We start from the raw sequence: 115,343 nt of genomic DNA, 5'->3' as shown, positions 1-115,343 counted from the left end.
GGGTCTCACGCCGGCCGCCGCAGCCGAACTCAGCCTGACGCCGGGCACCCCGGTCGGCGCCTCCCTGATCGACGCCCATGCCGGCGGCATCGGCGCGATCGGAGGGCGTGACGGGGCGGGCGGCGCGAGCGATGTCAGCGACCGTCTCGCCTACATCATGGGCACGTCGGCCTGCATCATGGCGACGACGAAGGAGCCGTGCTTCGTCCCCGGCGTGTGGGGGCCTTATTATTCCGGCATGGTGCCGGAGTTCTGGCTCAACGAAGGCGGGCAGTCGGCGGCAGGGGCCGCGATCGATCATCTGCTCAAGTCGCATCCCGGCTATGCGGATGCGAGCGCGGCGTCACGCAGCGAAGGCGTCGACCTCATCGAGTTCCTCGAGCGCCGCATCATCGCGCGCGCCGGCGATGCCAGCCGCGCCGCACTGCTCGCGCGTGACGTCCATGTGCTGCCCGAATTCATCGGTAACCGCTCGCCTTACGCCGATCCGGACACCCGCGCGGTGATCGCCGGCCTCGATCTCGACACCGACATCGCCTCGATGGAGCGGCTGTTCATCGCCGGTCTCTGCGGCCTCGCCTATGGCCTTGCCGAGGTGATCGAGGCCTTTGCCGCGCATGGGGTCCGCTCCAGCCTCATGATCATGGGCGGCGGCGCCAGCCGCAGTCCGCTGGTGCGGCAGATCATGGCCGACACTACCGGCCTAACCGTCGCGCTGCCGCAAACAAAGGAGCCGGTGCTGCTGGGCGCCGCCATGCTCGGGGCGGTCGCCGGCGGCGCCTATGCCTCGATCGGCGAGACCATGGCAAAAATGTCGGCGCTGGGACGCAAGAGCGAGCCGACCGCACCTGACATGGCTGCGTTTCACAAACGCAAGCGCGAGGTCTACAAGCTGCTGCGCGAGGTCGATCGCGGCAGCCGTGCCGCGATGGCTGACATCGCCAGAGGTTAAGACATGCTGATTGCCTGCGGCGATGCGCTGATCGATTTCGTGCCGACGCGAAACATGGAGGGGCGCGAGGCGGTGATGCCCGCGGTCGGCGGCTCCTGCCTCAACGTCGCCATCGGCATGGCGCGGCTGGGCGCGCCGACCGGGTTTGTCGGCGGCATCTCGACCGACCTGTTCGGACGGATGATCGCGGACCACGCAACCGCCTCGCATGTCGCGCTCGATCTCGCCACCCGCAGCGATCACCAGACCACGCTCGCCTTCGTTCGCATCGTCGCGGGCGAGTCGCATTATGCCTTCTACGATGCCCAGACCGCGACGCGGAGCTGGACCTACCGGCGCAGCACCATTCCGTTTCCGACCGTCGAGGCCGTCCATGTCGGCTCGACCACGCTGGTCAACGACCACGGTGCCGCCGAGACCAAGGCCCTGATCGCGGACGCACGGGCGTCCTCCACGATCTCCTTCGATCCGAACTGCCGCCCCAATCTCGTCAAGGACAAGCCGGCCTATCTCGCGCGCATGGCCGAGTTCGCGGGAAGCGCCGATCTCATCAAGATGTCGGATGTCGACTTCGCCTATCTCTTCGGCGAGGAGCCGTATCAGCAGCGCGCGAGCGCGCTGCTGGGGCAGGGCACGAGCCTTGTCGTCATCACTCGCGGCAACAATGGCGCGATCGCCTGGCATCCGGCCGCAGGGCAGATCGAGGTCGCCGCACCAGAGGTCGCTGTCGCTGACACCATCGGCGCCGGCGACAGCTTTCAGGCCGCGCTGCTGTTCGCGTTGTACAAGCAGGGCCGCATCGCCCGGCAGCAACTCAAGGACATCAGTGCCGACGAACTCCGCCGCGTGCTGTCGTTTGCCGCCAATTGCGCCGGCTTGACCTGCACCCGCCCGGGCGCCGACCCGCCCTGGAGCCACGAGGTTAGTTGGAGTTGGTAGACTTTCTTCCGTCTCCCCTTGTGGGAGAAGGTGGCGCGAAGCGCCGGATGAGGGGTCTGTCTCCACGGGCGCGAGAGCTTCGTTTGCCGCGAGAAACCCCTCACCCGTCTCAATCGCGCGATGCGCGATTGATCCACCCTCTCCCACAAGGGGAGAGGGAAGGCTCGCTCGTCTCACATCCGCGCGACGGCCTTCTCGGCGCATTTGATGAAGGTTCCGATCAGCGGGCTCTGTGAATCCCGCCGCCAGCAGACCGCGATGTCGAGGGAGTCGGTGGCGTCGCGCAGCGGCCTAAATACGATGCCGCGCGGCGCGCCGAGCTGCGCGCAGGCCGGCAGGATGGCAAGGCCTTCGCCGGCGAGAACCAGGCTCATCGCCGAATGCACCGTCTCTACCCTGCTCGCGATCGGCATCACCACCTGGTGACGGCGCAGCAGGGGGACCACGGCGGACGATGCGGGACCATGGTCCGGATGCGGCAGCGCGATCAGCGGACGGCCGTGCAACCGGGCCATCGGCACGGAGCCGAGGCGCGCGAGCGGCGAGCTGGTCGGGATCGCCAGCATGAAGCGCTGCGCACCGATCCGCGCCACCTGGATCTCGGGATGGTTGATCGCCGGCATGCACAGCGCGACCGTGACGCTGCGATCGAGCACCCGGGCCTCGCGTGTCGATGCGCTGAGCTCGGCGAAGTCGAGGTCGACGCCGGGAACCGAGCGGCGCAGCTCGGGGATCAGCCGCGGCAGGATCGCATTGGCCAGCACGAACATGTAGCCGACCGAGAGCCGCCCGCGCTTGCCGGATGCGACCGCGCGCGCGGCCTCGATGCCGTCGGAGGCCAGCGCCAGCGCCTCGCTCGCGCGCACCAGCAGCGCCTGGCCGGCCTCGGTCAGGTCCATGCCGCGGGTGCCGCGGCGGAACAGCGGCGCGCCGACCTCGGCCTCCAGCTTGCGGATCTGCACCGACAGCGGCGGCTGCGCCATCCGCAGCCGCTCGGCGGCCTTGCCGACGCTGCGGGCTTCGGCGACGGCGACGAAATAGCGGAGCCGGCGGAGATCCATTGGCATACCGAAAACGTATGGGTTGGCGACCAAAATCGTATTGGACGGCGAGTTAACAAAACTGTCATTCTCGCTGTCAATGCCCGCCAACGGTGGCGGGCTTTCGGAGCGTGATGTGACGATGAACGGCGATCCCTGTCTGCTGTCCGCAACCGAGCTGCGCGGCCTGATCGTCGGCGGGAAGATTTCGCCGGTCGAAATCGTCAGCGCCGTGCTCGCCCGTGCCGAGGCACTCCAGCCCGAATTGAACTGCTTCATCACGATCTGCGGCGACGAGGCGATGGCCGCCGCGCGCGCCGCCGAGCGCAAGGTGATGGCGGGCGAGGCGCTCGGCCTGCTCCACGGCATCCCCGTCACCGTCAAGGACATCGTCAACACCAAGGGCGTCAAGACCACCTTCGGCGCCGTTCCCTACAAGGACAATGTGCCGAACGAGGATGCCGTCGCGGTGGCGCGGCTGCGCAGTGAGGGCGCGATCCTGATCGGCAAGACCACGACGCCGGAGTTCGGCAGCAAGTGCCTGACGGATTCCCCGCTGTTCGGCCGCACCCGCAATGCCTGGGATGCCTGCCGCTCCTCCGGCGGCTCCAGCGGCGGCGCCGCGGTGGCGGTGGCGAGCGGCATCGCGCCGCTGGCGATCGCGACCGACGGCGGCGGCTCGACGCGAATTCCGGCCGCCTGCAACGGGGTGGTGGGCCTGAAGCAGAGCAACGGTGTGATCCCGCACAGCCAGGCGCAGGACGTCTTCGGCAACCAGACCTATGTGACGCCGACCACCCGCACCGTCGCCGACACCGCGCTGATGATGCAGGCGATGGCGGGCGAGGACGCTTGCGATCCCTGGTCGATCGGCCTGCCCGTGCCCGACTTCATCGGCACCGCAGCCCCGCATGGCGATCTGCGCGGGCAGAGGATTTTGTACTGCCTGACGCCGCCGGGCCGCCCTGTCTCCGCCGAGGTCGCCGCCAATTTCAGGGCGAGCCTCGACCGGCTGGCCGGGCTCGGCGCCGAGCTCGAGGAATTCTCCGGCGAAGGTTTTGACATCGAGCCGATCTGGCGCGCCATCAACCACACCGTCTGGCGCACGCGCTTTGCCAAGCTCGCAGCCGAGCACGGCGACAAGCTGAGCGAGGCCTTCCTCAAGCAGCTCGCGCTCGCCACCGAGGTCAGCGGCGTCGACTACCAGGAGGCGATGTTCGCGCGCACCGCGCTGTTCCGCCGCGTGCAATCCCTGCTTGCGCGCGGGCACTTTCTGGCGATGCCGACGCTCACGCGCACCGCGCTGCCGATCAAGCAGGACCTGTTCGGCAGCATCGAGATCGACGGGGCGCATTTCGACAGCGTCCGGCCGAACTGGTTCCCCTGGACCATGCCGTTCAACATGACCGGCCATCCCGCCGTCAGCCTTCCCGCAGGCTTTGCCCGCGACGGCCTGCCGATCGGGCTTCAGCTGGTCGGCCGCTTCCGGGGGGATGCGGACTTGCTGCGCGTCAGCGCACTGTTCGAGGCCTCGAGCGGCCTCCTGTCCCGCTGGCCGGAATGACGTCATGCGCAAGCAGCAAAGCCCTTGCGTCTGCGGTCCGGACATGTTGATCGTGCCGCGGATGACCCGCGAAACCGAGCGCACATGAGCGTCTTTGTCCTCCGACGTCTATTGACCCTGCTGGCGACGCTGGTCGGCGCATCGCTGATCATTTTCCTGGTATTGGACGCGCTGCCGGGCAATGCCGCGCAGATGCTGATGGGCGCCGACGCCTCGCCGGACGCGGTGCGCGCGCTCACCGCCAAGCTCGGGCTCGACCAACCGCTCCCCGTTCGCTATCTGCAATGGATCAAGGGCCTCCTCATTGGCGATCTCGGCAATTCCTATGTCTATGGCACGCCGGTCGCGGGCCTGATCGCGGAGCGGCTGGTGCTGACCATCCCGCTCGCGATCATGTCGATGGCGATCACGGTGACGCTGGCGCTCTCGGCCGGCATCTACACCGCCGCCAACCACAACAAGCTCGGCGACGTCGGCGTGATGTCGCTGACGCAAGTGGGCATCGCGCTGCCGAACTTCTGGTTCGCGATCCTGCTGGTCCTGTTGTTCGCGGTGCGGCTGCAATGGCTTTCGGCGGGCGGCTTCGCCGGCTGGGAGGACGGCGTCTGGCCAGGCGTCAAGTCGCTGCTCCTCCCGGCAGTCTCTCTGGCGGTGGTCCAGGCTGCGATCCTCGCCCGCGTCACGCGCTCGGCCGTGCTCGAAGTGCTGCGCGAGGATTTCGTCCGCACCGCGCGCGCCAAGGGGCTGGGCAAGCGCGAGGTGCTGTGGAGCCACGTGCTGCGCAACGCCATGATCCCCGTGATGACGGTGATGGGCCTGCAATTTGCCAATCTGCTCGCCGGCACCATCGTGATCGAGAACGTGTTCTATTTGCCGGGCCTCGGCCGGCTGATCTTTCAGTCGATCGCCAACCGCGACCTGATCGTGGTGCGCAACTGCGTGATGCTGCTGGCGACCATGGTCGTGATCGTCAATTTCGTCGTCGACGTGCTCTATGCCTTCATCGATCCCCGCATCAAGGTGCACGACCTGTGAGCGCGCCCGTGACCACTTCCATTGATGCGACCGTCGCGACGCGCCGTCTGCCGGCGAAGACCTTCTGGGGGCGCGCGCTGCGCCATCGCAGTTTTGTCCTCGGCGGCTCGCTCAGCCTGCTGGTGCTCGTCTCGGCGCTCTTGTCGCTGGTGTGGACGCCGTGGTCTCCCTACGAGATCGACATCGCCTCAAAACTCCGGCCGCCCTCGGCCGCGCACTGGCTCGGCACCGATTCCTTTGGCCGCGACATCGTCTCGCTGCTGCTCGCCGGCGCCCGATCCACGATTGCGGTCGGCATCATCGCGGTCAGCATCGGTCTCAGCTTCGGCGTTTGCCTCGGCCTGATTGCGTCCGCCAAGCGCGGCTGGACCGAAGAGATCATCATGCGCTTCTCCGACTTCACTTTCGCCTTTCCGGCCGTGCTCTCGGCGATCATGCTGGCCGCGGTCGTGGGGCCGGGCATGGTGACCTCGATCATCGCGATCGGCATCTTCCAGATCCCGACCTTGACCCGGCTGACGCGCGGCTCGGCGAATGCGATCTGGGCGCGCGAATTCGTGCTGGCCGCGCGCGCCTCGGGGAAGGGAAAATTCCGCATCACCATCGAGCACGTGCTGCCCAACATCCTGTCGATCCTGATCGTGCAGGTCACCATCCAGTTCGCGCTCGCCATTCTGGCGGAAGCCGCGCTGTCCTATCTCGGCCTTGGCACCCAGCCGCCGCAGCCGTCCTGGGGAAGGATGCTGAACGATGCGCAGACGCTGCTGTTCCAGTCGCCGATGCTCGCGGTCTATCCGGGCGCCGCGATCGCCGTCGCCGTGCTCGGCCTCAATCTCCTCGGCGACGGATTGCGCGACCTGCTCGATCCCCGGCTGGCGCGGGAGCGGTGACAATGGCTGAGCGCTCCACCATGCCGCTGATCGAGGTCGACAATCTCGGCGTCCGCCTCAACACCAGCCGCGGCCCCGCACAGGCCGTGCGCGGCGTCAGCTTCGCACTCAAGCGCGGCGAGACGCTCGGGCTGGTCGGCGAGTCCGGCTGCGGCAAGTCGGTCACCGCGATGTCGCTGATGGGCCTGTTGCCTGACAGCGCGGTCGTCACCGGCAGCATCAGGCTCGACGGCAACGAGCTCGCCGGCTTACCGGATGCGGACTACTGCCGCCTGCGCGGCAACCGCATCAGCATGATCTTCCAGGAGCCGATGACCGCGCTCAATCCGATGCACACGATCGGCAACCAAATCGCCGAGCCGCTGCGGCGTCACAAGAAATACTCGGTGGCGCAGGCGCGGAAAGAGGCGATTGCCTTGCTCGACCGTGTCGGGCTGCCCGATCCGGCGCGTCGCGTCGATGCCTATCCGCACCAGTTCTCCGGCGGCCAACGCCAGCGCATCACCATCGCCATGGCGCTCGCCTGCGAGCCGGATCTCTTGATCGCTGACGAGCCGACCACCGCGCTCGACGTCACTATCCAGGGCCAGATCCTCGACCTCATCGCCGATCTCGTCGAGGAGCGCGGAATGTCGATGATCCTGATCTCGCACGATCTCGGCGTCATCGCCGAGAACGTCCAGCGCATGATGGTGATGTATGGCGGCACCGTCGTCGAGAGCGGGCCGACCGACGAGGTGTTCCGCCGCATGGGTCATCCCTATACGCAGGGCCTGTTCCGCGCCCGGCCGAAGCTCGGTGCGCGCAAGGGGACGCGGCTGAAGACGATCTCGGGCACGGTGCCGGAGCTGGCTGACCTTCCGGCCGGCTGCACCTTCTCCGAGCGATGTCCGCTCGTGGTCGATGCGTGCCGCGCCGCGCTGCCGCCGATGGTGGACGTCGGCCCCGGACACGGCGTGCGCTGCATCAGGACTGACGTCTCCATGGCTGCGAATGTCGGAGCGCTGTCCGCATGAGCACCGCGCCCCTTCTCGATGTGAAGGATCTCGAGCAGCGCTACACGCTGCCGCGCGAGAGCCTGTTTCGTCCGCCCGGACAGGTGCGTGCGCTCAACGGCGTCAGCGTGCAGGTCCAGGCCGGCAAGAGCCTCGGCATCGTCGGCGAGTCCGGCTCCGGAAAGTCCACGTTTGCGCGCGTCGTGATGGCGCTGGAGCGGCCGACCTCGGGGCAGGTCGCGCTGCTCGGCCGCGATCTCAACCGCATTCCGCCCGACGAGCTGCGCCGCGCCCGACGCGATTTCCAGATGGTGTTCCAGGACCCCTACGGCTCGCTCGATCCGCGCCAGACCATCGCCCGTATCGTCGCCGAGCCGCTCACCGTGCTGGAAGGCGCCGACCGCACCACCTTCCGCGACCGCGTCGCGGCGGTGCTGCGCCAGGTCGGCCTGCGCGATGCCGACATGGACAAATATCCGCACGAGTTCTCCGGCGGCCAGCGTCAGCGCATCGCGATTGCGCGGGCGCTGATCACCCAGCCGAAGCTGATCGTCGCCGACGAGCCGGTCTCCGCGCTCGACGTCTCCGTGCAGGCCCAGGTGCTCAACCTGATGCAGGATCTCCAGGAGCAGTTCGGCCTCAGCTACATCCTGATCAGCCACGACCTCGCCGTCGTCGACTATCTCTGCGACGAGGTCGCGGTGATGTATCTCGGCCGCATCGTCGAGCAGGGGCGCCCCGAAGAGTTGTTCGAGCATTGTGCCCATCCCTATACGCGGGCGCTGCTGGATGCCGTGCCGCGGGCGCGAGCGGGGGGCGGCCGGCGCCGGCGCGGAGCCCAGGCGATCGCTTCGCAATCGGCGGCTGCCAGCGGGTGTCCTTATGTCGCGCGCTGCGCACTCGCCGACCAGCATTGCCGCGAGGCCCTGCCTGAGCTACGCAGGGTAGGCGAGGGGCACCTTGCCGCCTGTCACAAGGCGGAGGCCGTGATGGCGTTGCCGCCAGCCGCCATGGAAGGTTAATGTCCGGAGCAGGATTGGCGTAGGCTTACGAAAACAGCAGGCCGGGGAGTTACGAGATGTTCAGGAAACTATCCATCGTCGCATTTGCCGCCGCGCTCGCCGCGGCGCCGCTGCCGGTGCTGGCGCAGAGCAAGAAGGACAGCGTCGTCATGGCGATGACGCTGGAGCCCCCGGGGCTCGATCCGACCAACGCGGCGGCGGCCGCAATCGCCGAGGTCACGCTCTACAACATCTACGAGACACTGACGAAGATCAACGAGGACGGCTCGGTCTCGCCGCTGCTGGCGGAGAGCTGGACCGCATCGCCCGATCTGAAGACCTACACCTTCAAGCTGCGCAAGGGCGTCAAATTCCACAATGGCGAGCCCTTCGATTCCGCGGCGGTGAAGTTCTCGTTCGAGCGCAACGCCGCGGCGACCAGCACCAACAAGGACAAGAGCCTGTTCCAGGCTTTCGAGAAGGTCGAGACGCCTGACGCAGACACCGTCATGATCACGGTGAAGTATTCCGAGCCGAACCTGCCGTTCCTCCTTGGGCAGGCGAGCGGCTCGATCGTCGAGCCGAAGAGCGCTGCGACCAACGTCACGCAGCCGGTCGGGACCGGGCCTTACCAGCTAGGGGGCTGGGCCAAGGGCTCCTCGATCACGCTCAACAAATGGGCCGACTATCGCAACGCCTCGGCGATCAAGCTCTCGAAGGTGACGATCCGCTTCATCTCCGATCCGGCCGCCCAGGCCGCGGCGCTGCTCTCGAATGATGTCGACGCATTTCCGCGCATCGCGACCCGCGTCGTTGCGCAATTCAAGTCTGATCCGCGCTTCACGGTGCTGATTGGCGGTTCCAGGGCCAAGACCATCGTCGCGATCAACCACCGCAAGAAGCCGCTCGACGACGTCCGTGTTCGCCGCGCCATTCTCGCTGCGATCGACCGCAAGGCATTGATCGACGGCGCCGTCGAGGGCTTCGGCACGCCGATCGGCAGCTTCTACACGCCGGGATCGCTCGGTTATGTCGACACCACCGGCGTCAACCCCTACGACCCTGAGAAGGCCAAGAAGCTGCTCGCTGAAGCCGGCGTCGCCACGCCGCTCGAGCTGTCGCTGAAGCTGCCGCCGCCGCCCTATGCGCGGCAGGGCGGCGAGATCGTCGCGGCCCAGCTCGCCAAGGTCGGCATCGTCGCCAAGATCGAGAACGTCGAATGGGCGCAATGGCTGTCGCAGGTGTTCGGGCCCACTGGTCCGCACAATTTCGACCTCACCATCGTCAGCCATGTCGAGCCGTTCGACCTCGTCAAGATCACCGAGCCGGACTACTATCTCGGTTACAATAACGAGGCGTTCAACGCGCTCTACAAGCAGATCGTCTCGACGCCGGACGAGGCCGCCCGCGCAAAACTGCTCGGCGACGCCCAGCGCAAGCTGGCCACCGACGCCGCCTCCGCCTACCTGTTCCAGCCGCAATGGCCGACCGTCACCAACAAGAAGCTGAAGGGCGTCTGGAAGGAAGTCCCGCAGTTCGAGAACGATTTCTCGACCTGGTATTGGGAGTAGCGGAGCGAGAGCACGCTCGTCGTTTGAGGCGCCTTAGTGCCTGAATGCAGATCTAACACCGTCACGCGTTGTCGAGCTCGTGCCTCAGGATGACGGGATGAGGAGCGTGCTCGACAACGCGTGGTGGAGTGGAGCTGCCTGCGTAAGTCGTTGACGCCGGCTGCACGGCCGCTCGATGAGAGGCGCGTCGCCCGTTGCTGCGCCCTCTCCCCTTGTGGGAGAGGGCGGCGACGCCGGTAGACACGGGCTCACTTGGGTGAGGGGTCTGTCGCCGCAGATGCTCTCTATCCTTCCTGTGCGGGCCTGGGATCGACTGTGACCGCGATCCGCGCGGCGCCGACAGGGACGCTCGTGATGCGCGCGCCTGTATCCCAATTCCCACACTTGCGAGCAAAAGAGATCCGTTTGTCGCTTTTCGAACAGACGGAAAAAGCCCGCTCCGTTCCAATTCCCCAACGATCGAAAACAGTCATCGGTGGGGGAAGCGAAATGGAACGTTCCCTGTTAGTTGAGATGGCGCGCGACAAATATGTCGAGCGTTGCAAGCAACGGGCCTTCGATCATCTGGACCGAGGCGATCTCAAGAACGCCGTCGCCTCGTTTGTCGGCAATATGAACGCGCGTCCCGATTGCGAGCTGCCGTCCTACCTGGCAGCGCTCGGCGTTTTGCTGCTGACGATGAACGATGCGTTCGGCTGGAAAACGCTGATTGAAGGATTGAGGTGATGATCCGATAAATGCGGGCGTAAGGAGACGTGGGGATGGCTCACTACCGGGCTTACCTTTTGGATCAGCACCGCCACGTTATAAGCGTAGCCAAATTGCAGTGTGCCGACGAGCAGGAAGCACGGGAACGTGCTGCGCAATTGGTTGACGTCAACGACGTCGAGCTATGGCAGCTCGACCGCCGTATTGCGGTGTTTGAGGCCCCGACAAGCCGAACCTCGCAGGCTGCGGGAAAGGGACAGCCGCAGCGCCCCAAGGACAAATGAAGCAGCGTGTCAGTGCGCGAATCCCGCGAGTTGAATTCGCGGAGACAACCCCTGATCCGGCGGCGCCGTGCGGTCCGCGGATTTTCCCGGTTAGATGCTTCCGGTTCCTGTCAGGAACTTCCGTGATCAGTCATCGCTGCGCGCTGGCCGCTTGATTTAGATCAAGCACGAGACAACGAAATGCCAAATGCATGCGCTGGTGCCGTCGCCGCTCGCGCGGGCATCGCTCGCGGAAGCCAGCGGATCGATGGCGCCTCACCATCAGGAGGTGGCTCATGGTTCGCTATGGTCTGATTGGTTTCGCGGCAGCTATCCTCGTCGCTGCCAGCCTGGTGCCCGATGACGCGTTTGCTCGCCGTGGTGGAGGCGGCGGCTTTCGTGGAGGAGGAGGAGGATTTCATGGCGGCGGCATGCGCGCCGGTGGCTTTCACGGCGGTGGCATGCGTGCTGCGCACGTTCGGGGCGGCGCCGTTCATGCCGGGCGTATCCACGGCGGTCGCGGCTATGGCGTGGCCGGAGGAGCTCGGCCGTCGCATCCGATAGCAGGCCGCCCGATTGCAGGTCGACCCGGCTATCCGGGACGCCCGATCGCTGGTCGCCCGGGGCGTCCCATTGCAGGTTATCCGGGCTACGGCGGCGGCTACTACCGCCCGGGCTTGGGCTATGGTGCTGCCGCGGTTGGCGCCGCCGCTGCCTACGGAGCCTACGGCTACTACAATAACAACTACAACAGCCGCTGCTACTACGACGCCAACGGCAACTACGTCTGTCCGGGGCAATATCCGTATCAGTATCAGTATTGAGAAGACCAGGTGAGCGCGGACGGCGGTGACCGAGGGCCGCCGCCTGCTCCCGGCTTTCTCGCCGCCGATTGTTCCGGATCGAACGTCTCGAGAGCTTTCTTCTCTCGCGGCCTCAGGATGGGCACGAGCGATACATCGCCTGCAGCAGGTTTCCGCGGAGGAATATGGTTCGGGGCGTCAAGCCGCCGCGATGGGCGATCCAGCGCCGCACCGGTGCGGGATACATGAGATACATCATACGGGTCGCGCCCGCGTTCGTGACAGCCCGTCCGCGTGGACCAATATCCCATGCGGCGTGGAACGCCAGCTCGGCCCGCGACGTCACGCAAATCCTTTCGGCGGGCAGGGTCGCCAGGACAATGGTGCAGGCCGACGCGCAGAAACCATCGATGATGACACTCTGGCCCGAGGCGCGCAGCCGCTCATACTTGTATATGTACTTCCCGATCGATCCACCGCGATCGTTCGTGATCCGTATGGTGGCATCGCCCGAGCGCGATCCTGTGACCATGAGTGCTGCGATGACGAGCCCCGCCCAACGTTTCATCCCAGGCCCCTGCGCGTTGCCTGATCAATCCTCGTGAGTCAGGCTTCGGTGGGCTTGATCCAGATCAATCAACTCAAAAACACGCCGACATCGGCGCCGGGTTGCCGACGTAACGGTTGATCGCGCTAGCCACGGATCGCTTCTTGTTTGGCGATGACCGAATACAGCCTCTTCGCTGCGCGCTCCTGTCGGAGGCAAGGCGGTCAACTTTGGGTCGCTCCAGCAACGTCCCGCGACGGCGATTTGTCAGAGAGATTGTCCCAACCAGAACGTGGACTCATTAGCGCCGAGCCATAGCTTGCTCGAAGCGAGTTGGATGAAGGCTAGGTCGTTGGCGGCAAGATGGGGCGTCGCTCGTGGTGCAGCATTCTGCTATTGTGGTCTTTTCATTGTTGAATATCGGCCAATGGAGCACGCGATGCCAAACAGCAAGGAGATCGAGGCGAAGTCGCACAACCCGGTGCCGCAGGGCTATGTGCTTGGTGCCGGAGAGGGTGAACACCTGATCCATTTTCGTGATGGCGGCAACATCTTCATCAAGGCTGACCCTGTAACGGGGTCCAATAATCTTGGCCTCGGCATTCAACAGCTACCCAAGGGCTCAGGCATTCCGGTTCACCGACACCTCGACAGGGACGAAGCCTTCTACGTTCTGGAGGGCAGTGGCACGGTCACACTCAACGATGTGCGTCACTCCTGCGAAAGAGGAGGAATGATTTTCATACCCAGGAACACGTGGCATGGTTTCAGTAGTCCAGATCAGGAGCTGGTTCTGCTGTGGATCATGGTGCCCCCAGGCCTCGACGGTTTCTTTCGCGAAACCTGCAGCCGACCCGGCGAGCCGCGAAAAGAATTGACGCGGGAGCAGATCAACGCAATCGGTCTCAAATATGGGGCGGAATACTAGGCGGGCTCAAACATTAGCCCACAAGCGCTAAGACGCTGAGTCCGAAATTGGCCCATCTGCGACCTCTGGGAATGCCCGCTCTTCAGCCGCCGTTGGCGGGTAACGGGACGTCGGTCGGCAGCTGTTTAATGAGTCGTGCCCTAGACTGCTCCCTCAACATAACGTCGTCGAATCCCAAATCATCCCGAATTAAATTCAGGAGTGATTTGATTTGCCAGGTTGCTCTTCTCGCGGTGGATCGGCCATGAAGGAAATGCAGGCCCAGCTAGAACTGCTCCGCGCGCAAATCGCCGAATGCGAACGACTTCAGAAAACTGCCAAGAACCAGATCAAGCGCGACACATTCACGAGATTGCTCGCTCGCTACAGGGCGATCGCTGTGGAGTTGGAGCGAGCAATAGCAAGATTGCCACCGGCTCGCGGTACTTTCCCGGGGCGCAAAACCAAAGAACCCCGTCCGAAAGAAGAGTAAGGCCCACCTGAATCGGCAGCCTCTACGGGCTCTCCATCCAATGTGACCTGTTGGCCTGGGTGCGAAGTCGATGTCTCCAGATCATCCGTTCGTCGGCGACTCGATCCAGCAGATCGAGGACGAGATCGTCGTGGTTGAGGCCGGTCTCTCGAGCCTTCCGGATATACCCACCGATGCTGGCTCCGAGTTTTGCTGCAGCTTCAAAGTCCGATTTGCTCCCTCTCGACAAATAGCGCCGGCCTCGTGTCGCTCGCGATGGCTGCGTTAAACGTCACTGGATTGCATCAGTTGTGCGCGAACGATTTGAAGTCGTAACGAATTCGAATCACGTCCGGAAAGTGAAAATTAGTTCTGCGTCATAATCATAATGACTCCGTCGCAAAAAAAGAAAATAAGGTGCAAAAAACAAAAAATAGTCGGGAGGAGTAAATGGATACTGCGAGTCGCCTGCGCGCGATGGCATCGCTGTGCCGTCAGACAGCCGCGCATCATCCTGATCGAAGTTGGAAGCTGCTCGCCGAAGCTGAGTATTGGGAGCATTTGGCCAACGATACGCCGCTCGATGATCTCGAACTTTGCCAAGTTGGCTCACCGCCTCATGGAGAGAGCAGCATCGCACAACCGACCGCGGCCATCGCAGGGGGAGTGCAAGACAGAATAGCTTGTTAGCTTCTGTTAGCTTCTATGTGCCTAACTGGTATGTGCCTAACTGGAAGCGCGCCGATTACCGCCGATTGATGCGGGAGATCAGCCGAGGCTAGGGCCCTTCGGGCTCTACCCGTGCGCCTCGTTTATCAGGCAACGCCCTGCCAGGGACGGCTACTTCTTCAACAGTATCCCCATGCTCCGCGCCATTCGTCGCACCGACCCGGCGTGACGGCCCAATTCGGCGGCTATCTTCGATGCGCCAACTCCCTGCCGGGCGAGCCTGATCAATCGGCGGACTTCCTGCTCGGCCCATTGCTTTGGCTTCGGTGCTTTCATTGCGGTGCTCGACTGCACCAGTTAACCAGCAGGGTGATAGGCCGACACTTGGGAAATTTACGGGTGGTGTTTGCTCCCAATCGGCATCCGACGCCTGCCAGCCGCCACGAGGCACACGGCTGCGCGCAACGGCTGTGCCGCTTGCTCGCGCGCCTCTAACCTTGATGTATTCTGATGACCCATCGCTAAACTGCGTGGGTTGCTCCCGCTGAAGCCCAGCCGCACGTCAGCGCCGCCGAGCCGTCGATCCAAACGCCTTTCGCGCCGGTATTGCCTCCCACAGGAGGTGAACGAGGATAACGCCCAGACTTCGGAATAATAGCATTATACCGCTGTGTTGCCCGTCCGTGTCAAAGGGGGCCGTGGCCACCGCGTAGCCGTTTATCGTGCGAGTACCCGACGTGCTCTGACAGGCGGACGGCTCGTTGCCGTGACCGCTTGATAATTGGCGGCTTTGGATCCGAACGGACGTTTGATGGGGGCGAGGTGCGTCCTTTGGAAGCACCACCAGACGGCGAGAACAACATTGACTGAACGGTTCGGTCAATCGAAGCTCCGCCTGAGAGCCAAGGAGAAGCGATGTGACCGACACAACGAACTCCCCTCCCAGCCGGCGTCCGTCATCCCGCCCGATGATCCGACGCGGGAAGTCCGTATCGCGATGCCAGATGCGCCGAATGTGCGGCACTTCTCCGTGCCGTTCGGAGATACCTACACCGTCCGGGTCACTGGTCAGGAAAGCGGCGGCCGATACTGCCTGATCGACCCCGGCCGGGCGCGCCGCGTTCGCATGATTGCCGTCTGAGGAATGCAGTCACGTTCAATCTATTTGAGGGGAAACCTGGATGTCAGAACTTGCACTCAAAATCCGCACCTCGTTCATCTGCACGATTCCCTCTGCCGTGGTTACGCAGGCACTGGCGCAGGCTGGAGCCGATGCTGTCGTTATCGACCAGGAGCATGGCGCGATCGGTCCCGAGGCCCTTCATGCGATGATCGCGTCAACTGCCGGTACGCGCTGTCGTCCCGTTGTCCGGGTCGGCAAGCGCGATGAAGCAATGGTGAAACTGGCGCTCGACATGGGGGCGGCTGGAATCGTTTTTCCGCAGGTCCGTACAGCGCAAGAGGCCGCCGAGTGTGTCGCGATGACACGCTATCCGCCTCGTGGGACGCGCGGGTTCGGTCCATTCATTGGCCATTCCCGATGGAACGTGTCCTTTGAAGACTACTTAGCGAAAGTTGGCGACACGATCGTCTGCAACATCCTGATCGAAACGAAGGCCGCGATCGAGAATATCGAGGCGATTTGTGCCGTCGAAGGCATTAGCGCCTTGGTGCTTGCCCCATTCGATCTTTCGGTTGAGCTAGACTGCCCCGGCCAGTTTGAAGACCCTTCCTTTCTGAAGGCGGTAGAAGCGTTCGAGCGAGCTACGACCGCGGCAAAGGTGCCGAGGAGTACACTCGCTCTAACAGACGAGCAGGTCCGATCTGCGATAGCGCGTGGTTACGCCGCCGTAGCACTTGGCTTTGACGTTCTGATGCTCAAGAACGCCGCCGCTGTGGCAACCGGCTGGGCAAGGCAGGCGTAGCTCAGAGCCGCGACGACAGTTCCAACACGAGATCGCGGCGGCCTATGTGATCGCCTCCCGCGCGGTGAACCAAGTCCTCAAGGAAATTACTCACGTCGGCAGCAAGGAAGAGGCCGCAAGGCGCATCGGGCGCACGGCATAGTCCATTGCGACTTGGCGAGCGGCTCCGGTCGCTCGCCTCGTGCGCGACATCGTCTCCCGCCGCCAGTAGAATTTCGACTTCTTACACTGGCTATACACTCGGGTGTAGACCGACTGATATCGCTAGGTTGTTTCCGCTGTTGACTTTCCCGCAAGGGGAGAAGGAAGAGGGGCATGCGACGATTTCGGAATAGTCGCATTACGCCCTTGTTTTGCCCCGACGAGTTAAACCGCCTCAGTGGCTGCGCACGTAAGCCGTTGATTTCGCTATCCCCGGCTACTGTGCATGGGGTTGTTTTCGCATTTTTTGTTTGGCCGGTATCTGCTACGCCGCCGCCGGCAGATCCGGATCGGCAATCGCCCCTGCAACACGTACCCGCACACGCAGTGCGTTGCCGGGCAGATAGGCGATCGGCATGTCCTCGACGTCGACGGTCTTGAGGCTGTCGCGCGCGGCGCCCGCCTGCACGGCGCGGTCGGCGGCGATGTCGCGTGCGGCGGCGATGGCGTCCTCGCGGCTGAGATCGCGGAACACCTGATCGGCTTCGCCGGAGACCTGCGCGATCGCAGCGCCCACCGCGTTGGCGCAGTCGCCATGCGGCACGCGCACGATCTCGGAGATGCCGGGCAAACGATCCGGCACCAGGAAGGCGCCGCCGCCGACCGCGAGCAGCGGTACGTCACCGGCTTCGGTCTTCATGCGGTCGATGTCTTCCTCCAGCTTGCGCCAGGCATCGCGCAGCGCGGCCTCGATCAGCCGCTTGGGCAGATTGGCGACGCGCGAGCGGTCGCCGATGTCGATCAGGCCGGCGGCGACGGCGATGTCGGTGGCGGTAAGGCGCGAGCCGCCGAACACCAGCGCGTCCGACGTCAGGCGATAGCCGACGCTGAGCGGGCCGACGCGGACCGGATCCTCGTCGACATGGCTGCCGCCGCCGAGCCCGATCGAGAGCAGATCGGGCATGCGGAACAGCGTGCGCACGCCGCCGACCTCGACGACCGCATTGGCTTCGCGCGGAAAGCCATGACGAAGCTGGCCGATGTCGCTGGTGGTGCCGCCGACATCGACGACCATGGCATCGTCGAGGCCGGAGAGATGTGCGGCGCCGCGCATGGAGTTGGTCGCGCCGGAGGCAAAGCTCATCACCGGGAAGGCGGTGGCGATCTCGGCCTGCATGACGGTGCCGTCGTTCTGGGTCAGGAACAGCGGCGCATCGATGCCGCTGTCGGCGATCGCCTTGCGGAAGGCCGCGACCGTGGTGACGGCGAGGTCGTGCAGCGAGGCGTTGAGCAACGCGGCGTTCTCGCGCTCGAGCAGGCCGATGCGGCCGAGATCGTGCGACAGCGTCACCGCGACGTCGGGGCAGATCTCGGCGAGGATCTCCCGCGCGGTGGTCTCGCAGGAGGGATCGAGCGGGGAGAAGCTCGAGCACACCGCGACCGAGCGCAGGCCCTTGTCCTTGATCTTTCGCGCGGCGTCCTTGAGGCCGGCGACATCCAGCGGCATGAACGGGCGGCCGTCGTAATCGTGGCCGCCCTCCAGCATGAAGATCTCGCCGTTGACGAGGCTGGCGAGATCGGTCGGCCAGTCGCAGAACGGCGGCAGCGAAGCGCTCGCGGGCATGCCGATGCGGATCGCACCGATCTTCTGCACGTGACGGCGCTGCACTACCGCGTTGATGAAGTGCGTGGTGCCGATCACGACCGCGTCGACCTTCACCGCGGCAGACGGCTCGGCACGCAACGCCTTCAACGCGTCGAGGATGCCCGAGGTCACGTCGGCCGTGGTCGGCCGCTTGACGGAATGAACGACCTTCTCGTCGACGATCAGCACGGCGTCCGTGTTGGTGCCGCCGACATCGATGCCAATACGCTTCATGGGATCTTAAGCTCCAGCCGCAGCGGGCGAGAAGAGGGAACGGAAATCGAGGTCGTAGCCGAAGGCGCGCGGGCCGACGAATTCGAGACCGCGGGCGCTCGTCAGCACTGGCGGTGCGGGTAGGGCGACGACGGTGACGCGCTGGCCGTAACGGATGGTCTCGGTGCCGATGCCGTGGCCGTTGACGCTGTCGAGCACGCAGATCAGGTCCGGCGAGGTCGCGATCGCCTCCTCATCGCGCCAGGCCACGATCCATTCGTTCTGGAACGAGAGCTTGAGCTTGGTGCCGCGATCGGCGTCGCTGCCGTCGACCATGGCGGTGCCGCGCAGGAAACCCTCGGTGGTGCGCCGGGCGACGTCGACGATCTTGCCGGTGAACAGTTTTTTGCCGCCTTCGGTTTCGAGCAGCGCAGTGATCGGATCCTCGTGACGGCGGTTGGCCTCCTGCACGGCGCGGCCGATGCGGATCGCCTTGGTGGTGGTGAAATGGATGCCCCAGTCCTTGACCTCGCGCCCCGTGCGCGGCGCCTTGCTGGTGGAGGCGATCGAGCCCATCTCGACGCAGATCTTGCGGCTCGCCCGCTCCATCCACTTCCAGCTCGGCACCTTCGTTACCACGGCTTCGATGCCGCGGGGATCGTAGAGCGTGCAAGGGTAGGGGCGCAGGCCCCCGATCGCGACCGATGTCATCTGCGCCTCGGGGAAGGCGCGGCCCATGCAGTCGGCGTCGACCACGGGAATACCGAGATGCGCGGCCGCCATCAGCGCCTGCACGCCGTTGCCGCCGCCGATCTCCACGGACATCACGGCGCGAAACTTGATGTTGTTGATCTCCTCCTGCATGCGCACGGCACGTGCGATGTTGCGGCTGTCGGCAAGGCGCTCCTGTCCGACCAGCGGCGCGCCCATGTTGGAGACAACAGCGACCCAGTCCTCGTCGTCGAGGTCGAGCGGCGACATCAGTTGCACGCGGTGGCCCTCGGCATAGAGCCGGCGCAGATTGAGCAGGCCGAGATAGGGGCTGCCGCCGCCACCGGTGCCGAGGATCCATGCGCCGACCGCGAGTGCCTCGATCTCCTCGAGGCTGATCGTCTTCAACTCCACTTTGCTCACGACACCAGCTCCTCGACGATGCGGGCCGCGGCAGCGATGCCGAGGATCACGGGGCCGGGATAGGCCTTGCGCACGCGCGCCTTGTTGGCGCTGGTGTAGCTGATGCAGTCCATCACCACGAGATCGGGCTCGAGGTCGGCCATCGTGCGCGCGGCTTCGTCGACCGTAGCCTCACTGGATCCGGGGCGCAGCGTGATGCCGACGACCTCGACGCCCTCGCGCTGCCACTTCTTGTCGATCAGCGCGGTTTGCTCGGGCAGCGGCGAGAACACGCCGAGCCGGCCTTTCGGCAGCACGGCCTCGACGAGATTGTGCAGGATGGCCGAGGGCAGGATGACGAGACCATCGGCGGCGAGGTTCGGGAATTTGCCGGTGCACGCCATCAGCGTCACGCCGACGCCTTCGTGCTTGAAGCGCGTGATCTGCTGGCTCGCGCGCCGCTCGACTTCCTTCTTGCTGATGGTGACGCCGTCGCCATTCGGCAGCAGCGTGAACAGCGTGTCGTAGCCGTCCATCGGCGGGATGGCGTCGATCTCGGCGCGGCTCATGCCGTCGAGCGCGCCGCGCAGCTCGATCTGGATGCCCGGCGACAGCACGGCGGCGATCTCGGCAGCGACGGTCGGGCGCGGGCTCTGGCCGATCACGACCACGCCGATGCGCTGGTGTTTCAATGGCATGTTCATGTCTAGTCCTTCAACACGACGAGATCGGCCGGCGTCCATTCGAGTGTGACGCCGTTGCCGGGAACGAACAGGCGGCTCGTGCCTGCATTGGGCTGTTGCACGAGGACGCGATGGCCGCCCTCGAGCGTGATGCGATAGAGCACGGCGCCACCGAGGAAGTTGGTGTTCTCGACGGTGCCATGGGCGGAGCTGCCGGCCGTGGTGGCGGCGTCAACGCGCGGGTTGAGGCGAATCTTTTCAGGGCGGAGCGCGACCGAGAGCACGCCGGTGCCCTGCGCTTCGGTTGGCGGCAATGCCAGGATCAGGCCCTTGCCGACATCGAGGCTTTGGCCTGCGGCGGTGCGCTCACCGCGGAAGATGTTGGTGTCGCCGATGAAGTCGGCGACGAAGCGCGTCGTCGGCTGGTTGTAGATATCGGTCGGCGTGCCGACCTGCTCGACGCGGCCGCCGTTCATCACGGCGATGCGGTCGGACATCGCCAGCGCCTCTTCCTGGTCGTGGGTGACGAAGACCAGGGTCAGGCCGAGCTTCTTCTGCAGCTGCTTGAGCTCGAATTGCATCTGCTGGCGCAGCTTCTTGTCCAATGCGCCGAGCGGCTCGTCGCAGAGCAGGACGCGCGGCGCGATGACGATGGCCCGGGCGAGCGCCACGCGCTGCTGCTGGCCGCCGGAGAGCTGGGCGGGGCGGCGATCTTCCAGCCCGGACAGCTCGACCATGGCGAGGGCGGCCTTCACCTTCGCTGCGATGGTCGCCTTGTCGAGCCCGCGCATGCGCAGGCCAAAGGCGACGTTCTCGGCAACGGTCCGATGCGGGAACAGCGCGTAGTTCTGGAACACCATGCCCATGTCGCGTTTGTGCGCGGGCACGTGGGTGATGTCGGCGCCGTCGACGCGGATCGCGCCCGAGCTCGGCGTCTCGAAGCCGGCGATCATGCGCAGCGTCGTGGTCTTGCCGCAGCCGGACGGGCCGAGCAGGGAGAAGAACTCGCCCTGCCTGATGTCCATCGCGACGGCGTCGACCGCGCGGACGCCGCCGTCATAGACCTTGCTGACGCCGGCGATCTCGATCGATGCGCTCATGCGCGGAAGATCCGGTTGACGCGCTGGTCGATCTCGTCCTTGCGCTCGTTGTACCATTTCCAGTCGACCTGGATCAGCTTGGAGACCTTCTCGGGCGTGGTCAGCAGCTTGGCGTCGTACTTGGCATCGAGCTTCACCTTCTTGTTGGCCGGCGAGTACCAGACGGTTTCAGCCAAGCGCTTCTGCACTTCGGGGCGCAGCATGTAGTTCACATAGGCGTTGGCGAGCTCCTTCATCTTGCTGCCGGGCGTGATGGTCAGGACCTGCTCCAGCGACAGCACGCCCTCGCTCGGCGACACGAAGTCGGTCGGCTGGTTCTGGCCGTCGTAGCGATAGATGCCGGAATCGTGGATGACGCAGAGGCCGACTTCGCCGGAGAGCAGCATCTTCTCCATCGCACCGGTGAAATCGACGATCTTGATCGGCTTCAGCTTCTCCAGCGCCGTGTAGGCCGCGTCGAGATCGGTCTGGCCCTTGCCGAACAGCGTGCCGCACATCATCAGGAAGGCCTGGCCGAGGCTGTTGACCGGAATGACATAGCCGCCGCGGACGCCATTGTATTTCGCGTCCCACAGCTCCTTCCAGGAGGTGATGTTGCCATAGCCCTTGTCGGTGCGCATGCCGAGACCGATGGCGCTGGTGAAGATCGAGACGCCGACAATCTTGTGGCTGACGGCGTACGGATAGACGTCGGCGAGATTCGGTACCAGCTTTGGATCGATCTTCGGCTCGACCAGGCCCATCTCGGCGGCGGCCCACTGCTCATTGGAGTTGGTGTGCAGCACGTCGTAGATCGGCGCCGAGCGCGAGCTCGCCTGGAGTTTTGGCAGATAGGGGAAGGCGGAGTCGGTCTGGAGCTTGCACTTGAACTCGCTCTCGAAGGCGGGGCCGATCTCGGCCTTCATGATCTCGCCCCACTTGCCGCCCCAGCCGGTGATGCGCAGCGTCGGATCGTCGGCGCGCGCGACGTAGGGCGCGGCGATGGTGCCTATGCCGAGCGAGGCGCTCGCGGTCAGAAAGCGGCGGCGGCTGAGCCGTGACGATCCCAGAGCTTTCATCATGTGTCGATTCCTTCGTTGCAATGAGCGGTTACAATTTGACGTAGGAGCGCAGGCCGACCGTGCGGTCCAGCCCGATGACGACGACAAAGGCGAGCACGATCGAGACCACCGAGGCGGCGCCGATGGTGCCGTCCAGATCGAACTTCAGATAATTGAACAGCGTGACCGGCAGCGTCTCGTTGCCCGGCGAGACCAGGAACAGCGACACCGGGAACTGGTCGAACGAGACGATGAAGGCGAAGATCGCGCCTGCGAGCACACCCGGCTTGATCAGCGGCAGCGTCACCTCGAAGAAGGTGCGCAACGGACTTGCGCCGAGATTGCGCGCGGCTTCCTCCAGGCGCGTGTCGAAATTGTGCAGCACGGCAAGCGTGGTGCGCACGACGTAAGGCAGCGTCACCAGTGTATGGCCGGCGACGAGGCCCCAGGTCGGCCGACCCACATCGAGCAGCACATAGGTCTGGAACAGCGCCAGGCCAGTCAGGATCGCCGGCAGCATCAAGGGCGACAGCATCGTCGCCACGATCAGCCGCGTGCCCGGGAGGTTGCCGCGTGCAAGCGCCAGCGCCGCAGAGGCGCCGAGCACAGTTGCGGACAGGGTGGTGAGCACGGCGACTTCGAGGCTGAAACCGAGCGCATGCATGAAGTCGCGCGAAGCGAAGAATTTTTCGAACCAGCGCAGTGACACGCCGACGGGCGGAAACTGGATGAACGGCGTCGGGTTCAGCGCGAATACGACGACGATGGCAATGGGGGCCAGCAGGAAGACCAGGATGGCGATGTTGATCGCGAGATAGAGGTAGCGGCCGTAGTGCCTGATAGGCCCGGGTGTTCGCGCAGACGCTGCTTGCTGGGCTGCCGGGAGCGAGGGTGAGGCTGTGGTTTGCATCGCCGCCTCACTGCAATTCGCGCTGGCCGGAGACGAGGCCGAGGGCGCGGTTATAGGCGATGACGAGCAGGAGCGAGATCACGAGCAGCACGATGCCCAGCGCGGCGGCGAAGCCGACGTTGAAGTTCGCCGAGATCTGCTGGTAGATCAGGATCGGCAGCGTCATGATCTGGAAGCCGCCGAGCAGGATCGGCGTGACATAGGCGCTGATCGCGAGCGCGAACACGAGCAGCGATCCGGCGAGGATGCCGGGCAGGCTGAGCGGCAGCGTCACCTCGAGAAAGGCGCGCAACGGGCTCGCGCCGAGATTTTCCGCGGCCTGCTCCAGCCGCTCGTCGATGCGGCCGATGACACCGGTCAGCGTCAGCACCATGAAGGGGACGTAGATGTGGACAAGGCCGACCACGATGCCGGTCTCTGTGTACATCAGCTTCAGCGGTTGAGAGATGAGGCCGAGCGACATCAGGGTCTGGTTGACCACGCCTTTGTCGGACAGCAGCGTCATCCAGGCGAAGGTGCGCACCACGATGCCGGTCAGCATCGGCGCCAGCACGGCCATCAGCAGCAGCGCGTGTCCGGTGCGGCTCTTGATCCGCGCCATCCAGTGCGCCAGCGGATAGCCGATCAGAAGCGCGACCAGCGTGGTCACGAGCCCGATCCGGATCGTGGTCCAGATCACCTCGAGATAATAGGGATCGCCGATCATGCGGCCATAGTGACGCGTGGTGAAGGCGACCTTCGGCATCACCACGGGATTGCCGGTCAGCATGCTCATCAGCGCCATCAGCCCGATCGGCAGGAAGAAGAACAGCGCGAATAGCAGCGCGCTCGGCAGAATGAAGAGCGCAAGGCCGTTGGGGCGCGTGGTCGCAGCGCTGCTCATCGCGTCCCCGTCTGGATGCGGGCTGTGTCCTGATCGAGCGGATCGCCGGTCAGTCGTCGCAGTTTCGCGGCCATCGCGGCGAGCTCGCGGCGGACATTGGCGCGTTCGGCGGCGGTGGTCGCCTGCACGGAATAGGACACCGCGATTCCGATCATCTCGCCGGTCTCGCCGCTCTTGAGCGCAAAGCCCTGCGAGCCGACGCCCTCGATGGATTCATCGGCCGCCTCCGACACGCCGGTGCGGCGGATCTCGTCGAGGCGCGCGATCAGCTGCTTGAAATTCTGCGGCGAGTTGCGCGGCAGCTTTGGATAGGTCGTCGGCACACGTGCGCGGATGTCGTCGTCGGAGAGGCGCGCCAGCATGGCGCGGCCGTTCGAGGTCGCGAGCGCCGGCGTGCGCTGGCCCGGCGGATTGACGACGCGCAGGGGATTCGAGCCCGGCACGATGCGGAGCACGACCTGCTCAAAGCCATCGAGCACGGCGATGTAGCCGGTGTGGCCCGTGCGCGCGCAGACCTCGCGCAGCTCGCGCTCGGCCATGCTGATGAGATCGTCATGGGCGCGGTGCAGCCGGCCGAGCTCGAAGGTGAGCAGGCCGGGCCGGTAGCGGCGGGTGTGCGGGTCCTGCTCGAGCAGGCCGCAATCGCGCAAGGAGCGCAGCAGCCGCGAGGTCGAGCTCTTCGGTTTGCCCGTCAGCGCCATCACATCTGCGAACGACAGATCGGGCCGCGCGCTGGAAAAGCAGCGCAGGATCTCGATCGCGTTGGTGAGGGCGCTCATGCAGGCTCGTCCAAGGTAGTTCCAAATTTCGGAACCTTGTCCCAAATTCTAAGCCTGGCGCGGAAACGGGCAAGCGGAAATTTCCGGCAGGCTGGCGCCCGATTGCGCAGATGCGGCGGAAGGTCGCTTGTTGGGGGGCGAAGCGGCGCACCGCAGTCGTGCGATGCGCCGTTTCTCGGGATCAGGCAGCTTTGGCGGTGACGCTGCCAATCCAGTCGCGGGCGAGCGTCACGTCGGCCTGCGACAATTGATGGCCTGCCGGCAGGACCTTGTGAGCCACGCTCGCGCCCGCCTGCGATAGCAGAGCTGCCAGCCGCGCCGAGTTGTTCGCGGGCACGATCGGATCGGCCTGCCCGGACAGGAGCAGGACAGGCTTGCCGCCGAGCTCTGCCTTGGGCGGATCCGACAGCGGCACCATGGCGCGCAGCAGGATCGCGCCTGCAAGCACGTCCGGCTTCAGCAGCAACAGCGCGGCTGCGATGTTGGCGCCGTTGGAGAAGCCGACCGCGACCGGCGCGGCGATGCCGTAGCGTTGCCGCGCGTCCGCGACGAAGTCGCCGAGCTCGTGCGCGCGGTGGCGCACGTCCTCCTCGTCGAACACGCCCTCCGCCAGGCGGCGGAAGAAGCGCGGCATGCCGTGCTCGAGCACGCGGCCGCGCGGCGAGAGCAAGGCGGAGCCGGGCGAGATCATCTTGCCGAGCCCGAGCAGATCGTTCTCGTCGCCGCCGGTGCCGTGCAGCAGCAGGAGCGGAGGGGAGCCCGCGGTGGTCGCGGGCTCGAAGCGATGGATGAATGCACTCTCGGTCATGACACGCTTTCTTCGAGGCTCGGCAGCACGTCCTCGATTTGCTTGCGATGCTGCTCGAGGAAGCTCGGCAGCTTCAGGTCACGTCCCAGCGTCGCGACGGGCTCGTCGACGGCGAAGCCGGGGATGTCGGTTGCGATCTCGAACAAGACGCCGCCGGGTTCACGGAAGTAGATCGAGCGGAAGTAGTTGCGGTCGCGCTGCTCGGTCGGGTGCAGGCCGTGATTGCTGACCAGCTTCTGCGCCATCTTGCCCTGCTCGGCGTCATCGGCCGCACGGAAGGCGATGTGGTGCACCGAGCCGCCGCCCTGGTGTCCGCGCAGAAAACCCTTGGCCTCGTAGATGTCGACGACGCTGCCCTCGACATCGCCCGCGACCTTGAAGCGGATCACCGAGCCTTCGCGTCCGGTCTCCTTGAAGCCGAACACGTCGGTGAGCACGGCCGCCGTCTTCGCCGCGCTGTCGAGCAGCAGCGTCACGCCATGGAAGCCGCGGATCGCGTGCTCGGCCGGCACGTCGCCATTGCTCCAGCCGGGTTCGCTCTCGGCGCCGGGAACGCCAACCAGCGCGAGCGCCATGCCATCGGGATCGGTGAACGGCAGCACGGATTCGCCAAAGCGCTTCTCAAGCGCCTCGTAGGCAATGCCCTTCTCGGTGAAGCGCTGCGTCCAGTAGCCGAGCGAACGCTGCGGCACGCGGAAGGCGGTCTGATGGGTCTCGCCGACGCCGCGGCGGCCGGGACCAACGCCGGCCCAGGGGAAGAAGGTCAGGATGGTGCCGGGACGGCCGGTCTCGTCGCCATAATAGAAGTGATAGGTGCCGGGATCGTCGAAATTGACCGTCTTCTTGACGAAGCGCAGGCCGAGATCGCGGGTGTAGAAGCCGAAATTGCGGATGGGGTCGCCGGCGATCGCGGTCACATGGTGCAGTCCAGACATTGTCGTCCTCCAAAGCTCGGGGAGCGGTCTTGCTCTGGGCGGAAATATTGTTCCGCTTTGGATTGGAGACAATCCGTGCAATTATGACGGCTATGTCTACGATTTGGAAACAATCGCCGGAGTCGGACCTTGGATAAGGTCGCCAGCCTCCGGGCCTTCGTCAAAGTGGTCGAAAGCGGCAGCTTTGCCGAGGCGGGCCGGCAGCTCAGGCTATCGCGCTCGGCGATCAGCAAATACATCGCCGACCTCGAGGAGAGCCTCGGCGTCCAGCTGTTGAACCGGACCACCCGCCACGCCAGCCCGACCGAGAACGGCCAGCGCTATTTCGAGCGTGCGGTCGTGATCCTCTCGGAGATCGAGGCCGCCGATCAGGCGGTGACGCAGGCCCAGTCAGCGCCGCGAGGGCTATTGCGCGTCAATGCGCCGATGTCGTTCGGCACCATGCGGCTCGGGCCTGTGCTGGCCGATTTCATGGCGCGCTATGGCGAGCTTCAGCTCCAGATCGTGCTCAGCGACGATCTGCTCGATCCCGTCCAGGACGGCTTTGACGTGACCTTGCGGATCGCGGAGCTGGAATCCTCCAGCCTGATCGCGCGCAGGATCGTGCCTGTCCCGCGCATGATCTGCGCTTCGCCGGATTATCTCGCGCGGCACGGCACGCCAAGGCATCCGCAGGATCTGCGCGAGCACGCCTCGCTGACCTACGGCTTCCTGCTCACCGGCAATCAGTGGAAGCTTACCGGCAGCGATGGCGATCACTGGATCCAGCCGGCATGGTCGCTCTGCGTCAACAACGCCGAGGTGCTGCGCGACGTTGCGATCAAGGGCAGGGGGCTGGCTCTGCTGCCGGAGTTCATTGCCGCTGATGCTTTGAGAAAAGGCGAGCTGCGGACGGTGCTGCAAGACTACTCCGCGCCGCCGCTCGCGCTCTATGCCGTCTATCCGCCGACGCGGCATCTGTCGGTGAAGGTACGGCTGTTCATCGATTTCCTGGTGGAGCGGTTTGGCCGTGAGGAGGAGGAAGCCGGCGGGCGCGGGCGTGTGAAGGCTAGGCCGTGAACAACGGGTCACAAGTTTGAGATGATCGACGCCGGCGGAAACGACAAGGTTGTATTCGGCACAGCCAAGTGGAGTGCCACCGGCAAGGGCACCCACGCAGGTGGCCGGATACTATTATACCGTAGCGGAAAGCTGAACTTTATTCCGATCGCTCGGGACTCATATTTGCGCCCCGGCTTCGCGCCTTAGGACCAGAGAGCTTCAGCCGCTGCCGGGGCGTCGCCGAGGGCTTTCTTTCGCGCCGCTGCGAGAAGCGGCGGCATGATGTGTAGCTCGCCGGCACTTCTCGACTTGATTTCAACAAGCGCAGGAGGAGCCTATGCGGAAGTCTCTCACCTTTTTCCTTTCTGGCGTGGCATTGACCGTCGCGGCGTCAACCGCGATAGCAGGCGAGCGGGTGCTTGAGTTCAAGCTGATCACGAAGCCGATCGACCTCAAGGTCATAGAGGCCGCAAACGTCGAAGGGCAGACGATTGCGTCTGGTAAATTCTTTGGGGTCGCCGTCTTCAACGATGGCCGTATCGGAGTGAAAGAGTTCGTCAATACGTCGGACTTTCTCAAAGGGTCGGGTCCCTTCTTCGGCTATAGCACTTACACGTTCGAGGAGGGCTCGATTACGGCGCGCTACACTGGTTCGGCCAAAGACGGCAAATCAACGGGCGAATACACGATCCTATCGGGCACAGGTGCTTATGCGAACGCCACGGGCACGGGCACAATCGAAAGCGCGCCGAACCCGTTCAAAGGCGTCAACCTGCTCAACATAAAGCTCGTCGTTAAAACGTCGGGCTCATGACAACGCAATGTTCACAGGTCCCCGCACGAAGGAAGTCGATCCCTTGTGTGGCGTGTTGGCCCGGCCGGTGGCACATTGCCGGCCGGGCGACCTGCTGAAGAGCCGACTGGAATCGTGAGATTGATCTACCTATTGGCCGGCTGACCGTCCCGCACAGCAGCCGAAGAACGTTAGTGCTTGAGCGACGCCGCAAAGGCGACGAGGGCGATCATGTCATCGATGCTGAGATTCTCGACAACCGGTTTCATGAGTTCGCTATTGGCGCCCTTCCGCGCCCCCGATTTGAAGTCATAGAGCTGCCGGAACAGGTAGGTGGGCGAACGGGACGCAATCCCTGGCGCGATGGTAGTCCCGTTGAGGTCAGCGCCGTGACAGATCCCGCATTGGACGCGCGGATCGCTGTTCGCTGCCAGCGTTCGTCCCTTCTGAACGCTGCCTATCGGGACGTAGGCGATGAAACGAACACGCGAGTCCCGGCTGACAAAGTGTTCAACGTTTTCCGGTATCTCGATGATGCGCTGACCGATGGGTTCTTTCTCGGTGCCGTCCAGCGGAGCCAAGAACAAGTCTCTCACCTGTGTTTTTGGCACCACCTCGGTCTCTACGACAGCAATAGTCGATCTCGGCTTGATGGAGGCGAAGTAGGCCGCGGCCTTTCCGAGCTCCTGATCGGTCATCGCTTTGGACGATTTGATCATCAGGTCGGTGGCGATGCGAGGCACCGAGTTCGTGCGCAGGCCCGTCTTGAACTCCGTCGATTGCTGAATGATGTATTCCGCGGAGAGGCCAAATAGGCTGGCATTCTCAGGACCGCCCGGTCCGTCTGCCCGATGACAGACGCCGCACGCGAACACCTCTGGCTTTCTCCCCCTTGCCACGATTTCCGGCATTGACGGGTGATCGTCCGGATGCCAGTCGGGCGCGGCGAACAGATCGCGCAACTGCGTGAGTGTAAAACCGGCGGCACTGTCAGGAACGTGCCTGATCGTACCATCGTCAGGCGCGCGTTGAAAATTGGGCGGATTTACCGGGTAGGCCCATGCCGGAGGGCCCTCCTGGATTTGCGCACGCGCCCCTGCCGCAGTGAGCAATGCCACCGAGAACGCCCATAGAGCGATCGGAAATCTCATGGCCTCGGCCTCCCAGCCCGTCGGTGAAGCCAGACTGTACTTTCCGAAGGCGAGGATCAGGAGCGGCGAATCGACCGCTTGTCGGGGACGCCTCAGCCCCTCCGCCACATCGAAAACACCATTCAACGCCTGGGTCTCGCAGACGTCAATGTGCAATTCAGCTGTCGTGGTTTCAGTGAGCAGAGCTTGACGAACGGCCGCTAGGTGGCTGCGGCCGCACCGGCCGGCGCGAGCAGATCGTCAAGCGCTCTCATCGACGCCCGCTGAAGCGCGGCAAGTTCGTCGGCCGCACTCTGGCATTCCGCCGGGGACATCGAGATTGCAGCCAATTCGATTTCACGGCAGCGCTCGAATAGGCGGACGAGTCCGAGCGTGCCGGCGGCACTGCCGAGCTGGTGCGTGAATCGCGCGAGCTGCTTGTGGTCGCCGATCGCCGCAGCCTTGGCGATATCGTCGATCAGCCGTTCGCTCGTTTCCTCCAGAAGCTGATGGAGTTTTGCGATTTGCGCCGCGCCCAGCAGTTCCTTCTGGTCGTCGAGAAAATGCAGGTCGATCAGTGCGCCCGCGGCGAGCTGCACCGCTGCCGGCTCGTCCTGGGGATCGTCCTCGAGCGCCTCGCGCAGGGCATTGATCAGGATCGGCTTGCTGACGATCTTGGCGATGCCTGCGCCGGCGAGCCGCTCGCGTGCGCTGCTGGAGATGTCGGCGGTGACGGCGATGATGCGGGGGATCTTCGGCAGATCAAGCTGCCCGATCCGCGACGCCGCCTCTACGCCGTCCATGTCCGGCATGTGCAGATCCATCAGGATGACGTCGAACGCCTGATCGCGGGCGAGCTTGATGGCCGATGCGCCGTTCCTGGCGATTGTGGGGTGGTGACCGAGCCGGTTCAGGATCGCTTCGCCGACCTGGCAATTGACACGATCGTCGTCGACCAGCAGCACGTTGAGCTGCCGCGACGGCGGCGGAAGCGCGCCTTGCGCGATGCCGCTCGCGGCGCGGCCGAGTGGCACTTCAAGCGTGAACATGCTCCCCGCGCCCGGCGTGCTTTCGACCGTCAGCTCGCCGCGCATCAGGCGCGTGAGGCGCCGCGCGATCGCAAGTCCGAGGCCGGTGCCGCCGAACCGACGTGCAATGCTGTCGTCGGCCTGGACGAAGTCCTCAAAAATCCGCTCATGCATGTCGGGCGCGATGCCGATGCCGGTATCGCGAACGGTGATGTGCAGCAGGACGTGATTGTCGAGCTGTTGGGCGACCGCCGTCAAAGCGACCCCGCCGCGCGGGGTGAACTTGATCGCGTTGCCGATCAGGTTGAGCAGGATGCGGTTGAGCCTGACAGGGTCGCCGTGCACGGAGATGTTGACGGTCGCATCGCTGGCGAGATCGAAGGTCAGTCCCTTGTCGAAGGCCTGGGGGCGCATCAGATCGGCGGCGGCCTCGATCAGCTGGTCGAGGCGGAAGTCGCGCGTCTCCAGCGCCTCGGTGCTGGCCTCGAGGCGTGCATATTCCAGGATCGCATCGACCAGTGCGATCAGCGTTTCGCCCGATGCGGCGGCGGTGGCGAGGTGGCGCCGCTGCACCTCGCCAAGGCTGCCGTCGTCGAGCAGTTGCAGCACGCCCATGACGCCGTTCAGCGGCGTGCGCAGCTCGTGGCTGACGACGGCAAGGAAGCGCGACTTGGTCTCGTTGGCCTGCACCGCAAGGCTGCGCGCGCGCTCGGCAGCGTCGTGCTCGGCCAGGGCCTGATCGCGTGCCTTCTCGAGCTCGGAGGTCCGCTCGATCACCTTGCCCTCGAGGGTGGTGTAGGAGTCGCGCAAGTGAGCGGCCATCCGGTTGAACTGGTCACCGAGCGCCTCCAACTCGTCGCCGGTCCTGATCGCGAGCCTGAGGCCAAGATCGCCGCTTCCGATCCGCCGCGCGCCCTGCGTCAGGAGCTGGATCGGCACTGTCATGCGCCGGCTGAGCCACAGGGACACCAGCACCGCAATGGCAAGCAGGGCGACCAGAAGAAACGTGGAACGTCCGATCGACGCATAGATCGGCGCATAGGCTTCAGCGAGCGGAAGCTCGACGAACACCAGCCAGCCGAGCAAGGGCACCGTCGCATAGGTCGATAGAACGCGCTGACCCGAGAGGTCTTCCCTGACCAGGCCGCTCGAGGGCGGGCCCACGCCGTCAAGCGCGGCGCGCACGTCCGCGTGGCCGGTGAGATCGCTGCGGCGTAGCGCCGGCCACAGATCCGGATGCGCGATCAAGACCCCCGTGCGGTCGACCACATAGGCTTTGCCGGTGTTGCCGACCCTGATGCCGGCGACGAGGTCCCAGATGAAGCGCAGATTGACTTCGGCGACGACCACATTGGGCTGGCGGCCGGTCCCGCGGGTGGCGAGCGTCATGAACGGCTCGGTGTCGCCGAAGAAATACACAGGCCCGTAATAGGCGCGGCTGTCATTGGCACCGCGGAAGGCGGGCGAGGTGGAGAGGTCGGCCTTGCTCCCGACCCTGTCGGCGACGCGGCGCGACACGCGCACCTGCTCGCGGCCCTGCGCATCGAGCTCGGCAATTTCCGCGATCGCGGGCGAGAGGCGTAGCAGGCGGATGGCGTTCAGGCGATCGTCTTCGTTGGTCGACAGCTCCGGAGGCAGGCGCGAGAGCCATCTGATCTGGTTTTCGATCTGGCCGATGAACTGGCCGATCTGGATGGCCGCGGATGCCGCCTGCTCGCGCTGGATCGCCGCGAGGAGCTGCTTTTGTTCTCGATAGGAGAACCAGACGTCGAAGCCGGTGTTGATGGCGAGCGCGGCAAAGGCGAGGGCGACGATCGAGTAGAGATATTTCCGGAACAGCCGGCCGGGAGGCGTTCGCAAATGTCCCTGGTCGACCTGCTCGTTCACTCGCGGATCTCGTCGGCGCGCGCGAGCAGCGTGAACGGGATCGTCAGTCCGAGCGATCGTGCGACGGTGCGGTTGATCAGGAGCTCGTATTTGCGCGGCGATTGCACCGGCAGGTCCCCGGCCTTGGTGCCGCGCAGGATCAGGTCGACATAGTCGGCCGAGCGCACCTCCAGCGTCGGCCCGTAGCTCATGAGCCCGCCCGCATCCATGAAGTAGTGGAACGGATAGATCATCGGAACGCGATATTTTGCCGTTGCCGCCACGATCGCCTGGCGGTTCACCACCAGGAAGCTGTCGACGAGCGAGATCATCGCAGCCTTGGGCGGCTCGGAAAAGCGGCCGATCGCCCCGTCGATATCCGCTGCCTTGCCGATGGGTGCGAGGACGACGTCAACCCCTGATGTCGCGGCTTCCTGCTCAAGAGAGTCGAGAAAGAAGCGCCCGGCGCGAGGCGTGCTCACCGGATTGAACAGGACGCCGACACGCGCCATGTCCGGCACGGCCTCCTTGATGAGCTGAAGCCATTTGCCGCCCATCTCGGCGGTGCTGCTGGTGAAGCCCGTGACGTTGCCGCCGGGATGGGCGAGGCTCTCGACGAAGCCGTTTCCGACGGGATCGTTGGACGTTGCGAAAACGATCGGGATCGTCTTGGTGGCCGCCAGCACTGCTGCGGTTTCACCGGTCGAGCCGGTCAGGATGACATCCGGCTTGAGATCGATGAGCTCCTGCACAGCGGTCTTCAACTTGTCCGGCCCGCCGAAGCTCGACCGGATCTCGAAGCGGAAATTGACCCCTTCGACCCAGCCCCGTTGCCTCAGGCCCGCGATGAGCCCGCCAAGCCGCGTGGTCGCAGCTTCGGTCATGCTTCTCTTGGTCAGTTCATCGTCGAGCGGCAATGCTGTCAGCGTCGCGACGAGCCTCATGCGATCCGGCGTTGCGCCGAGCGCGAGCCATCCCGCAGCAGTTGCGCCCGCAAGGCGAATGAAATCGCGGCGGGCGACCGCCGGCACAGCGCGGGCAGGAGCGGACCGCTCAATCATGAAATGTTTCGCAAAAGTTGTCCCTGACGCTGTGCATATCCCGAAAGGCTAGCGACCACAATTGATGAAAAAATGCGCTTATGAATGCGCATTCGCAGCCATGCGCAGTCCGATACCGTATTCCTACGCGCCGAAAGAGTCGCTGTTTCGATCGTTGTCTGATCCGTGACGTTCCGTAATGCCTTGTGGCATTGCAACATTTCCGTCTCGGTTGCGACGACGGTTCGGGGAAGCCGATTTCGTAGCTGCCGATTTTTGATCTGTTGTTTCAGGTTGTTTCGAAGGTTTGCGATGCGCAGAATCTATCTTGTCCCGGCCCTTGTCGGTCTCCTCACGTCACTTGCCGCGGGTCCGTTGGCGGCCCAGGGCGCCGTACCCAAGCAGAAGGCCGCGCAGGCGCCGAAGGCTGCCACGGCGGCCGGTGCAGCTCCAGCCGCCGCTGCACCGGCGGCGGCCGCGACCGAGGCGCCGAGCGCCGGCGCAGACGACAAGACCAAGGCGATCGACGGCTTCCGCTCGGCCAAGTTCGGCATGAGCGAAGCCGACGTGCGGGCAGCGATGGCCAGGGACTTCAACGCCAAGCCCGACGCAATCAAGGCGCAGGACAACGCGTCCGAGCTGACGCACAGCATCCTGCTGCCCGTTCCGGAATTGCTGCCGAACGGCGGCACCGCGGAGCTCTCCTACGTGTTCGGCTACAAGTCCAAGTCGCTGATCCAGGTCGGCGCGGTCTGGTCGAAGGGGACCGACGCGGCGATGACGCCGGAGAAGCTGTTCTCCAACGCCAACATCCTGCGCGCCCATTTCATGGGCGAAGGTTTCAAGCCCGACTCCATCGCGATGAACATGCCGGTTGCCGGCGGCATCGTGATGTTCCGCGGCAGCGACGCCAAGGATCGCTCGGTGATCCTGCTGCTGCAGGGCACGTTCGAGAACAAGGAGAACAACCAGCGTGTGCTGACGCCTACCAGCCTGCTGCTGTTCTACGTGGCCGACGCCAAGAGCCCCGACATCTTCAAGCTGCCGCCCGGCCAATTCTGACGCCGGGCGCCTTCGACATTCTCCCACCCGGTTGTGGATCGGCGCCAATGCCGATGACGAGGATCTGAAATGCGCGGACCATCTGCGACGCGAGATGATGACGAGCTGACGACGCTGCGGGGGCTGGCGCGCTTCCGTTCAGTGTCACTGCTCTGTGCGATGCAGATGGTCTTCCTGCCGGTGTACAGCGTCCGTGTTCAGGCGCAGACCGCGAACGTCATCGTTCCGGACGGACGCACCGGAACCAGCCTTCAGACGTCCGGCAGCGTGACCAATGTCACGACGTCGACGGTCTCGGGCAACAACGCCTTCAACTCGTTCTCACAGTTCAGCGTCGGGCAGGGCAACACCGTCAATCTGCAACTGCCGACGGGCACGCAGAACCTCGTCAACATCGTTCGCGACGCGCCGGTCTACGTCAACGGCACTCTGAATTCTTACATGAACGGCGCGATCGGCGGTAACGTCTATTTCGCCGATCCCAAGGGGTTTGTGGTCGGCCGTTCCGGCACGGTGAATGTCGGCAGCCTCAATGTCTCGACGCCGACGCGCGAGTTCACCGACAGCCTGATCGGCCCTGGAGGCGCGATCAACGGCACGGCGGTCGGCAATCTGATGGCCGGCTCGTTTCCTGTCTCGCCCGACGGCAACATCCGCATCTACGGCCGGGTCAATGCCCAGGACGGCGTGCGCCTGACCGGGCAGAACGTCTATGTCGGCGGCGCCACCCAGCGTGACATCACCAATCTCGACCACGCCGCGAAGTTCGCAGCCTCGGTCAATTCGAAGGGCCTGCGCAGCGCCAGCTCGATCACCGTCAGCAATGGCTCGATCCATATCGGCGCCGTCAACAACGCCAGGGTCAACGGGCGTCTCACTGCGCAGAGCAAGACTACGATGCCGAGCAACATCACGGTTCAGGCCGGCAACAACATCGATGTCGGCAAGAACGCCAGGCTCAACATCGCGAGCACGGCCGGCGATGCCGGCGAGATCCGCCTGAAGGCGGCGCAGAACCTGACGGTGGCTGGCGGCGCCAAGTTCGACGCGAGCGCGAAGAGCGGCAATGCGGGTCTCGTCGATTTCAGCGCGAACGGGATCATCGACATCGGCCAAGGCATCAAGGTCAACCTCAGCGCAGGCAACGGCAAGGCCGGCACGCTGCTGATCGACCCGACCGACTTGGTCGTCGGTGATACGGCGCAAGGCGACGTCGGCGTGACCCTTTCAAACAGCTCCGTCGTGAATGCTCTCAATGGGCTCAGCGCCGGTGCCGACTACCTCATTCAGGCCGATCATTCCGTCACGCTCGCCGCGCATGCGGTGATCGATGCCCGCCGTCTCGATGGCTCCGGCCATTCGACCGGCAACGCGAACAACGTCATCATCGATGCGCCGAACATCGAGATCATGAATGGCGCGCAGATCCTGGCCCAATCGGTCAATTTCGCCGGAACCACCTACACCGACGGCAATGTGACGCTGCGGGCGACGGCGAGCGACATCAAGCTGTCCGGCCAGGCCACGGCCGCGACGTCGATCACGGTCGACGGCAAGATCACCGGCGGCATCATCTCGATCAGCGCGACCTCGACGGCCGTGTCGAGCTTCCTGAACGGTTCTGTGGCCGGTGATTTCGCGCTCGTCGGCTCGACCCTTGCCGCCTCGCTGCTCGGGCTCAATGGCGGCTATGTCGCGGCAAGCGCCACCGCGACCATCAACATCAACAGCCATGCCGACATCAACGGCCGCGGCGATGTGACCATTTCCGCACACGCCACGGAGACCGCGTCGGATCCGGCGGTCGCCTCCACCTTGCTCGGCAGCCTCACGCCTGTCGCGGCCGGTGTCGTCGTCGGCAAGATCGACGGCACTGCCACGACCAACGTGGCCTCGGGCGCGACGGTCAACGCCGGCGGTAACCTCGAGATCAAGGCGCTCAACGATGCGACCATCGCCATCTCGGCTCTCGCGGCGTCGACGAGCGCGCAGATTGTCCCGACGGTGGCCTATTCCACGGGATCGGTGACGACGACCGCCAACGTCGCGACCGGCGCGCATATTGCTGCCGGCACGGTGAACACGAGCGGCAGCACCCTGAAGGTGCGCGCGATCAACAACAACTCGTTCTCGACCAGCGCAACGTCGGTTGCGGCGCCCGGAACGGGGGCGAGCGGTGCTGTCGGCGGCGCGTTCGCCATCAGCGACATCACGACGTCCGCGACCGCGACGCTCGGCGCATCGCTCGGAACCGATACCGCCAACCGGATGAACGGCTCCGTTCTGGTCGAAGCGACGTCCGATACCACGCTCAATTCCACGATGGCTTCGTCCATCGCCGGCCTCCCGGCACTGATCGCGGCAATCGAAAGAGGACTGCGCGCCGTCACCTCGCCGACGTCAATCATCAGGGACCATATGGGCTCGCTGATGCCGTTGAGCTTCGATTTCAAGGTCGCAGGCGCGCTCTCGCTGGCCAACAGCACCCAGAGCGCAACCGCTGCGATCGCGCAGAATCCGAGCGGCGGCGCGCCGAGCATCTATGCCAGCGGCAACGTTGCCGTTGCCAGCAATGTCATTGATCGCGGCGTTCGCAGCAATGCGACGTCCAGCGCGATTACGAAGGACCCGGTGTCCGGCGAGAGCACCGCGATCAGCGCGGCCGTCGCTTGGGGCAATTTCACGCATAATTCGAACGCCTATGTCGGCAATGGCACGCTGATCAACGCGGCGAACATCGCCGTCGATGCCACCACCGAACTGCCGATCACCATTTCCTGGCTGAAGTGGGATGGTTTGGGCGCGGTGCTGAGCCACCTCAACGGCAATCTCGGCGTCGGCGGCAACATCCTGACCAGCTACGCCAATGCCACCGCGGACGCCGGCGACACGATCGGCATCGCCGGTTCGCTGAACCATTTCGTCGTGAACAACAACACGACAGCGTGGGTGGCCGGCAGCGCGAGCCTGACGGCGACCTGCGCGACCGCGGCCTGCGGCAGTGGCACCGGCTGGTCGGTCGGGATGGACAATGGCGACGTCCATACCTACAACGCCAGCCTCCAGATCGCGGCCACCACGACCACGGCGTCGATCGACGCCGCCGGCAATGTCGGCACGCTCGGCTTCCTGTTCGGCAACACCTCGGGCGGCTCCTCCGTCGGCGGCGCGCTCAATCTCGTCCAGTTCAACACCAATACCATCGCCGGCGTTTCGGACCGTGCGACGCTGCGTGCGGCGGACGACATCGCCGTCAACGCGATCACTTCCGACCAGTTCGTCGCTGTCGCACCGTCGTCCGGCAAGGCTGCCGGCACGCTGGCGCTGAACGGCATCACTTCGCTCGGTTTCCTGAACAACACGACGCATGCGTCGATCTCGAGCCAGGCCACCGTCTATGCCCCGACCGTCGGCATCCTGGCGCAGCAGGACCTGTCGGTCGTGACGCTGTCCGGCGCGATGAGCTATAACGGGAGCGGCGGTTCGGCGGTCGGCTTGTCGGTCGCCTATCTCGGCGCACACACCGACACCTCCGCCTATATCGGCGACAACCATTCCGACATCCGGCCCGGCGTGTTCAGCGCCAACGATCCGTTCGCCGGCACCAGCGGCGGAAGCGGGGCGGTCAATGTCGACAATCTGACACTCAGCGCGACCACTTCGGGGCGCATCACGGCGGCCGCCGTCGCGGCAGCCGTCTCCGACCCGGCGTCGTCGAGTTTCTCCGACAAGGCGGGCGCTGCCGGCGCCGCCTCGACCGGAGGCGCCGCCGGCGTGACGACGGCGGCGGGCAAGATCGGTTCCACCTCGGGATCAAGCACCAGCGGCTTCAGCCTCGATCTCGCCGGCAGCTCGTCGGTGAGCGACGTCTCGCTCAATACTAGCGCCTATATCAGGAACACGACGGTCAACAAGTACACCACGACCGGCGCCGTGCTGACCAACACGATCGTTCAGGCGCTGAACGACACCATGCTCAACAATTGTTCGGGCTCGGCGGCGCTCAATCTGGCCGGAGGGTCCGCCACGGGGGCTGCGATCGGCGGCGCGATCGCGGCGGCGATGTCGAACAATGCGACGCTCGCCTATATCTACGGCACCACAATGAACAATCAGAGTTCGGTGACGGTGCAGGCGCTCAACGGCGGCTCGGAGACCGTCGTTGCCATCGGCGTGGCGGGATCGAAATCCAATTCAGCGTCGCTGTCGGCCTCGGTCGGCATCATCACCGACAGCGCCAACGCCTATATCGAGAGCTCGACGATCACGGGGCAGGCCTCCGGCGTCAATCGCGCGCTCGAGGTCGACGCCTACCAGACCACGAACATTGCGATCGGCGGCGGCTCGCTCTATATATCGGGTGGCCAGGCCGGCGTCGGCATCGGGCTGACCTATGCCTCGATCGCCGATCCCGCGGGCGGAAACGCGACCGACGCGCATATCCGCAGCACGGCGATCTCGAATTACGACACCCTGTTGGTGATGGCCGACAGCGCCAGCGTGATCGCGGCCGGTGCGGCCTCAGGCGGGGGCGGGGCCAGCGCCAACGGACTTGCCGGCGCGATCGTCGTCAGCGAGATCACGCCGACCACCACGGCCTATATCAACAGCGGCGCGACGGTGAGCATCAATGTCGGCCGCGTGACAGTGCTGGCGGACAGCGGGGCCGTCTCGGCCCTGGATACGGCGCTGGGCAACCTCGTCAAGAAGTCGAACAACAATCATCTCGCCGAGGACACCTGCACGGTCGCCGGCGGCACGGGCGGGCAGAACTGCATCGACTTCAGCGCAGCTGCGCTCAACGACGGCACGGGGAACGGTCCGGGCGCCAGCATCGTCTCCGTTGCGGGCCTCATCCAGGCCGGCAAGAACAATGTCGGCGCCGCGATCGTCTACAACACCGTCGCGACGACGCATTCGGCTTATATCGCCAACGTCCTGATGACGGCCGGCAGCAACGGCAATGTCAGTGTGAGCGCGGTCGATTCCTCGAAGATCCAGGCGGTCACGATCGGCTTCGGCCTTGCGACCGGACAGTTCGCCGGCGTCGGCGGCACCACGATCAGCTCGATTGCCAACACCGTCTCGGCGGCCATCGGCAACAACCTGTCCAGCACGACGCAATCGAGTGTCACGGCCAAGAACATTTCCGTCAATGCGACCGACAATTCCAGCATCACCGGAACCGCCGCCATCGCGGGCGCCTCGACGCAAGGCAGCGCTGCGGGTCTGGCCCTCGTCTACAGCAGCATCGCCAACAATGTCAGCGCCGGCGTCACCGGCTCCAAGCTGATCGCATCGGGCAATGTCGCGGTCGGTGCGAACTCGAACGCCAGCATCTCGACCGTTGCCGTCGGTATCGCGATGTCCTCGCAGGTCGGGCTGGCCGGCTCGGTCGCGACCAATCTGATGGGGACCAACGTCACCGCCAGCATCACCGCGGCCGGCACCAACGGCATCAACGGCGCCGACGTCACCGCGACCAACAACGTCGCCGTGATTGCCGGCAACAACGACAAGGCGGCCGTGTTTGCTGGTGCCGTGTCGATCAGCAAGGGCGCGGCCGGCGGCGCGGGCTCGCTGGTCACCAACCAGATCACGGGAACCACCGCGGCCTATATCAGCGGCGCGAACACCAAGGTCGACGCGCTCGGCACCAGCAGCACCGATACGCTGTCGGTCAACAGCGGCACGCTCGCGCATGCCTTCGATCTCGGCACCGCGCATGCGCCGACCGACACCACGCCCGACCTCACCGAGAACCAGGACATCCTGCGCGGCCTTGCCGTAGTCGCGAGTTCGCATCAGGCGGTCGTGACCAACGTCGCGTCGGTCGCCGCGAGCAGCGGCATCTCCATCATGATCAACCCGATCACCAATGTGATGAGCGGGCAGACCCGGGCCTATATCGACAGCGCGGCGATCGACACGCGCCTGACCTCGTCGACGCTGGCGCCGCAGATCGAGGTCGCGGCGTCGAGCTTCTCCTATTCCGGCGCGTTCGGCGCCGGCATCGTGGCTCCGACCGGCAACGGCGGCGGCGGCGCTACCATCATCAGCGCCACGATGCAGCGCGGTACGTTCGCGTACATCACCAATGCCCCGGTCGGCGGCGTGCAGTCGTCGAACGCGACGGTCGGCGCCGTCACCGTGAAGGCCAATGCCGAGCAGGACGCGTCCTCGATCGCGATCGGCTTCAACACCGGTTCGGTCGGACTGAACGTCTTCCAGGCGACGACGGAAGCCTATGTCGACGGCGGAGCACTGACAGCCGCGTCGCTGACCGTGAACGCCACCAACAACACCGGCATCTTCTCGGCGAACGGGTCAGGTGCCTATGGCAGTCAGGCCGCGATCGGCGCGGCGTTCCTGGTCCAGGTCTCCTCGAACCGCACCGAGGCCTATGTCGGCGACGAATTCCACTATCAGGGCAATGGCGCCGCGCACACGACCGCGCTCAATCTGAGCGGCGCGCTCGACGTCGAGGCCAACACCAAGAACCGCTTCGAGGCCTATGCGATTGGTGGCGCGCTCTCGACCGGCACGGCCGCGATCGCCGGCATGGCGAACATCGAGATCGCCAACAACACCACCATCGCCGGCGTCTATGACACCACATTGCAGTCGGTGACGGGCGGTGCGGCCGGTGCGGTCACCATCAACGCGACCGAGGACGTCGCGATCAAGGAGATCGCAGGTGCGCTCGCGGTCGGGGCGAGCGGGGCAGGCGTCGGCGTCGGCGCTGCCGCCAACGTCATCGTATTCAAGAGCCGGACCGTCGCGGAGAGCTGGAACAGCAATCTGAACTCATCGGGCGCGATCAACGTCAATGCGCTCAGCACCAAGGAGGTGCTGTCCTACGCGGTCACCGCCGGCATCGGCGGCAGCGTCGGCATCGGCGCGACCGTCGGCGTCATCATCATCGGCACCAACACCGCCGATGCCGACACCCAGGGCCAGCAGACCGGTCAGCTCAACCAGAACGGCAACGGCACCATCGCGTCCGTGAACAGCGGCACCAACAACTCACATGGCAGCAACGCGGTCGCCAGCGGCACGGCCGGCAATCCGAACAGTGCCAACGTCAGCTCGACCTACGACGTCAGCAGCGTGCTGAGCGGCGGCAACGACGCCGTCGTCGCGCAGATCGCGGGCGGCAACGTCACGGGCACGCAGGTCAATGTCACCGCCACCAGCGCCAATGCGGCCAAGATGTATCTTCTCGGCGCCGGCTTTGCCAAGAATGTCGGCATCGGGGCCGGCATCGGCTACACCAGCGTCAACAGCACCGTGCTCGCCAATGTGAGTGACTACGGGCGCAATGGCTCCGGCGTGCTGGTGGCCGCAGATACGCCTTTGGCCGTCATGGCACCTGTCGTCACCGTTGCGGCGGTCGTCAAGGACGCGACCACCGGACCCTATGCCGGCAAGACCATCGACACCGAGGCGATCGCCGGCGGTGCGGCGCTTTACTTCGGCGCCGATGCGGCTGTCGCGTTCGGAAATGTCAGCAACTCCGTGGTGGCGCTGCTCGGTGGCCAGATCACCGGCGCGAGCGGCACCGGCAATGGCGCCGCCGTCATGGCGCAGGATTCGACGACCCAGGTGGTCTTCACCGGGGGCGTCACGGGCGGTGCCGTGGCTGTCGGCGCGTCGGTCGCAACGGCAAGCCGAACGAGCTCGGTCGCAGCACGGGTTCTGAACGGCTCCACCGTCAACGTCGCGACTCTGGCAGTTGGCGCAAGCGGCGCCGGCACGCTGACGACGACGGCCACCGCACTCGGCGGCGGTATCGTCGCGGGCGTCGGTGCGGATGCGGAGGCCCACGAAAACTCGTCCGTGCTGGCGGAGATCGGCAGCCGTGCCTCGATCACGACGTCCGCGACCGGCGTCGGCACGCTGGTGTCGGCGTCGATCACGCCCAATTTGTCGAGCGAGGCGATCGGCGTTTCGGTCGGCGGCGGCGCCGTCGGTGTCGCCATCGCGAAGTCCACGGTCGGTGCCACGGTGACGGCCGATGTCGGCGACAATGTCAGCTTCTCGGGTGGTGCGCTCGCGGTGACCGCGATGGCATTGGTTCCGACCAGCGGCACGACGACCTGGGCCAAGGCGCTCGCCGGCGGCGGCGGCTCGCTGATCGGCGCGCAGGGCAGCCTGGCCGTGGCGTCCGAGAACGCGACGGTGAACGCCTATGGCGGGACGGGGATTACGCTGCCCAACGCCAACGTGACCATCGCGGCGGAGAACGACAGCGCCCAATATGCCAAGGGGACGGGCCTTTCGACCGGATTCCTGGCGCTCGGCGCCACCGTCGCGCAGACGTCGTCCAGCGCGCACACCTACGCCTATCTGGGTGCGCCGGCGGACATGGATACCCTGAACCAGGGCAGCTACACCGGCATCCTCCGGATCACGGCGACCGGCTCCGACACCAATGTTTCCGACGCGACGGTCGGCGCGGGCGGCACCTATGCCGGCGCGGCTGCGGTCGCCACCACCAACTTGACCGCCGTGACCAATGCGCGGTTCGACGGCGGCACGGCGGATGACACGCTCTATTTCGGCGGTCTCCGCATCAATGCGATCCACACCACAAACTATCGCGCGAACGGGGACGCCTATCAGGCGTCCACGGCCGGCGTCTCGGCCGGCAAGGCGCAGAACGACGTCGACTCCACCACCACGGCCGAGATCGGAACGCATCTGATCATCAATTCGGCGGGCGGCAACATGGTCGCTATCGCCAACGACATCGTCAACCAGGGCGGCGGCGGCGCGCGTTCAGGCTCCGGCGGCTCGTTCTCGGGGGCAGCCGCACTTAGCACCTCGACCGTCACCCAGCACGTCAACACCAATATCGGCGCCGGCACGGTGCTGAGCCTCAATGGCGATCCGCGGACGTCGGCGGCGTTCATCAATATCGAGGCCTACAACACGCTGAACACCAACGATACGGCGAGTCTCGCCACGGCCAGCTTCTTCGCCGGCGGCGGCGCCGAATCCAACATGACCGCCAATGCCACGCTCGCGGTCAACATCAATGCCCGCGAGCTGTTCAGCGCCGGCAAGATCTATATCGGTACGGCGGCGAAGATGGCGGCGGCGAACAATGCCAATGCCAGCCTCTACGGCGCGATCGCGGGCGTCGGCGCCAGCACGAACAGCTGGGTTCACGCCAACCAGTCCGTCAATGTCGGCGACAACGCGAAGATCGTGGCCTGGCGCGACATCAACATCTATGCGGGCCTTGCCGGCGACGGCAGCGTCTTCAGCAGCTTGCAGGCGACGGCGACGACGGTCGTCTACAACAACACCGCCATCCCGATCTCCACACTCTACCGCGGCACGGCCAATGCCGACGACACCACGAGCCTGACGCTGGCGCCCACCTCGAGCATCCTCGGCGCGCGCGACATCTATCTCGGCGCAACGCAAGGGCAGGTCACGGCGGCCGGCAACGGCAGCAACTACAACCCGTATCTGGACATCTTCAGCGCCAAGAACAGCGACAACCACAGCCACACCAGCGGAACCGGCGATGTCGCGCTCGATGGCCTGGTGGTGGCGGGCATCAACAACGACGTCACCATCACGATCGATCTGGGTGCGACCACGCCGACCCTGAGCACGACGAGCCCTTACTCCGCGCTGACCCTCGAGTCCGTCGCCGACGTCAATCACTTCAACCCCGTGATGAGCTGGAACCACCAGACGGTCCAGTACGCCATCGTCGGCAACTTCAATCCCTACCAGCTGGTGGTCAACCAGCTGGCGTCGCTGACTGGCCTGACCGAGGCTCAGGTCCGCTCCCAGCTCGCGGCGGCGACGCCGACGGCGCCCGCCACGATGTCGCCGTCCGGCACCGATCCGACCGGTGACATCCAGCGCCAGATCGACACACTGATCAAGCAGGCGCCGTTCACCTCCGACGCGCCCGGCAACGCCTTTGCGTTCGGCGACATCCTGGTATCCGCCGGCAACGTCTCGATCCTGGCCCAGAAGCTCACCGGCAACAGCGGCACGAACCCGGCCGCGCCGGCGGTCATCGCGCGCAGCTCGCCCTTGATCAAGATCGAGAACAAGGGCCTCGACTTCATGAGCCTGGGCAATCTCACGGTCACGGATGTGACCGGAGGCAACATCACCTACCGCCAGATCGACCACGTCGACCCGGATTCGCATTCCAATGTGACCTTCACCGCGATGCCGAGCGCGACGCCGGTCATCGACGTCTCGGCCACCTACAACCGCCTGGATCCCAGCACCGGTCAAGGTATCGACCAGAACGGCAACGTGCTGACCCGCACGCCCGACATCTATTTCAACGGCGCCGTCAACAACGCCAACGGCCTGCTCAAGATCATCAACAATCTCGGCAGCGTCGTCGCATCGCAGTCGCTCAGCGCCGCGACCGTCCAGATCGTGGTGCCCAAGGGCACCTTCACCTTCCTCGGCGGTATCGGGAGCTTCTACGACAGCGGCAGCGCGGTCACCTCGCAATGGGCCACCACTGAAAACAGGCCGGAAGACACGCTGACCGCGGTGATGACGGCAGCAACCTATCTCGGCGCCTATGGCGACTACTATACCGCTCCGCATATCGCTTCGGGAACCGATCACCCCTATTTCTATTACTGCTGCACCGACGGCAGCCACGGCGTGTATCAACCCGTCGGCAACGCCGACGCCAGCACGATCTTCACCGCGCGCATGCTGATGACGTATTACGACGGCCTCTCGCTCTATTCATCGATCTTCCTGCCGGTGGGGAGGGGTACGCCTGGGAACACCAGCACTCCCGATGCCGGCAGCGTGCCTGACATCGCGACCCTCAAGATCATCGAGGGGCAGTCGCAGGACTCGGCCAATGTCGTGCTCGCGCAGTGGAAGAAAACGACTTATGACGGCCGCAACGTCTACACCGATAGCGGTCCGTACAAGACGCCGTTCAACTGTGCGTCAACCTGCGACAGCTCGGGCTTCTTCCAGGTGATCAACATCCAGCCGGATGCGATCACGCCGAAGACCGCAGATGCGCCGGCCACCGCGACAGATACCCGGACCATCAGCGGCCAGGCGGTCATCATCTCGGCGTCGGTGATCAACATCAACGGAACCATCCAGGCCGGCTCGAGCAGCAATTACTCGGTCAACATCGGCGCCGCGGCGTACGATGCCATCTATGGCAGCAACGGCCTCAAGAACCGCAACGGTGGCGCGGATTTTGCCGCGGCCCAGGCCAATGCGCGGAACGGTGTCTATTACGACATCTCGGGCTCCGTGACGGCGTCGGCGAGCGGCGACGCCAAGATCGGGGTCAGGTACAACGCTCTCACCGACCAGCTCATCCTGAATGGCGTGGCGCAGGGCGCCGGCGGCTACGTCTACCTCAACGGCAAGATCATCTCGACCTCGACCGACAGCACCCAGACCCAGGGCAACATCGAGATCAAGGGCGGCGCCGGCACGGTCACCGTCAACAACACCAGCGGGCTCCAGCTGGTCACCAACACCATCAATACCAGCGTCACTGCCCAGAGCGTGGTCGAGATCGTCGACCAGCTCAAGGGGAAGACGACGTGGTATGTCTACGATCCCAAGGCGGCGAGCAACCAGCAGGTGACGAAATACCAGACCAACAGCGTCACTGCGGCCGCGATCGACCCGTCGATGCTTACGGCCAGGACCGGTACGGCGGGCGTCCAGTACGCAACGCAGGAGAACATGCTCTATCAATGGGTCGACACCGCGACGCTGGATCGTCTACCCACCAGCACGCAGTTCGACTACGGCTGGAGCTTCACGCCCAATCAGGTCACCGGCGAGAACTGGACCCGCTCGACCAACCTGGTTTCAGGCACGCAGAGCAGCAACTATCAGAAAGTCACCACCGCCACCGGCAGCTATCACTGGGCGGGAGGCGTGAACCCGGATGGGAGCCCCGTCGGACTCAACACCCATTCCAACGCGTGCTGCGGCGCGGACGCCCAGTACAACTGGTACCAGGCGGTCTATGATCACCTGACGCTCACGCTGACCAATACGGTCAAGGCGTCGAACCCGATCAACATCAAGTTCATCGGCGGCAGTAGCAGCGACGTCGTGGTCAATTCGACCTCCGGCATCGTCATCAACGGGTCGATCAACAACCAGCAGGGCACGACGACGCTTGCCGCCACCGGTACCAACTCGTCGATCACGGTCGGCGCCAATGCCAACAACCCGGTGATCTCAGGGACGAGCGTGACGCTTCGGGGTGACGGTGGTATCGGCACGCTCGGCACCACCAAGGCGCCCGTCCAGGTGCAGATCTATGGCGGCAGCCTGACCGCCAGCTCGATCGACCGCGACATCGCGATCTCGGCCATCGGCGCGCTGTCGATCAACCAGGTGAAGGTGAACTCGGCAGGCGCGACGCCGCAGGGCAGCGTCTTCCTCTCGGCGACCGGCGACATCAACTCGGCGTCCGCCTACAACGCCGCCAATCCCGTCGTGATCGGCAAGAACATCGAGATCAACTCCACCTCCGGTGCGATCGGCGCGACGAGCGCCGTGGTCAACGGCGCATCCACCCTGACCAACATCAATCCGCTGGTCATCCAGGCGACCGGCACGACGCAGGCGAGCGGGGCCGTCGATGGCGGCGTTCTCGACAGCGCCTCGGCCACCGGCACCTACATCATCCAGTCCAAGGGCGACCTGCGTCTCGGCACGGTCCAGTCGACCGGCGGCCCGGTTTTCCTCGAGGCAGCCGGCTCCGACGGTAACCAGGCCAACATCCTGAACGGACGCGCGGCGGTTGGTCTCACCCAGGCGCAGAGCCAGCATCTTCAGGACGTCTGGGCCAGCCTCGATCTGCTCAGCGGCAATGCCGCGACCAACGCCGTCAACAGCTACCAGTCGATGGTGACGTCGGCCTACAACGATTACTTCCAGCTCAGGAACATCGCGTTCACGAACGGCAGCACCTACAATCCGACCTCGGTGGGGCAGACGGTGCTGCGGGCTCAGGTGGCGGCCAAGCTCGGTATCGATCCCGCCAATGTCACGACGACGCAGATGCAGGTCGAGGCCACGACGCGCTTCCTGAAGGACCAGTTCCTGCTCGGCCAGATCAGCACCGCCGAGCTCAAGACCTCGCTGACCACCTTGATGGGAACCGCACCCGCGGATCCGCTGGCGTCGCTGTTCGGCAGCTCGCTCTCGACGACCCTGTTCACCAAGCTGTTCGATGGCGTCGCAACGGATCGCCAGTTCCTGCCGACCAACGCCGCGCTCCAGGCCGCCCTGCAGCCGGGCCATTTCAGCTCGACCTACACTTATACGCTCGCATCGACCGAGCGGGTCTACAGCATCATCACCGCCGGCTCGCAGTGGACGCAGAGCCAGCTCGCCTACACCGTGTCGTCGTCGGCCGTCGGCGCGGCGCCGCCGCCGATCGACGAGAACGTCGTCGCCAATGTCAGCGCCAACCAGATCATGCTCTACGCGCCGCGCGGCTCGGTCGGCAATTCGGCCGCGCCCCAGACGTTCACCTTCACCAGCGTCGATTCCTCGTCGCTGACCCCGGAGCAGAGGGGATTGCTCGCCACCGCCGGTCCCGGCCAGCTCACCGTCGGCGCGGTCACGGACCCGACGACCCATGTCACGACCTATACGGTCAGCCTGTCGCAGCAGAATCTCGTGGTCGTCGACAACCCGATCGCGATCTCGGCCAAGGCGCTGACGAATATCTATCTCGGCAGCAAGAACAGCCTCGCGCTCGGCGGCATCACCGCGAATTACGGTCCGATCACGGCCGCGCAGGCGAGCGGCATCCAGGTGACCGGCCGCGGCGACGTCAAGCTCGACGCCGTGACCAGCATCTTCGCCAATGTGAGCGGGCCGGTGATATCAGGCGATATCGGCAATCTGACCCTGATCGCCGAGCACGGTAATGTCGGCGCCCCCTCGGGAACCGCCGGAAGCAATCCCGCGACCAACACCAACGCGCTCCAGATCGCCTTCGCCGACCCGTCCAACGACCAGCTCGACCAGGTTTCGTCGGCGCAGGGCATCTACGTGAAACAGACCACCGGCGATCTCATCCTCGGCAACATCGCCGCCGGCAATGCGATCCAGCTCGCCGCGACCGGCAGCATCTACGCCGAAGCCGACTTCACGGATCGCACGGCGATCCACATCCTGGGCGCCGACCTCGATCTGCGCGCCGGCGGCAATATCGGCTTCAACGGTTCGACCTTCCAGCCGCTGCAGGTGAACATCTCCGGCGCGGTGACCGGTTCGGCGGTCGGCAACCTCAGCATCCTAGCCGTCACCGGCGATCTCGCGGTCGGCACGAGCGGCGCGTATGGGACGCTGACGGCCGGCGGCGCGCTGACGCTGAACGCTGCGCGCGGCGCGCTCGCCATCAATACCAGCATCACCAGCGGCGGGTTGATGCAACTGCTCGCCAATCGCGGCATGACCATCGCGGCCGGCACCAGTGCGGCGCCGGTGGTTGCGACCAGCAACACGAGCGGCGTGACGCTGGTGGCGGCGACGCTGTCGATGGGCGCCTATTCGGCCATCAACGCGGCCGGATTGATCTCGGTCACGACCACGGGCGATGCGACGATCGGCCAGCTGAATTCGTCGCAATCTTACGCGGCGGCCTCGAACGCGCCCTCGATCATCGTCACCGCCGGCGGCGTCGCCTCGCTCGGGGCGATCATCGACAATGGCGACGGCCAGACCAAGGTCATCGCCTCCGGTGCGGGCGCCGAGGTTTCGCTGAACGCATCGAACGGCATCGGCAACGCGACGAGCCGGATTGCCTTCAACGCCGTGCGCCTGTCGGCGAGCGTGAGCGCTGGCGACATCTACCTGAAGGCCCTGACCGACACCGAGGCGAGCCTGCTGTCCGCGGCGAAGGGCAGCGTGGACATCATCGGCACAGGCGGTCTAACGCTCGATCAGGTGCTGGCGGGCACCGCCACCGGCGCGAGCGGATCTTTCCGCGCCGTAGCCAACAACAGCAGCATCGTCATCGGCACGGCCGACAGCAGCGGCTCGCAGACGGTCCATGCCGGCCAGAACGTGACATTCAAGTCGCTCGCGACCACCGGCAATAGCGGTGACGCCGGCAACATCAATGTTACCGCCGACAACGGCTTCATCCTGGCGCAGACGGTGACGTCGGGCGGCGTGACCACCCTCGGCTCGGTCTCGGCCAACGGCTCGGCGACGCTGCTGGCGGCGACGACCATCACCGGCAACACGCTTGCCGCCACGACCGGGTCCGGCCTGCTGACGGCCAGTGGTGGCCCGATCAACTGGAACGTCCTCAACGTCGCAACGACGCTGGGTGCGACGGCCAGCCAGGGCAGCATCGCATTCCAGACCGCGCAGAGCGGCGGCACGCAGACCGTCCACGCCCGCGATAACGTGACGTTCAACGCACTGACCACGACGGGGATCACCGGCGATGCCGGCAACATCAACGTCACCGCCGACAATGGCTTCATCCTGGCGCAGACGGTGACCTCGGGCGGCGTGACGAGCCAGGGCTCGGTCGCGGCCCACGGCTCGGCGAGCTTGGTTGCCGCCACGACCATCACCGGCAGCACATTTGCCGCCACGACCGGCTCCGGCCTGCTGACGGCCAGCGGCGGCCCGATCAACTGGAACGTCCTCAACGTCGGCACGACGCTGGGCGCGACGGCGAGCGGCAGCATCACGTTCCAGACCGCACAGAGCGGCGGCACCCAGACCATCCATGCCCGCGATAACGTGACCTTTAACGCGCTGACCACGACGGGCATCAATGGCGATGCCGGCAGCATCAACGTCACCGCCGACAACGGCTTCATCCTGGCGCAGACGGTGACGTCGGGCGGCGTGACCACGCTGGGCTCGGTCTCCGCGCACGGCTCGGCGACGCTGCTGGCGGCGACGACCATCACGGGCAACACGTTTGCCGCCACGACAGGCGCGGGCCTGCTGACCGCGACCGGCCCGATCAACTGGAACACGCTCAACGCCGGCACGACGCTGGGCGCGACGGCCAGCCAGGGCAGCATCACGTTCCAGGCCGCGCAGAGCGGCGGCACGCAGACCGTCCACGCCCGCGATAACGTGACGTTCAACGCACTGACCACGACAGGCATTACCGGCGATGCCGGCAGCATCAATGTCACCGCCGACAACGGCTTCATCCTGGCGCAGACCGTGACGTCTGGCGGCGTGACGAGCCAGGGCTCGGTCGCGGCCCACGGTTCGGCGAGCTTGGTTGCCGCCACGAGCATCACCGGCAACACGCTTGCCGCCACGACCGGCTCGGGCCTGCTCACGGCCGCCGGCGGCCCGATCAGCTGGAACGTCCTCAACGTCGGCACGACGCTGGGCGCGACCGCGAGCCAGGGCAGCATCACGTTCCAGGCCGCGCAGAGCGGCGGCACGCAGACCATCCATGCCCGCGATAACGTGACGTTCAACGCACTGACGACGACGGGGATCACCGGCGATGCCGGCAACGTCAACGTCACCGCCGACAACGGCTTCATCCTGGCGCAGACGGTGATGGCCGGCGGCGTGCCGACGCTGGGCTCGGTCGGGGCCAATGGCTCGGCGCGGCTGATCGCGGCGGGCACCAACACCGGTCATAACCTCACGGCCTCGACCGGCAACGCGGTCCTGAGTGGAACGGTGGTTCATTGGGATAATCTCAACGTGGGCGGCACGCTCGACGTCACCGCGACGGCCGGAGGGATCACCGTCGGCACCGCCATCAGCGGCGGTACGCAGACCCTGCATGCCGTGAATGACATCGTCTTCAGCCAGCTCACCACGACGGGTATCCCAGGCGATGCCGGCGATCTCAACGTCAAGTCCGACACGGGCTCGCTCCGCGGCGGATCGATCACCGCCAACGGCGATACGCATTTCGAGGTGGCCGGATCGGTCTCGTTCGACCGGATCAGCGGCGACACCATCAAGATGACCTCGTCGGGCGACTTGACGATCAACTGGGTCAGCGTCGTGAGGGAGCTCGATCTCGCGGCAGACACGATCAACGTCAGGGGCGAGCAGATCCGCTCGAACCCGCCGGTCCCGTTGATCCTGAATATCACCGGCTACAACGGCGGCGTCGCGAAGTCCGCCAACATCTCGATCGACCCGGACAGCATCATCGTCAACCAGTTCAGGGTGGTGGACGCTAATTTCTGGACCGACGCACGCGCCGTCTCGATCCTGAACGGCTACGTGCCGGGCCAGCTGATGCTCACCACCGCCACGCAGCAGGTGTTGCTCAATAACCGCACACCGGCGCCGTCCAGCTGGCCGGCGCTTCAGCTCTACCAGCCGGGCGGCGTGTTCACGATGAGCCAAGTCGGCAATGCCAATGTCAGCAATGCCTATGTGGTGTTCTACACCGGCGATGTCTCGGCGACCGTCACCAACTATGGGCCCACCCACACCTGCTGCGCCGACTTCACCGGCGCCAGCATGGTGCGCAACATCTCCGTCGACGGCGAGGGCAGTGAGAGCATCGAAACCTGGCTTGCGAAGAAGGATGGCGGGACGTTCTACCAGCTCGGTCTCTCCGGACAGGCGCGGCTCGATGCGCTTCTGACGCCGCGACCGGTCGAGACCATCGGCTCCGGCCCCGCGGTCAACATCGAGGGGCTGAGTGACATGCGCAAGCTGCGCCGCCAGGGGCAGCGTACGGGACGTCCGGGCTGGAAGGACGCGGCGATTGAAACAGCGAAGCCGGCCGTTGGCCGCCTCGCGGAAGCGTGGTAGCGGGATGAAGGTTCTGGGGGCAGCATTGGGGGTCGGGCTGGCAGCTTGCTGCATTGCCTCGGCGCGCGCCCAGTCGATCAATCCCGGTGTGATCCAGCAGGACATTGACCGGCAGCGCCGCCAGCTCGAACAGCAGAGCGCGCCGCCCAAGCTGACCGGGCCGGCCGTGATCGGCGGCGAGCGGGAGAAATCCCAGCTCCTGAAGCCGGGCGGTCCGAAATTCCGCCTGCGCAAGGTCGAGTTCGACCAATCCAAGTTCATCACGCCGGCCGAGCTCGACGAGATCGCCAGGAAGTATGTCGGCAAGGATGTCGACATCGCCGCGCTGTTGCAGCTCGTCGCCGACATCAACGCGATCTACCACGAGCGCGGCATCGTCACGGGCATCGCGACGCTGCCGGATCAGGATGCCAAGGGTGGGGTCGTCCGCATCAAGCTGACCGAGGGGCGGCTGCAGAAGACGACGGTCGAGGGCAACAAGCAGACCCGCACCGACTACATCCTGCAGCGCGTAGGGGAGCCCGAAGGCGAGGTCCTCGACGTTCCCAAGCTCAATCGCGACGTGATCTGGTTCAATCGGACCAATGACGTGCAGATCAAGGCGCTACTCCAGCCCGGCACGAGCTTTGGCCTGACCGATCTGCAGTTTGCGGTGATCGAGCCGCCGATCGATACCTTGCAGCTCTTCACCGACAACCAGGGCGTCGAGAACACCGGACGCTGGGAGGGCGGGGCCTTCTACAAACGCCACGGCCTGTTCGGCGTCGACGACCGCCTGACCTTCTATGGCGTGCGCTCCGACGGCAATCTCAACGGCAACGTCGCCTACAGCATTCCGGTCAATCCCTGGGGCGGCCGCGTCGGCGTCAGCTATACCGAAGGCAAGATCAAGATCGTCCAGGGGCCGTTCGTCGCACTCGACGTCACGGGACGCTCGAGCCAGGCCGCGATCAATTTCAGCCAACCGGTCTGGGTGACGCAGAACTGGCTGGTGCTGTTCAACGCTGCCGAGACCGAGGGCAGGACGGTGAGCCGCTTCGCCACGGTCGACGTCACCAGCGACCACTACGACAAGGCCACGGCCGGCGTCTCGGTGACCAATTCCGGCAACACCTATTCGGTCACGGTCTCACCGGCGGTGAACTACATCGCGTGGCATGACTATGTGCTCGGCAACAACCGCGCGTTCAACACCTATACCGGCTCGCTGATCGCAACCAGCGCCGCAGGGCCCCAGAACTTCAGCGCCAATGTGTTGGCGAGCTGGCAGTACACGCAGGAGAAGCTGCTACCGGGCGACCAGATCTTTTCGATCGGCGGCCCGACCACCGTGCGCGGTTATCCCTCCAATTCGGCGTCCGGCGACAGCGGCTATTATTTCAACGCCGAGCTGCACTACAACTGGTCGCAATGGCTGAAGGGATTTGACACCTACATCTTCACCGACTGGGGCGCCGTATATTCGACATTTCCCGGCGTCACCGAAATGGCCTCGGTCGGCGTCGGCTTCTCCTGGACCTACGCGTCGTTCATGACGTTCGAGGCAAATTACGCGACGCCGCTGAAGATGGCGGTCTCGACCCAGAACCATTACGAGGCCTATGGCCGCGTCATCTTCCGGCCGCTCTTGATGTTCCAGAAGCAGGAAAGCGCCGCGCCCGTGGCGGCGGTTGCCGGCAAGAGCAAGTCGTAGCGTCTGCGGCGAGAGGGCAGGCATGGAACGCCGCCTCTCTCCGCCGTCATTGCGAGGAGCCCTTGCGACGAAGCAATCCAGAGTCCCTCCGCGGAGAGACTCTGGATTGCTTCGCTGCGCTCGCAATGACGGAGGATGGTGCGGCGTGCTAACGCCGCAACGTGAATTCCTCCGCGCCGCGCCGGTGCTCCCATTTCGCCTGCTCCAGCTCCGGTCGGTCGCATTCGACCTCCGGATAGCCGATGCAGAGATAGGCGATGAACTTCCAGGTATCAGGCACGTCGAGAACGGCGTGAATGCGATCCGGGCTCAGGATCGACACCCAGCCGAGGCCAATGCCTTCCGCGCGTGCGGCGAGCCACATTGCGGTGATTGCCGCGACCACGGAATATTCAGTCGTCTCCGGCATGGTGGCGCGGCCGAGGCCGTGGCCGATGTCACTGGCCTTGTCCGCGAACACGGCGAGGTGGCCCGGCGCCTGTTCGAGGCCCGACAGTTTTAGCGTGGCATAGCGCGCCGCGCGGTCGCCCGAGTAGCAGTTGAGCGCATCGGCGTTGCAGGCCTTGAAGTCGTCGATGACGGCGCTGCGCCGTGCGGCATCGTCGACGATGACGAAGCGCCAGGGCTGGCTGAGGCCGACCGACGGGGAAAGACAGGCCGTCCCGATCAGGCGATCGACGGCGCCGTCCGGCAGCGGATCGCGGCGAAAGCGGCGCACGTCGCGGCGCCACACGAACAGCTCGTGCAGGTGCCGGCGGAAGGTGTCGTCGAACTCGACCATGAGGTCAGCGTCCCATCTGAAAGGCCGCGGCGACCAGCAGGATCAGGATCTCGCCAATCTGCTCGAACGCGCCGAGGATGTCGCCGGTCTGCCCGCCGATCTGGCGGATGGCGAGCCGCGCCAGCAGAAACCCGGCGAGCGAGAGCAGGATCAGGCCGACCAGCGCCTTGCCCGGCCCCAACGCCAAGGCGAGCACGAGCGTTCCAACGGCGAAGGCGATGGCGACGCTGCGGCCCGGCGGCGATCCGGCGCTGGCCGAGAGGCCGTCAGGTCGTGCCGGCGGCACCAGCGACATGAAGGCCGGTACGCCCGCGCGCGCCGCAGCATGCGCGGCGCAAAGCGCCAGCGCGACGCCCCATGGACTAGCAATTGCCGCAAGCGCGCTCCAGCGCAGGCCGAACGACAGGATCAGCGCGCAGACGCCATAGGTCCCGATTCGGCTGTCGCGCATGATCTCGAGCTTGCGCTCGCGCGTGCGGCCGCCGCCGAGACCGTCGGCGGTGTCGGCAAGGCCGTCCTCGTGCAGCGCGCCGGTGACGAGGGCGGTCGTAGCCAGCGCGAGCAGGGCGGCAAGGTTCGGTGTCAGTCCGAACCGAATGGAGATCTTGTAGACCAAAGCGCCGGCAAGGCCGACCAGCAGTCCCGCGATCGGCAGCGCCCAGGTCGCGCGCGCGACGGCACCGTCACCCGCCGGCTTGGACGATGCTATGGGAAGGATCGTGATGAACGATGCCGCCATCCTGAGATCGGCGACAACGTGTTTCAAAAGTTCAGCGGGCGCCATCATTTCAGCTTCATCGGCAGGCCGGCGACGACGAACTCGACCTCATCGGCGACGCCAGCGATGATCTGGTTCATGATCCCGGCGGCGTCGCGGAAGCTGCGCGCCAGCGCATTGGCCGGCACGATGCCGAGGCCGACTTCGTTGGTGACGAAGACAACGGGGCTGTTGAGGCGGGGCAGGGCGCCGGCAAGCTCTCTCACGTCACGCTCCCAGTCGCGCTCGGCGTGCATCAAATTGGAGAGCCACAGCGTCAGGCAGTCCACCAGCCTTGCGCCGTCGCCGTCGGTTGCGAGCAGAGCGGGCACGAGATCCAGCGGCACCTCGCGCTCGATCCAGCCGGTTCCACGGCGCGCGCGGTGCCCGGCGATGCGCGCTTCCATTTCGCGATCGAGCGCCTCAGCCGTCGCGACATAGACAGGCTGCCCCGGAAAGGCGCGCGCACGCGCTTCCGCCCGCGTGCTTTTGCCCGATCGCGCTCCGCCGGTGATCAGAATGACGGCCATGAAGGTCTCCTGTCGGCAGCACTAATCACCAAACGGGGCCAAAGACAAAGCCGAAATCAGGCCGCCGGGGGCTTGCGCTCGCCCCTCGCTTTGCGCAACAGGGGCGGGACAGGAGGTACAGGTGGGTTTTGCGGGCGCGATGGCAGTGGCGATGGCGGTGGATGCCTTTCTGGGCTGGCCGTCATGGCTGTTCGCCCGCATCGGGCACCCCGTGACGTGGCTGGGCCGGCTGATCGGTGCGATCGATACCGGCTGGAATCGCGCCTCCGATCCGCCGGCACTTCGACGCGCTGCAGGTGTTGCGGGAGCGCTTTTGGTGATTGCGCTCTCCGTCGCAGTTGGCTGGATGCTTCAGTCCTTACTGGCTTCGGGCTGGATCCAGATCGTGCTGGTCGGCGTGCTCGCCTGGCCGCTGGTCGCGCTGCGCTCGCTCCATGATCACGTTGCCGCCGTCACGAAGCCCTTGCAGGCCGGCGACATCGCCGCTGCACGCGAGGCGGTCTCGCGCATCGTCGGCCGCGATCCCGCGGCGCTCGATGAAGCCGGCATTGCACGTGCGGTGATCGAAAGCCTCGCCGAGAACGCTTCCGACGGCATCGTGGCGCCGGTGTTCTGGGGCGCACTGTTCGGCCTGCCTGGTATTCTCGGCTACAAGGCCATCAACACGCTGGACTCCATGATCGGCCATCGCAGCGAGCGGCACGAGGCCTTCGGCTGGGCCGCGGCACGCATCGACGATGTCGCCAACTTCATTCCGGCGCGCCTAACCGGGTTTCTGTTCGTGCTGCTCGCGCCAAGGCGATCCGAGGCGCTCTCATGCATGACGCGCGATGCGCGCCGTCATCGCTCGCCCAATGCCGGCTGGCCGGAAGCGGCGATGGCGGGCGCGCTTGGTGTGCGGCTCAGCGGCCCCCGCATCTATCATGGCAGCGTCACGAAGGAGCCCTGGCTCAACGAAGGCGCGCACGATCCGCATCCCGCCGATATCGGCGAAGGACTGATGCTGTACCGCCGCGCCATGCTGCTGCTCGCCGGCCTGCTTGCGATCCTGGCCTTCGCGTGAAAGAACAGGGCATGCGCGAGCACGGTGGAAATCTCGATCTGGCCCAGCAGCGGTTTGGCGGCCGCGCCGAGGACTGGATCGATCTCTCGACAGGAATCAACCGGGTGCCTTATCCCGTGGGTGAGGTGAGCGCGCGCGCGTGGAACGCGTTGCCGTCGCGTTCCGAGATCGAGGCACTGCATCTGGCGGCACGGCATGCGTACCGTACGAATGCTCCGATCGTCGCGCTTGGCGGCGCGCAAGCCGCCATTCAGCTGCTGCCGCAACTTGCGCCACCCGGCCGCGCCCGCATCCTCGCGCCGACTTATAACGAATATGCGGGCGTCCTCTTGGCCGCGGGTTGGGATGTTGAAGAGGTCACGGACTTTGATGCACTGGCAGGCGCAGACCTCGCCATCGTCGTCAATCCCAATAACCCCGATGGTCGGTGCCATACGCCCAATGATTTGCTTGCATTGCTGCCGCGCGTCGGCCGTCTCGTCGTCGACGAGAGTTTTGCCGATGCCGTACCGCATCTGTCGCTGACACCGGACGCGGATCGGCCGGGACTGATGATCCTGCGCTCCTTCGGGAAGTTTTACGGACTTGCCGGACTGCGGCTAGGGTTCGCGATCGGGAGTGCGGCCGATATCGCCAAGCTCGCGGCGGCATCGGGCCCATGGCCGGTCTCGGGAGCGGCGATCGCAATCGGCTGCCGCGCGTTGCGTGACGATGCCTGGACTGAGACCACCTCGGCGCGTCTTGAGCGCGACAGCATGCGGCTCGACGCGATGGTGCAGTCGCAAGGCTGGACGCTCGTTGGCGGCACGCCGCTGTTTCGTCTCTACGAGACGCCTGACGCACTGGCCGCACAGGACAAGCTCGCGCGCGGCCATATTTGGTCGCGCGTCTTCGTGCAGAAGCCCGCATGGTTGCGGCTCGGGCTTCCGGGCAACGAAGCTGAATGGTCGCGCCTTGCCGAGGCCCTAGCGCGCTAGCGCGAGCAGGCCTTCGACGTCGAGATGCTTTTCGATGTGGTCGGCGAGCGCCTCCAGCGCGCTCTCGACCCTGATGTGATAGGGCTCTTCGCCCGCGGGAATGTCGAGCTTCGCCAGATACGCCCTGCGGAAATCATCCGACGTGAAGAGGCCGTGCAGATAGCTGCCCTGCACGCGCCCATCCCGGGAGATCGCGCCTTCCGGCTCGCCGTTCAAGCGGGCGAACGGATGGGCGCGATCGGGCCCGTCGGTGCGGCCGATATGGATTTCGTAAGCCTCGATCGGCTGGTCGGTGGCGGCATGCATGGCCGTCACGCGCGTCAGCGTCTTCTGCGGGCTCATCACCGTCTCGACATCGAGAAGCCCGAGGCCCGGCGTGTCGCCCGCAGGGCCTTCGATGCCGTCAGGATCGGCGACGCTACGCCCGAGCATCTGATAGCCGCCGCAGAGGCCGAGCACATGGCCGCCACGGCGGTGATGCGCGAGCAGATCGATGTCCCAGCCCTGCGCGCGCAGGAAGGCGAGATCGCCGCGGGTGGATTTTGAGCCGGGGATGATGACAAGGCGGACATCGCCGGGAATGGCTTCGCCTGGACGTACCATCACGAGATCGACGCCGGGCTCGAGCTTGAGCGGATCGAGATCGTCGAAATTGGCGATCCGCGACAGCGCAAGGCACGCGATCTTGCATTGGCCCGGCTTGCGCGCATCGCTGAGGCCCAGTGCATCCTCGGCCGGCAGCTCGCCGGCGCGTGGAAACCAGGGCAGCACGCCGAGGCCGCGCCAAGCAGTTTTGGCTTCGATCAGCTTGTAGCCGTCGTCGAACAGCGAGGGATCGCCGCGGAACTTGTTGATGACAAAGCCCTGGATCATCGCGGCATCATCAGGGTCGATCACCGTCTTGATGCCGACGAGCTGGGCGATGACGCCGCCGCGGTCGATATCGCCGACCAGCACCACCGGCACGTCGGCCTTGCGCGCAAAGCCCATATTGGCGATGTCGGCCTTGCGCAGATTCACCTCGGCCGGGCTGCCGGCGCCTTCGACCAGCACCAGATCAGAGCGCGCCTTCAGCCGCTCAAAGCTCTCCAGCACCGCGCCCATCAGCGACGGCTTCATCGCCGCATATTCGCGTGCCCGGGCAGTCGCAATGCGCTTGCCGTGAACAACGACCTGCGCGCCGACATCGGTCTCTGGCTTCAGCAGCACCGGATTCATGTCGGTGTGCGGCTCGACGCCGGCCGCGAGTGCCTGCAGCGCCTGGGCGCGACCGATCTCGCCGCCATCGACGGTGACGGCGGCATTGTTCGACATGTTCTGCGGCTTGAACGGGAGCACGCGCAGGCCACGGCGCGTGAAGGCGCGCGCGAGGCCGGCGACGATGAGCGATTTGCCCACGTCCGAGCCGGCCCCCTGGATCATCAGCGCGCGTGCCATCGAATTCAGAACTCGACGCCGGCCTGCGCCTTGATGCCGGAGCGGAACGGATGCTTCACCAGCGTCATCTCGGTGACGAGGTCGGCGATCTCGATCAGCTCGTCCTTGGCGTTGCGGCCGGTGAGCACGACGTGCGTCATCGGCGGCTTCTGCGTCCTCAGGAATTCGACCACCTCGGCGATGTCGAGATAGTCGTAGCGCAGCGCGATGTTGATCTCATCGAGCACGACCATGCGCAAATTGGAATCGAGGATCAGCTCCTTGGCCTTCTCCCAGCCGGCGCGGGCGGCGGCGATGTCACGGGCACGGTCTTGCGTCTCCCAGGTAAAGCCTTCGCCCATGGCGTGGAACTGGCAGAGGTCACCGAAATGGCCGGTGAGCAGGCGCCGCTCGCCGGTATCCCAGGCGCCCTTGATGAACTGCACGACCGCGCAGGGGAAGCCATGGGCGACGCAGCGAACAATCATGCCGAAGGCGGAGGAGGACTTGCCCTTGCCGGCGCCGGTATGGACGATGATGAGGCCCTTTTCGCCGCTCTTGGTCGCCATGATCTTGTCGCGGGCGGCCTTCTTCTTCGCCATTTTCTGGGCGTGCCGGGCGTCGGTTTCCTCAGCTGTTTGGGTATCCGGTTCAGGCGTCATCGTACCCGGTCCTTCGGCTTGACAAGAGGCGGCCGGGGGCAAATGGTGGCCCGGCGTTGGTTCCTGTCCTATGACAGGCGAAGAGGGAATGCGATAGGGTCCGAATCGGCAAGATTTGGGCCCAAAATGCAGCCGCCCCCGCGACCGTGACCGGAGAGATGCCCGAAGCCACTGATTCCCGCGGGAATCGGGAAGGCGGGGATCGAAGGGCGAGACCCTGCTCCGCAAGCCGGGAGACCTGCCAGCGCGGACGAGTTTTGGACCGGCGGACGGGGTGTTCCGCGACGGGGAAGCGGGCCTTCAGGAGAATGGTCCGCGCGCCTCATCGCCTCCCGCTATTTATCCTGGAAGAGGCGATGACCGTCACACTTCACGTCTGCATCACCTGCCGCGCCGGCCAGACGCTCGGTGAGGGCGAGACGACGCCCGGCAAGCGCCTGCATGGTGCGATCCTCGACGCCGGCGTGCCCGAGGGTGTCAATGTGGTTCCCGTCGAATGCCTCTCTGCATGCAGCCAGGGCTGCTCAGTCGCGCTGAGCGCGCCGGGCCGCTGGTCCTATGTCTATGGTCGCCTGTCGGATGCGAATGCGCATGACGTGGTCGCAGGCGCCGCGGCCTATGCGGCTGCACCCGATGGCCTCGTGCCCTGGCGTAGCCGTCCCGAAATCTTCCGCAAGCAATCGCTTGCCCGCATTCCCCCCATTGCCGTCGTGCCGGAGGCCGCTGAATGAACTCGCTCGCAAAAGTCCCGGTCACGGTCGTCACCGGCTTTCTCGGCTCTGGCAAGACCACGCTGATCCAGCATCTGCTCAGCAATGCCAACGGCAAGAAGCTCGCGGTGCTCGTCAACGAGTTCGGCAGCGAGGGGGTCGATGGCGAAATATTGAAGTCCTGTGCCGATGCGAACTGCCCGGAGGAAAACATTGTCGAGCTCGCCAATGGCTGCATATGCTGCACCGTGGCCGATGATTTCATTCCGACCATGGAGCAATTGCTGGCGCGGCCGGTGCGGCCCGATCACATCCTGATCGAGACCTCGGGGCTTGCGCTGCCCAAACCGCTGCTGAGGGCATTCGACTGGCCGGAGATCCGCTCGCGCATCACGGTCGACGGCGTGATCGCGTTGGCCGACGCCGAAGCCGTCGCCGCGGGGCGTTTCGCGCCGGACCCGGACGCGGTGGAAGCACAGCGTGCAGCGGATGAAAATCTCGATCACGAGACGCCGCTGTCGGAAGTGTTCGAGGACCAGATTGCCTGTGCCGACATCGTGCTGCTGACCAAAGCCGATCTCGCCGGCAGCGCCGGCATCGAAGCCGCCAAGGCTGTGATTGCTGCCGAGATGTCGCGCCGCGTGCCGATGCTGCCGATCACCGACGGCGCGATCGATGCGCGCGTCATTCTCGGTCTCGGTGCTGCCGCCGAGAACGATCTCGCCGCGCGTCCCTCGCATCACGATGGTGAGGAGGAGCACGAGCACGACGATTTCGCGTCCGTCGTGATCGATCTTCCGGAAGTCTTGGATGTCAATGCGCTGGTCGCATCGGTCCAGAAGCTGGCGCGCGAGCAGAATGTGCTGCGTGCCAAGGGCTACATCGCGGTCGCGGGCAAGCCGATGCGCCTGTTGTTGCAAGCGGTGGGCGAGCGCGTGCGCCACCAGTTCGACAAGCCCTGGGGTGCAGGTCTCAGGCAGTCAAGGCTCGTCGTGATCGGTGAGCACGGCGACATCGATGAGGCCGCGATCAGGTCAGGACTAGGTATCTGATGCACGTCGTCTTCCGCGAGAGCCGCGGTCTCGAGGAGACCGCGACGCCACGAGACATCGGCCAGGACCCGGCCGATCTCGTGGTGCTCTCGTACTCGGATTCCGATCTCGCCGCGTTTGCGGCGGGCTGGCGGCGTGGCCGCGACAGTCTGCCGTCGCTGCGGCTCGCCAATCTCGCGGAACTGCGTCATCCGCTGTCGGTCGACACCTATATCGAGCGCACGCTGTCGCAGGCGCGCGGCATCCTGGTGCGCCTGATCGGCGGCGAGTCCTACTGGCAGTACGGGCTCGCGGCCCTGCAGCAACTTGCGAAGGACCGCAACATCGTGCTGGCGGTGCTGCCGGCCGATGGCCGCGACGACACGCGGCTGGATACGTATTCGACGCTGCCAGTTTCCACGCTGCGCCGGCTCAAGGTGCTCTGCGAAACCGGCGGCCCGGTCGCAGCGCAGGCCGCCATTGCACAGCTCGCACTCGCCTCCGGGCTTTACGCAGGCCCGGTCGTCGGCGACATGACGGTGCCCGAGATGGGCTTTTACGATCCCGCGCGCGGCGTCATCCCGGCGCCGGTCGCCGCGGAGGGAAAGCCGCGCGCGCTGGTGACGTTCTATCGCTCCTATCTCACGGCAGCCGACACTGGGCCCGTCGATGCCCTGATCGCGGCCTTGCGTGACAAGGGTTTTGACGCACATGGCGTGTTCGTCACCTCGCTGAAGGCCGTGGGCGTTGCCGATTGGCTGCGCGCGCATCTCGCGCAAAATCCGGCGGCTGCGATCGTCAACGCGACGGCGTTTTCCGCGGTAGGTGACGACGGCACCACGCCGTTCGATGCCGCGCAGTGCCCGGTGTTCCAGGTGGCGCTCTCGACGGCGCGGCGTGAGGACTGGGCGGAATCGCTGCGCGGCCTCTCGCCCGGCGATCTTGCGATGCATGTGGTGCTGCCCGAGGTCGACGGCCGCCTGTTCACGGGCGTGGTGAGCTTCAAGACGGCCGGGATGCGAGATCCGGATTTGCAGTTTTCGCATCTGGCGCACAGGCCCGACGAGGAGCGCGTGAAAACCGTTGCCGCGCGCGTCGCGGCCTGGCGGCACCTCGCAGAGAAGCCCGCCGTCGAGAAGCGCATTGCGATCGTGCTCTCGAACTATCCGGGCCGACCGCACCAGATCGCGCATGCGGTCGGGCTCGATGCGCTGGCGTCGGTCGAAGCGCTGGTATCCGATCTCGCGGAAGCCGGCTTCGATGTCGCGCCGGTTCATGCGCTCGGCGAGACGTTGCTGAAGCAGAAATTGACCTGGAGCATTGCAGGGTACCGCGCGGCGCTATCGCGTCTGTCGCAATCGCTGCAGGACGATCTCGCGCAAGCCTGGGGCGCTCCGGAGGATGATCCGAGCTGTCGCGACGGTGCGTTCCAATTCGCGGGCATCGCGTGCGGAAGGTCGATCATCGCGGTTCAGCCGGAGCGCGGCGATGCGACGACGCGCGATGCCGATTATCACGATCTGGCCCGCACGCCGCGCCATGCCTATGTCGCGTTCTATCTCTGGCTCCGCGGGCAGGGGATTGATGCCGTCGTGCACATGGGCGCACATGGCACGCTGGAATGGCTGCCCGGAAAATCGGTGGCGCTATCATCGAGCTGCTGGCCGGAAGCGCTGATCGGCGATCTCCCCGTCATCTATCCCTTCATCGTCAACGATCCCGGCGAGGCCGCGCAGGCCAAGCGGCGGATCGGTGCCATCACTATCGGTCATCTGCCGCCACCGCTGGAACAATCCTCCGTGCCGGAAGGCCTGCGCCGCCTCGAACGCCTCCTCGACGAATATTCGACCGCCGATGGTCTCGATCCCGCGCGCCGGCAGCGCCTGATCGCGGCGATCCGCGACGAAGCGCGCGCCGCGGGCCTCGAGGACGATCTTGGCCTCGATGCCTCCGCCGCACCGGCGGAAGCCATTCCGCGCATCGACCGCTTCGTCTGCGATCTCAAGGAGAGCCAGTTCGGCGACGGCTTGCACGTATTCGGTCGCGGCGCCTGTGGAGAGGCGGAGCGGGATGCGCTGCGTGCCGCGCTCGCGGGACAGCGCGTCGCGCCGGGGCCGTCAGGCTCGCCCTATCGCGGGCGCCAGGACGTGCTGCCAACCGGACGCAATCTCTTTGCCGTCGACCCACGCGCGGTGCCGACCCCGTCGGCGCATGCGCAGGGGATAAAACTCGCCGAAGAGCTGTTGCGGCGTCATTTGCAGGATCACGGCGATTGGCCGAAGGGCCTCGTCGTCGATCTCTGGGGCTCGGCGACGATGCGCACCGCGGGCGAGGAGTTTGCGATGGCGCTGCATCTGGCCGGCCTCGCGCCGCGCTGGGATCACGCCTCCGGCCGCGTCACCGGTTACGACATCATCGCGCCGGCCGAGCTCGGCCGTCCCCGCATCGACGTCACGCTGCGGGTATCAGGCCTGTTCCGCGATGTCTTCGCAGGCCTTGCGCAATTGTTCGACGCTGCTGCCGAAGCGCTCGCGGCGCGCGGCGACGAGGGCGATGAGAATCCTTATCGCCATCGCACCTCCCGCGTGTTCGCGCCGCGTCCCGGACAATACGGCGTTGGTCTGTCGGCCATCCCCGACGCTTTCACATCCGAGACGCGCGACGCCGCCGGCGAAGCTTGGCTGTCGGCATCGTCCTGGGCATTCTCCGCAGACGGCGAGATCAGGCCCGATCGCGCCGGCATCGAACAGCGGCTCGCGTCGGCCGATGCTTTCGTCCACGTCCAGGACTTGCCGGAAACCGATCTCCTGCTCGCGGCCGACTACGCTGCGCATGAGGCGGGGATTGCGGCCGCCGCAGCACATCTCGGCGCGAGCGCGCCATCGCTCTATCATCTCGACGCAACGCGCCCCGAGCAGCCGCATGCGCGCACGCTGACCGAGGAGATTTCGTGCGTCGTCCGCGCGCGCGCGGCCAATCCGGCCTGGATCGCCGGCATGATGCATCACGGTTTTCGTGGCGCCGCCGAGATCACGGCGACGCTCGAACACATGGCCGCCTTCGCCCATCTGGCCGGCGCCGTGCCGCCGCATCTGTTCGATCTCTACTACGATGCGACGCTCGGCGATGCCGACGTCCGCGCCTTCATGGCCCGCGAAAATCCGGCGGCGCTTGCGGCGATGGAGACCTGCTTCACCCGTCTGCACGAAGCCTCACTCTGGCGAACGCGCCGCAATTCGATCGCGGCAGCGCTCAAGGAGGCGTCATGAGCGCAGCCATGGTCAAGGGCTGGTGTCCCGGCGCGCTGCGGCCGATGCAATCGGGCGACGGGCTCGTCGTCCGCGTGCGGCCGTTCGGCGGCCGGCTCGATGCGGCGCAGGTCTCCGGAATTGCGCATCTGGCCGAACGCCATGGCAATGGCCTGATAGACGTCACCAGCCGCGCCAATCTCCAGATCAGGGGCGTCAGCGACAGCAGCCACCGGCTGCTGCTCGACGGGCTCGCGCAACTGGCGCTGCTCGATCCGGACGCCGACACCGAGTCCCGCCGCAACATCCTGGTGACGCCGTTCTGGCGCGCGGGTGACGAGACCCAGGCGCTCGCAGCCGAGCTTGAAGAGGCGCTCGAAAACAGCGCGCTCGCGCTTCCGACCAAATTCGGCTTCGCCGTCGATGACGGCACATCGCGTGTGCTTGCCGGCGATTCCGCAGACGTGCGGATCGAGCGCGACCGGGCCGGTGGGCTGCTGGTGCGGGCCAATGGCGCCGAGTTCGGTCGATCTGTCGCGCGTGGCGAGGCCGTCGCCGCCACGCTCGCGCTCGCGAATTGGTTTGTGTCGTCAGGCGGTGCCAGGGGCGGGCGAGGGCGCATGGCCACGCATCTCGCGGCCGGCGCGGAATTGCCTGAGGCGTTGCGCGGCGAGGCTGAACCTGCGCCGGTCATGGCCGCGGCGCGTCCCGGCCTTTACCCGCAGGGCGCGCTGGTCGGTGTCGCTTTCGGGCAATTACCGCATACGACGCTCAAGCAGTTCGCTGGTTGCGGACATGCGCTGCGCATGACGCCATGGCGGATGGTCTTGAGCGAAGACAAGCGGACGATGCCGACCGCGGCCGGCCTCATCACCGAGGCCTACGATCCGGCGCTGCGCGTCATCGCCTGCAGCGGTGCGCCTCGCTGTCGCGAGGCTCATGCCGATACCCGGGCGCTGGCGGCGGCGCTCGCACCGAACATCGGCTCTGCCGCGCGACTTCATGTCTCCGGCTGCGCCAAGGGATGTGCGCATTCCGGCACAGCTGCGATCACGCTGGTCGCGACCGGCGCAGGCTTCGATCTCGTGCGCAGCGGATCGACGCGCGACGAGCCGGTCCTGCGTGGGCTGAACTGCGAGGACATCATCGGCAATCCCTCCATCCTGATGGGAGGGCACTGATGCCGCATGTTTACGAGACCGATGGCGCGGCGATCTACCGGCAGTCCTTTGCGACCATTCGCGCAGAAGCCGATCTTGCCCGCTTCACGTCCGATGAGGAGCAGGTCGTCGTGCGGATGATCCATGCCGCCGGCATGGTCGGCCTCGAGGCGCATATCCGCTTTACATCAGGCATGGCGACTGCCGGGCGTGCCGCCCTGCAGAAGGGCGCGCCGATCCTGTGCGATGCGCGTATGGTCTCCGAGGGGATCACACGCGCGAGACTGCCGGCGAACAATGCCGTCATCTGCACGCTCGGTGACGCCGCCGTTCCAGCGCTCGCGCAATCCATGCGCAACACCCGCTCAGCCGCGGCGCTGGAGCTGTGGCGGCCGCATCTCGAGGGTGCGATCGTCGCGATCGGCAACGCACCGACCGCGCTGTTCCATCTCCTCAACATGCTGGAGGACCGTGACTGCCCGCGGCCGGCGGCCATCATCGGCTGTCCGGTCGGCTTCGTTGGCGCGGCCGAATCCAAGGCCGCTCTGATGGCCGATCCACCGGTACCCGCGCTGACCGTCGAGGGCCGCCTTGGCGGCTCCGCGATCACCGTTGCCGCCGTGAATGCGCTGGCGAGTCGGAGCGAATAGCGATGGGTCGCATCATCTGCTGCGGTCTCGGCCCCGGTGATCCCGATCTGATGAGCGTGCGCGCCGATCGCACCGTGCGCGCCGCGCAGCACGTTGCCTATTTCCGCAAGAAGGGCAGGCCGGGCCAGGCACGCCGTATCGTCGAGGGCATGCTCGCAAGCAACGTCACCGAATACCCGATGGAATATCCGGTCACCACGGAGATCGCCTTCGACAGCCCTGAATACGTGCAGCTGCTCGCCGGGTTCTACGATGAATGGGCCGAGCGTCTGGCGCGCCTTTCGCGTGCGGTCGACGTCGTCGTGCTCTGCGAGGGCGATCCCTACTTCTACGGCTCCTTCATGCACCTGCACATGCGCTTGCAAGGGCGTGTCGAGATCGAGGTGATCGCGGGCATTCCCGGGATGGTCGGTTGCTGGAACGGCGTCGGACAGCCGATCGCGCTCGGTGACGACGTGACGACCGTGCTGATGGGAACGCTTCCCGAAGACGAGCTGGAACGCCGCATGCGCGATTCCGATGCGCTGGTCATCATGAAGACCGGCCGCAATCTCGAAAAAGTGCGCCGCGCGCTCGAATCCGCCGGGCGCTTGGACGACGCCTGGCTGGTCGAGCGCGGCACCATGCCGGGCGAGCGCGTGGTGCGGCTCGCCGAGATCGATGTGGCCGACTGTCCCTACTTTGCGATCGTGCTCGTGCACGGCAAGGGACGGCATCTGGACGCGGCCGAATGACGGGCACGCTGACCATCGCGGGCCTCGGCCCGGGCAACGAGGCGCTGGTGACGCCCGAGGTTTCCGCCGCGCTCGCCTCTGCGACGGATATTCTGGGCTATGCGCCCTATGTCTCGCGCGTGCCGCCGCGGCCCGGGCTGACCTTGCATCCCTCCGACAACCGCGAAGAGCTGCAACGCGCGAACGAGGCATTGCGTCTGGCCGCCGAAGGCGGTCAAGTCGTCGTCGTATCCTCGGGTGACCCCGGTGTGTTTGCCATGGCGTCTGCCGTGTTCGAGGCGCTCGAACTGGCGCCGCAATATCGCGAGCTTCCGATCCGCGTGCTGCCGGGTATCACAGCGATGCTCGCGGCAGCCGCGCGTGCGGGCGCGCCGCTCGGTCATGATTTTTGTGCGATCAATCTCTCCGACAATCTGAAGCCGTGGGCGGTGATCGAGAAGCGCCTGCGCCTCGCCGCGGAAGCCGACTTTTCGATTGCGATGTACAATCCGCGCTCGGCAAGCCGGCCGGAGGGATTTGGCCGCGCGCTGGCGCTGCTGAAGGACGTCGGCTGCGGCGAGCGCCTCGTGATTTTTGCGCGCGCGATCAGCGCCGCTGACGAGAAGATCGCGACCGTCACGCTGAACGAGGCACGGCCCGAGATGGCCGACATGCGCACGCTGGTGATTGTCGGCAATTCGCAGACACGCCGCGTCGGCCGCTGGGTCTATGCGCCGAGGCGGGTCGAATGACCGAGCCATTGCATCACGTCAGTGACGCTTTCAACCCGCGGACGCTCGGGCAGTTCTGGTCGCGAGATCATGATTACGGGCAAGCCCAGCATGCGCGCCGCGTCGATCTTGGCGCGTGCGCCATCGCCGCCGGAATTGCGGGCGACGATCCAGGCGATCTCGCGCGCGCGCATCATCCCAAGCTCACCTTCGAGCGTGAACGGGCCGCGCGACACGATCACGTCCGCGGCGAAGGGCAGGGGGGCATCGGGCTGATCGACGAACCGCAGCGTGTAGGCGTGCTGCGGTCTGGTCGCGAAGGGCGCGATGTGCTGGCGGCCGATGGCGAGGAACACGTTTGCCGGCGCGTCAGGCAGCGCAGCGACTGCGGCGTTGACTTCCGACACTTCGATCCAGTTGTCACCGGGCGCCTTAGCCCAAGGGGCGCGTTCGAGTGCAATCAGCGGGATGCCGGTTTCCGCGCACGCCGCAACCGCATTGCGGCTCATCTCGGCAGCGAACGGATGCGTCGCGTCGATCACATGCGTGATGCCCTCGCGGCGGATATAGTCGGCAAGCCCGCTCACGCCGCCAAAACCGCCGATGCGGGTCGGCAGGGGCTGATCGGCAGGCGCGCGGGTGCGGCCGCCATAGGAATAGACGGCATCTATGCGCGCACGCGCGATCTCCGCAGCGAGCAAGCTCGCATCGGCCGTTCCGCCCAGAATGAGGGCGTGCGTCATGGCTGATTCCTTGGCTGATCCCTGGCTGACCATCATCGGTATCGGCGAAGATGGCCTTGCCGGGCTGTCCGAAGCAAGCCGAAAGGCACTCGCCGACGCAGAAACCGTCTTTGGCGGTGAACGCCACCTCGCGCTTGCAGATGTGGGAAGCCGTGGCCGTGCGTGGCCTGTGCCGTTCGACGCAGATATCGTGTTGGGCTGCCGCGGCCGGCCGACGGTGGTGCTCACCTCCGGCGATCCCTTCTGGTACGGCGCCGGCGCGAGCCTTGCCGAGAAGCTGGATGGGGACGAGTGGATCGCGCATCCGGCACCGTCGACGTTTTCGCTTGCTGCCGCGCGCTTGGGCTGGCGTCTCGAAGCAACCGCCTGCCTTGGTCTCCACGCCGCGCCGTTCGAGCGTCTGGTGCCGCATTTGGCGCAAGATGCACGCATCGTTTGCCTCGTGCGCGACGCAGCGGCGGTGGACAAGCTCGCCAAATGGCTGACGGAACGCGGATGGGGCGCCTCACTCGTTTGGACTCTTGAGGCGCTTGGCGGTCCACGCGAATACATCGATCAGCATCGCGCCGATCTCTTTGCTGAGGATATTGCTGAAAATCTGGTTGCGGTGGCGGTGCAGGCGAGGGGAGGCCAAGGCATGCCCCGCAGCTCGGGACTGTCAGACGATCTCTTCATCCATGACGGCCAGATCACCAAGCGGCCCGTGCGCGCGCTGGCGCTCTCGGCACTGTCGCCGCGTCCCGGTGAGCGGCTGTGGGATATCGGCGCCGGATCGGGTTCGATCTCGGTCGAGTGGGCGCTGTGCGGGGGGAAGGCGACTGCGGTCGAGGCGCGCGAGGATCGCGCCGCGAATATCCGCAAGAATGCGGCTGCGTTCGGGCTGGCGCACCGGATCACCATTGTTGCGGGGAAAGCGCCCGACACTCTCGCTGCGCTGAACGCGCCGGACGCCGTCTTCATCGGCGGCGGTCTCGATGGCACAATGTTCGACGCCATCTGGTCGCGGCTTTCGCCGGGAGCGCGGCTGGTCGCTCATTCCGTGACGCTGGAGACGGAAGCGCTGATCGGCGAATTGCACCAGCGCCATGGCGGCGAGCTGATGCGGGTTGAGATCGCGCATGCCGCCCCGCTCGGCCGCTATCGCTCCTGGGAAGCGGCGCGCCCGGTGGTGCAGTGGAGCGTGGTCCGATGAAGGTCGCCGGGCTCGGATTCAGAAAGGACGCCACACTAGCTTCGCTCCGCGAAGCGCTTCTGGCTGCCGGCGGCATGGAAGGCCTTGCGGCGGTGGCGACTGTCAGCGACAAGGCTGATGCGGAGCCGCTGAAGCAGCTCGCACGTGAGTGCGGCGTGCCGATCATGGCTGTTTCTGCTGACATGCTGGCCGGTATCGATACGCCGACACAGTCAAAACTTGTCGTGGAAAAATTCGGCACGGGATCGGTCGCCGAAGCTGCTGCGCTTGCAGCCGCAGGCCCGCGCGCGCGGCTGATTGCGACGCGGGTGGTCTCGCAGGATCGCACCGCGACCGCGGCGATCGCCGAGGGAGACGGCCCATGACCGTGCATTTCATCGGTGCCGGGCCGGGCGCGCCTGACTTGCTGACGCTGCGTGGCCGCGACTTGATCGCGGCCTGTCCGGTCTGTCTCTATGCTGGCTCGCTGGTGCCCGAAGGCGTCCTGGCGCATTGCCCGCCCGGCGCGCGCATCGTCAACACCGCGCCGCTGTCGCTCGATGAGATCATCGCTGAGATCGCTGCCGCGCATGCTGAGGGCAAGGATGTCGCGCGGCTGCATTCTGGCGATCTCTCGATCTGGTCGGCGATGGGCGAGCAGCTTCGCCGCCTGCGCGCGCTCGGCATTCCCTTTACGGTGACACCGGGCGTTCCGTCGTTCTCGGCTGCCGCAGCGGCGCTGGAAACCGAACTGACGCTACCCGGCCTTGCCCAGACGGTGGTGCTGACGCGCACGCCCGGCCGCGCCAGCGCGATGCCCGAGGGCGAGAAGCTCGGCGCCTTCGCCGCGACGGGTGCGGTGCTCGCGATTCATCTGTCGATCCATCTGCTCGACAAGGTCGTCGCCGAGCTCACCCCGCATTATGGTGCAGATTGTCCCGTCGCCATCGTCTGGCGCGCGAGCTGGCCGGAGCAGCGCATCGTCCGCGCGACGCTGGCAACACTCGATTCTGCCGTGGGTGGCGAGATGGAGCGCACCGCGCTGATCCTGGTCGGCAGGACGCTGGGTGCGGCGGATTTCGACGAGAGCCGCCTCTATGCCGCCGACTACGACCGCCGCTATCGCCCGGTCGGCGCCGAACCGCGCTTTCCGGAGGCGTCGTGATGGCGGCGGGGCTCCTCATCTCCGCGCCGGCGTCCGGCGTCGGCAAAACGACGCTGACTCTGGCGCTCGCGCGCGCCTGGCGCAATCGTGGCCTCAAGGTGCAGTGCTTCAAGAGCGGGCCTGACTATATTGATCCCGCGTTCCACGCTGCCGCGACGGGGCGCGCGTCCGTCAACATCGATAGCTGGGCGATGGACCGCGCGACGATCGCGCATCTCGTCAGCCGCGGCACGGATGCCGATATCGTCCTCGCCGAGGGCTCGATGGGCCTGTTCGATGGCGTTGCAGCGCGCGGTGTTTCCGGCACCGGTGCTTCGGCCGACATCGCGGAGATGCTGGGCTGGCCGGTGGTGCTGGTGATCGATCCCTCGGGACAGGCGCAAACGGCGGCGGCGATCGTTGCTGGCCTTCGCGACTATCGCCCTGGCGTGCGCCTTGCCGGCGTCGTGCTCAATCGCGTCGCCAGCCCGCGCCACGAAGACCTCGTGCGGCGTGCGCTGAACGATGCCGGCATCGCCGTGTTCGGCGCGCTGCCGCGTCACGCCGAGATCAGCCTGCCGAAGCGGCATCTCGGCCTCGTGCAGGCGGAGGAGCAGGCGGAGATCGGCAAGCTGATCGACGAGGCCGCGCGCTTTGTCGCCGAGCATGTCGATCTCGATGCGGTGCTGCGATCGGCAGCCGGCTGGTCGCCGCAACCTGCAGCGAATGGCCTGAACGTGACGCCGCCCGGGCAGCGCATTGCGCTGGCCCGCGATGCCGCATTCTCCTTCGTCTATCCGCACATGCTCGAGGCCTGGCATGCGGCGGGCGCGGAGATCTCGACATTCTCGCCGCTCGCCGATGAAGTGCCCGATGCGAGCGCCGACGTCTGCTGGCTTCCGGGCGGCTATCCCGAGCTTCACGCGGGAAGGATCGCAGCCAATGCGCGGTTTCGCAGCGGCCTGCGCGCGTTCGCCGAGACGCGACCGGTGCACGGCGAGTGCGGAGGCTATATGGTGCTGGGCGCCGGCCTGACCGACGCCGACGGTGTTCGTCATGAGATGACGGGTCTGCTTGGCCTGGAGACCAGTTTTGCCAAACGCCGCATGCATCTGGGCTATCGTCTCGCCGCCCTCGCGGTGCCGATGCCGGGGCATCACGCGGGCGCGCGCCTGCGCGGCCACGAGTTCCACTATTCGACCATCCTTGCCCAGCCCGATACGCCGCTGGCGGTCGTGCATGATGCAACGGGCGCGGTCATCGCCGAGACCGGCTCGCAGCGCGGCCGTGCCACCGGCACATTCTTCCATCTGATCGCGGAGGACCGGTGAGCGGTTTCGTCTCCTTCATCTCCGCCGGCCCCGGCGATCCCGAGCTCCTCACCGTGAAGGGCGCCGCGCGGCTGCGTGAGGCCGACGTAGTGCTCTATGACGACCTTGCCTCCGGCGCGATCCTCGATCTCGCCCGGCCCGGCGCCAATCTCGTCGCGGTGGGAAAGCGGGCCGGGCGTCCCTCGACCAAGCAGCATCACGTCAATCGCCTGTTGGTCGACTATGCGGTCACAGGCGCGCGCGTGGTGCGGCTGAAGTCCGGCGATGCCGGCATTTTCGGCCGGCTCGAGGAGGAGATCGAGACGCTGCGCGAAGCCGGCATCGGCTACGAGATCGTTCCCGGCGTCACCTCGGCCTGTGTCGCCGCGGCGCAGGCGGGGATCCCGCTGACCCGACGGCACACCTCGCGCCGCGTGCAGTTCGTCACCGGGGCCGATGTCACCGGCGAGCTGCCGCCAAACCTGAACTGGGCCGCGCTGGCCGACCCTGAAGCGACCACTGTCGTCTATATGGGCCGGCGCACCTTTCCGGCGCTTGCCGCAAAATTGATCGCGCATGGCCTCGCCCCCGAGACACCGGCGCTGTTCGCCGAATCCCTCGGGCGGCCCGACGAACGGCTGGTCCGCACCACGATTGCCGAGCTTGCCGAGCAGCTTGCACGGGGCGGGGCGGCTTCGACGGCCGCCGTCATCCTGTTTGGCGCGCTGGCGGGGGAATATCCGTCATGACGGCTCCCGCAGCCGTTCGCCCCTTGACGCCTGCAATGCGAAAGGGGCACACAAGAGGGGCATGGTGCTCGACGCGGCGCAAAGCGCCGGAGCATAATCGGGAATGGGGATGGGCGGACCCAGTTGCGGCGCCCAAAACCCCAGCCGCCCCCGCGACTGTAAGCGGTGAGGGGCTCCGATCAGCCACTGGGCCGCAAGGTCCGGGAAGGCCGGAGAACCCCAGTGAACCGCGAGCCAGGAGACCGGCCGTGCATGTTTTGAGGCCAAGGCCGTCGGGTGTGACGGCAGGAAGGAACTGAGCCATGCATATCGAACCCGGCGTCGTGACGGGCGCCAAGCTCGTATTGAGTTACGCAACCGGCATCGCCGCAGGCGGCGTTGCCTTGAAGCTCGCGGCCGAGACCGTGCGCGAGCAGGGCATTACCTCGTTCGCCGCGCGGACGCTGGCCACCACCGGCCTCGTCTTCACCTTCTTCGAGATCCTGCCGCACTTCCCGGTCGGGGTGTCCGAGGTGCACTTCATCCTCGGCTCAACCCTGTTCCTGCTGTTCGGCGCAGCGCCCGCGGCTTTCGGCCTCGCGTTCGGCCTGCTGCTCCAGGGCATCTTCTTCGAACCGGCCGACCTGCCGCAATACGGCATGAACGTCACCACGCTGCTGGTGCCGCTGTTCGCGATCCAGGCGATCGCGGCGCGGATCATTTCGCGCAACACCGCCTATGTCGACCTCCGGTATCGCCAGGCGCTGGCGCTCTCGACGACCTATCAGGCCGGCGTGATTGCCTGGGTGGCGTTCTGGGCGCTCTATGGCTCCGGCTTTGCGATGAGCAACCTTGCCAACATCGCGACCTTTGCGGCCTCCTACGCGCTCGTCATCGTGATCGAGCCGCTGGCCGATCTCGCCGTGCTGGCGCTGGCGAAGTCGCTGCGCGGTGTTACGGCACCTAGCCTCGTCACCCCGCGCCTGCACAACGCGGCTTAAGAGACAAAGCGAAAGGGCGGCCGCACTGGCCGCCCATCGCACTCGCGATGCTCACGCTCTCCCTGATAGGCATCGGTTGCGGCGATCCCGAGCAGCTCACGCGCGCCGCGATCCACGCCATCAACGCGGCCGATCTCGTCCTGATCCCGCGCAAGGGAAGCGCCAAGTCCGATCTCGCCGATCTCAGGCGGACGATCTGCACTGACGTGCTCACCAGCAAGACGACGCGCATTGTCGAGTTCGACCTTCCCGTGCGCGATGCGGCCGAGGCGGACTACCGCAAGGGCGTGGATGATTGGCACGATGCCGTCGCCGCCGCGTGGTCGCAGACCATCGCAAGCCATCTTGGAAGCGAGGGCAAGGTCGCGCTGCTGATCTGGGGCGATCCCTCGCTCTACGACTCCTCGCTGCGTATTGCGCGGCGATTGAATCCGTTGCCGACAATCGAGGTCGTGCCCGGCATCACCTCGATCCAGGCGCTGTGCGCGGCGCATGCGCTGCCGCTCAACGACATCGGCGAGCCGTTTCTGGTCACGACAGGCCGTCGCTTGCGCGAAGGTGGCTGGCCGCAAGGTGTCGACACGGTGGTGGTGATGCTCGACGGCGGCACCGCCTTCCAGTCGCTCGATCCGGCCGGCTTGCACATCTGGTGGGGCGCCTATCTCGGCATGCAAGATCAGATCATCATGTCCGGCGCGCTCACTGAGGTCGGCCCGCGCATCGTCGCCCTGCGGCAAGAGGCGCGCGAGCGGCATGGCTGGATCATGGACAGCTACATCCTCAAGCGCAGGCCGTAAGCGAGGCAGCATGCTCCCCGACTGGGTCACCCGGAAATGCCCTGAGATCTCTGCCGCCCATCGCGACGCGGCGATCGCACGTCAGGCGCAACTCACAAAGCCGACCGGCGCGCTCGGCCGGCTCGAGCAGCTCGCGATCGAGCTCGCAGGCCTGCAAGCGACCGAGCAGCCGCGCGCCGTGCGCGTACCGATCATCATCTTCGCCGGGGATCACGGCATTGTCGCGCAGGGCGTCTCGGCCTATCCGCAAGCGGTCACCATCGCGATGATGGCGAATTTCGCCTCCGGCGGCGCCGCGATCTCGGTGCTGGCGCGCGAGCTGGGTTCGCGCCTGGAGGTCGTCGACGCCGGCACGCTGGCGCAGGAGACGATGCCTGATATCATCACCGACAAGCCGCGCAACGGCACCCGCGATTTCAGCGTCGAAGCTGCGGTCACGCCTGCAGAGCTGGCCTTCGCCTTCGAAGCCGGCCAGCGCGCGGTTGCACGCGCGGAGGCCAGCCAGCCTGATCTCTTGATCTTCGGCGAGATGGGCATCGGCAATACCACGACCTCAGCGGCAATCGCCGCGAGCCTGCTTGGCATCAGCGCCGAGGAGATCGCGGGCAGCGGGACCGGCGTCGATGCGGCCGGCCGGGCGCACAAGGCGCGCGTGATCGATGCGGCGATTGCGCGTCATGGCGCTGCGGGCGCCGCGCCCGACAAGATCCTGTGTGCCGTCGGCGGCCTCGAGATCGCGGCGATCTCAGGCGCCATCATTGCGGCTGCACAACGCCGCATCCCCGTGCTGATCGACGGCTTCATCGTGTCGGTCGCGGCGCTGGCGGCGGCGCGGCTCAATCCGTCGTGCCAGCCCTTCCTGCTGCCCTCGCATCAATCGGCGGAGCAGGGACATCGGCTGGTGCTGCGTGCATTGAACGTGCAGCCGCTGATCAGCCTCGATCTCAGGCTTGGCGAAGGATCGGGCGCCGCCATCGCACTGCCGCTGGTGCGCTCGGCCTGCGCGCTCCACAACGGCATGGCGACCTTTGCGCAGGCCAATGTGCCGGATCGTCCTAGCTGATCCGCTGATTGACGGAGACCACTCGCCAGCCGCTCGCGAGCCGGTCGATCCGGGTCAGCGACAACGGATCAATGACGAAGCGCAACGCCGCTTCCGGTGCGAGATCGAGCGCGATGCACAGCGCGGCGCGGATCGTGCCGGAATGCACGACGAGCGTTGCGGATCCGGCTCCGATCCGCGACAGGCCCTGGCGGACGCGCGCGACCTGATCCCCAAAACTCTCGCCGCCCGGTGGTCTCAGGTGCGCAGGGTCGTTCCAGAATTGCGCATAGGCTTCGCCGCCGCTGGCTGCGAGCTCGTCATGTCGCCGGCCGGTCCAGTCGCCGAAATCCTGCTCGCTGAACTCGCGCACCAGCTCCGGTTCGAGCCCCAGCGCGCGCGCTGTCTCGATCGTGCGTCGCGCAGGGCTCGCATAGCTCGCAGCATCGCGCGGCAGGCGCGACCGCAGCGCCTCCAGCTGCGCGCGATCGGTCAAGTCCGCCGGTGCATCGGCGGCATGGATCGTCCCTTTGACGCCGTCGACGGGTGCATGTCGGATCAGCCAGAGGAAGGTCGCGCCTTCCATGCAAATCTCCGAGGAAGTTGGTGGCTGTGGCAATATCGCCGCAGCTTGCACATTGACTCCATCTTGATCGTAATCCTAGATGCTCGCGACGGTTTCCCCGAGAGGGGATGAAAAGGGAATGCGGTGCGGGGAATTTGTCCCCAATGCCGTGGCTGCCCCCGCAACTGTGAGCGGATAATCCTTCGTCAGAAGCCACTGGGTCCTCGGTCCCGGGAAGGCGACGAAGCGGTCGTGACCCGCGAGCCAGGAGACCTGCCGTCAGCCGTGGTCACACGCGAAGATGTCGGTCGGGGAGTACAGACATTCGGCTTCATCGGAGGGCTGACAAGCCCAAGGTGAGACCTCGTTCGCTGTGACGTGCCACTAACGTCATACCGAGGTCCGAAAACCGTGTCTTCCATCCGTATCGTACAACCGCGCAGCGTTCTGCTCGCCTCCGCTGCGCTCACATCTTTTGTAGCGCTCGATCTGCCTGCCGCGCTGGCGCAGCAGGCCCGCGAACCGCTGCCGCCCGTGGAGGTGTCGCCACCGCAATCCCGCAAGCCGGCCAAGCCGGCTGCAACGGAGGCGCAGAGCGCGCGCCGCGCGGCAGCGCGCAGGCCGGTGCCCGCATCCGCGGCGCCTAAGCCCTCGGTGACGGCTGCGGCGGCCCAGACGCCGCTCAACACCAATGTGGTGGCCGAAAGCGCCTCGCGCCTCGGGCTGACCGTGCGGGAGATACCAGCGACCGTGGAAGTCATCTCGGCCGAGACCATGCGCGAGCAGGGCTATCGCACCGTGTCCGAGGTGGCGCAAGGAGCGGTCGGCGTGACCTCCGGCGATGCGCCGGGGGAGCCGGCGGGCTTCTCGATGCGCGGCTTCACCAACAGCCAGATCAACACGCTCTACAACGGCATCAAGATCGGCCCGCAGAACATGACCTCGCGGATCATGGACACGGCCAACCTGGAGGCCGTGGAATTCCTGAAGGGCCCGGCCTCGCTGATCTCGGGCGAGGGCGCCGCCGGCGGCTCGATCAACTTGGTCACCAAGCAGCCGCACACCGGAGCGATCCGGAGCGAAGCGGATTTCTCGTACGATTCCCTGAACTCGTTCCGCGCGCATTACGGCTCGGGCGGCAGCACCAACGTAGAAGGACTCGACTACCGCTTCGACATCAGCCGCTCCTCGCTCAACGGTTTTGTCGACGACACCTATACCAAGACGCTCGATGTCTCCGGGCAGCTCAACTATCGCATCTCCGACAGTCTCAAGGTCTGGGGCGCGATCGAGTACCGCGAGGACCGCGGAAAGGCCTATTGGGGCGCGCCGCTGGTGCCGGTCGCCTTCAGCGGTTCGCACGCGACGGCGGGGATTGTGTCGGGCACCTACTTCAACAGGACCGACCTCGGGGCCGTCACGATCGACGACCGCACCTTCAACACCAATTACAACGTTCTCGACAACCGCAACGTGGGGCAGGAAGTCTGGCTGCGCGGCGGCTTCGAGCTGAAGCTGGCGCCGGACCTGACGCTGAAGAGTCAGGCCTATGGTTATGGTGCTGAGCGGACGTGGTTCAACAACGAGATCGAGGCGTTCGATTCCACGAACAACCAAGTGTATCGCGAACGCTTCCATGTCGCGCATAGCCAGCGCTTGGTCGGCAACATCACCGACCTGATCTGGGACACGAACATTGCCGGTCTCGATAACCGCCTGGTCACGACACTGTCGTCAAGCTACCTCGATTTCGTCAGACCGGGTGCGGCGAACTTCCCTTGGGACTACGTTCCGCTGGTCGATCCACCCCGCGGCTATTACGGCTCGCTCGAGATCCAGCGGCAGACCGCACGGATCGACAACGAAGCGCTGTCGTTTGAGGACCGGCTGAAGCTGACCCAGACCTTTGCGCTGATCGGTGGTCTCCGCGTCGAGCATATCGGGCTCGATCGCAATTGGACCGACAAGACCGGGCTGGAGAAGGCGGGTTTTCCATACACCAAAGACTGGGCGCCCGTGACGGGACGCATCGGCTACACCTGGGATGCCGTGCCCGGCCTGACCTTCTTCAGCCAGTACGCCACCGGTGCCGACGTGTCCGCCAACAACATCTTCCTGCTGTTGCCGACCCAGCCGCTCGACCTGACGACGTCGCGCATCTACGAGACGGGCGTCAAGCATCTGTTCTGGGACAACCGGGCGGAGTGGTCGTTCTCGGCCTACGACATCCTGCGCAAGAACGTCTATGCGGCGGCCGGCGGGCAGGCGCTCAACATCGCCGGGCGGCAGGAATCGAAGGGTGTCGAGCTCGCCGCCGCGGTGCGGCCGATCGAGCCTTTGCGGCTGTGGGGCAACATCGCCTATGTCGATGCGCGCTACGCCGACTACAATTTCGTCGGCGGCTCGTTCTCGGGCAACACGCCGCCGAACGTGCCGCGCATCGTCGCGAATGCCGGTGCGTCGTACCGGTTCTTCACGCCGTGGCCAGTGGAGCTCGGCATCGTCGGCCGGCACATCGGCGATCGCTACAACACCGACGCCAACACGGTGACGATGAACGCCTACACGGTCGGCGACGTCTACGCCTTCGTCGATATCCCGAAGACCGTCTTCAATGCCGTCGACCAGGCGCGCCTGACCTTCCGCGTGCGCAACTTCACCGACAAGCGCTACGCGATCTGGGGCGATCCGTTCTATCCCGACCAGATCCTCCTGGGCGCGCCGCGCACCTACGAGATCTCGGCGGCGTTCAAATGGTAGGGCGCTGACCGCATGATGAGTGCGATCGTCCTCTCGCATCGCTGGCTCGGGATCGCGTTCTGCCTCCTGTTCGCGATGTGGTTCGCGACGGGGATCGTGATGCACTTCGTTCCGTTTCCGTCGCTGATGGAAGCGGAGCGGGTTGGCGGTCTTGCGCCGGTGGATAGCGGCGAGGTGCGGATCAGTGTTGCCGATGCGGTGGCCGCGAGCGGGATCGCCGATGCTACACGCCTGCGGTTGCTTCAGCGGAGCGATGGGCCGGTCTACGTCGTGTCGGGGCCCTCGCGCCTGCGCGTGGTTCGCGCGACGGACGGGCAGGATGCGTCGGTGCGGTCGCCCGAGGTCGCGCTCGCCATCGCGCAGGCTCATGCGCGTCAGCGCGGGCTCGATGCCGCGCATGCGGCGGTCGTTGCGCACGCGGACTACGACCAATGGAGTGTGCCGAACGGCTTTGACCGCCACCGGCCCTTGTTTCGCGTGGCCCTTGGCGATGCGGTCGAAACGGAGGTCTACGTCTCGTCACGCACCGGCGAGGTCGTGCTGGATACGACGCGAAACGAGCGCGGCTGGAATCTCGCCGGCAGCGTTCTGCACTGGATCTATCCGACGGTGCTCAGGAGCAATTGGGCGCTGTGGGACGGCGTGGTCTGGACGCTGTCGCTGCTGGCGCTGATTGCCGCCCTGCTGGGTGCAGTGCTCGGCATCGTGCGTGTGAAGTTGCGGGGACGCCGGCCCTCGTCGCCGTATCGCGGCTGGCACGCGCTGCATCACATCATTGGCCTCGCGGCGACCGTCTTCGTGCTGACCTGGATCTTCAGCGGATGGCTTTCCATGGATCACGGTCGACTGTTCTCGCGCGGGCAACTGACGTCGGCCGAAGCCGGCGTGATCGATGCTTCGCCGGACTGGACGACCGCCCCGTCGCCGGACCGGAAGCTGCTATCGCCCTCGGCCCGTGAAGTGGAATGGTTTGCCTTTGACGGCAAAGTCTATCGGCGCGAGCGGACTGGTCTCGACAAGCAGGTCGTGCTCCGGCCGGATGGTGGAGGGTCGGAGGGCCTCGGCGCGCAGGCGATCGGGAGCTTGATGGTGAAGCTTGCGACCGGCTGCGACGCGCCGTCCAGCCTCGCGGGTAACGACGATTATCCCGCGCAATCCACCGTGGACGGAACGCCCGTCTACCGCTCGCGATGCGGTGATCTCTGGTTCGACATCGACAGTGCCGATGGCCGTGTGCTGCAAAGGCTGGATGCGTCGCGGCGGGCCTATCGCTGGTTCTACAGCGCGCTCCACACGCTCGATTTTCCAATCCTCATGGCGTATCCGCGCCTGCGCGATGCGCTGATCGTCGGTCTCTGCGCGCTCGGGCTGGTGTTCTCGATCACCGGAATTGTCATCGGCTGGCGGCGGCTGCGTTTCTCATTTGCCGGCTAGATTGAAGCCCGACAAACAAAAAGTGCGAAAACAACCCCATGCACAGTAGCCGGCCATAATGGAATCAACGGCTTACGCAGGCATCGCCGCGATTTGACCTGTCGGGCAAAACAGGGGTATATTGCTATTATTCCGAAATGGTCGCGTTGCCGAAAGCGAGGCCGCCTACCTATAAACCCGGCGGCATCATGTAACTGGTGACTACGTCCGCGTTGCTCCAATAGCGACCAAGTTCGTGGGGCAGCGCAGTATGTCGCGATGGGCCAGAAGCTGACATTGGGAACCTTGGCTGCTACAACTGGATCATTGGCCCAAAGCCCGGCGTTTCCGGATGGACAGAAAATCAACACTGCACGAGCTGCTTGAGCTAAAAAAGCCATTGGACGAGATCTTGCTCACCCTCGACCGTTTTGAGCGGGACAGCGTCCCTTTGCTTATCCTCGAGCGAAGGCATGTGGCGTCGATCCTTCGTCGTTATTGCGACGGCGACTTGAACCGTCATGACGTCGAACGCTGGGCCAAATTGATCGTGTCTCGCAGCGACATCGACTACAATTCAGACGTCGCTCTAAGGGAGCTTCTATTAGAGCTCGCACTTCCTGCAAACAGTCAGCTCACGAGAGAGCGCGCCGGCAAATCCGCGGTTGCGTTGATTGAAGCGCCGACGGCAGAAGCGGTCGAAGCTGCTGCGCGCGTCCTTCACCATGAAGCAATACGTCGTGGTTGGTGGGGCAAATACAAGAAGTCTTACGATGAGCTTGCTGCGACCGATTCTATCGGGAAGTTCGAGTTCGACGGCCTGGTGGAGCGTATGTTGATAGCAGCCACGCAAACTAAATCTGGCGACAATCAATGACCGACGGGCCGCCCGACAATGTCTGCTTCGGGTCATTTTCGACGGTTTCAGCGTAGATTGTCGGCCGGCTGATATCCGCTTCTACCTCGTAAGCGTCCAACCGGAGCCTGCCCGGAAGCGTTGCGTCTGGCCAGACCCGTGTGATTCAAGCTTCCAAACTGGGGGCTTGAATCGTGCGCGACGAACTCGCCGATTATGGATGGATTGCCATCAAGCCAACTGCACCTCGATCTGCCGTACGGCACGCAGCAGCGTGCGGTCCTGGCCGCGCCGGGCGATGATCTGGAGGCCGAACGGAAGCCCGTTTGCATCTCGCCCGCAGGGAAGCGAGATCGCCGGCAGGCGGGCGTGATTGACGAACGGCGTGAACACGGCGTGCGCGCGCGGGCTCGCCGCGCGGCCACCGATCGTGTCGGGTCCGAGCTGGGTGTACGGCCAGGCGACACAGGGGACGGTCGGCGTGAGCAGCAGATCGACCTCGTTGAAGAAGGCCGCGAAGGCATTGGCGATCGCGGCGCTCGCGATCAGCGCGCCTGCAACGTCGGGGCCCGACCACGACAGCCCTCGCTCGATTTGCCTCGCGATGTCGGGATCGAAGACAGTCGGATCCTTGCGGAAGGCGTCGCCATAGAGCGCAGCGAGACCGGCATGCTGGAGCGGCATGATCGCCTCTTCGGTCGCGCCGGCCGGCCAGACGGGATCGCGCTGGGTGATGTTGAGGCCGGTGGCGGAGAGACGGGCGATGACGGAAACGAGCCCGTTGGCAACGACGTCATCGACCGCGACGTCGAGCCCGAGCCGCGGTGAGAAGGCGATACGAAGGCTGGCGATATCTGTGGCGTCTCGTGCGATGCCAGCCGAGTCCGGATCGCGCAGATCGACGCCGGCCATGGCCTCGAAGGCCAGCGCGATGTCGGCGACATCGGCTGCGATCGGTGCGATCACGGAGAGGCCGAAGAACGGTTCGGCGAAGCCGGGTCCATAGGGGATCGCGCCATAGGACGGCTTGAAACCGGCGACGCCGACATGGGCCGGCGGCCTGCGGCTCGAGCCGCCCGCATCGGTGCCGATCGCGAGCGGCACGAGGCCGGCCGCAACCGCGGCGGCCGGGCCGCCTGATGAGCCACCGGGCGTCAACGCGGGATCGAGCGGATGGCGCGTTGGCCCGAACAGCTGAGATGTGGTGACGCCCTTGCTGGCGAACTCGGACGTCGCACCGATGCCGACGATGACAGCACCGGCCTTGCGCAGGCGCTCGACCGCAATGGCATCGCGTGGCGCGATGAAATCGGCAAACAGGCGCGAGCCCTGCGTCACGCGCCAGCCGCCGACCCAGATGTTGTCCTTGACGATGACGGGGACGCCGGCGAGCGGCATGGTCTCGCCGGCGCGCAGGCGATCGTCGATCGCTGCGGCATCGGCGAGCGTGCGTTCGGGATCGATCGTGACGACCGCGTTCAAGGCCTTGGCCGCTTCGATCCGCGCCAGCGCGGCCTTCGCGGTTTCGACGGCGCTCGTCCGTCCGGCCGCGACGTCGGCCGCGATCTCGCGGGCGCTATGTGCTGGCTTTGTCATGGCCTCCCCAGATCAGCGCCACTGTGCCGCAGAGGGCGAGGCACGCCAAGGCGAAGAACGCCGCGCCGAGCCCGGCCACGCCGTCCAGGATCGACACCACGGCCGGCGCCGCCAAGAGGCCGGCATAGGACGCGGTCAGCACCGCGCCGGTGGTCTCGCCGATCCGGTCCTGCGGGGCGAGGCGGGCGATCTCGGCGATGAAGACGCCGTTCCATCCCGACGCCGTCAGGCCAAACAACGCCGCAACTGTGAACTGCCAGGTGCGGCTGAGCGATCCGCCATCGAGGCCGAGCAGCGCGGCGCAGAAGGCCATGCCGAGGCCGATGACGACGAGCACCGCGCGAGAAGCGTCGAGGCGCATGGCGACGTAGCCCCAGCCGAGCCGGCCGATGAGGCCGCCGGCTTGCGCGCAGGCGAGCGCCATGCCGGCCTCGATATGGCTGAGGCCGAGCTCGCGGGTGCCGAGCGTGACGAACACCGTATTGAGCGACACCTGCATCGCGCTGAATGGCATCGAGGCCAGCGCCAGCATCGCGATGCGCCGGTCCGCCGTCACCAGCGCCAGCCGCGCGCGGAGATCGAGTTTTGGGGGCGGCACGAGCTTGCCGGCGTAGGCCGGCCGCAGTCGCTCGAACAGCGCGATCGCCAGCAGCGCCAGGGCAGCAACGGCCGCATAGCACCAGGCCGGCCCGAACGCGATGGCGATCGCGGGCAGGGCCAGCGAGCCGCAGACCGCGCCGATCTGGTTGCCGGTCTGGCGCACCGAGAACACGAAGGCGCGGCGCTCGGCGGTGACGAGCCGCGCCAGCAGCGCCGCGCTCGCCGGCGTCTCGGGCCCCATGGCAAGGCCGAGGCAGAGGCCTGCGGCGAGCAGAGCGGCGCTTGATCCGAGCGAAGCCAGTACCATACCGACGACGATGGCCGCCGCGCAGAGGCTTGCGATCCGCAGCGAGCCGACCCGCGCGATGAGGCCGCCGCCCCAGAACGAGGCGGGAATGCCGACCGCGAACACCGCGCAGGAAAACATCGAGAGCTGCCAGACCTCGATATGGGCGCGCGGCGCGACCACGCCGGGCGCGAACAAGGCCAGCGCGACGAGGGCCTGAAGCGCGGTCATCGCCCCCAGGGCCGGCAGCAACGCGGGTGCTGGCCGAACGGCCGTGTTTCCGTCTACCATGGCGGTGTGTTCACGGGAGGAACATTGTGGCAGGCGGCGTTTCCATTCACGCGGTCGATGTGGCGAGCGGGCGTCCGGCGCAGGGGCTGCGCGTCGAAATCTGGCGGATCGATCCGGATTCCCAGCGCATCGCCGACGGACGGCTCGGCGCCAACGGCGTGCTCGATCATTCCGTTGCGCAAGGCGCCGGTGTGACGGCGGGCGAGTACGAGGTGCTGTTTCATCTCGGCGAATTCTTTGGCGAGCACGACGGCTTCCTGACCGTGACGCCGTTCCGCTTCCGCATCAAGAACGTTGACGAGCATTTCCATCTGCCGCTGAAATTCACGCGCTGGGGCTATTCGCTGTTTCGCGGCGCCTGAAGCGCGATGGCTTCAAGTCGAATCGAGTTCGGCCGCTGGCGCTGCTCTCTCCGTTCCCTCCCCCCTTGCGGGGGAGGGGCAGGGAGGGGGGTGCCACACGGGGACTCTTTCGGTTGCGTACCCACACGCAATGTATCAATCGGCACCTTTTGCAGAGCCACCCCTCTCCCTAACCCTCCCCCGCAAGGGGGAGGGAACGCACTTCCACTGGGGAGATAGGCGGGGCTCATCTTAGTTCGTCAACCGCCGCGACAGGCCGGTGACACGCTCCATGACCGCGACCAGCGCGACGGTGGCAATGATCAGCACGCCTGACAGGGCCGCGATGGTGACATCCAGCTTGCCTTCGAGGTCCTGCCACATCCGGATCGGCAGCATGTCGGTCGCGGCGTCGCGCAGGAACAGCGACACCGGCACGTTGTCGAAGGACGACATGAAGGCGATGAAGGCGCCCGCGATGATGCCGGGCCGGATCAGCGGCAGCACGATCCTGCGGAAGGTGTAGAGGCGGCTCGCGCCCAGCACGGCCGAGCTTTCGAGCAGGGTCGGCTCGAGCTGGGCGAGTGCCGCGACCGTGTTGCGCACGACATAGGGCACGCAGACCACGGTGTGGCCGATCACCAGCGTCAGCGGTGACACCGGCAGGCCCACCAGCGAGAACAGCATCAGCGCGGCAAGACCAAAGGCCAGCGCCGGCAGCACCAGCGGCGACATGAAGAGGGAATCGAGCAGCCGTGCCGACAAGGCCTGCGACCGCGAGATCGCGAGCGCCGCGGCGACGCCGAGGGCGACGGACAGGCCAGTTGCCCACAGCGCCACGATCAGGCTGTTCTTGGCCGCGAAATGCAGCTGCCAGGCATTCCACAGCTCGGCGTACCAGCGCAGCGAATAGCCGGGCGGCGGGAAGCGCAGCGAGAAGCCGCTGGTGAAGGAGACGATCAGAACCACCAGCGAAGGCGCGATGATGATGACAAGCGCGATCACGGCGATCACGGTCATGACGAGCTCGAAGCTGATGGCTTCAAGAGTGCGCTTGCGGCCGCTCATCATGCGCCTCCATAGCCGCGCGACATGCGGCCGAGCGTGGTGAAGACCGAGACGACCGCGAGCACGGCGAGCAGGAAGATGATCGAGATCGCGGCCGCAAACGGCCAGTTCTGCAGCGTCGAGGCCTGCTGGTAGAGATACATCGGCATGAACAGCATCTGTCCGCCGCCGACCAGCGACTGGGTGATGAAGGCGGTGATCGCGGCGGCATAGGTCAGCGTGCAGCCGGCGATGATGCCAGGCAGCGACAGCGGCAGCACGATGCGGAAGAAGGTGCGCCAGCTTCCGGCGCCGAGCGAGCAGGAGGCATCGTCGAGATTGGGATCGATGCGGCCGAGCGCGGTGATCAGCGGCAATGTCATCAGCGGCATCTGCACCTGCGCCAGCGCGATCACCACGCCGAACTGGGTGTAGAGCAGTTTGAGCGGCGTATCGATGATGCCGAGCGATTGCAGCGTCGCGTTGATGATGCCCTGGCGTCCGAGGATAACGATCCAGGCGAAGGTGCGCACCACGACGCTGGTCAGAAGCGGCAGCAGCACGATCAGGATGATGATGGTCTGAAGCTTAGGCCCGACCCGCTGATACAGCCAGGCGATTGGAAAGCCGAGCACGAGACAGACGGCGGTCACCTCGGCGCCAAGCAGCAATGTCGAGCCGAGCACGCCGAGGCTGAAGGGATCGGTGAGGAAGTGCAGGTACTGGCCGAGCCCCCATTGGAGCCCGGCCGTGTCGTTGTGCAGCGAGAGCCAGAGCAGTTGCAGCAGCGGCGCGACGAAGAAGAGCAGGAAGAACAGCGCCAGCGGCGCTGCCAATCCCATTCCGTAGGACGTCACGTCCCGTGATGCCGGTGCTGCGCCCATGACTTGTGCCTTCGAGGTCCTAGAGCATGATGGGATTAGGCTTGATCGAGGCGACGACGGAGGTGCGCTCCCTCTCCCGCTTGCGGGAGAGGGTTGGGGAGAGGGTGTCTCCGCAACGGGACAATCCCCAAGAGGAAGGAACCCTCACCCGCCACGCTCTGCGAGCGTGCCGGCCTCTCCCGCAAGCGGGAGAGGCGGAGCGAGCCCGTTGCTGCTCTTGCGCTTCAACCTGCTGCCTTTCCATTTTAGATCTTGATCTCGCGGTTGAAGCGCTCGATCCAGGCCGAGCGCTGCTCGTTGATCTTCTTCCAGTCCTGGAACACGAACTTCTTCTTCAGTTCGGCGGTGTCCTTGGCCAGTACGCGCGCGATCTCGCCGCCCATCGTCACCTTGGAATTGGTCGGCACGATCAGATAGGGCGGGTTCATCAACGTGGTCTGCACCTCCGGCGTCAGCGCCGCCTCGATCAGCTTGAAGGCGAGCTCGCGGTTCGGCGAGTTCTTGACGATGTGGATCGTGGTCTTGAAGGCGATGGCGCCTTCCTTCGGCGCCACGAACTCGACCGGCACGCCGCGCGCTTTCAGGATCTGGATGGCGTTGAAATTGCCGGGCGAGATGTCGATCTGGCCCTGCTGGAACAGGGTGGCGAGCGCGCCGGGATTGGCGGCGACGGCCGCGAGGTTCGGCTTGAGCTCCTCAAGCGCCTTGAAGCCGGGATCGACATTGACTTCCGAGCCGCCGCGCATCTTGGCGATCTCGACCAGCCAGCCGGTGCCGAGGGTCGAGTTGAGATTGGTGATGCCGACGCGGCCCTTGAACTCCGGCTTCCAGAGATCGGCCCAGGAGGTCGGCGGCGTCTTGACGGCTTCGGGATTGTAGGTGAGGCCGACGACCTGGAAGAACGGAGCAGGGCCCATCGGCTCCTGCGCCTCGGCGATCAGGTCCTTGTAGTAGGCGCTCTTCTCGACCGGATAGGGCTCGACCAGATCCTGGCCGACCGCGACGAGGGCGGGGCCGGGATCGTGCAGCATGACGTCGATCGGCGGATTGGCCTTGGCGGCGTTGACCTTGGCGATCTGGTCGACCGACAGCATGGGGTCGAGCACTATCGCGGCATCCGCATTGGCTTTCCGGAACGCCGGCACCAGCACGGCCTTGTGCGCTTCCTCCCAGCTTCCGGTGAAGGTCGCAAACACCAGCGGGCGAGCCTGGGCGTAGCTCAGGCCTGGAAACGCCTTCATGGCGCCGAGTGTGAGCGCGGTGGTCAGCAGGCTTCTGCGGTTCATGATCATGTCGAACTCCCCTCTGGACAAAAACTGGATCTAAAGCGTTGCGGGAAAGGCGTTGGCGAGCGACGGGGCGAGCGGCGCGAGACGCACCGCAGCGCCGTTCTCCAGCGCGCGCGTCTCGCCGATGCGCGCCTGCGAGACTTTTACGCCGGAGCCGTCGGCGGTGGTGACTTCGTGCACGACGGTGGCGCCCAGCGGCAGCGACATGCCGACCACGCCGGCAAAGCCGGTCTCGTCGCCGACGAATTGCAGATGCTCGGGCCGGATGCAGACGGTGACGCGGCCGCCTTCGCTGAGGGCGCCGCCCGCGGGACGTGCGATGATCTCCGCGCCGGCATCGAGCCGCACCTTTGCAGCCGTGCGGTCCGCCGAGACCACGACACCGGGCATGCGGTTGGTGGAGCCGACGAAGGTGTTGACGAACAGCGTCTGCGGGCGGTCGTAGACGTCCGACGGCGAGCCGAACTGCTCGAGCTTGCCATGGCTCAGCACGGCGACACGATCGGCCATCGACAGCGCTTCTTCTTGGTCGTGCGTCACGATCAGCGTGGTGATGCCGGAGACGCGTTGCAGCCGCTTGACCTCGATCTGCATGTCCAGCCGCAAATTCTTGTCGAGCGCGGCGAAGGGCTCGTCGAGCAGCAGGATCGACGGCTTGATCGCGAGCGCGCGGGCGAGCGCGACGCGCTGCTGCTGGCCGCCGGAGAGCTGCCGCGGCAGCCGTTCGGCCATGGTCGGGAGCTGCACCAGCTCCAACAGGCGCTGCACCTCGCGCTGGCGCGCGGCCTTGTCGATGCCGCGGGCGGCGAGGCCATAGGCGACGTTCTCGCTGATCGACAGGTGCGGAAACAGCGCGTAGTTCTGGAACACGATGCCGACCGCGCGCTTGTTCGGCGGCAGCGCATCGACGATGTCGTCGCCGATGATGATCCTCCCTTGCGTCTGCGCGATGAAGCCGGCGATGATGCGCAAGAGCGTTGTCTTGCCGCAGCCGGACGGGCCGAGCAGGGCGATGATCTCGCCGCCCTTGATGTCGAGATTGATGTTCTCGACCGCAAGCGCGCCACTTGGATACCGGTGGGTGACCGCGTCGACGACGAGCGATCGTCCGCTTGGCGCATCAGCCATGGTATTGCCTCCCGTTACCCCCGAGGAGAAAGCAAGTCTCGTGCCCGCGCCTGTCGCTTTTCGGCGAGCGTTTTGGCATGGTGACCCCATGACATCGGATCGATCGATATGCGACCTCACGGCTATGGGGCTTGCGCGCGCCATTGCGAGGGGCGAAGTGTCCTCGTGCGAGGCCGTCGAAGCGCATCTGGCGCGGATTGCGAGCCTCGATAGCCGATTGGCGGCATTCGTGACGGTCGATGCGGACGGCGCCCGCCATGCCGCGCAGATCTGCGATGCGGCCTCTGCGCCGATCGGCCCGCTGCATGGCGTGCCGATCGCGATCAAGGACCTCACCGACACTGCGGGACTTGCGACGACTTACGGCTCGGTGCTGTTCCGTGATCACGTCCCCGCCGAGGATGATCTCGTCGTGGCGCTGCTGCGGCGCGCCGGCGCAATCATTCTCGGCAAGACCAACACGCCGGAGTTCGGCTTCGGTGCGGTCTGCACCAACAGATTGTGCGGCCCGACACGCAATCCGTTTGATCCCGCGCTCACCTCCGGCGGATCCTCCGGCGGCTCTGCCGTCGCGGTCGCGGCCGGCATGGTGCCGCTGGCCCACGGCACCGATTTCGGCGGCTCGGTGCGCACGCCCGCCAGCTTCTGCGACGTCGCCTCGATCCGGCCGACACCAGGCCGCATTGCATCGCCGCGCCGTCCGCTCGGCTGGGACATGCTGGCGACGCACGGTTTCCTCGCGCGCGGAGTCGAGGACCTCGAACTCGTGTTGTCGGTAGGTGCTGGGGGCGACGCAAATGATCCGGTCTCGGCTGGCGTCGCCGACGATCAGCGACCGCTCGCCGGACGGCCCCGCATCGCCGTCACGCCCGACTTCGGCGTTGCGCCAGTTGCGCGCGATGTCCGTGCGCGCTTCGCTGCGGCCTGCGAGGCTTTGGGTGGTGTTGCCGATCTGGTGTCGTCCTCGCCTGATTGCGGCGGCGCCATCGAAAGTTTCCGCACGCTGCGTGCCGCACACATCGCCAACGCTTACGGCGAACTGCTGAGGATGCGCCGAGACGAACTCATGCCCACCGTGATCTGGAATATCGAGGCGGGCGCAAAGCTCTCCGCCGAGGATTATCTCAACGCCGAACGGCGCAGCACCGCCATCTATCGCAGCTTTCGCGAACTGTTCAGCCGTGCCGATTTCCTGGTCGCGCCCGCCGCGTCGGTCTTGCCTTGGCCGAATGAGATCGCTGACGTCACCGCAATCGACGGCGCGGCGCTGGAGACGCCGATCGACTATCTCGCCGTCACCTTCATCGTGTCGCTGGTCGGTTTCCCGGTGCTGACCTTGCCGGCGCGGCGAGGGGAGAACGAGCTGCCGTTCGGTATCCAGATCATCGCGCCACCGGGATGCGAATCCCGCTTGTTTGCCTTCGGCCGTATCATCGAAAACGAACTGGGCTTTTCGCATCGCCGGCCGAAGCTCCCCTAGCTGTCGCGATGCTCGAGCCGCGCGGCAAGCGCGTCGGCAAGACCAATTGTGGGCTTTGCTGCGGGCCGGCGGAACGTTCCCGCCGTCGCCTTGCGCAGGCGCAGCGCGACAAGCGCCTCGGCCTGCTTCACCGAGGCGATGACCTGATCGACCACAGGGACGGGGATCCGGTCCGCGACGCGCTCGGCGAGGCCCGAGAGCGGGGCGCCGGCAAAAATCAGCACATCGGCCTCGTCCTCGACGATGGCGCGCTGGGCGAGTTCGACCAGCACATCCTCCTTCTCGGTGCCGACCTCGGAGATCGCCTGAAACGGCGTATCGAGCATGCGGATGCCGGCGCAGCGCTCCCACAGCCCGTGGGCGCGGACGCATTCCTCGTACCAGGGCCCCAGCGCCTGCGCGAAGGTGACGATGGCAAAGCGGCGACCGGCCATGCAGGCGGTCAGCATCGCCGCTTCCGCCATGCCGACCACGGGAATGTCGAAGGTCTCGCGCGCGGCGAACAGGCCGGGATCGCCGAACGCCGCGATGATCGCGGCGTCGATGTTGCGATGCTGCTCGGCCAGCATCTCCAGCGCGATGGCGCCGCCGATCTGCGCCTCCGTGCGCGTCGCGATATAGGGCACGCCGCGGGTCGCGGTGCAGGGGATCAGCTCGGTGCCTGGTGAGGCCGCCCGCTGCCCGACACCCAGCATCAACTGCGTGACCTCTTTGCTGGTGTTCGGGTTGAGCAGCAGCAGCTTCATGATTACGCCGCCGTCCGCTTGGCTTGAGAGGTGGCGAGGACTTCGAGCAGCGCGGTGCCGGTCCGGGCGACATGGGCGCCGAGCAGGCGGCCGGCCGCTTCACCGTCGCGCGCTTCCAGCGCGGCGAGGATATCGGCGTGCTCGTCGACCGAATTGCTCCAGCGCCTGTCGGCGCCGAGCGCGAGATAACGCGCGCGCTCGGCGCGGGAGATCAGCGTCTCGTGCGCCTCGCGCAGCGGCGTGTTGCGGGCCATGCGGACGATGGTGTTGTGGATCTCGCCGTTGATGGCGAAATAGTCGTCGAGCTTGCCGTTGCGGTGATGACCTTCCATCCGGGTCTGAAGCGTGCGCAGGCGGGCGAGGTCGCGCTCGGTGGCGCGCTCCGCGGCGAGCTCGGCGGCAAGCCGCTCAATGCCGGCGAGAGCCTCGAACAATTCCGAGATGTCCTCGACCGCGATATCGGCAATTCGCGGGCTGCGGTTGGGGCGGAGCTCGATCAACCCTTCGGCGGCGAGCACCTTCATGGCCTCGCGCAACGGGGTGCGCGACACGCCGAGTTCCTTCGACAGTTTTGTTTCCTGGGTCTGCGAACCCGGCGGCAGCTCGCCGCGAATGATCATCGTCCGCATGCGCGCGGCCGCGCGCTCATGCAGGCCCATCCGCTTGAGTTTGGGCGACTTTCGTCCCTTCGGCGCTTCCGATTTTGGCTGCACGCGTGCCTCACTTCTCACGTTGATCTTAGCCGTTTCCGGCCCTTTGGCTTGCCCAAAATACCGACGTATCTCGCTGAAAACAATGGCATAGCGCGTAAATTGTATGCAGCATGCAAAAACCGGATTGCGCTCTCGCGAAGAGCGACGGATGATCGTCTCCGACGCGCGAGATCTCGCGCCCTTCGAAACGGAGTAAGCGATGCGGACGGGTTTGCGACTGGGCCTCGTGATGATGGCGGCGATGTTCGGCGGCGGCGATCTTGCTTCCGCCCAGACCGCGAAGATCAAGCTCGGCTACGCCAAATGCGCGCACTGCCTGCCGATGTCGCTGATCCCGGGCATGGCCAAGGGCGTCGAGGTCGAGGCCACCGGCTTCAACTCGGGCAATGACGTGCTGACCGCCCTGGTGTCGAAGAGCATCGACGTCGCGCAGGTCACCTATCTCCACTACATCACCGCGCTCGACAAAGGCTTTGACGTCGTCGCCGTCTCCGGCCAGATCAACGGCGGCTCGGAATGTCTCTCCTCCGCGAAGCTGAGCCTTCCACCTGAGGACTGGGCCACGTTCAAGACCACCGTCGCGAAGGCGAAGAGCGACGGTCAGCCGCTCAAGGTCGCGGCCTCCCGCGGCAATGCGCAGGACATTCACATGCGCGGCGCGTTCCTCAAGCAGGGCGTCGATCCCAACAAGGACATCCAGTTCATCAACATTCCCAATCCGTCCGACCATCTCGCAGCGCTCCAGCGCGGCGAGGTCGACATGATCTGCTCGGTCGAGCCGTTTGCCTCGCAAATCCGGCTCGCCGGCGCCGGCAAGCATTTTGTGCTGCCGTATGAGCAGGCTGCCGGAAATCTCACGAATCTGATCGTCACCCGTTCCGACGTGATCGCGAGCCAGCGCGCCGGCGTCCAGGGCGTCGTCAGCGCCGTGGTCGAGCTCGACAACAAGCTGATCGCCGACAAGGGGCCGTGGATCGAGGTCATCAACAAGCTCACCGGCCTCGACAAGAATGTGGCGACCGAGGCGCTGAAGAATGCCTCGCCAGATCCCGCGATCCATCGCTCGCAGACGCTGGCGATCGCCGCGATGATGCGTGACCTCAAATACATCTCGAAGGACGTCTCCGCGGAAGCGGAGAAGAACATGGACTATTCGTTCCTGGAGCAGGCCACGGGAAAAACCAAGAATGACCTCGGTTACTGACGTTTCGCCCGCAAGGCCGGCGTTTCGGCTGACGCGGGCGTTCCAGGGGCTCGAACGCCTCGTCGTGCCCGCGCTGCTGATCGCGGGCTGGGAGGCCTTTGCCCGTAGCGGCATGCTTCCGCCGGCGCTGCTGCCGGCGCCGAGTGCAGTGCTGCATGCGCTCGGCGACTGGGTGTTCGGCTTCGACGAGACCACGCAGACCTATTCCGGGCACTGGCTGCGCGATGCGGTCGCAAGTGCCTTGCGCGTGTTCGGCGGCTTTGCGCTGGCCAGTTTCCTCGGCATCCTCGCGGGGGTCGCGATCGGCTGGTCGCGCCTGTTCGAGAAGACGCTGGAGCCGACGCTGCAGATGCTGCGCCCGATTCCGCCGGTGTCCTGGATTCCGCTCGCCATCATCTGGTTCGGCATCGCCGACAAGCCGGCGATCTTCCTGGTCTTCCTCGGCGCCTTCTTTCCCGTGCTGATGAACAGCATCCACGGCGTCAAGACCGTGGACCACAATCTCGTGCGCGCCGGCGCGATGATGGGCGCCAATGGGCGGCAGATGCTGACCGACATCGTGCTGCCGGCGGCGCTGCCCTCGATCTTTGCAGGCTTGCGCATTGCGGTCGGCTCGGCTTGGATGCTGACGGTCACGGCCGAGATGGTCGCGGTGAAGAGCGGCCTCGGCTACGTCTTGTGGGATTCCTATTACTTCCTGCGCTACGACATCGTGCTCGCTGCGATGATCTCGATCGGGCTGCTCGGTTATCTCTCCGACCTCGGGCTGAAAGCGATCATGGCGCGCACGCTGCGCTGGCAGCAGACCACCACCGTGCAGGGCAGGGCGGGCTGATGGCGGCAATCGAGCTTCGCAACATCGTAAAAGTGTTTTCCGACAAGCGCCGCGGTTGCGACCTGCTGACGCTGGACAACATCAATCTCGACATCGAGGCCAATGATTTCGTCTGCCTGCTCGGTCCCTCCGGTTGCGGCAAGTCGACACTGCTGAACATCATCGCCGGTTTCGAGCAGGCGACGAGCGGGCGGACGCTGGTCGACGGCAAGCAGGTGGAGCGGCCGGGCTCGGACCGCGGCGTGGTGTTCCAGCAGCCGACCCTGATGCCGTGGCTGACGGCGATCGACAACATTGCCTTCCACCTCAAGCTCAAGGGTGTCGCCAAGGCCGAGCGCTACGACCGCGCCATGGAGTTCATCGATCTCGTCGGCTTGCGCGGCTTCGAGCACCATCATCCCTCCGAGATGTCGGGCGGCATGAACCAGCGCGTCGGCATCGCCCGGGCGCTGCTGATGAACCCGAGCGTCATCCTGATGGACGAGCCGTTTGCGGCACTCGATGCCCAGACCAAGCTCGAAATGCAGGAGGAACTGGTCGCGATCTGGCAGAAACGCCGCTGCACCATCGTGTTCGTCACCCACAGCGTCGACGAGGCATTGGTGCTCGGCAACAAGATCGTGGTGATGACGAGGCGCCCCGGCCGGATCCGCGAGGCCGTCAATTTCGACCTGCCGCGCCCGCGCGATATCACCAGCCCGGAGTTCAACGACGCCAAGCGCCATGTCCTCACCCTGATCCGGGAGGAGTCGACGCGGCTTGCGCAGGCGTCGTAGAGTAGAGCCATGCGCAAGCGTCTCGGCATGATCACGCCGTCCTCCAACTCGGTGCTGGAGCCCGTCACCAGCGCCATGCTGGAGGGCGTCTCCGGCGTCACCGCGCATTTCTCGCGCTTTCGCGTCACCGAGATCGCGCTCGATGCCGCCGCGCTGAGCCAGTTCGATGCTTCAGTGATGCTGCCCGCGGCGGATCTGCTGGCAGATGCCAAGGTCGATGCCATCGCCTGGAATGGCACCTCCGCAAGCTGGCTCGGCATCGGCCGCGACCGCAGCTTGTGCGAGGCGATCACGGCACGCACCGGTGTGCCGGCGACGACGTCGACGCTCGCCTGCATCGATGCCGCCCGCGCGCTCGGCGCAAGGCGCGTCGGCCTCGTCTCGCCCTACACTGACGACGTGCAGCGGCGGATCGGCGACGTTTGGGCAGAGGAGGGCGTCGCCCCGCATGCCGAGCGGCACCTTGGCCTGCGCGACAATTTCTCTTTTGGCGAGGTCGAGCCTTCGACGATTGCGGACATGATCCGTGCGGTCGCAACTGATGGCGCCGATGCGGTCGTCATCCTCTGCACCAATCTCGATGGTGCGGCGCTTGCGGCCACGCTGGAGCGAGAGCTTGACATCGCCGTGCTCGATTCGGTTGCGGTCACGCTGTGGCGGACGCTCGAACTCGCCGGCGGCGACATCAAGGCCCTTGCGCAGTGGGGCCGGATCTTCCAGACATCAGCGGTCATCAAGTGACGGAGACATCAGTGACCCAGCTCGATCTCGCCATTCGCGGCGGCACCATCGTGACGGCCAGCGACGAGTTTCGCGCCGATATCGGCATTCGCGACGGACGCATCGTGAGCATCGCCGAGCGCATCGAGGGCGCGGCGCGCGAGATTGACGCGACGGGGCTGCTGGCGCTGCCGGGCGGCATCGACAGCCACGTCCACATCTCGCAAGCTTCGGGCCCCGACGTGGTGATGGCCGACGACTTCGCCTCGGCGACGCGCGCGGCGGCGGCCGGCGGCAACACCATGGTGCTGCCCTTCGCTCTGCAGGAGAAGGGCACGTCGCTGCGGACCTGCGTCGAGAACTATCGCAAGCTCGCCGAAGGCGAGTGCTACATCGACACGGCCTTCCACCTCATCATCTCCGATCCGACCGCGGTGGTGCTCGGGCAGGAGCTGCCGGCCCTGGTCAAGGACGGCTACACCTCGTTCAAGGTGTTCATGACCTATGACGACCTCGTGCTCAGCGACAAGCAGCTGCTCGAAGTGTTCGAGGTCGCGCGCCGCGAGGAAGCGCTGGTGATGGTCCATTGCGAGGGCTACGACGCCATCCGCTTCCTCACCAGCAAGCTGGAGCGCGAAGGCCACATCGCGCCCTATTATCACGGCACCTCGCGGCCCCAGGCCGTCGAGCGCGAGGCGACGCACCGCGCTATCAGCCATGCCGAGGTGATCGGCGTTCCCATCATGATCGTGCACGTCTCCGGCCGCGAGGCGATGGAGCAGGTGCGCTGGGCCCAGCAGCGCGGATTGCCGGTGCATGCGGAAACCTGTCCGCAGTACATCACGCTGACGGCCGACGACATGAAGGGCCTCAACATGGACATCACTGGCGCGAAGTATGTCTGCTCGCCGCCGCCGCGCGATGTCGAGAGCCAGCAGGCGATATGGGAGGGCATCACGACAGGCGTGTTCCAGACCTTCTCGTCCGACCACTGTCCGTTCCGCTACGACGATCCCAAGGGCAAGCTGACGCCGAATGCGCGCACCTCATTCCGCTGGGTGCCGAACGGCATTCCCGGTGTCGAGACGCGGCTGCCGATCCTGTTCTCGGAAGGCGTCTCGAAGGGGCGCATCACCTTGCAAAAGTTCGTCGAGCTCACCGCGACCAACCACGCCCGCATCTACGGCCTCTATCCGCGCAAGGGCTCGATCGGCGTCGGCTTCGATGCCGATGTCGTGCTGTGGGATCCGAAGCTGAGGAAGAAAATCCAGCAGGCCGATCTGCACCACGGGGCGGATTACACGCCGTGGGAAGGTTTTGATGTCACCGGCTGGCCCGTCACCACTATCGCGCGGGGCCGCGTGGTGTACGAGCATGGCAAGATCGTCGGCGACAAGGGCGCGGGCGAAGTGCTGAGCCGCGGCAAGTCGAGCCTGGTGTAATCAGTCATATCGAGCCAATGTGACTGTTCACATCGGCTCGATGCCGATCTTCTTGATGATCCCCGCCCATTTGGTGGTCTCGGAAGTCATGTAATCCGTCAGGCCTTTGGGGTCCATCACCAACGGTTCGGCGCCCTGCTCGACGAAAAGGGCGCGCACCTTCGGATCGTTCACGGCTTCGATCATCGCCTTGTAGAGCTTGTCGATTACGGCCTTGTCGGTATTCGCCGGCGCAAGCAGCGCAAGCCACGCCGCGCTCTCGTAATTCTTGAGGCCGGCCTCGGCGGCGGTCGGCACATCCGGCAGCGCCGTCATGCGCTTGTCGCTGGCCACCGCGAGCGGGCGTGCATCGCCGCTCTTGATCAGGCCGAGGACGTTCGGCAGCAGCTGGAATCCCAGCGGCACCTGGCCTGCGATGAAATCAGGCGTGTAGGCGGCGATGTTGCGGTAGGGAACGTGCGTAAGCTCGGTGCCCGTGAGCTGCTCGAAATAGGCCGCCGACAGATGCTGCGACGAGCCGACACCGACCGTGCCGTAGTTCAGCTCGCGCGGGTGCCCCTTGGCATAGTCGATCAGCTCGGCCAGCGATTTCGGCGGCAGCTTCGAATTGATGACGATGACATTGGGCATCGTGGCGAACAGGCCGATCGGGGCGAGATCCCTGAGCGGATTGTAGGGAAGCTCCTTGTAGAGCGACTTGTTCGCGGCCAGCGGGCCGGAGGTGCTCATCAGCAGGGTGTAGCCATCAGGGGCCGCATGCGCCGCAGCCGCGGTGCCGATATTGCCGCCGGCGCCGGGGCGGTTGTCGACCACAAGGGCCTGTCCCAGCGACGTAGACATCCGGTTGAGCAGAATGCGTGTGATCACGTCGCTGGCGCTGCCGCCGGCAAAGGGCACGAGCACCTGCACCGGCCGGGCCGGATAGTCCTGCGCGTGTGCAGCCCGCAGTCCTGTGGCGGCGAGCAGGGCACCACCGCCGAGCGCGAGTAGCGACCTCCGGTCGGGATGAAAACCGTCAGCATGCCCAGTTGTGCTGTCCGTGTTCTTGCTGCGACCGAACCGTGCCATCTCGGACTGGATCTCCCGACTGTCTCTTTATGCGAGCCCTGGGATCGTCCGGGACAGGAGTCGGGATGAAGCCAGGTCGCGATTTTCTGCACCTGGATCGTAGTTAGTTCGCGAATGCGAGCGTCATGCCTGCTCGTCTCAAAACTTACCAACCCGTCTCATTCTGCTGCGGGCGCGACATCTTGTCCGAGTGAGACGAGGCTTAATCCAGTCCGGTCTTATCAGGCGCCCAATAGGCCTTTGCCTTGATCCGCGATGACGCAACGCTAGCCGCTTTCAGGGCGCGGCTGATGCGCTGGATCGAGGAGGCCTTGCCGGTCAACACGAATTGCGCTCCGTTTGCAGCAAGCCGCAGCATTTCCGCCTCGATCTCCGCGAGATGGGCGTCGCCGCCACTGCGCGCGATCAATCGCGCCTCGCTTAAGCTGACGGCATCCAGCACCTGCCGGGATTCCACGACATCAGTGGCTTCGAACATGTGGAGTGCGCCGCCGGCCTGCAGATTGTCGCGCATGGCCGCCGCAAGGCCGAACGAGGTCTCGTCGCCGAACAGGACGACAGGTGCCTCAAGGCCGGCGAGATCGAGCGAGCGGCGTGGCCCGAAGAACTGGCAGGTATCGCCTTCGCGCAAGCCGCTGGCCCATCGGGCGCCGGGACCGTCGCCATGCGCAAAAGCAAGGAGTCGTGTTCTGCCGCGGCCGATGTCCCACGACATCGGCGTATAGGTGCGCGCGCTGAGGCCCGCGCCCATCGCGACCTGGATCTTTTGTCCCGCGGTCCAGGCGAGATCCCTAAGGGCTTCGCCTTCGAGCTCGATGAGCCGAAAGTCCGGCGACAGCGTCTCGACGGTCACGACGCGCGCAGGGCGCATCAGCCATCGCAGCAACATCCGTGTGACGCGGCCTTGCGGGACCTGCGATGGTTCGAAGATGTGCGGGGCTTGGCCGGACTCGTTCAAGGCTTGGCTCCCGCACTATCTGGTCTTGATCGTGAGTTCATTGCCGCGGTCGGGATCGAACGGCAGCGACAGCGAGAGGTAGCCATTTTGAGGATCTCTGACGTAGTCGATATAGCCGGAGGCCTCCTCGATCGCGTTCTCGCCGACGATGAGTGCGCCGGGCTTGAGCTGCGGCTCCAGTAGTTTAAGAATAGGGAGATAGAGCGTGAAGGCGCCGTCGAGCATGACCATGTCGATCTCGCCAAGGCCTGCGCTGAGCGTTTCGCGGGCATCGCCGAGCCTGAACTCGACGAGGTCGGCGAGATCAGCGGCCGCGACGTTCGCCCGTGCGCGCTCGATCTTGCCAGGCGCGAGATCGGTCCCGATCAGGCGGCCGCCGCCCATGTCGCGCAGGGCCGCCGCCATGTAGATCGCCGAAATCCCCATCGACGAGCCGAACTCGACGATGCACTTCGCCTTGCAGGCGCGCGCACATATATAGAGGAAGCGGCCGAACCGGGGTGAGACGCTGAGGAAATTGTTCGCGTATCGCTGGTAGACTTCATTGAGATCGTGGCTCTCGGCCGCGATGGCCTGGCTGATCATCTCTTCGCGACTCGTGCCCTCATCCACGAAGGCCTGCATCAGCGGCGCGTCGGCGCTCTCCGCTTCCTGATGAAGACGATGAAGGACGTCCGCGACGAGGCCTGTGCTGATCGAATCCATGTATCCAGCTCCCTTGCAACGCGCCCACCGGCGCTTCGGAGTCTGAATACGAGATCGTCCCACGCTGCGCATTCCGCGAATGGGACAATCGATTGCGATTTTCGGTCAGTGTGCGCGGCGGTCCGCCAGATATCGCGCTGGCGGCTTGCCCAGCGCCTTGCGGAACATGGTGACGAAGGCGCTTGCGCCCTCGTAGCCGAGATCGAGCGCCACGGCCTGGACCGAGGCGCCCTGGTCGAGGCGCTGAAGCGCGATGAGAATGTGAAGCTGCTGCCGCCAGCGGCCGAAACTCATGCCGGTCTCACGCTGCAGGATACGGGTGAGGGTGCGTGGCGCGACGGCGATGCGCCGGCCCCAATCGTCGATCGTCGCGCGATCGGATGGATCTTCCATCATCGCGCTGGCGATCCGTCGCAGCCTGATGTCTACAGGCATCGGGAAGCGCAGCTCTTCGACGGGTGCCGCTGACAGCTGGTCGAGCAGCACGGTGGCGATGCGGCCGTCGGCGCCGTGGACGTCGTACAGCGCCGGCATATGCGTGGCGTGCACGAGCAGACGCTCCAGCAGTGGAGAGATCGTCAATGCGCAGCATTGTCGGGGCAGGGTCGGCGCCGCATCCGGCTCGAGGAACAGGCAATGGACCTCGACATTTCCGGCGACGGTCACGCTGTGTGGAACATCGCCGGGAATCCACACCGCGCAGCGCGGCGGCACGATCCAGATGCCTTGCCCGGCCTCCAGCCTGACGACGCCGCGCAAGGACAGGACAAGCTCGTCCTTGCGATGCGCATGCATCGCCACCTCCGTCCCCTTCGTGACGATCTCGCCGCCGAACGCCGCGATGGGGCGCGGCACGTCCTCCGGGTTGAAATCGATGGAGTCATCGGGGCGAAGGTCGCCGTCGTTGAGCCGGAAGAAGGGCATGGTGGGCGAATGATCGATCCGGATGCGATGGACTGGACCCAACCAATATCTGGCCAGCCAGTGCGACTTTCAACGCTGCTGGCCTGAATCTCGATCGGTTCTAATCCGCTCGCCTCCGCCGCTTTGGACGCTTGCGGGAAAGTGAGGTCGCGCCACGCGAGGCAGGCTCCACGAATTCGCTCGCAACGGCTGCGGCCTGCGCAAGATCGTCGCTGATGACGTCAAGCACGGCCTTGGCCGCGACCGACACCGCACGCCTGGGGTGATGCACCCAGGCGATCGAGCGCACGATCCGCTGCGTGTCGAAGCGATGCGCCCGGATGGTGCCGCTGGCTAGCGATTGCCGAAGTGCGATGGTCGGCAGCACGGTTGCGAAATCGGTGGTCGCGATCACGTCGCAGAGCGCGGGCAGGGTGTCGAGCTCCAGGCGCGGGCGCAGGTCGATGCCGAGTGCGGCGGCGTGCTCGTCGAGGATCAGGCGCAGGCCGTGGCGCTTCGACGGTAGCACGAGGTCGACATTCGCGATGTGGTCGAAACGCAGTTTTGCAGGCGGCTTGATCGGGCCGTCCTTGCGGCAGGCGAACACCATCTCCTCGTCCATGATTTGATGCGCGGCCAGCGCCGTCTTGCGGCGCGGCACGTTGATCAGGGCGAAGTCAAGCTGGCCGGTGTTGACCCAGTCGACCAGCGTCTCGGTATAGCCCTCGCAGACCGACAGCGTGATCTCGGGATAGCGGCTGGCGACGGTCGCCGACGACCTCGCCATCGTGCTTTGCGCCACGGACGTGATGAGGCCGACCGAGACGCGGCCCGAGATGCGCCCGCCGAGCTGCGCCATCTCCTGCCGTGCATATTCGGCGTCGCGCACGATCGGTGCTGTCAGCCGCACCAGGGCCTCGCCGGCGCTGGTCAGCGTCATGCCCTGGACGCTGCGGTCGAACAGCTTTTGGCCGAGCTCGGCCTCGAGCTTGGCGATCTGCATGCTCAGCGCCGGCTGCACGATGTTGAGCTGGCGCGCGGCGCGGGTGACGTTCTTTTCCTCCGCCAGGCACAGGAAATATTGCATCTGCCTGAGTTCCACGGGCGTGTCCTTAGTCGCTGATCTCCTCGCCGGCAATCATCTCTGATGATCGATTATATAATCAATCATTATTTGTGGTGATGGATGCGATTGCCTAGTCTTGCCGCGGATGAACGTGGACCTCAGTGGGCGCGTGATCCACGGGAGCGAAACCAAAGACATGCAGGACGCCAGCCCCAAGCGGATGATCATCGGCATTTCCGGCGCCTCGGGCGTCACCTATGGCGTGCGCCTGCTGCAGCTTCTGCGCAATGCCGGCGTCGAGACGCATCTGGTGATGTCCAAGACCGCCGAGCAGACCTTTGCCTATGAGACCGACCTGAAGATCGCGGAGGTGAGGGCGCTCGCCAATGTCAACCATGCGATCGACGACATGGCCTCTGCCATCTCCAGCGGCTCGTTTCGCACCACAGGGATGATCGTGGCCCCGTGCTCGATGCGCTCGATGTCCGAGGTCGCCTCGGGCGTGACCACGACATTGCTGACCCGGGCCGCCGACGTCGTGCTCAAGGAGCGCCGGCGCCTGGTGCTGATGGTGCGCGAGACGCCGCTGCACACCGGGCACCTCAGGACGATGACGGCGCTCTCGGAGATGGGCGCGATCATCGCGCCGCCGGTGCCGGCCTTCTACGCCAAGCCGGAGGACCTCGACGACATGGTCGAACACACCGTCGGCCGCGTGCTCGACCTGTTCGACATCGACATCGGCGTCGTGCGCCGCTGGGGCGAGGACGAGGCGCTCAAGCGCCGCTCGCCGTCGCTGCGCAAGATCGCGCCCTGACCTGAAGACCTTAAGGAAAGACCCGTATGCGAATGGACAATGTTGCGAGGAAGGGCTCGCCCGCCGATCTGCGCACCTGGCTCGGCTACCTCGCCGAACGCGGCAAGCTCGCGATCGCGCGCGAGGGTGTTGCGCTGGCGGATGAGCTCGCCGCCATCGCCAAGCGGCTGGAACGCGACAGCGCCGTGCTGTTTCCGCGCCCGGACGGGCACGCGATCCCCGTCGTCGCCAACCTCTTTGCCGGCCGCGACTGGGTCGCCGATTCCATCGGCGTCACCGAGGAGCAGCTGCTGCCGCGGTTCCTGGCCGCCGCGAGCCATCCGCTGCCGACGCACGAGGTCGCGAGCGGGCCGGTGCAGGAGGTCGTCCATGACGATGTCGATCTGCTGCGCCAGCTTCCGGTCCCCAAGCACAATGAGCGCGACAGCGGCCCCTACATCACGGCCGGCCTCTTGATCGCGCGCAATCCCAGGAACGGCGTGCAGAACGTCTCGATCCATCGCTGCCAGATTTCCGGCAAGAATCGCATCGGCGTGCTGCTGCTGCCGCGGCATACCTTCTCCTATTATCGTCTTGCCGAAGAGCTGGGCCAGGCGCTGGAGATCGCGATCGTGATCGGCGCGCATCCGGCCCTGATGCTGGCCTCGCAGGCGATCGCCGCGCTCGACGAGGACGAGATGGCGATTGCCGGCGCGCTGCTCGGCTCGCCCGTCGATGTCGTGAAGTGCCGCACCAATTCGGTTCGCGTACCCGCCCATGCGGAGATCGTGATCGAGGGGCGCATTTTGCAGGGCGTGCGAGAGCCGGAGGGGCCGTTCGGCGAATTCCCTCAATATTACGGGCCGCGCGCGAATCGCGAGGTGATCGAGGTCGACGCGATTACGCATCGTGCCAAGCCAATCTTCCACACCATCGTCGGCGGCGGTTTTGAGCACCTGATCCTCGGCGGCGTGCCGCGCGAGGCGACGCTGCTCCAGCATCTGCGCCGCAGCTTTCCTGGTGTGATCGACGTTCGCCTCACGCGCGGCGGCACCTGCCGCTATCATCTCGCGATCAAGATCGACAAGGCCAATGATGGCGAGCCCAAGAACATCATGATGAGCGCCTTCGGCGCGCACTACGACATCAAGCAGGTGATCGTGGTGGACAAGGATGTCGACATCTCCTCGTCCGAGGAGATTGAATGGGCGGTGGCGACACGCTTCCAGGCCGATCGCGATCTCATGGTCGTCGCAGGCGCGCTCGGCTCGAAGCTCGATCCGACCACCGACAACGGTATCAGCGCGAAGATGGGCTTGGACGCGACGGCGCCGGTCAGCGCGCCCGAACTCGCCTTCAAGCGCATTCGCGTCAAGGGCGAGGAGGAGGTCGATCTCGCCGCGGCCTTGCAGCCCGACCCAGGCGCCGCGGTCGCGCGGTTGCTTGCGGAGGCGCGCGCATGACCGACTTGCGTCCGTTTGCGCGGTTGGAATATGAAGCTGACGCTGCTTATAGTGCCGCGCCGACAAGCCAATCGTTTTGCAGCGCAACGCTGGGAGGAAGGAACTGATGTCGACGGCCCTGCGCATTGCTCACGGCGCTTTTGGCAGGGTCGCTCTGCTCGACATGGACCGTTCGCTGGTCCGCCACGCCCATCATCATTGCCATGTCCTGCTCAAGGTCGAGGGCGCCGATACGCAGTTCATGGTCGGCGACCAGGTCACGCCGCTGACGGATACCGCCGCCGTGCTGGTCGACGGCTGGAAGCCGCATGCCTATGTGCACGACGTCAATCGTCCGCGCACGCTGATCATGGCGCTCTATATCGAGCCGGAATGGCTGAAGGAGTTCCGCCCGGGATGGGCCGCGAGCGGCGCGCCGGGTTTTTTCGAGCGCCCATCGGGCGAGGTATCGCCGCGCATCCGCCAGCTCACGCTGCATCTGGCGGCTGAGATGATGGCCAATCCGGACGCGGTGCGGACCCACGAGCAGACGCTGTCGGACCTGATGATCGCGGTGATCGAGCGCTTCACGCCCTGGCGCAGCTTTCCGACCTCGATCCGTGGCATGAGCGCGGTGAGCTGCGACTGGCGCATTCGCCGCGCGATGGATGCAATGCGCGTGCAGGATTCCTATGGCAGCGTCGATCAGTTCGTGAAGGGCGCCGGGCTCTCGCGCGCGCAGTTCTTCCGCCTGTTCGAGACCTCGCTCGGCGTCTCGCCAAAGATCTATCTCAACGTCGTCCGCATGGAGCGCGCGCTCGATGCTGTGATGCGCGAGGATACGCCGCTCGGCGAGCTCAGCGAGCGCTTTGGTTTTCCGGAGCCGGCGCATTTCACGCGCTTCTTCCGCGACCATGCCGGCGTCAGCCCGCGCGAGTTTCGCAACGTCTCGCGTCTTGCGGGTTGAGTCCTGCGACCGATATTGCGCTGCACGCGCTCGAATGAGACGATTTGGTAAGTCGTGAGAGCGGGCGGTATGGCCCGCGCAGCCCCTGTCCTGACAAGTGTCACCGCCGCGTCAAAGAACGCGTCGGGAGGTATGCCGGGACATGTTGCAGGCGGTCAAATCCGCAAATCCGGGAAATGGCGATGAGCCGTGGGTCGGGCGCTCCATCGAGCGCGTCGAGGACGCCGCGCTGCTCTCCGGCCGCGGCCGCTTCATCGACGATCTCGGTGTTGCGCCTGGCACGCTGCACGCGACGATTTTGCGCTCCCCGCATGCACACGCCGATATTCTCTCCATCGATGCTGAAGCTGCAAAACGCCTGCCGGGCGTTGCCGCGGTTCTGACCGGCAGCGACGTCAAGGCCGTCACCACAAGCCTCGTCGTCGGCGTGAAGGCGCCGGTGGAGTGCTGGCCGATCGCGATGGACCGCGTGCGCTATGTCGGCGAGCCCGTTGCTGTAGTGGTCGCGACGGATCGTGCGCGCGCCGAGGATGCGACGGAGCTGATCAACGTCGAATATCGCCCGCGCGGCGCCGTCGTCGATCCGCTTGGCGCGATCGCCGCAGGCGCGCCCGTGCTGCATGACGGCTTTCCCGGCAATCTCGCCAGCGATCGCTCATTCCGGTACGGCGAACCTGAAAAAGCCTTTGCGGATGCGCCGCATCGCTTCTCCATCGACATCAGATATCCCCGCAACTCCTGCACGCCGATCGAGACCTATGGCGTCGTCGCCTCGCACGATGCCGGCGAGGACGCCTATGAGGTGCTCGCCAATTTCCAGGGCCCATTCAGCATCCATACGGTGATTGCGCGCGCGCTGAAGGTGCCGGGCAATAGGCTGCGCCTGCGTACGCCGCCGGATTCCGGCGGCAGCTTTGGCGTCAAGCAGGGTGTGTTTCCCTACATCGCGCTGATCGCTGCTGCGGCGCGTATCACCGCGCGGCCGGTGAAATGGATCGAGGACCGGCTCGAGCATCTCACCGCCTCGGTGTCGGCGACCAACCGCGCGACGACGCTGTCGGCGGCGGTGGCTGCCGACGGCAAGATCCTCGCGCTCGACTGGGACCAGGTCGAGGATTGCGGCGCCCACTTGCGTGCGCCCGAGCCAGCGACGCTGTACCGCATGCACGGCAATCTGACCGGCGCCTACGACATCACCCACGTCAAGGTTCGCAACCGCGTCGTCGTCACCAACAAGACGCCGACCGGCCTCAACCGCGGCTTTGGCGGGCCGCAGGTCTATTTCGCGCTCGAGCGGCTGGTGCAGCGGATCGCCATCGGGCTTGGCCTTGATCCGCTCGATGTGATCAAGCGCAATCTGATCGATGCCGGCGCGTTTCCCTATCGCACCGCGACCGGCGCGTTGCTCGACTCGGGCAACTACCAGGAAGCGATTGTGCGGGCGGTCGAGCAAGGTAGGCTTGCCGAACTCAAATCGCGGCGCGACGAGGCGCGGGCAGAGGGACGCCTCTACGGCATCGGGTTCACCGCCGTGGTCGAGCCCAGCGTCTCCAACATGGGTTACATCACGACCGTGCTGACGACGGCTGAGCGCCGCAAGGCAGGTCCCAAGAACGGCGCGCAGGCGACGGCCACCGTCGGGCTCGATCCGGTCGGCAGCGTCACGGTGCATGTGGCGTCCGTGCCGCAGGGGCAGGGCCATCGCACCGTGCTGTCGCAGGTCGTCGCCGACGTCTTCGGTCTCCAGCCGAAAGACATCCGCGTCAACACTGAGATCGACACGGCGAAGGACGCCTGGTCGATCGCGTCAGGGAATTACGCCAGCCGTTTTGCCGCGGCGGTCGCCGGCACTGCAAAGCTCGCAGCCGAGCGCGTTGCCGGCAAGCTCGCGCGCATCGCGGCGAGCCAGCTCAACGTCGAGGCGGCGGACATCATCTTTGCAAAAGGCTTTGTCGCCTCGAAGCATAATCCGGAGAACCGGATCGCGTTCTCGCGTGTCGCCGCGCTCAGCCACTGGTCACCGGGCTCGCTGCCTGACGATGCCGGACAGACCATCCGCGAGACCGTGTTCTGGACGCCGCCGGAGCTGACGCCGCCTGATGACGAGGACCGTATCAACTCCTCGCTCTGCCACGGTTTCATCTTCGATTTCTGCGGCGTCGAGATCGATCCGACGACGCTGGAGACGCGGATCGACCGCTACGTCACCATGCACGATTGCGGCACCATTTTGCATCCGGGCATGGTCAACGGCCAGATCCGCGGCGGCTTTGCCCAGGCGCTCGGGGCCGCGCTCCTCGAGGAATATGCCTACGCCGAGGACGGTAGTTTCCTGACGGGAACGCTCGCCGACTATCTGCTGCCGACCACGACGGAGGTGCCGGAGCCCGAGATCATCCACATGGAGACGCCGTCGCCGTTCACGCCACTCGGCGCGAAGGGCGTGGGCGAGGGCAATTGCATGTCGACGCCGGTCTGCCTCGCCAATGCGGTGGCGGATGCGCTCGGCGTTGCCGACATCACCTTGCCGCTGGTGCCCGCGCGGCTGGCCGAACTGGTGCGCGGCGCCGAACCGCCGCCGCCTGCAGGTGGCGCGACCGCGGCGCCCGTGCGCGAGGGGGACCGGCGGCTGCGCGGCGAGGGGCAGGCGTCGGTGAAGGGCGCGCCGGAGCAGGTCTGGGCGATGCTGCTCGATCCCGCGATGCTGCAATCCGTCATTCCCGGCTGCCAGCGCGTCGACAAGGTCACCGACACGCATTTCCGTGCCGACGTCACGCTCGGCATCGGCCCCGTCTCCGGCCGCTATCGCGCCGACGTGGAGTTGTTCGACCTTGATCCGCCGCGCGCAGTCACCTTGCGCGGTGGTGCCACCGGCGCGCTCGGTTTCGGCAATGCCGAGGGGAGGATCACGCTTGCGCCCGACGGCAACGGCGGCACGAAGCTGACCTACAGCTACGACGCTGCGATCGGCGGCAAGGTCGCCAGCATCGGCGGCCGTCTGCTCGATGGCGCGACGCGGGTGATCATCGGCCAGTTCTTCACCGCGCTCGCGCGCAAGGCCGGCGGCGGTGGTGCCGCGGGCGGCGGCTTCTCGCTGTTCGCGCTGCTGGCCAAGGTCGCGAGCCTGTTCGGGGGGCGCCGATGAAGCCGCCCGCATTCGACTATCTCCGCGCCGAAAGCGTTAGCGATGTCCTCGAAGGCCTCGCGCAGCAGGGCGGCGATGCCCGTGTGCTCGCGGGCGGGCAGTCGCTGATGGCGATGCTCAACATGCGCCTCGCCAAGCCGAAGCTCTTGATCGACATCATGCGGATCAGGGAGCTGGGCCAGATCGAGCGGAGAGGCGATGCGGTGGTCATCGGTGCCGGCGTGCGCCAGGCCGATCTGCTGGCTTGGTCGGGCTTAGCCGAAGCACTGCCGCTGGTGGCGCTGGCGCTGCCCTGGGTCGGGCACATGCAGACCCGCAGCCGCGGCACCATCTGCGGCTCGCTCGCCCATGCCGATCCCAGTGCTGAGATGCCGCTCGCGCTGGTCGCGCTCGGCGGCGAGGTGTTGTTGCGCAACGCCAGGCGTCGGCGGCGCGTGGCCGCAAAAGACTTCTTCGCCGGCATGATGCTGACGGCGCGCAGCGACGACGAGCTAATCGAGGGCATCTCGCTGCCCGTTACCAAGGGATCGCGCGTCGCCTTCCGCGAGGTCGCGCGCCGGCATGGCGATTTCGCCATCGTCGCCTGCGCCGCGATGAAGACGCCGACGGGTGTGCGTCTCGCCGTCGGCGGGGTCGCCGACGTGCCGACCGGGCGCGACTGGCCGCGGCTGGAGGGCAGCGCGCTCGATGACGCCCTCAACGCTTTTGCCTGGGAGCTCGGCGCGCGCGACGACGTCCACGCCAGCGCGCGCTACCGCCGCGACCTCGTGCGCATGATCGGCCGCGACCTGATCGGCGAGGTGCTGCAATGACACGTCTCAAGGCCGACCGCCGGCACGCAATTCGCTTCACGCTCAATGGCAAGCCTGTCGAGGGGGAGGCCGAGCCGCGCATGCTGCTGTCCGATTTCCTGCGTCACCAACTCGGCGCGACCGGTACGCATGTCGGTTGCGAGCACGGCGTCTGCGGCGCCTGCACTGTCGTCGTCGACGGCATGCTGACGCGGTCCTGCCTGACGCTCGCCGCGCAGGTCGACGGCTGCGAGCTCAGGACCGTCGAAGGGCTCGCACCCGCGGCCGACCGGCTCGGCGTGCTGCAACAGGCATTCCGTCGCAACCACGCACTCCAGTGCGGCTTCTGCACCGCCGGCATTTTGATGTCGCTCGACCATTATCTCGCGAAGAACCCAAATCCGACCGAGGCGGAGATCCGCGATCTCCTCAGTGGGCATATCTGCCGCTGCACCGGCTACACCCCGATCATCAAGGCGGCGTTAGATGCCGCCGCCGAACTCACTTCATCCAACAAAGAGACGTCTGATGCTTGATCTCGCCAGCAGCTTCGTTGCCAGCGCCGCGCGCGATCCCCACGCTATCGCCCTGGTCGACGGCGATCTCCGCCTGACCTACCGGCAATGGTACGACAAGATTTCCGCGCTGGTGGCATCGTTCGACCGGCTTGGCCTGAAGCCCGGCGACCACGTCGTCACGTTGCTGCAAAACCGCTGGGAAGCGGCAACGCTGCACTGGGCTTGCCAGTTCGCGGGTCTCGTCGTCACGCCGATCAACTGGCGCGCCAAGGCCGACGAGCTCGATTACTGCATCGAGAATGCCGAAGCCTGCGCGGTGTTCTACCAGGACATTTCCGCCGAGGCCATGCAGGGCTCAGCGCTGGCAGGCAAGCTGCTGCGGGTCTCCGTCGATCCCGGAACGGGTGAGGCGACGAGTTTCGCCGATCTGATCAAGAACGCTGCGCCGGATGCCGAGCCGCGCGTCGGCGCTGATGCCTGGTCGATCATGCTCTACACCTCGGGCACGACCTCGCGCCCGAAGGGCGTGCCGCGGCGGCATCGCGCCGAGCGCGCCGCCGCGATCGCCCATGTCGCGCAGAACCTCTACGGCCGCGGCGAGCGGACGCTCGGTGTGATGCCGCTCTACCACACCATGGGTGTCCGCTCGCTGCTGGCGATGTCGCTGATCGGCGGCACCTTCATCTGCCTGCCGCGCTATGACAGCCGCCAGGCGCTGGCGCTGATCGAGAAAGAGGAGATCACCAATCTCTATCTGGTGCCGACGCTCTATCACGACCTCGTTCACCACGAGGCCTTTGCCAAGACCGACGTGTCGAGCGTGCGCAAGCTCGGCTTCGCCGGTGCGTCGATGACCGATGGCCTGCTGAAGAAGCTGAACGAGGCGTTCAAGCCAAACCTGTTCGTCAATCATTACGGCAGCTCGGAGATCTACACCTTTACGATAGATCAGAACGCCGCGGCAAAGCCCGGCTCGGCCGGCAAGGCGGGGCTGAACCAGCACGTCAAGGTCGTGCGCATCGGCGCGCGCTCGGTGGCGGAGCTTGCCGCCGTCGGTGAGGAGGGCGAGATCATCGCCACGCTTGCGGGCGACGAGGCCTTCGAAGGCTACTGGCGCCGCCCCGAGGCCGATGCCAAGTCGCTGCGCGAAGGCTGGTACTTCACCGGCGATACCGGCTACGTCGATCCCGACGGCGATCTGTTCGTCACCGGGCGCGTCGACGACATGATCATCACCGGCGGCGAGAACGTCTCGCCGGTCGAGATCGAGAGCTGCCTGTCGCTGCACCCCGCCGTCGACGAGGTCGCGGTGGTCGGCGTCGCCGATGAGAAGTGGGGCAAGGTCGTTGCCGCCTTCGTCAAGCGCAACCGCGCCGTATCCGAGGTCGAACTGGAGCAGTTCTGCCGCACCTCGGGCCTTGCCAATTTCAAGCGGCCGCGCCGCTACGTCTTCGTCGACGCGATCCCGAAATCGCCGGTCGGCAAGCTACTGCGGCGACTGCTCGTTGCCGGAGAATACGAGGCCGAGCGCCTGCCGCCGTCGGACGCCGCCTGATCATCACTCCATCAACAGAAGGAAGCCAAAATGCCGTCACCCTATAAATTCGCCGATCTCAGGCTCGCCAAGCTCGATGGGTTCAAGGTCGAGATCGACGAGGCGCATGAGCGCGCCGACATCATCCTCGGACGTCCACCCTACAACGTCGTGGCGATGCCGCAGCGCGACCAGCTGCGGCTGACCTTCGAGACGCTGGATGAGGATCCGCGCGTCCGCGTCATCGTGGTGCGCGGCGAGGGCGAGCATTTCTCCAGCGGCGGCAATATCGGCGGCTTCATGGAGGCGAGCCCCGAGCATGTCTCCAAGCTCGCCTGGAACATCGCCGCGCCCGCGCGTTGTGCCAAGCCCGTCATCGTCGCCAATCGCGGCTATTGCTTCGGCGTCGGCTTCGAGCTGTCGCTCGCCTGCGACTTCCGCATCGCCTCTGAGACCACGCAATACGCGCTGCCGGAGCAGAAGCTCGGCCAGATCCCGGGCTCGGGCGGCTCGGCGCGCCTGCAGAAGATGGTCGGCATCACCCGCACCAAGGACATCGTGATGCGCTCCAAGCGCATCTCGGCCAAGCAGGCCTATGAGTGGGGCATCGCCACCGAATGCGTGCCGGATGCCGAGCTGGAGAAGGCGACCGACAGACTGGTCGACGAGCTCCGCACCTTCTCGCCGCTGGCGCAGCGCACGGCCAAGAAGCTGCTCAACGACACCGAGGACTCGACGCTCGCCATCGCGATTGAGCTGGAAGGTCACTGCTACAGCCGCCTGCGCCAGTCCGAGGACTTCAAGGAGGGCGTCGAGGCCTTCAACGCCAAGCGTCCGCCGAAATTCACCGGCCGCTGATACGCGACGCAAACGCACTGCTGCGGTTCGCCATGGCGCGGACCGCGGCGCCATTCAAACGGGGGAGGTAAAACAACATGGCTGAGATGGATATGCCGGTCGCGGGTGCGCAAGCATCGGCCGATAACAAGCAGATGGTCAATGCGATCATCGCATCGGTACTCGGATGGGCACTGGATCTGTTCGATTTGTTCATTCTGCTCTACGTGGCGCCGGTCGTCGGTGCACTGTTCTTTCCGTCGAGCAATGCGGCTCTGTCGCTGGCGGCGGTCTATGGCTCATTCGCGGTGACGCTCTTGATGCGGCCGCTCGGCTCGGCGGTGTTCGGGCATTATGCCGACGTGCATGGCCGCAAGCAGGCCATGCTGATCGCCATCATCGGCGTCGGCCTCAGCACCGCGGCGTTCGGCCTGCTGCCGACCATCGCGCAGGTCGGTGTCATCGCGCCGATCATCTTCCTGATCCTGCGGCTGGTGCAGGGCGTGTTCGTCGGCGGCGTCGTGGCGTCCACCCACACGATCGGCACCGAGTCAGTGCCGCCGCAATGGCGTGGCGCGATGTCGGGACTGGTCGGCGGTGGTGGTGCCGGCATCGGCGCGCTGCTCGCGTCGTTCATCTTCCTGATCACATCCTCGGTGTTCCCCGGCGATGCCTTCGCGGTGTGGGGCTGGCGCTTCATGTTCTTTTCGGGTCTGCTGAGCTCGCTGCTCGGCTGGTTCATCTTCCGCAACCTCGAAGAATCTCCTTATTTCAAGGAACTCAAGCGCCAGCAGGGCAACAAGCAGGCAAAAGTCTCGAAGGCACCGGTCAAGGACGTTTTCTCCGGCGAATATCGCGGCGTGCTGCTGGTCAACCTTCTGATCACCTTCGGCGGCGGCGCCGGCTATTACCTGACCTCGGGCTATCTGCCTAGCTTCCTAAAGGTCATCAACGCGGTCCCGAACCAGACCTCGTCGCTGATCCTGATGGGGGCGAGCGTCTCGGCGTTCTTTTCGGCGGTGCTGGTCGGCGCGATGAGCGACTGGATCGGTCGCAAGAAGACGTTCCTGCTGATCGGCGCGCTGGCCGCGGTGCTGCTGCCGCTGTGCTATCTCAATCTCGCGGCCGCCAAGGACACGACGCAGATCACGCTTCTTGCGCTCGCCATCGCCTTCATCGGCAATGCCGGTTACGCGCCGGTGCTGATCTTCCTCAACGAGCGTTTCCCGACCGCGCTCCGCGCCAGCGGCACGGGCCTGTCCTGGAACATCGGCTTTGCGCTGGGCGGCATGATGCCGACCTTCGTTTCGCTGGTGAGCGCCAGCCCGGCGCAGATTCCGATGTCGCTGGCTTATTTTGCTGTCGGCGTGTTCGTGATCTACCTGATCGGTGCGGTCGTGATCCCCGAGACCAAGGGCAACTTCCGCTGAGCCTTAAGCCGGCGCGGCTGCTTTGCTGCCGTGCCGGCTCGCTCAACGTATGACGAGACGGAAATGGATGAGCTGCATTTCGACGATGTGATCGTCGGCGGCGGGTCGGCGGGCTGCGTGCTCGCCAGCAGGCTTTCCGCGGACGGACGCCGTCGCGTACTCCTGATCGAAGCCGGGATGGACACGCCGCCCGAGGCAACACCGCCGGAAATTCTCGACAGCTATCCGATGCCGCTGTTCTTCGGCGACAGATACATCTGGCCGGGCCTGTCGGCGGCGGCCGGCCGCAATGCCGCGGGCAAGCCGGTCGTCCGTGCCTATGAGCAGGGCCGGGTGATGGGCGGCGGCTCCAGCATCAACGTGCAGTCGGCCAATCGCGGCCTTCCGCGCGATTATGACGAGTGGCGCGATCTCGGCGCGCGCGGCTGGGGATGGGCGGACGTGCTGCCTTACTTCCTCAAGCTCGAGACGGACCTTGATTTCGATGGCCCGTTGCATGGCAGAAGCGGTCCGATCCCGATCCGCCGGATCGCGCGAGCGGCGATGCCGGCGTTCGGCAAGGCCGTGGGCGAAGCGCTGTCGACGACTGGCCTGCCGTTCCGGAAGGACCAGAATGCCGAGTTCGAGGACGGCATTTTTCCGCCGGCTTTCTCCAATCGCAACGACCGGCGCGTCTCCACGGCCGCCGGCTATCTCGACCCGGCAACCCGCACGCGGCCGAACCTGACCGTCTGGGCGGACAGCTCGGTCGAGCAGCTCCGGATCGAGAGCCGTCGCGCGACCGGCGTGGTGGTCGCACGTGGCGGTCAGAAGCTCAGCGTCGGTGCCGGCCGCGTGATCCTCACCGCAGGCGCGCTGCAGTCACCGGCGATCCTGATGCGGGCGGGCATTGGCCCCGGGGCGGCGCTGCAGGCGCTCGGCATTCCCGTCGCCATTGATCTGCCCGGCGTTGGCAGCAATCTGCGCGATCATCCCGCGCTGACGTTCTGCCAATATCTGCCGCGTCCGCTGCGGCTGCCGCTGGCGCGGCGCCGTCCCAATTTCGCGGCGATGCGTTTTTCGTCAGGACATCCCGGCTGCGATCCGTCCGACATGTACATCACCGCCTCGGCGCGCGGCGGCTGGCATGCGCTTGGCACGCGGCTCGGGCTTTATTTCCTCTGGTGCAACCGGCCATATTCGAGCGGTTCTCTCACGCTGGCGAGCCGCGATCCCTGGACCTATCCGGTTGTCGATTTCAACCTGCTGTCCGATGCACGCGATCTCGAACGGATGGTTGCAGCCGTCCGGCTGCTGGCGAAGCTCGTGGTGCATCCGGCGCTCAACCCCGAAACCGGTGACTTCTTCCCGGCCTCCTACTCGCCGCGCATCAAGCGGCTGAGCCGTTACGGCTCTGCCAACCGCATCATCGCCGCGATCCTCGGGCCGATGCTCGACGTGCCCGCGGGTCTCAGGCAACTCCTGATCCGGCTCGTGCTGCTCAACGGCACCGCCTTCCAGGCAACGCTCGCGGACGATCGCGCGCTCGAAGCCTTCGTGCGGCAGAGCGTCTTCGGCGTCTGGCATCCCGTGGGCACCTGCAGGATGGGCGATCCCGCCGACCGGATGGCGGTGGTCGATCCGCAAGGGCTGGTGATCGGCAGCGAGAACGTCTTCGTGGCGGACGCCTCGATCATGCCGCGGCTGCCGACCGCCAATACCAACATTCCCGTGATCATGGCGGCCGAGAAGATCAGCGATGCGCTGCTGCGACATCATTGATCCCTTTTCCCTGATCGCCTTTCGGTGTAGCTCTGCGCGCGCCTGAAACGGTGGGGCGCTGAGCCCGCCGATGACCGAAATCATGGAGACCTGGGATGTATCCGAAAGTTCAAATGT

93 protein-coding genes and 3 riboswitches (2 of these 96 cut by a window edge) are annotated in these 115,343 nt (G+C 65.7%); of the genes, 58 read left to right on the top strand and 35 right to left on the bottom strand.

Features of this window, described 5'->3' with window-relative positions:
• A protein-coding gene (locus JQ635_RS16620; protein ID WP_211410914.1) for an FGGY-family carbohydrate kinase crosses the window boundary here: on the top strand, positions 1–952 show its 3' portion. The gene continues 695 nt to the left of window position 1, outside the view; only the last 952 of its 1,647 coding nucleotides appear in the window; its start codon lies beyond the left edge, outside the window; it ends in the stop codon at positions 950–952.
• Between the two features lie 3 nt (positions 953–955).
• Positions 956–1,891 (top strand): carbohydrate kinase family protein, encoded by a 936-nt coding sequence (locus tag JQ635_RS16615; RefSeq protein ID WP_211410913.1) that lies wholly within the window; start codon positions 956–958, stop codon positions 1,889–1,891.
• A 173-nt stretch (positions 1,892–2,064) separates the two neighbouring features.
• Here the strand turns inward: JQ635_RS16615 and JQ635_RS16610 are convergent, their stop codons facing one another.
• Positions 2,065–2,952, bottom strand: a complete 888-nt coding sequence (locus JQ635_RS16610) for a LysR family transcriptional regulator (RefSeq protein WP_211410912.1) — start codon at positions 2,950–2,952, stop codon at positions 2,065–2,067.
• Positions 2,953–3,073: 121 nt separating this feature from the next.
• Here JQ635_RS16610 and JQ635_RS16605 point away from each other — a divergent pair, with 121 nt between their 5' ends.
• From JQ635_RS16605 to JQ635_RS16565, 9 genes are all read left to right on the top strand, one after another.
• The gene (locus JQ635_RS16605) at positions 3,074–4,495 is read left to right on the top strand and encodes an amidase (RefSeq protein WP_211410976.1); all 1,422 of its coding nucleotides are present in this window, start codon (positions 3,074–3,076) and stop codon (positions 4,493–4,495) included.
• An 84-nt stretch (positions 4,496–4,579) separates the two neighbouring features.
• Positions 4,580–5,530 (top strand): ABC transporter permease, encoded by a 951-nt coding sequence (locus tag JQ635_RS16600; RefSeq protein WP_211410911.1) that lies wholly within the window; start codon positions 4,580–4,582, stop codon positions 5,528–5,530.
• Positions 5,527–6,420 (top strand): ABC transporter permease, encoded by an 894-nt coding sequence (locus JQ635_RS16595; protein ID WP_211410910.1) that lies wholly within the window; start codon positions 5,527–5,529, stop codon positions 6,418–6,420. Before JQ635_RS16600 ends, JQ635_RS16595 begins: the two co-directional genes overlap by 4 nt.
• 2 nt (positions 6,421–6,422) lie before the next feature.
• Positions 6,423–7,436 (top strand): ABC transporter ATP-binding protein, encoded by a 1,014-nt coding sequence (locus JQ635_RS16590; RefSeq protein WP_211410909.1) that lies wholly within the window; start codon positions 6,423–6,425, stop codon positions 7,434–7,436.
• Positions 7,433–8,437, top strand: coding sequence for an ABC transporter ATP-binding protein (locus JQ635_RS16585; protein WP_211410908.1), 1,005 nt, complete (start codon positions 7,433–7,435; stop codon positions 8,435–8,437). Before JQ635_RS16590 ends, JQ635_RS16585 begins: the two co-directional genes overlap by 4 nt.
• A 56-nt stretch (positions 8,438–8,493) precedes the next feature.
• Positions 8,494–9,987, top strand: a complete 1,494-nt coding sequence (locus JQ635_RS16580; protein WP_211410907.1) for an ABC transporter substrate-binding protein — start codon at positions 8,494–8,496, stop codon at positions 9,985–9,987.
• 315 nt (positions 9,988–10,302) lie between these two features.
• A complete protein-coding gene (locus JQ635_RS38980; RefSeq protein ID WP_246583577.1) occupies positions 10,303–10,713 on the top strand; it encodes a hypothetical protein in 411 nt (136 codons plus the stop codon).
• A gap of 35 nt (positions 10,714–10,748) precedes the next feature.
• Positions 10,749–10,979, top strand: coding sequence for a hypothetical protein (locus tag JQ635_RS16570; protein WP_211410906.1), 231 nt, complete (start codon positions 10,749–10,751; stop codon positions 10,977–10,979).
• Positions 10,980–11,254: 275 nt separating this feature from the next.
• Complete coding sequence (locus JQ635_RS16565; RefSeq protein WP_211410905.1) at positions 11,255–11,782, top strand: hypothetical protein; 528 nt, start codon at positions 11,255–11,257, stop codon at positions 11,780–11,782.
• A gap of 112 nt (positions 11,783–11,894) precedes the next feature.
• On the opposite strand, the gene JQ635_RS16560 is transcribed toward JQ635_RS16565, so the two are convergent.
• The gene (locus JQ635_RS16560) at positions 11,895–12,329 is read right to left on the bottom strand and encodes a hypothetical protein (RefSeq protein ID WP_211410904.1); all 435 of its coding nucleotides are present in this window, start codon (positions 12,327–12,329) and stop codon (positions 11,895–11,897) included.
• A gap of 418 nt (positions 12,330–12,747) precedes the next feature.
• Between JQ635_RS16560 and JQ635_RS16555 the strand changes: the two genes are divergently transcribed.
• The 4 genes from JQ635_RS16555 to JQ635_RS16540 all read left to right on the top strand — a co-directional run bounded on the left by JQ635_RS16555 (position 12,748) and on the right by JQ635_RS16540 (position 16,281).
• Positions 12,748–13,236 (top strand): cupin domain-containing protein, encoded by a 489-nt coding sequence (locus JQ635_RS16555; RefSeq protein ID WP_211410903.1) that lies wholly within the window; start codon positions 12,748–12,750, stop codon positions 13,234–13,236.
• A 244-nt stretch (positions 13,237–13,480) separates the two neighbouring features.
• Positions 13,481–13,708, top strand: a complete 228-nt coding sequence (locus tag JQ635_RS16550; RefSeq protein WP_211410902.1) for a hypothetical protein — start codon at positions 13,481–13,483, stop codon at positions 13,706–13,708.
• Between the two features lie 1,510 nt (positions 13,709–15,218).
• Positions 15,219–15,497, top strand: coding sequence for a hypothetical protein (locus tag JQ635_RS16545; RefSeq protein ID WP_211410901.1), 279 nt, complete (start codon positions 15,219–15,221; stop codon positions 15,495–15,497).
• A 40-nt stretch (positions 15,498–15,537) separates the two neighbouring features.
• A complete protein-coding gene (locus JQ635_RS16540; RefSeq protein WP_211410900.1) occupies positions 15,538–16,281 on the top strand; it encodes an HpcH/HpaI aldolase family protein in 744 nt (247 codons plus the stop codon).
• 466 nt (positions 16,282–16,747) lie between these two features.
• Here JQ635_RS16540 and JQ635_RS16535 read toward each other — a convergent pair whose 3' ends face one another.
• The 10 genes from JQ635_RS16535 to JQ635_RS16490 all read right to left on the bottom strand — a co-directional run bounded on the left by JQ635_RS16535 (position 16,748) and on the right by JQ635_RS16490 (position 26,531).
• The gene (locus JQ635_RS16535; RefSeq protein WP_211410899.1) at positions 16,748–18,301 is read right to left on the bottom strand and encodes a hydantoinase/oxoprolinase N-terminal domain-containing protein; all 1,554 of its coding nucleotides are present in this window, start codon (positions 18,299–18,301) and stop codon (positions 16,748–16,750) included.
• Positions 18,302–18,307: 6 nt separating this feature from the next.
• Positions 18,308–19,414, bottom strand: coding sequence for a DUF917 domain-containing protein (locus JQ635_RS16530; protein WP_211410898.1), 1,107 nt, complete (start codon positions 19,412–19,414; stop codon positions 18,308–18,310).
• Positions 19,411–20,097 (bottom strand): AroM family protein, encoded by a 687-nt coding sequence (locus JQ635_RS16525; RefSeq protein ID WP_211410897.1) that lies wholly within the window; start codon positions 20,095–20,097, stop codon positions 19,411–19,413. The genes JQ635_RS16530 and JQ635_RS16525 overlap by 4 nt, the downstream gene beginning before the upstream one ends.
• Before the next feature lie 2 nt (positions 20,098–20,099).
• The gene (locus JQ635_RS16520) at positions 20,100–21,176 is read right to left on the bottom strand and encodes an ABC transporter ATP-binding protein (protein WP_211410896.1); all 1,077 of its coding nucleotides are present in this window, start codon (positions 21,174–21,176) and stop codon (positions 20,100–20,102) included.
• The gene (locus tag JQ635_RS16515; RefSeq protein WP_211410895.1) at positions 21,173–22,237 is read right to left on the bottom strand and encodes an extracellular solute-binding protein; all 1,065 of its coding nucleotides are present in this window, start codon (positions 22,235–22,237) and stop codon (positions 21,173–21,175) included. The genes JQ635_RS16520 and JQ635_RS16515 overlap by 4 nt, the downstream gene beginning before the upstream one ends.
• Before the next feature lie 28 nt (positions 22,238–22,265).
• The gene (locus JQ635_RS16510) at positions 22,266–23,126 is read right to left on the bottom strand and encodes an ABC transporter permease (RefSeq protein WP_211410894.1); all 861 of its coding nucleotides are present in this window, start codon (positions 23,124–23,126) and stop codon (positions 22,266–22,268) included.
• Positions 23,127–23,133: 7 nt separating this feature from the next.
• Positions 23,134–24,009, bottom strand: a complete 876-nt coding sequence (locus tag JQ635_RS16505) for an ABC transporter permease (protein ID WP_211410893.1) — start codon at positions 24,007–24,009, stop codon at positions 23,134–23,136.
• Positions 24,006–24,788 carry an IclR family transcriptional regulator gene (locus JQ635_RS16500; RefSeq protein WP_211410892.1) on the bottom strand — a complete coding sequence of 261 codons (783 nt, stop codon included), beginning with the start codon at positions 24,786–24,788 and terminating at the stop codon, positions 24,006–24,008. The genes JQ635_RS16505 and JQ635_RS16500 overlap by 4 nt, the downstream gene beginning before the upstream one ends.
• Positions 24,789–24,969: 181 nt before the next feature.
• Complete coding sequence (locus JQ635_RS16495) at positions 24,970–25,596, bottom strand: alpha/beta hydrolase (RefSeq protein WP_211410891.1); 627 nt, start codon at positions 25,594–25,596, stop codon at positions 24,970–24,972.
• Positions 25,593–26,531 carry a ring-cleaving dioxygenase gene (locus JQ635_RS16490; protein WP_211410890.1) on the bottom strand — a complete coding sequence of 313 codons (939 nt, stop codon included), beginning with the start codon at positions 26,529–26,531 and terminating at the stop codon, positions 25,593–25,595. The genes JQ635_RS16495 and JQ635_RS16490 overlap by 4 nt, the downstream gene beginning before the upstream one ends.
• A 129-nt stretch (positions 26,532–26,660) precedes the next feature.
• Here JQ635_RS16490 and JQ635_RS16485 point away from each other — a divergent pair, with 129 nt between their 5' ends.
• The gene (locus JQ635_RS16485) at positions 26,661–27,590 is read left to right on the top strand and encodes a LysR family transcriptional regulator (RefSeq protein ID WP_211410889.1); all 930 of its coding nucleotides are present in this window, start codon (positions 26,661–26,663) and stop codon (positions 27,588–27,590) included.
• A 319-nt stretch (positions 27,591–27,909) separates the two neighbouring features.
• Positions 27,910–28,386 carry a hypothetical protein gene (locus JQ635_RS16480; protein WP_211410888.1) on the top strand — a complete coding sequence of 159 codons (477 nt, stop codon included), beginning with the start codon at positions 27,910–27,912 and terminating at the stop codon, positions 28,384–28,386.
• 170 nt (positions 28,387–28,556) lie between these two features.
• Here JQ635_RS16480 and JQ635_RS16475 read toward each other — a convergent pair whose 3' ends face one another.
• From JQ635_RS16475 to JQ635_RS16465, 3 genes are read right to left on the bottom strand one after another with little or no spacing between them, the layout of a single operon-like run.
• Positions 28,557–29,672 (bottom strand): c-type cytochrome, encoded by a 1,116-nt coding sequence (locus tag JQ635_RS16475; RefSeq protein WP_246583576.1) that lies wholly within the window; start codon positions 29,670–29,672, stop codon positions 28,557–28,559.
• A gap of 44 nt (positions 29,673–29,716) precedes the next feature.
• Positions 29,717–32,410, bottom strand: a complete 2,694-nt coding sequence (locus JQ635_RS16470) for a hybrid sensor histidine kinase/response regulator (protein ID WP_211410887.1) — start codon at positions 32,408–32,410, stop codon at positions 29,717–29,719.
• A complete protein-coding gene (locus JQ635_RS16465) occupies positions 32,407–33,450 on the bottom strand; it encodes an ABC transporter substrate-binding protein (protein ID WP_211410886.1) in 1,044 nt (347 codons plus the stop codon). The genes JQ635_RS16470 and JQ635_RS16465 overlap by 4 nt, the downstream gene beginning before the upstream one ends.
• A gap of 291 nt (positions 33,451–33,741) precedes the next feature.
• Between JQ635_RS16465 and JQ635_RS16460 the strand changes: the two genes are divergently transcribed.
• From JQ635_RS16460 to JQ635_RS16450, 3 genes are all read left to right on the top strand, one after another.
• Positions 33,742–34,491: a hypothetical protein gene (locus JQ635_RS16460; RefSeq protein WP_211410885.1), complete on the top strand. Its 750-nt coding sequence runs from the start codon at positions 33,742–33,744 to the stop codon at positions 34,489–34,491.
• A 69-nt stretch (positions 34,492–34,560) separates the two neighbouring features.
• On the top strand, positions 34,561–52,275 hold the full coding sequence (locus tag JQ635_RS16455; RefSeq protein ID WP_246583575.1) for a leukotoxin LktA family filamentous adhesin: 17,715 nt from the start codon (positions 34,561–34,563) through the stop codon (positions 52,273–52,275).
• Between the two features lie 4 nt (positions 52,276–52,279).
• Positions 52,280–53,968, top strand: a complete 1,689-nt coding sequence (locus JQ635_RS16450) for a ShlB/FhaC/HecB family hemolysin secretion/activation protein (protein WP_211410884.1) — start codon at positions 52,280–52,282, stop codon at positions 53,966–53,968.
• Between the two features lie 148 nt (positions 53,969–54,116).
• Here the strand turns inward: JQ635_RS16450 and bluB are convergent, their stop codons facing one another.
• The 3 genes from bluB to cobU are packed head-to-tail and all read right to left on the bottom strand — an operon-like array spanning position 54,117 to position 56,036.
• Entirely contained in the window at positions 54,117–54,749 is a 633-nt protein-coding gene (gene bluB / locus JQ635_RS16445) for a 5,6-dimethylbenzimidazole synthase (protein WP_211410883.1), read from the bottom strand.
• A 4-nt stretch (positions 54,750–54,753) separates the two neighbouring features.
• Positions 54,754–55,536, bottom strand: a complete 783-nt coding sequence (gene cobS / locus JQ635_RS16440; protein WP_211410882.1) for an adenosylcobinamide-GDP ribazoletransferase — start codon at positions 55,534–55,536, stop codon at positions 54,754–54,756.
• The gene (cobU, locus tag JQ635_RS16435; protein ID WP_211410881.1) at positions 55,533–56,036 is read right to left on the bottom strand and encodes a bifunctional adenosylcobinamide kinase/adenosylcobinamide-phosphate guanylyltransferase; all 504 of its coding nucleotides are present in this window, start codon (positions 56,034–56,036) and stop codon (positions 55,533–55,535) included. The genes cobS and cobU overlap by 4 nt, the downstream gene beginning before the upstream one ends.
• A 121-nt stretch (positions 56,037–56,157) precedes the next feature.
• On the opposite strand from cobU, the gene cbiB reads away from it, so the two are divergent.
• Both cbiB and cobD read left to right on the top strand, forming a co-directional pair.
• Positions 56,158–57,099 carry an adenosylcobinamide-phosphate synthase CbiB gene (gene cbiB, locus JQ635_RS16430; protein ID WP_349631866.1) on the top strand — a complete coding sequence of 314 codons (942 nt, stop codon included), beginning with the start codon at positions 56,158–56,160 and terminating at the stop codon, positions 57,097–57,099.
• Positions 57,100–57,110: 11 nt separating this feature from the next.
• Complete coding sequence (gene cobD / locus JQ635_RS16425) at positions 57,111–58,076, top strand: threonine-phosphate decarboxylase CobD (protein ID WP_211410880.1); 966 nt, start codon at positions 57,111–57,113, stop codon at positions 58,074–58,076.
• Here cobD and JQ635_RS16420 read toward each other — a convergent pair.
• Both JQ635_RS16420 and cobO read right to left on the bottom strand, forming a co-directional pair.
• Entirely contained in the window at positions 58,065–59,513 is a 1,449-nt protein-coding gene (locus JQ635_RS16420) for a cobyric acid synthase (RefSeq protein WP_211410879.1), read from the bottom strand. The two genes, cobD and JQ635_RS16420, sit on opposite strands and share 12 nt — an antisense overlap.
• 5 nt (positions 59,514–59,518) lie before the next feature.
• On the bottom strand, positions 59,519–60,154 hold the full coding sequence (cobO, locus tag JQ635_RS16415) for a cob(I)yrinic acid a,c-diamide adenosyltransferase (RefSeq protein ID WP_211410878.1): 636 nt from the start codon (positions 60,152–60,154) through the stop codon (positions 59,519–59,521).
• Between the two features lie 40 nt (positions 60,155–60,194).
• Positions 60,195–60,414: riboswitch (cobalamin riboswitch) on the top strand.
• Positions 60,415–60,510: 96 nt separating this feature from the next.
• Between cobO and JQ635_RS16410 the strand changes: the two genes are divergently transcribed.
• The 7 genes from JQ635_RS16410 to cobJ are packed head-to-tail and all read left to right on the top strand — an operon-like array spanning position 60,511 to position 68,418.
• The gene (locus tag JQ635_RS16410) at positions 60,511–60,885 is read left to right on the top strand and encodes a DUF1636 family protein (RefSeq protein ID WP_211410877.1); all 375 of its coding nucleotides are present in this window, start codon (positions 60,511–60,513) and stop codon (positions 60,883–60,885) included.
• A complete protein-coding gene (gene cobW, locus JQ635_RS16405; protein ID WP_211410876.1) occupies positions 60,882–61,916 on the top strand; it encodes a cobalamin biosynthesis protein CobW in 1,035 nt (344 codons plus the stop codon). Before JQ635_RS16410 ends, cobW begins: the two co-directional genes overlap by 4 nt.
• Positions 61,916–65,164, top strand: a complete 3,249-nt coding sequence (gene cobN / locus JQ635_RS16400; protein ID WP_211410875.1) for a cobaltochelatase subunit CobN — start codon at positions 61,916–61,918, stop codon at positions 65,162–65,164. Before cobW ends, cobN begins: the two co-directional genes overlap by 1 nt.
• On the top strand, positions 65,161–66,324 hold the full coding sequence (cobG, locus tag JQ635_RS16395) for a precorrin-3B synthase (protein WP_211410874.1): 1,164 nt from the start codon (positions 65,161–65,163) through the stop codon (positions 66,322–66,324). The genes cobN and cobG overlap by 4 nt, the downstream gene beginning before the upstream one ends.
• A complete protein-coding gene (locus JQ635_RS16390; protein WP_211410873.1) occupies positions 66,324–66,953 on the top strand; it encodes a precorrin-8X methylmutase in 630 nt (209 codons plus the stop codon). The genes cobG and JQ635_RS16390 overlap by 1 nt, the downstream gene beginning before the upstream one ends.
• Before the next feature lie 2 nt (positions 66,954–66,955).
• Positions 66,956–67,687, top strand: coding sequence for a precorrin-2 C(20)-methyltransferase (locus JQ635_RS16385; RefSeq protein WP_211410872.1), 732 nt, complete (start codon positions 66,956–66,958; stop codon positions 67,685–67,687).
• On the top strand, positions 67,684–68,418 hold the full coding sequence (gene cobJ, locus JQ635_RS16380; protein WP_211410871.1) for a precorrin-3B C(17)-methyltransferase: 735 nt from the start codon (positions 67,684–67,686) through the stop codon (positions 68,416–68,418). Before JQ635_RS16385 ends, cobJ begins: the two co-directional genes overlap by 4 nt.
• Here cobJ and JQ635_RS16375 read toward each other — a convergent pair.
• Positions 68,394–69,140 carry a cobalt-precorrin-6A reductase gene (locus tag JQ635_RS16375; RefSeq protein WP_211410870.1) on the bottom strand — a complete coding sequence of 249 codons (747 nt, stop codon included), beginning with the start codon at positions 69,138–69,140 and terminating at the stop codon, positions 68,394–68,396. The two genes, cobJ and JQ635_RS16375, sit on opposite strands and share 25 nt — an antisense overlap.
• A gap of 10 nt (positions 69,141–69,150) precedes the next feature.
• On the opposite strand from JQ635_RS16375, the gene cbiE reads away from it, so the two are divergent.
• The 8 genes from cbiE to cobT all read left to right on the top strand — a co-directional run bounded on the left by cbiE (position 69,151) and on the right by cobT (position 76,354).
• Positions 69,151–70,332, top strand: coding sequence for a precorrin-6y C5,15-methyltransferase (decarboxylating) subunit CbiE (gene cbiE / locus JQ635_RS16370; protein WP_211410972.1), 1,182 nt, complete (start codon positions 69,151–69,153; stop codon positions 70,330–70,332).
• On the top strand, positions 70,329–70,697 hold the full coding sequence (locus tag JQ635_RS16365) for a cobalamin biosynthesis protein (protein ID WP_211410869.1): 369 nt from the start codon (positions 70,329–70,331) through the stop codon (positions 70,695–70,697). Before cbiE ends, JQ635_RS16365 begins: the two co-directional genes overlap by 4 nt.
• On the top strand, positions 70,694–71,476 hold the full coding sequence (gene cobM / locus JQ635_RS16360) for a precorrin-4 C(11)-methyltransferase (RefSeq protein WP_211410868.1): 783 nt from the start codon (positions 70,694–70,696) through the stop codon (positions 71,474–71,476). The genes JQ635_RS16365 and cobM overlap by 4 nt, the downstream gene beginning before the upstream one ends.
• Positions 71,476–72,786, top strand: a complete 1,311-nt coding sequence (locus tag JQ635_RS16355) for a cobyrinate a,c-diamide synthase (RefSeq protein WP_211410867.1) — start codon at positions 71,476–71,478, stop codon at positions 72,784–72,786. The genes cobM and JQ635_RS16355 overlap by 1 nt, the downstream gene beginning before the upstream one ends.
• The gene (cobA, locus tag JQ635_RS16350) at positions 72,783–73,514 is read left to right on the top strand and encodes a uroporphyrinogen-III C-methyltransferase (RefSeq protein ID WP_211410866.1); all 732 of its coding nucleotides are present in this window, start codon (positions 72,783–72,785) and stop codon (positions 73,512–73,514) included. The genes JQ635_RS16355 and cobA overlap by 4 nt, the downstream gene beginning before the upstream one ends.
• A 45-nt stretch (positions 73,515–73,559) precedes the next feature.
• Positions 73,560–73,779, top strand: a riboswitch (cobalamin riboswitch).
• A gap of 37 nt (positions 73,780–73,816) precedes the next feature.
• The gene (locus JQ635_RS16345) at positions 73,817–74,494 is read left to right on the top strand and encodes an energy-coupling factor ABC transporter permease (RefSeq protein WP_211410865.1); all 678 of its coding nucleotides are present in this window, start codon (positions 73,817–73,819) and stop codon (positions 74,492–74,494) included.
• Between the two features lie 47 nt (positions 74,495–74,541).
• Positions 74,542–75,291: a precorrin-6A synthase (deacetylating) gene (cobF, locus tag JQ635_RS16340; protein WP_211410864.1), complete on the top strand. Its 750-nt coding sequence runs from the start codon at positions 74,542–74,544 to the stop codon at positions 75,289–75,291.
• A 10-nt stretch (positions 75,292–75,301) separates the two neighbouring features.
• Positions 75,302–76,354, top strand: coding sequence for a nicotinate-nucleotide--dimethylbenzimidazole phosphoribosyltransferase (gene cobT, locus JQ635_RS16335; protein WP_211410863.1), 1,053 nt, complete (start codon positions 75,302–75,304; stop codon positions 76,352–76,354).
• Here the strand turns inward: cobT and JQ635_RS16330 are convergent.
• Positions 76,347–76,919 (bottom strand): histidine phosphatase family protein, encoded by a 573-nt coding sequence (locus JQ635_RS16330; RefSeq protein ID WP_211410862.1) that lies wholly within the window; start codon positions 76,917–76,919, stop codon positions 76,347–76,349. The two genes, cobT and JQ635_RS16330, sit on opposite strands and share 8 nt — an antisense overlap.
• Before the next feature lie 72 nt (positions 76,920–76,991).
• Positions 76,992–77,193: riboswitch (cobalamin riboswitch) on the top strand.
• A 116-nt stretch (positions 77,194–77,309) separates the two neighbouring features.
• Here JQ635_RS16330 and JQ635_RS16325 point away from each other — a divergent pair.
• The 3 genes from JQ635_RS16325 (at position 77,310) to JQ635_RS16315 (ending at position 81,948) form a co-directional block, all read left to right on the top strand.
• A complete protein-coding gene (locus tag JQ635_RS16325; RefSeq protein WP_211410861.1) occupies positions 77,310–79,658 on the top strand; it encodes a TonB-dependent receptor in 2,349 nt (782 codons plus the stop codon).
• Positions 79,659–79,670: 12 nt separating this feature from the next.
• Positions 79,671–81,092 (top strand): PepSY domain-containing protein, encoded by a 1,422-nt coding sequence (locus JQ635_RS16320; protein WP_211410860.1) that lies wholly within the window; start codon positions 79,671–79,673, stop codon positions 81,090–81,092.
• A gap of 331 nt (positions 81,093–81,423) precedes the next feature.
• Positions 81,424–81,948, top strand: coding sequence for a hypothetical protein (locus tag JQ635_RS16315; RefSeq protein WP_211410859.1), 525 nt, complete (start codon positions 81,424–81,426; stop codon positions 81,946–81,948).
• Positions 81,949–82,158: 210 nt separating this feature from the next.
• Here the strand turns inward: JQ635_RS16315 and JQ635_RS16310 are convergent, their stop codons facing one another.
• Together JQ635_RS16310 and JQ635_RS16305 are read right to left on the bottom strand one after the other, a co-directional pair.
• Positions 82,159–83,523: an amidase gene (locus JQ635_RS16310; RefSeq protein WP_211410858.1), complete on the bottom strand. Its 1,365-nt coding sequence runs from the start codon at positions 83,521–83,523 to the stop codon at positions 82,159–82,161.
• Positions 83,504–84,700, bottom strand: coding sequence for an MFS transporter (locus JQ635_RS16305; RefSeq protein WP_211410857.1), 1,197 nt, complete (start codon positions 84,698–84,700; stop codon positions 83,504–83,506). The genes JQ635_RS16310 and JQ635_RS16305 overlap by 20 nt, the downstream gene beginning before the upstream one ends.
• Positions 84,701–84,726: 26 nt before the next feature.
• Here JQ635_RS16305 and JQ635_RS16300 point away from each other — a divergent pair, with 26 nt between their 5' ends.
• Positions 84,727–85,062 (top strand): hydroxyisourate hydrolase, encoded by a 336-nt coding sequence (locus JQ635_RS16300; RefSeq protein WP_211410856.1) that lies wholly within the window; start codon positions 84,727–84,729, stop codon positions 85,060–85,062.
• A 231-nt stretch (positions 85,063–85,293) separates the two neighbouring features.
• On the opposite strand, the gene JQ635_RS16295 is transcribed toward JQ635_RS16300, so the two are convergent.
• From JQ635_RS16295 to JQ635_RS16280, 4 genes are all read right to left on the bottom strand, one after another.
• Positions 85,294–86,109, bottom strand: a complete 816-nt coding sequence (locus tag JQ635_RS16295; protein WP_211401018.1) for an ABC transporter permease — start codon at positions 86,107–86,109, stop codon at positions 85,294–85,296.
• A complete protein-coding gene (locus JQ635_RS16290) occupies positions 86,109–86,972 on the bottom strand; it encodes an ABC transporter permease (protein ID WP_211410855.1) in 864 nt (287 codons plus the stop codon). The genes JQ635_RS16295 and JQ635_RS16290 overlap by 1 nt, the downstream gene beginning before the upstream one ends.
• Positions 86,973–87,217: 245 nt before the next feature.
• Positions 87,218–88,264: an ABC transporter substrate-binding protein gene (locus JQ635_RS16285; protein ID WP_211410854.1), complete on the bottom strand. Its 1,047-nt coding sequence runs from the start codon at positions 88,262–88,264 to the stop codon at positions 87,218–87,220.
• Between the two features lie 30 nt (positions 88,265–88,294).
• On the bottom strand, positions 88,295–89,389 hold the full coding sequence (locus tag JQ635_RS16280; protein WP_211410853.1) for an ABC transporter ATP-binding protein: 1,095 nt from the start codon (positions 89,387–89,389) through the stop codon (positions 88,295–88,297).
• A gap of 88 nt (positions 89,390–89,477) precedes the next feature.
• Between JQ635_RS16280 and JQ635_RS16275 the strand changes: the two genes are divergently transcribed.
• On the top strand, positions 89,478–90,869 hold the full coding sequence (locus JQ635_RS16275; protein WP_211410852.1) for an amidase: 1,392 nt from the start codon (positions 89,478–89,480) through the stop codon (positions 90,867–90,869).
• Here the strand turns inward: JQ635_RS16275 and JQ635_RS16270 are convergent.
• Complete coding sequence (locus tag JQ635_RS16270; RefSeq protein ID WP_211410851.1) at positions 90,866–91,615, bottom strand: aspartate/glutamate racemase family protein; 750 nt, start codon at positions 91,613–91,615, stop codon at positions 90,866–90,868. The genes JQ635_RS16275 and JQ635_RS16270 overlap by 4 nt on opposite strands.
• A gap of 2 nt (positions 91,616–91,617) precedes the next feature.
• Positions 91,618–92,328: a GntR family transcriptional regulator gene (locus tag JQ635_RS16265; protein WP_211410850.1), complete on the bottom strand. Its 711-nt coding sequence runs from the start codon at positions 92,326–92,328 to the stop codon at positions 91,618–91,620.
• A gap of 199 nt (positions 92,329–92,527) precedes the next feature.
• Here JQ635_RS16265 and JQ635_RS16260 point away from each other — a divergent pair, with 199 nt between their 5' ends.
• From JQ635_RS16260 to hydA, 5 genes are read left to right on the top strand one after another with little or no spacing between them, the layout of a single operon-like run.
• Positions 92,528–93,532: an ABC transporter substrate-binding protein gene (locus tag JQ635_RS16260; protein ID WP_211410846.1), complete on the top strand. Its 1,005-nt coding sequence runs from the start codon at positions 92,528–92,530 to the stop codon at positions 93,530–93,532.
• Complete coding sequence (locus JQ635_RS16255) at positions 93,516–94,367, top strand: ABC transporter permease (RefSeq protein WP_211410845.1); 852 nt, start codon at positions 93,516–93,518, stop codon at positions 94,365–94,367. Before JQ635_RS16260 ends, JQ635_RS16255 begins: the two co-directional genes overlap by 17 nt.
• Positions 94,367–95,143, top strand: a complete 777-nt coding sequence (locus tag JQ635_RS16250; RefSeq protein ID WP_211410844.1) for an ABC transporter ATP-binding protein — start codon at positions 94,367–94,369, stop codon at positions 95,141–95,143. Before JQ635_RS16255 ends, JQ635_RS16250 begins: the two co-directional genes overlap by 1 nt.
• A 9-nt stretch (positions 95,144–95,152) precedes the next feature.
• Positions 95,153–95,884, top strand: a complete 732-nt coding sequence (locus JQ635_RS16245; RefSeq protein ID WP_211410843.1) for a maleate cis-trans isomerase family protein — start codon at positions 95,153–95,155, stop codon at positions 95,882–95,884.
• 11 nt (positions 95,885–95,895) lie between these two features.
• On the top strand, positions 95,896–97,305 hold the full coding sequence (gene hydA / locus JQ635_RS16240; protein ID WP_211410842.1) for a dihydropyrimidinase: 1,410 nt from the start codon (positions 95,896–95,898) through the stop codon (positions 97,303–97,305).
• Between the two features lie 27 nt (positions 97,306–97,332).
• Here the strand turns inward: hydA and JQ635_RS16235 are convergent, their stop codons facing one another.
• The 5 genes from JQ635_RS16235 to JQ635_RS16215 form a co-directional block, all read right to left on the bottom strand.
• A complete protein-coding gene (locus JQ635_RS16235) occupies positions 97,333–98,373 on the bottom strand; it encodes a Bug family tripartite tricarboxylate transporter substrate binding protein (RefSeq protein ID WP_211410841.1) in 1,041 nt (346 codons plus the stop codon).
• Between the two features lie 202 nt (positions 98,374–98,575).
• Positions 98,576–99,331 carry a siderophore-interacting protein gene (locus tag JQ635_RS16230; RefSeq protein WP_246583574.1) on the bottom strand — a complete coding sequence of 252 codons (756 nt, stop codon included), beginning with the start codon at positions 99,329–99,331 and terminating at the stop codon, positions 98,576–98,578.
• Between the two features lie 15 nt (positions 99,332–99,346).
• Positions 99,347–100,036 carry an O-methyltransferase gene (locus tag JQ635_RS16225; RefSeq protein ID WP_211410840.1) on the bottom strand — a complete coding sequence of 230 codons (690 nt, stop codon included), beginning with the start codon at positions 100,034–100,036 and terminating at the stop codon, positions 99,347–99,349.
• A gap of 105 nt (positions 100,037–100,141) precedes the next feature.
• The gene (locus tag JQ635_RS16220) at positions 100,142–101,002 is read right to left on the bottom strand and encodes an AraC family transcriptional regulator (protein WP_246583573.1); all 861 of its coding nucleotides are present in this window, start codon (positions 101,000–101,002) and stop codon (positions 100,142–100,144) included.
• Between the two features lie 58 nt (positions 101,003–101,060).
• The gene (locus tag JQ635_RS16215) at positions 101,061–102,026 is read right to left on the bottom strand and encodes a LysR family transcriptional regulator (RefSeq protein ID WP_211410969.1); all 966 of its coding nucleotides are present in this window, start codon (positions 102,024–102,026) and stop codon (positions 101,061–101,063) included.
• Between the two features lie 175 nt (positions 102,027–102,201).
• Here JQ635_RS16215 and JQ635_RS16210 point away from each other — a divergent pair, with 175 nt between their 5' ends.
• From JQ635_RS16210 to JQ635_RS16160, 11 genes are all read left to right on the top strand, one after another.
• A complete protein-coding gene (locus JQ635_RS16210; protein ID WP_211410839.1) occupies positions 102,202–102,822 on the top strand; it encodes a UbiX family flavin prenyltransferase in 621 nt (206 codons plus the stop codon).
• A gap of 26 nt (positions 102,823–102,848) precedes the next feature.
• A complete protein-coding gene (locus JQ635_RS16205) occupies positions 102,849–104,264 on the top strand; it encodes a UbiD family decarboxylase (RefSeq protein WP_211410838.1) in 1,416 nt (471 codons plus the stop codon).
• 106 nt (positions 104,265–104,370) lie between these two features.
• Positions 104,371–105,210 carry a helix-turn-helix transcriptional regulator gene (locus JQ635_RS16200; RefSeq protein WP_211410837.1) on the top strand — a complete coding sequence of 280 codons (840 nt, stop codon included), beginning with the start codon at positions 104,371–104,373 and terminating at the stop codon, positions 105,208–105,210.
• A 142-nt stretch (positions 105,211–105,352) separates the two neighbouring features.
• Positions 105,353–108,355 (top strand): xanthine dehydrogenase family protein molybdopterin-binding subunit, encoded by a 3,003-nt coding sequence (locus JQ635_RS16195; protein ID WP_211410836.1) that lies wholly within the window; start codon positions 105,353–105,355, stop codon positions 108,353–108,355.
• On the top strand, positions 108,352–109,167 hold the full coding sequence (locus JQ635_RS16190; protein ID WP_211410835.1) for an FAD binding domain-containing protein: 816 nt from the start codon (positions 108,352–108,354) through the stop codon (positions 109,165–109,167). Before JQ635_RS16195 ends, JQ635_RS16190 begins: the two co-directional genes overlap by 4 nt.
• Positions 109,164–109,682, top strand: a complete 519-nt coding sequence (locus JQ635_RS16185; protein ID WP_211410834.1) for a (2Fe-2S)-binding protein — start codon at positions 109,164–109,166, stop codon at positions 109,680–109,682. The genes JQ635_RS16190 and JQ635_RS16185 overlap by 4 nt, the downstream gene beginning before the upstream one ends.
• Complete coding sequence (locus JQ635_RS16180) at positions 109,675–111,219, top strand: AMP-binding protein (protein ID WP_211410833.1); 1,545 nt, start codon at positions 109,675–109,677, stop codon at positions 111,217–111,219. Before JQ635_RS16185 ends, JQ635_RS16180 begins: the two co-directional genes overlap by 8 nt.
• A 30-nt stretch (positions 111,220–111,249) precedes the next feature.
• Positions 111,250–112,056: an enoyl-CoA hydratase/isomerase family protein gene (locus JQ635_RS16175; RefSeq protein WP_211410832.1), complete on the top strand. Its 807-nt coding sequence runs from the start codon at positions 111,250–111,252 to the stop codon at positions 112,054–112,056.
• Between the two features lie 77 nt (positions 112,057–112,133).
• Positions 112,134–113,465 (top strand): MFS transporter, encoded by a 1,332-nt coding sequence (locus JQ635_RS16170; protein WP_211410831.1) that lies wholly within the window; start codon positions 112,134–112,136, stop codon positions 113,463–113,465.
• A 63-nt stretch (positions 113,466–113,528) separates the two neighbouring features.
• Positions 113,529–115,226: a GMC family oxidoreductase gene (locus tag JQ635_RS16165; RefSeq protein ID WP_211410830.1), complete on the top strand. Its 1,698-nt coding sequence runs from the start codon at positions 113,529–113,531 to the stop codon at positions 115,224–115,226.
• A 95-nt stretch (positions 115,227–115,321) separates the two neighbouring features.
• Positions 115,322–115,343 carry the beginning of an NAD-dependent succinate-semialdehyde dehydrogenase gene (locus JQ635_RS16160; protein WP_211410829.1) on the top strand. It continues 1,412 nt past the right edge of the window, so 22 of the gene's 1,434 nt are visible here — the first part of the coding sequence; it begins with the start codon at positions 115,322–115,324; its stop codon lies off the right edge, out of view.

The sequence above is a fragment of the Bradyrhizobium iriomotense genome (assembly GCF_018130765.1).
Classification (GTDB): Bacteria; Pseudomonadota; Alphaproteobacteria; order Rhizobiales; family Xanthobacteraceae; genus Bradyrhizobium; species Bradyrhizobium iriomotense_A.
This window is presented reverse-complemented; position numbering and strand designations above follow the sequence as displayed.

Coding starts and splice junctions, on each gene's coding strand:
- JQ635_RS16315 (WP_211410859.1), top strand. CDS start 81,424: ATGGACAGAAAATCAACACTGCACGAGCTGCTTGAGCTAAAAAAGCCA.
- JQ635_RS16460 (WP_211410885.1), top strand. CDS start 33,742: ATGCGCAGAATCTATCTTGTCCCGGCCCTTGTCGGTCTCCTCACGTCA.
- JQ635_RS16285 (WP_211410854.1), bottom strand. CDS start 88,264: ATGATCATGAACCGCAGAAGCCTGCTGACCACCGCGCTCACACTCGGC.
- cobJ (WP_211410871.1), top strand. CDS start 67,684: ATGACGGGCACGCTGACCATCGCGGGCCTCGGCCCGGGCAACGAGGCG.
- JQ635_RS16510 (WP_211410894.1), bottom strand. CDS start 23,126: ATGCAAACCACAGCCTCACCCTCGCTCCCGGCAGCCCAGCAAGCAGCG.
- JQ635_RS16480 (WP_211410888.1), top strand. CDS start 27,910: ATGCGGAAGTCTCTCACCTTTTTCCTTTCTGGCGTGGCATTGACCGTC.
- cobO (WP_211410878.1), bottom strand. CDS start 60,154: ATGACGCCTGAACCGGATACCCAAACAGCTGAGGAAACCGACGCCCGG.
- JQ635_RS16280 (WP_211410853.1), bottom strand. CDS start 89,389: ATGGCTGATGCGCCAAGCGGACGATCGCTCGTCGTCGACGCGGTCACC.
- JQ635_RS16590 (WP_211410909.1), top strand. CDS start 6,423: ATGGCTGAGCGCTCCACCATGCCGCTGATCGAGGTCGACAATCTCGGC.
- JQ635_RS16600 (WP_211410911.1), top strand. CDS start 4,580: ATGAGCGTCTTTGTCCTCCGACGTCTATTGACCCTGCTGGCGACGCTG.
- JQ635_RS16330 (WP_211410862.1), bottom strand. CDS start 76,919: ATGGAAGGCGCGACCTTCCTCTGGCTGATCCGACATGCACCCGTCGAC.
- JQ635_RS16210 (WP_211410839.1), top strand. CDS start 102,202: ATGCAGGACGCCAGCCCCAAGCGGATGATCATCGGCATTTCCGGCGCC.
- JQ635_RS16275 (WP_211410852.1), top strand. CDS start 89,478: ATGACATCGGATCGATCGATATGCGACCTCACGGCTATGGGGCTTGCG.
- JQ635_RS16195 (WP_211410836.1), top strand. CDS start 105,353: ATGTTGCAGGCGGTCAAATCCGCAAATCCGGGAAATGGCGATGAGCCG.
- JQ635_RS16500 (WP_211410892.1), bottom strand. CDS start 24,788: ATGAGCGCCCTCACCAACGCGATCGAGATCCTGCGCTGCTTTTCCAGC.
- JQ635_RS16535 (WP_211410899.1), bottom strand. CDS start 18,301: ATGAAGCGTATTGGCATCGATGTCGGCGGCACCAACACGGACGCCGTG.
- bluB (WP_211410883.1), bottom strand. CDS start 54,749: ATGGTCGAGTTCGACGACACCTTCCGCCGGCACCTGCACGAGCTGTTC.
- JQ635_RS16355 (WP_211410867.1), top strand. CDS start 71,476: ATGGCGGCGGGGCTCCTCATCTCCGCGCCGGCGTCCGGCGTCGGCAAA.
- JQ635_RS16255 (WP_211410845.1), top strand. CDS start 93,516: ATGACCTCGGTTACTGACGTTTCGCCCGCAAGGCCGGCGTTTCGGCTG.
- JQ635_RS16260 (WP_211410846.1), top strand. CDS start 92,528: ATGCGGACGGGTTTGCGACTGGGCCTCGTGATGATGGCGGCGATGTTC.
- JQ635_RS16455 (WP_246583575.1), top strand. CDS start 34,561: ATGCGCGGACCATCTGCGACGCGAGATGATGACGAGCTGACGACGCTG.
- JQ635_RS16215 (WP_211410969.1), bottom strand. CDS start 102,026: ATGCAATATTTCCTGTGCCTGGCGGAGGAAAAGAACGTCACCCGCGCC.
- cobW (WP_211410876.1), top strand. CDS start 60,882: ATGAACTCGCTCGCAAAAGTCCCGGTCACGGTCGTCACCGGCTTTCTC.
- JQ635_RS16550 (WP_211410902.1), top strand. CDS start 13,481: ATGAAGGAAATGCAGGCCCAGCTAGAACTGCTCCGCGCGCAAATCGCC.
- JQ635_RS16385 (WP_211410872.1), top strand. CDS start 66,956: ATGGGTCGCATCATCTGCTGCGGTCTCGGCCCCGGTGATCCCGATCTG.
- cobM (WP_211410868.1), top strand. CDS start 70,694: ATGACCGTGCATTTCATCGGTGCCGGGCCGGGCGCGCCTGACTTGCTG.
- JQ635_RS16320 (WP_211410860.1), top strand. CDS start 79,671: ATGATGAGTGCGATCGTCCTCTCGCATCGCTGGCTCGGGATCGCGTTC.
- JQ635_RS16465 (WP_211410886.1), bottom strand. CDS start 33,450: ATGATTGAGCGGTCCGCTCCTGCCCGCGCTGTGCCGGCGGTCGCCCGC.
- JQ635_RS16310 (WP_211410858.1), bottom strand. CDS start 83,523: ATGACAAAGCCAGCACATAGCGCCCGCGAGATCGCGGCCGACGTCGCG.
- cobU (WP_211410881.1), bottom strand. CDS start 56,036: ATGGCCGTCATTCTGATCACCGGCGGAGCGCGATCGGGCAAAAGCACG.
- JQ635_RS16175 (WP_211410832.1), top strand. CDS start 111,250: ATGCCGTCACCCTATAAATTCGCCGATCTCAGGCTCGCCAAGCTCGAT.
- JQ635_RS16165 (WP_211410830.1), top strand. CDS start 113,529: ATGGATGAGCTGCATTTCGACGATGTGATCGTCGGCGGCGGGTCGGCG.
- JQ635_RS16225 (WP_211410840.1), bottom strand. CDS start 100,036: ATGGATTCGATCAGCACAGGCCTCGTCGCGGACGTCCTTCATCGTCTT.
- JQ635_RS16490 (WP_211410890.1), bottom strand. CDS start 26,531: ATGTCTGGACTGCACCATGTGACCGCGATCGCCGGCGACCCCATCCGC.
- JQ635_RS16615 (WP_211410913.1), top strand. CDS start 956: ATGCTGATTGCCTGCGGCGATGCGCTGATCGATTTCGTGCCGACGCGA.
- JQ635_RS16180 (WP_211410833.1), top strand. CDS start 109,675: ATGCTTGATCTCGCCAGCAGCTTCGTTGCCAGCGCCGCGCGCGATCCC.
- JQ635_RS16375 (WP_211410870.1), bottom strand. CDS start 69,140: ATGACGCACGCCCTCATTCTGGGCGGAACGGCCGATGCGAGCTTGCTC.
- JQ635_RS16525 (WP_211410897.1), bottom strand. CDS start 20,097: ATGAACATGCCATTGAAACACCAGCGCATCGGCGTGGTCGTGATCGGC.
- JQ635_RS16410 (WP_211410877.1), top strand. CDS start 60,511: ATGACCGTCACACTTCACGTCTGCATCACCTGCCGCGCCGGCCAGACG.
- JQ635_RS16305 (WP_211410857.1), bottom strand. CDS start 84,700: ATGGTAGACGGAAACACGGCCGTTCGGCCAGCACCCGCGTTGCTGCCG.
- JQ635_RS16270 (WP_211410851.1), bottom strand. CDS start 91,615: ATGAAGCTGCTGCTGCTCAACCCGAACACCAGCAAAGAGGTCACGCAG.
- cobT (WP_211410863.1), top strand. CDS start 75,302: ATGCTCCCCGACTGGGTCACCCGGAAATGCCCTGAGATCTCTGCCGCC.
- JQ635_RS16565 (WP_211410905.1), top strand. CDS start 11,255: ATGGTTCGCTATGGTCTGATTGGTTTCGCGGCAGCTATCCTCGTCGCT.
- JQ635_RS16250 (WP_211410844.1), top strand. CDS start 94,367: ATGGCGGCAATCGAGCTTCGCAACATCGTAAAAGTGTTTTCCGACAAG.
- JQ635_RS16570 (WP_211410906.1), top strand. CDS start 10,749: ATGGCTCACTACCGGGCTTACCTTTTGGATCAGCACCGCCACGTTATA.
- JQ635_RS16585 (WP_211410908.1), top strand. CDS start 7,433: ATGAGCACCGCGCCCCTTCTCGATGTGAAGGATCTCGAGCAGCGCTAC.
- JQ635_RS16205 (WP_211410838.1), top strand. CDS start 102,849: ATGCGAATGGACAATGTTGCGAGGAAGGGCTCGCCCGCCGATCTGCGC.
- JQ635_RS16520 (WP_211410896.1), bottom strand. CDS start 21,176: ATGAGCGCATCGATCGAGATCGCCGGCGTCAGCAAGGTCTATGACGGC.
- JQ635_RS16295 (WP_211401018.1), bottom strand. CDS start 86,109: ATGAGCGGCCGCAAGCGCACTCTTGAAGCCATCAGCTTCGAGCTCGTC.
- JQ635_RS16345 (WP_211410865.1), top strand. CDS start 73,817: ATGCATATCGAACCCGGCGTCGTGACGGGCGCCAAGCTCGTATTGAGT.
- JQ635_RS16420 (WP_211410879.1), bottom strand. CDS start 59,513: ATGGCACGCGCGCTGATGATCCAGGGGGCCGGCTCGGACGTGGGCAAA.
- JQ635_RS16580 (WP_211410907.1), top strand. CDS start 8,494: ATGTTCAGGAAACTATCCATCGTCGCATTTGCCGCCGCGCTCGCCGCG.
- cobS (WP_211410882.1), bottom strand. CDS start 55,536: ATGATGGCGCCCGCTGAACTTTTGAAACACGTTGTCGCCGATCTCAGG.
- JQ635_RS16190 (WP_211410835.1), top strand. CDS start 108,352: ATGAAGCCGCCCGCATTCGACTATCTCCGCGCCGAAAGCGTTAGCGAT.
- cobD (WP_211410880.1), top strand. CDS start 57,111: ATGCGCGAGCACGGTGGAAATCTCGATCTGGCCCAGCAGCGGTTTGGC.
- JQ635_RS16450 (WP_211410884.1), top strand. CDS start 52,280: ATGAAGGTTCTGGGGGCAGCATTGGGGGTCGGGCTGGCAGCTTGCTGC.
- JQ635_RS16390 (WP_211410873.1), top strand. CDS start 66,324: ATGCCGCATGTTTACGAGACCGATGGCGCGGCGATCTACCGGCAGTCC.
- JQ635_RS16235 (WP_211410841.1), bottom strand. CDS start 98,373: ATGGCACGGTTCGGTCGCAGCAAGAACACGGACAGCACAACTGGGCAT.
- JQ635_RS16170 (WP_211410831.1), top strand. CDS start 112,134: ATGGCTGAGATGGATATGCCGGTCGCGGGTGCGCAAGCATCGGCCGAT.
- cobN (WP_211410875.1), top strand. CDS start 61,916: ATGCACGTCGTCTTCCGCGAGAGCCGCGGTCTCGAGGAGACCGCGACG.
- cobF (WP_211410864.1), top strand. CDS start 74,542: ATGCTCACGCTCTCCCTGATAGGCATCGGTTGCGGCGATCCCGAGCAG.
- JQ635_RS16290 (WP_211410855.1), bottom strand. CDS start 86,972: ATGGGCGCAGCACCGGCATCACGGGACGTGACGTCCTACGGAATGGGA.
- JQ635_RS16560 (WP_211410904.1), bottom strand. CDS start 12,329: ATGAAACGTTGGGCGGGGCTCGTCATCGCAGCACTCATGGTCACAGGA.
- JQ635_RS16540 (WP_211410900.1), top strand. CDS start 15,538: ATGTCAGAACTTGCACTCAAAATCCGCACCTCGTTCATCTGCACGATT.
- JQ635_RS16505 (WP_211410893.1), bottom strand. CDS start 24,009: ATGAGCAGCGCTGCGACCACGCGCCCCAACGGCCTTGCGCTCTTCATT.
- JQ635_RS16365 (WP_211410869.1), top strand. CDS start 70,329: ATGAAGGTCGCCGGGCTCGGATTCAGAAAGGACGCCACACTAGCTTCG.
- JQ635_RS16555 (WP_211410903.1), top strand. CDS start 12,748: ATGCCAAACAGCAAGGAGATCGAGGCGAAGTCGCACAACCCGGTGCCG.
- cobG (WP_211410874.1), top strand. CDS start 65,161: ATGAGCGCAGCCATGGTCAAGGGCTGGTGTCCCGGCGCGCTGCGGCCG.
- JQ635_RS16610 (WP_211410912.1), bottom strand. CDS start 2,952: ATGGATCTCCGCCGGCTCCGCTATTTCGTCGCCGTCGCCGAAGCCCGC.
- JQ635_RS16200 (WP_211410837.1), top strand. CDS start 104,371: ATGTCGACGGCCCTGCGCATTGCTCACGGCGCTTTTGGCAGGGTCGCT.
- JQ635_RS16495 (WP_211410891.1), bottom strand. CDS start 25,596: ATGACCGAGAGTGCATTCATCCATCGCTTCGAGCCCGCGACCACCGCG.
- JQ635_RS16185 (WP_211410834.1), top strand. CDS start 109,164: ATGACACGTCTCAAGGCCGACCGCCGGCACGCAATTCGCTTCACGCTC.
- JQ635_RS16245 (WP_211410843.1), top strand. CDS start 95,153: ATGCGCAAGCGTCTCGGCATGATCACGCCGTCCTCCAACTCGGTGCTG.
- JQ635_RS16515 (WP_211410895.1), bottom strand. CDS start 22,237: ATGATGAAAGCTCTGGGATCGTCACGGCTCAGCCGCCGCCGCTTTCTG.
- JQ635_RS16605 (WP_211410976.1), top strand. CDS start 3,074: ATGAACGGCGATCCCTGTCTGCTGTCCGCAACCGAGCTGCGCGGCCTG.